The organism is Sedimentibacter saalensis (assembly GCF_007830175.1).
GTDB classification, from domain to species: Bacteria; Bacillota; Clostridia; order Tissierellales; family Sedimentibacteraceae; genus Sedimentibacter; species Sedimentibacter saalensis.
Map to the genome: position 1 here is coordinate 230,687 of NZ_VLKH01000003.1, position 115,343 is coordinate 346,029.

127 protein-coding genes, 1 other RNA gene, 1 pseudogene, 3 riboswitches and 1 other annotated feature (1 of these 133 cut by a window edge) are annotated in these 115,343 nt (G+C 34.6%); of the genes and pseudogenes, 29 read left to right on the plus strand and 100 right to left on the minus strand.

The genetic code is table 11. The features are described from left to right. Positions 1–883 carry the end of an AlwI family type II restriction endonuclease gene (locus LY60_RS06265; RefSeq protein WP_145081509.1) on the plus strand. Its footprint begins 983 nt before the window's first position, so 883 of the gene's 1,866 nt are visible here — the last part of the coding sequence; the start codon falls outside the window, past its left edge; it ends in the stop codon at positions 881–883. A gap of 169 nt (positions 884–1,052) precedes the next feature. Here the strand turns inward: LY60_RS06265 and LY60_RS18105 are convergent, their stop codons facing one another. The 3 genes from LY60_RS18105 to dapA all read right to left on the minus strand — a co-directional run bounded on the left by LY60_RS18105 (position 1,053) and on the right by dapA (position 4,206). Then, the gene (locus LY60_RS18105) at positions 1,053–1,967 is read right to left on the minus strand and encodes a Dam family site-specific DNA-(adenine-N6)-methyltransferase (RefSeq protein WP_212633456.1); all 915 of its coding nucleotides are present in this window, start codon (positions 1,965–1,967) and stop codon (positions 1,053–1,055) included. A 10-nt stretch (positions 1,968–1,977) separates the two neighbouring features. Continuing rightward, positions 1,978–3,207, minus strand: a complete 1,230-nt coding sequence (locus tag LY60_RS18110) for a DNA adenine methylase (protein ID WP_212633457.1) — start codon at positions 3,205–3,207, stop codon at positions 1,978–1,980. A 123-nt stretch (positions 3,208–3,330) separates the two neighbouring features. Continuing rightward, a complete protein-coding gene (dapA, locus tag LY60_RS06275) occupies positions 3,331–4,206 on the minus strand; it encodes a 4-hydroxy-tetrahydrodipicolinate synthase (RefSeq protein WP_145081512.1) in 876 nt (291 codons plus the stop codon). A gap of 76 nt (positions 4,207–4,282) precedes the next feature. On the opposite strand from dapA, the gene LY60_RS06280 reads away from it, so the two are divergent. Next, a complete protein-coding gene (locus LY60_RS06280) occupies positions 4,283–5,329 on the plus strand; it encodes an aspartate kinase (protein WP_145081514.1) in 1,047 nt (348 codons plus the stop codon). A 180-nt stretch (positions 5,330–5,509) separates the two neighbouring features. Here the strand turns inward: LY60_RS06280 and LY60_RS06285 are convergent, their stop codons facing one another. The 4 genes from LY60_RS06285 to LY60_RS18005 form a co-directional block, all read right to left on the minus strand. Beyond that, a complete protein-coding gene (locus tag LY60_RS06285; protein ID WP_145081517.1) occupies positions 5,510–6,088 on the minus strand; it encodes a dipicolinate synthase subunit B in 579 nt (192 codons plus the stop codon). A gap of 2 nt (positions 6,089–6,090) precedes the next feature. Further along, positions 6,091–6,954 carry a dipicolinate synthase subunit DpsA gene (dpsA, locus tag LY60_RS06290; protein ID WP_145081520.1) on the minus strand — a complete coding sequence of 288 codons (864 nt, stop codon included), beginning with the start codon at positions 6,952–6,954 and terminating at the stop codon, positions 6,091–6,093. A gap of 312 nt (positions 6,955–7,266) precedes the next feature. Continuing rightward, a complete protein-coding gene (locus LY60_RS06295; protein WP_170226121.1) occupies positions 7,267–8,130 on the minus strand; it encodes a GNAT family N-acetyltransferase in 864 nt (287 codons plus the stop codon). A 427-nt stretch (positions 8,131–8,557) separates the two neighbouring features. Beyond that, complete coding sequence (locus LY60_RS18005) at positions 8,558–8,728, minus strand: hypothetical protein (RefSeq protein WP_170226122.1); 171 nt, start codon at positions 8,726–8,728, stop codon at positions 8,558–8,560. Positions 8,729–9,302: 574 nt separating this feature from the next. After that, positions 9,303–9,404: riboswitch (purine riboswitch) on the plus strand. Positions 9,405–9,516: 112 nt separating this feature from the next. Between LY60_RS18005 and LY60_RS06300 the strand changes: the two genes are divergently transcribed. Both LY60_RS06300 and LY60_RS06305 read left to right on the plus strand, forming a co-directional pair. After that, the gene (locus LY60_RS06300) at positions 9,517–10,584 is read left to right on the plus strand and encodes an NCS2 family permease (RefSeq protein WP_145081525.1); all 1,068 of its coding nucleotides are present in this window, start codon (positions 9,517–9,519) and stop codon (positions 10,582–10,584) included. Positions 10,585–10,596: 12 nt separating this feature from the next. Continuing rightward, positions 10,597–11,136 carry a phosphoribosyltransferase family protein gene (locus LY60_RS06305; protein WP_145081529.1) on the plus strand — a complete coding sequence of 180 codons (540 nt, stop codon included), beginning with the start codon at positions 10,597–10,599 and terminating at the stop codon, positions 11,134–11,136. A 150-nt stretch (positions 11,137–11,286) separates the two neighbouring features. Here the strand turns inward: LY60_RS06305 and LY60_RS06310 are convergent, their stop codons facing one another. From LY60_RS06310 to LY60_RS06320, 3 genes are read right to left on the minus strand one after another with little or no spacing between them, the layout of a single operon-like run. Continuing rightward, the gene (locus LY60_RS06310) at positions 11,287–12,732 is read right to left on the minus strand and encodes a M20 family peptidase (protein WP_145081532.1); all 1,446 of its coding nucleotides are present in this window, start codon (positions 12,730–12,732) and stop codon (positions 11,287–11,289) included. 30 nt (positions 12,733–12,762) lie between these two features. Then, a complete protein-coding gene (locus LY60_RS06315; protein WP_145081535.1) occupies positions 12,763–14,118 on the minus strand; it encodes a Na+/H+ antiporter NhaC family protein in 1,356 nt (451 codons plus the stop codon). Further along, a complete protein-coding gene (locus LY60_RS06320; protein WP_145081538.1) occupies positions 14,093–14,857 on the minus strand; it encodes a GntR family transcriptional regulator in 765 nt (254 codons plus the stop codon). The genes LY60_RS06315 and LY60_RS06320 overlap by 26 nt, the downstream gene beginning before the upstream one ends. 384 nt (positions 14,858–15,241) lie before the next feature. Between LY60_RS06320 and LY60_RS06325 the strand changes: the two genes are divergently transcribed. Beyond that, positions 15,242–16,648: a PQQ-dependent sugar dehydrogenase gene (locus LY60_RS06325; RefSeq protein ID WP_145081541.1), complete on the plus strand. Its 1,407-nt coding sequence runs from the start codon at positions 15,242–15,244 to the stop codon at positions 16,646–16,648. A 66-nt stretch (positions 16,649–16,714) separates the two neighbouring features. On the opposite strand, the gene LY60_RS06330 is transcribed toward LY60_RS06325, so the two are convergent. Continuing rightward, entirely contained in the window at positions 16,715–17,404 is a 690-nt protein-coding gene (locus LY60_RS06330; RefSeq protein ID WP_145081545.1) for a DUF4304 domain-containing protein, read from the minus strand. Positions 17,405–17,622: 218 nt separating this feature from the next. Here LY60_RS06330 and ygiD point away from each other — a divergent pair, with 218 nt between their 5' ends. Further along, the gene (gene ygiD, locus LY60_RS06335) at positions 17,623–18,390 is read left to right on the plus strand and encodes a 4,5-DOPA-extradiol-dioxygenase (RefSeq protein WP_145081548.1); all 768 of its coding nucleotides are present in this window, start codon (positions 17,623–17,625) and stop codon (positions 18,388–18,390) included. Positions 18,391–18,431: 41 nt separating this feature from the next. Here ygiD and LY60_RS06340 read toward each other — a convergent pair whose 3' ends face one another. The 7 genes from LY60_RS06340 to LY60_RS18010 all read right to left on the minus strand — a co-directional run bounded on the left by LY60_RS06340 (position 18,432) and on the right by LY60_RS18010 (position 22,696). After that, positions 18,432–18,806 carry an MmcQ/YjbR family DNA-binding protein gene (locus LY60_RS06340; RefSeq protein ID WP_145081550.1) on the minus strand — a complete coding sequence of 125 codons (375 nt, stop codon included), beginning with the start codon at positions 18,804–18,806 and terminating at the stop codon, positions 18,432–18,434. Positions 18,807–18,950: 144 nt separating this feature from the next. Continuing rightward, positions 18,951–19,457: a DUF2812 domain-containing protein gene (locus tag LY60_RS06345; protein WP_145081553.1), complete on the minus strand. Its 507-nt coding sequence runs from the start codon at positions 19,455–19,457 to the stop codon at positions 18,951–18,953. Beyond that, entirely contained in the window at positions 19,457–19,774 is a 318-nt protein-coding gene (locus LY60_RS06350; RefSeq protein WP_145081556.1) for a PadR family transcriptional regulator, read from the minus strand. Before LY60_RS06350 ends, LY60_RS06345 begins: the two co-directional genes overlap by 1 nt. Positions 19,775–20,026: 252 nt before the next feature. Further along, positions 20,027–20,446, minus strand: coding sequence for a YolD-like family protein (locus LY60_RS06355; RefSeq protein ID WP_145081559.1), 420 nt, complete (start codon positions 20,444–20,446; stop codon positions 20,027–20,029). Further along, the gene (locus LY60_RS06360; protein WP_145081562.1) at positions 20,443–21,966 is read right to left on the minus strand and encodes a Y-family DNA polymerase; all 1,524 of its coding nucleotides are present in this window, start codon (positions 21,964–21,966) and stop codon (positions 20,443–20,445) included. The genes LY60_RS06355 and LY60_RS06360 overlap by 4 nt, the downstream gene beginning before the upstream one ends. A 58-nt stretch (positions 21,967–22,024) precedes the next feature. Beyond that, complete coding sequence (locus LY60_RS06365; RefSeq protein WP_145081565.1) at positions 22,025–22,486, minus strand: GNAT family N-acetyltransferase; 462 nt, start codon at positions 22,484–22,486, stop codon at positions 22,025–22,027. A 69-nt stretch (positions 22,487–22,555) separates the two neighbouring features. After that, positions 22,556–22,696: a hypothetical protein gene (locus LY60_RS18010; RefSeq protein WP_170226124.1), complete on the minus strand. Its 141-nt coding sequence runs from the start codon at positions 22,694–22,696 to the stop codon at positions 22,556–22,558. 561 nt (positions 22,697–23,257) lie between these two features. Here LY60_RS18010 and LY60_RS06370 point away from each other — a divergent pair. After that, the gene (locus LY60_RS06370; protein WP_145081568.1) at positions 23,258–25,345 is read left to right on the plus strand and encodes an FAD-binding protein; all 2,088 of its coding nucleotides are present in this window, start codon (positions 23,258–23,260) and stop codon (positions 25,343–25,345) included. 171 nt (positions 25,346–25,516) lie between these two features. Then, positions 25,517–26,113: a TetR/AcrR family transcriptional regulator gene (locus LY60_RS06375; protein WP_170226125.1), complete on the plus strand. Its 597-nt coding sequence runs from the start codon at positions 25,517–25,519 to the stop codon at positions 26,111–26,113. Positions 26,114–26,486: 373 nt separating this feature from the next. Here the strand turns inward: LY60_RS06375 and LY60_RS06380 are convergent. The 9 genes and pseudogenes from LY60_RS06380 to gcvT form a co-directional block, all read right to left on the minus strand. Then, positions 26,487–26,633: pseudogene (locus LY60_RS06380) on the minus strand (GMP synthase (glutamine-hydrolyzing)); the annotation flags it as partial. Between the two features lie 169 nt (positions 26,634–26,802). Further along, positions 26,803–28,272, minus strand: coding sequence for an alanine/glycine:cation symporter family protein (locus tag LY60_RS06385; RefSeq protein WP_145081574.1), 1,470 nt, complete (start codon positions 28,270–28,272; stop codon positions 26,803–26,805). Between the two features lie 136 nt (positions 28,273–28,408). Further along, on the minus strand, positions 28,409–29,251 hold the full coding sequence (locus tag LY60_RS06390) for a DNA-binding domain-containing protein (RefSeq protein ID WP_145081577.1): 843 nt from the start codon (positions 29,249–29,251) through the stop codon (positions 28,409–28,411). After that, positions 29,232–30,524, minus strand: a complete 1,293-nt coding sequence (locus tag LY60_RS06395) for an ATP-binding protein (RefSeq protein WP_145081580.1) — start codon at positions 30,522–30,524, stop codon at positions 29,232–29,234. Before LY60_RS06395 ends, LY60_RS06390 begins: the two co-directional genes overlap by 20 nt. A 434-nt stretch (positions 30,525–30,958) precedes the next feature. Continuing rightward, complete coding sequence (guaA, locus tag LY60_RS06400) at positions 30,959–32,491, minus strand: glutamine-hydrolyzing GMP synthase (protein WP_145081583.1); 1,533 nt, start codon at positions 32,489–32,491, stop codon at positions 30,959–30,961. A 459-nt stretch (positions 32,492–32,950) separates the two neighbouring features. Next, positions 32,951–34,408: an aminomethyl-transferring glycine dehydrogenase subunit GcvPB gene (gene gcvPB / locus LY60_RS06405; protein WP_145081586.1), complete on the minus strand. Its 1,458-nt coding sequence runs from the start codon at positions 34,406–34,408 to the stop codon at positions 32,951–32,953. A gap of 1 nt (position 34,409) precedes the next feature. Further along, positions 34,410–35,744 (minus strand): aminomethyl-transferring glycine dehydrogenase subunit GcvPA, encoded by a 1,335-nt coding sequence (gcvPA, locus tag LY60_RS06410; RefSeq protein ID WP_145081589.1) that lies wholly within the window; start codon positions 35,742–35,744, stop codon positions 34,410–34,412. Positions 35,745–35,754: 10 nt separating this feature from the next. Beyond that, the gene (gcvH, locus tag LY60_RS06415) at positions 35,755–36,129 is read right to left on the minus strand and encodes a glycine cleavage system protein GcvH (protein ID WP_145081592.1); all 375 of its coding nucleotides are present in this window, start codon (positions 36,127–36,129) and stop codon (positions 35,755–35,757) included. Between the two features lie 115 nt (positions 36,130–36,244). Continuing rightward, positions 36,245–37,342 (minus strand): glycine cleavage system aminomethyltransferase GcvT, encoded by a 1,098-nt coding sequence (gene gcvT, locus LY60_RS06420; protein WP_145081595.1) that lies wholly within the window; start codon positions 37,340–37,342, stop codon positions 36,245–36,247. 92 nt (positions 37,343–37,434) lie between these two features. Beyond that, positions 37,435–37,531: riboswitch (glycine riboswitch) on the minus strand. A 243-nt stretch (positions 37,532–37,774) separates the two neighbouring features. Here gcvT and LY60_RS06425 point away from each other — a divergent pair. Next, entirely contained in the window at positions 37,775–38,260 is a 486-nt protein-coding gene (locus LY60_RS06425) for a flavodoxin domain-containing protein (RefSeq protein ID WP_145081597.1), read from the plus strand. A 191-nt stretch (positions 38,261–38,451) separates the two neighbouring features. On the opposite strand, the gene LY60_RS06430 is transcribed toward LY60_RS06425, so the two are convergent. The 4 genes from LY60_RS06430 to LY60_RS06445 all read right to left on the minus strand — a co-directional run bounded on the left by LY60_RS06430 (position 38,452) and on the right by LY60_RS06445 (position 41,723). Continuing rightward, positions 38,452–38,886, minus strand: coding sequence for a hypothetical protein (locus LY60_RS06430; RefSeq protein ID WP_145081599.1), 435 nt, complete (start codon positions 38,884–38,886; stop codon positions 38,452–38,454). Positions 38,887–39,007: 121 nt separating this feature from the next. Further along, positions 39,008–39,721 (minus strand): TrmH family RNA methyltransferase, encoded by a 714-nt coding sequence (locus LY60_RS06435; RefSeq protein WP_145081601.1) that lies wholly within the window; start codon positions 39,719–39,721, stop codon positions 39,008–39,010. An 8-nt stretch (positions 39,722–39,729) separates the two neighbouring features. After that, positions 39,730–40,668, minus strand: coding sequence for an AEC family transporter (locus LY60_RS06440; RefSeq protein ID WP_145081604.1), 939 nt, complete (start codon positions 40,666–40,668; stop codon positions 39,730–39,732). Positions 40,669–40,691: 23 nt separating this feature from the next. Then, positions 40,692–41,723 carry a M42 family metallopeptidase gene (locus LY60_RS06445; RefSeq protein ID WP_145081607.1) on the minus strand — a complete coding sequence of 344 codons (1,032 nt, stop codon included), beginning with the start codon at positions 41,721–41,723 and terminating at the stop codon, positions 40,692–40,694. A gap of 137 nt (positions 41,724–41,860) precedes the next feature. Here LY60_RS06445 and LY60_RS06450 point away from each other — a divergent pair, with 137 nt between their 5' ends. Beyond that, positions 41,861–43,840: an alpha/beta hydrolase family protein gene (locus tag LY60_RS06450; protein ID WP_145081609.1), complete on the plus strand. Its 1,980-nt coding sequence runs from the start codon at positions 41,861–41,863 to the stop codon at positions 43,838–43,840. A gap of 100 nt (positions 43,841–43,940) precedes the next feature. On the opposite strand, the gene LY60_RS06455 is transcribed toward LY60_RS06450, so the two are convergent. Together LY60_RS06455 and LY60_RS06460 are read right to left on the minus strand one after the other, a co-directional pair. Next, a complete protein-coding gene (locus tag LY60_RS06455) occupies positions 43,941–44,144 on the minus strand; it encodes a hypothetical protein (RefSeq protein ID WP_019229999.1) in 204 nt (67 codons plus the stop codon). A 64-nt stretch (positions 44,145–44,208) separates the two neighbouring features. Next, the gene (locus LY60_RS06460; RefSeq protein WP_145081611.1) at positions 44,209–44,520 is read right to left on the minus strand and encodes a hypothetical protein; all 312 of its coding nucleotides are present in this window, start codon (positions 44,518–44,520) and stop codon (positions 44,209–44,211) included. A 129-nt stretch (positions 44,521–44,649) separates the two neighbouring features. Between LY60_RS06460 and LY60_RS06465 the strand changes: the two genes are divergently transcribed. Next, positions 44,650–46,014: a GerMN domain-containing protein gene (locus LY60_RS06465; protein ID WP_145081613.1), complete on the plus strand. Its 1,365-nt coding sequence runs from the start codon at positions 44,650–44,652 to the stop codon at positions 46,012–46,014. Between the two features lie 15 nt (positions 46,015–46,029). Then, a complete protein-coding gene (locus tag LY60_RS06470) occupies positions 46,030–46,422 on the plus strand; it encodes a hypothetical protein (RefSeq protein WP_145081616.1) in 393 nt (130 codons plus the stop codon). A 161-nt stretch (positions 46,423–46,583) separates the two neighbouring features. On the opposite strand, the gene LY60_RS06475 is transcribed toward LY60_RS06470, so the two are convergent. The 5 genes from LY60_RS06475 to LY60_RS06495 all read right to left on the minus strand — a co-directional run bounded on the left by LY60_RS06475 (position 46,584) and on the right by LY60_RS06495 (position 52,363). After that, positions 46,584–47,099 (minus strand): ECF transporter S component, encoded by a 516-nt coding sequence (locus LY60_RS06475; RefSeq protein WP_145081620.1) that lies wholly within the window; start codon positions 47,097–47,099, stop codon positions 46,584–46,586. Between the two features lie 120 nt (positions 47,100–47,219). Further along, positions 47,220–47,319, minus strand: an RNA gene (ffs, locus tag LY60_RS18385) — signal recognition particle sRNA small type. 71 nt (positions 47,320–47,390) lie between these two features. Then, positions 47,391–49,217: an ABC transporter ATP-binding protein gene (locus LY60_RS06485; protein ID WP_145081623.1), complete on the minus strand. Its 1,827-nt coding sequence runs from the start codon at positions 49,215–49,217 to the stop codon at positions 47,391–47,393. Between the two features lie 9 nt (positions 49,218–49,226). Beyond that, positions 49,227–51,035 carry an ABC transporter ATP-binding protein gene (locus LY60_RS06490; protein WP_145081625.1) on the minus strand — a complete coding sequence of 603 codons (1,809 nt, stop codon included), beginning with the start codon at positions 51,033–51,035 and terminating at the stop codon, positions 49,227–49,229. Between the two features lie 236 nt (positions 51,036–51,271). Then, on the minus strand, positions 51,272–52,363 hold the full coding sequence (locus LY60_RS06495) for a hypothetical protein (RefSeq protein WP_145081628.1): 1,092 nt from the start codon (positions 52,361–52,363) through the stop codon (positions 51,272–51,274). 502 nt (positions 52,364–52,865) lie between these two features. Between LY60_RS06495 and LY60_RS06500 the strand changes: the two genes are divergently transcribed. Then, positions 52,866–53,432: a hydrolase gene (locus LY60_RS06500; RefSeq protein WP_145081631.1), complete on the plus strand. Its 567-nt coding sequence runs from the start codon at positions 52,866–52,868 to the stop codon at positions 53,430–53,432. A gap of 78 nt (positions 53,433–53,510) precedes the next feature. On the opposite strand, the gene sdaAA is transcribed toward LY60_RS06500, so the two are convergent. The 4 genes from sdaAA to LY60_RS06520 form a co-directional block, all read right to left on the minus strand. Continuing rightward, entirely contained in the window at positions 53,511–54,398 is an 888-nt protein-coding gene (gene sdaAA, locus LY60_RS06505) for an L-serine ammonia-lyase, iron-sulfur-dependent, subunit alpha (protein WP_145081634.1), read from the minus strand. Between the two features lies 1 nt (position 54,399). Continuing rightward, the gene (gene sdaAB / locus LY60_RS06510) at positions 54,400–55,083 is read right to left on the minus strand and encodes an L-serine ammonia-lyase, iron-sulfur-dependent subunit beta (RefSeq protein ID WP_019230009.1); all 684 of its coding nucleotides are present in this window, start codon (positions 55,081–55,083) and stop codon (positions 54,400–54,402) included. A 74-nt stretch (positions 55,084–55,157) separates the two neighbouring features. Next, positions 55,158–56,336, minus strand: coding sequence for a dicarboxylate/amino acid:cation symporter (locus LY60_RS06515; protein ID WP_145081637.1), 1,179 nt, complete (start codon positions 56,334–56,336; stop codon positions 55,158–55,160). A 503-nt stretch (positions 56,337–56,839) separates the two neighbouring features. Beyond that, complete coding sequence (locus LY60_RS06520) at positions 56,840–57,913, minus strand: acyltransferase (RefSeq protein WP_145081640.1); 1,074 nt, start codon at positions 57,911–57,913, stop codon at positions 56,840–56,842. A 253-nt stretch (positions 57,914–58,166) separates the two neighbouring features. On the opposite strand from LY60_RS06520, the gene LY60_RS06525 reads away from it, so the two are divergent. Further along, entirely contained in the window at positions 58,167–58,409 is a 243-nt protein-coding gene (locus LY60_RS06525; protein WP_019230012.1) for a helix-turn-helix domain-containing protein, read from the plus strand. A gap of 37 nt (positions 58,410–58,446) precedes the next feature. Here the strand turns inward: LY60_RS06525 and LY60_RS06530 are convergent, their stop codons facing one another. Then, positions 58,447–58,701, minus strand: coding sequence for a YaaL family protein (locus LY60_RS06530; protein ID WP_019230013.1), 255 nt, complete (start codon positions 58,699–58,701; stop codon positions 58,447–58,449). 75 nt (positions 58,702–58,776) lie between these two features. Beyond that, positions 58,777–59,478 carry an HAD family hydrolase gene (locus LY60_RS06535; RefSeq protein WP_246145386.1) on the minus strand — a complete coding sequence of 234 codons (702 nt, stop codon included), beginning with the start codon at positions 59,476–59,478 and terminating at the stop codon, positions 58,777–58,779. A 154-nt stretch (positions 59,479–59,632) separates the two neighbouring features. Here LY60_RS06535 and LY60_RS06540 point away from each other — a divergent pair, with 154 nt between their 5' ends. Continuing rightward, complete coding sequence (locus LY60_RS06540) at positions 59,633–59,992, plus strand: NifB/NifX family molybdenum-iron cluster-binding protein (RefSeq protein WP_145081642.1); 360 nt, start codon at positions 59,633–59,635, stop codon at positions 59,990–59,992. Between the two features lie 35 nt (positions 59,993–60,027). On the opposite strand, the gene LY60_RS18305 is transcribed toward LY60_RS06540, so the two are convergent. After that, positions 60,028–60,312 carry a sodium ion-translocating decarboxylase subunit beta gene (locus LY60_RS18305; RefSeq protein WP_281291823.1) on the minus strand — a complete coding sequence of 95 codons (285 nt, stop codon included), beginning with the start codon at positions 60,310–60,312 and terminating at the stop codon, positions 60,028–60,030. Positions 60,313–60,527: 215 nt separating this feature from the next. Here LY60_RS18305 and folE point away from each other — a divergent pair, with 215 nt between their 5' ends. The 5 genes from folE to LY60_RS06570 are packed head-to-tail and all read left to right on the plus strand — an operon-like array spanning position 60,528 to position 63,261. Continuing rightward, positions 60,528–61,088, plus strand: coding sequence for a GTP cyclohydrolase I FolE (gene folE / locus LY60_RS06550; protein WP_145081647.1), 561 nt, complete (start codon positions 60,528–60,530; stop codon positions 61,086–61,088). Positions 61,089–61,139: 51 nt separating this feature from the next. Beyond that, the gene (gene folP / locus LY60_RS06555) at positions 61,140–61,955 is read left to right on the plus strand and encodes a dihydropteroate synthase (RefSeq protein ID WP_145082097.1); all 816 of its coding nucleotides are present in this window, start codon (positions 61,140–61,142) and stop codon (positions 61,953–61,955) included. Then, complete coding sequence (folB, locus tag LY60_RS06560; protein ID WP_145081650.1) at positions 61,956–62,318, plus strand: dihydroneopterin aldolase; 363 nt, start codon at positions 61,956–61,958, stop codon at positions 62,316–62,318. Beyond that, the gene (folK, locus tag LY60_RS06565; RefSeq protein ID WP_145081653.1) at positions 62,315–62,788 is read left to right on the plus strand and encodes a 2-amino-4-hydroxy-6-hydroxymethyldihydropteridine diphosphokinase; all 474 of its coding nucleotides are present in this window, start codon (positions 62,315–62,317) and stop codon (positions 62,786–62,788) included. Before folB ends, folK begins: the two co-directional genes overlap by 4 nt. Beyond that, positions 62,785–63,261, plus strand: a complete 477-nt coding sequence (locus LY60_RS06570) for an HD domain-containing protein (RefSeq protein ID WP_145081656.1) — start codon at positions 62,785–62,787, stop codon at positions 63,259–63,261. The genes folK and LY60_RS06570 overlap by 4 nt, the downstream gene beginning before the upstream one ends. A gap of 22 nt (positions 63,262–63,283) precedes the next feature. Here LY60_RS06570 and LY60_RS06575 read toward each other — a convergent pair whose 3' ends face one another. Then, on the minus strand, positions 63,284–64,135 hold the full coding sequence (locus tag LY60_RS06575) for a polysaccharide deacetylase family protein (RefSeq protein ID WP_145081659.1): 852 nt from the start codon (positions 64,133–64,135) through the stop codon (positions 63,284–63,286). A 259-nt stretch (positions 64,136–64,394) separates the two neighbouring features. Beyond that, positions 64,395–64,650, plus strand: a binding site (T-box leader). 90 nt (positions 64,651–64,740) lie between these two features. On the opposite strand from LY60_RS06575, the gene LY60_RS06580 reads away from it, so the two are divergent. Together LY60_RS06580 and LY60_RS06585 are read left to right on the plus strand one after the other, a co-directional pair. Further along, complete coding sequence (locus LY60_RS06580; protein WP_145081663.1) at positions 64,741–65,934, plus strand: hypothetical protein; 1,194 nt, start codon at positions 64,741–64,743, stop codon at positions 65,932–65,934. 93 nt (positions 65,935–66,027) lie between these two features. Further along, positions 66,028–67,095, plus strand: a complete 1,068-nt coding sequence (locus LY60_RS06585; RefSeq protein WP_145081666.1) for an iron-containing alcohol dehydrogenase family protein — start codon at positions 66,028–66,030, stop codon at positions 67,093–67,095. 296 nt (positions 67,096–67,391) lie between these two features. On the opposite strand, the gene LY60_RS06590 is transcribed toward LY60_RS06585, so the two are convergent. The 7 genes from LY60_RS06590 to LY60_RS06620 all read right to left on the minus strand — a co-directional run bounded on the left by LY60_RS06590 (position 67,392) and on the right by LY60_RS06620 (position 72,019). Beyond that, positions 67,392–67,640 carry a CPF_0552 family protein gene (locus LY60_RS06590; protein WP_145081669.1) on the minus strand — a complete coding sequence of 83 codons (249 nt, stop codon included), beginning with the start codon at positions 67,638–67,640 and terminating at the stop codon, positions 67,392–67,394. Positions 67,641–67,718: 78 nt separating this feature from the next. Then, complete coding sequence (locus LY60_RS06595) at positions 67,719–67,961, minus strand: hypothetical protein (protein ID WP_145081672.1); 243 nt, start codon at positions 67,959–67,961, stop codon at positions 67,719–67,721. 26 nt (positions 67,962–67,987) lie between these two features. Beyond that, the gene (locus tag LY60_RS06600; RefSeq protein WP_145081676.1) at positions 67,988–68,665 is read right to left on the minus strand and encodes a hypothetical protein; all 678 of its coding nucleotides are present in this window, start codon (positions 68,663–68,665) and stop codon (positions 67,988–67,990) included. 175 nt (positions 68,666–68,840) lie between these two features. Beyond that, a complete protein-coding gene (locus tag LY60_RS06605; RefSeq protein ID WP_170226126.1) occupies positions 68,841–70,403 on the minus strand; it encodes a DUF5050 domain-containing protein in 1,563 nt (520 codons plus the stop codon). Positions 70,404–70,534: 131 nt separating this feature from the next. Continuing rightward, positions 70,535–71,008 carry a flavodoxin domain-containing protein gene (locus LY60_RS06610; protein ID WP_145081682.1) on the minus strand — a complete coding sequence of 158 codons (474 nt, stop codon included), beginning with the start codon at positions 71,006–71,008 and terminating at the stop codon, positions 70,535–70,537. 11 nt (positions 71,009–71,019) lie between these two features. Next, positions 71,020–71,403 (minus strand): FMN-binding protein, encoded by a 384-nt coding sequence (locus LY60_RS06615; protein WP_145081685.1) that lies wholly within the window; start codon positions 71,401–71,403, stop codon positions 71,020–71,022. Between the two features lie 19 nt (positions 71,404–71,422). Continuing rightward, positions 71,423–72,019 (minus strand): TetR/AcrR family transcriptional regulator, encoded by a 597-nt coding sequence (locus LY60_RS06620; protein WP_145081688.1) that lies wholly within the window; start codon positions 72,017–72,019, stop codon positions 71,423–71,425. Between the two features lie 222 nt (positions 72,020–72,241). Between LY60_RS06620 and nudC the strand changes: the two genes are divergently transcribed. Continuing rightward, positions 72,242–73,084: an NAD(+) diphosphatase gene (nudC, locus tag LY60_RS06625; RefSeq protein WP_145081691.1), complete on the plus strand. Its 843-nt coding sequence runs from the start codon at positions 72,242–72,244 to the stop codon at positions 73,082–73,084. Positions 73,085–73,152: 68 nt separating this feature from the next. On the opposite strand, the gene LY60_RS06630 is transcribed toward nudC, so the two are convergent. Beyond that, entirely contained in the window at positions 73,153–77,643 is a 4,491-nt protein-coding gene (locus LY60_RS06630) for a fibronectin type III domain-containing protein (protein ID WP_145081694.1), read from the minus strand. Between the two features lie 249 nt (positions 77,644–77,892). On the opposite strand from LY60_RS06630, the gene LY60_RS06635 reads away from it, so the two are divergent. Next, positions 77,893–78,345, plus strand: a complete 453-nt coding sequence (locus tag LY60_RS06635; protein WP_019230035.1) for a DUF1064 domain-containing protein — start codon at positions 77,893–77,895, stop codon at positions 78,343–78,345. A 180-nt stretch (positions 78,346–78,525) separates the two neighbouring features. Here the strand turns inward: LY60_RS06635 and LY60_RS06640 are convergent, their stop codons facing one another. The 18 genes from LY60_RS06640 to LY60_RS06725 all read right to left on the minus strand — a co-directional run bounded on the left by LY60_RS06640 (position 78,526) and on the right by LY60_RS06725 (position 94,023). After that, positions 78,526–80,529: a methyl-accepting chemotaxis protein gene (locus tag LY60_RS06640; protein ID WP_145081697.1), complete on the minus strand. Its 2,004-nt coding sequence runs from the start codon at positions 80,527–80,529 to the stop codon at positions 78,526–78,528. A gap of 209 nt (positions 80,530–80,738) precedes the next feature. Further along, positions 80,739–81,509, minus strand: a complete 771-nt coding sequence (locus LY60_RS06645; protein ID WP_145081700.1) for a peroxiredoxin — start codon at positions 81,507–81,509, stop codon at positions 80,739–80,741. Positions 81,510–81,676: 167 nt separating this feature from the next. Further along, positions 81,677–82,033: a NifB/NifX family molybdenum-iron cluster-binding protein gene (locus LY60_RS06650; protein WP_145081703.1), complete on the minus strand. Its 357-nt coding sequence runs from the start codon at positions 82,031–82,033 to the stop codon at positions 81,677–81,679. After that, entirely contained in the window at positions 82,030–82,914 is an 885-nt protein-coding gene (locus LY60_RS06655) for an ATP-binding protein (protein ID WP_145081706.1), read from the minus strand. Before LY60_RS06655 ends, LY60_RS06650 begins: the two co-directional genes overlap by 4 nt. Beyond that, entirely contained in the window at positions 82,892–83,752 is an 861-nt protein-coding gene (locus LY60_RS06660) for a nucleotide-binding protein (protein ID WP_145081709.1), read from the minus strand. Before LY60_RS06660 ends, LY60_RS06655 begins: the two co-directional genes overlap by 23 nt. Before the next feature lie 51 nt (positions 83,753–83,803). Further along, positions 83,804–84,163, minus strand: coding sequence for a NifB/NifX family molybdenum-iron cluster-binding protein (locus LY60_RS06665; protein ID WP_145081712.1), 360 nt, complete (start codon positions 84,161–84,163; stop codon positions 83,804–83,806). Between the two features lie 171 nt (positions 84,164–84,334). Continuing rightward, a complete protein-coding gene (locus LY60_RS06670; protein ID WP_145081715.1) occupies positions 84,335–85,885 on the minus strand; it encodes a glutamate synthase-related protein in 1,551 nt (516 codons plus the stop codon). 205 nt (positions 85,886–86,090) lie between these two features. Continuing rightward, positions 86,091–86,987, minus strand: coding sequence for a DUF3658 domain-containing protein (locus LY60_RS06675; RefSeq protein WP_170226127.1), 897 nt, complete (start codon positions 86,985–86,987; stop codon positions 86,091–86,093). Positions 86,988–87,022: 35 nt separating this feature from the next. Continuing rightward, entirely contained in the window at positions 87,023–87,469 is a 447-nt protein-coding gene (locus LY60_RS06680; protein WP_145081720.1) for a GNAT family N-acetyltransferase, read from the minus strand. 64 nt (positions 87,470–87,533) lie between these two features. Beyond that, entirely contained in the window at positions 87,534–87,770 is a 237-nt protein-coding gene (locus tag LY60_RS06685) for a DUF2164 domain-containing protein (protein ID WP_145081723.1), read from the minus strand. A gap of 27 nt (positions 87,771–87,797) precedes the next feature. Continuing rightward, positions 87,798–88,550, minus strand: a complete 753-nt coding sequence (locus tag LY60_RS06690; protein ID WP_145081726.1) for a nucleoside phosphorylase — start codon at positions 88,548–88,550, stop codon at positions 87,798–87,800. Positions 88,551–88,574: 24 nt separating this feature from the next. Next, complete coding sequence (locus LY60_RS06695; protein WP_145081729.1) at positions 88,575–89,108, minus strand: GNAT family N-acetyltransferase; 534 nt, start codon at positions 89,106–89,108, stop codon at positions 88,575–88,577. A 161-nt stretch (positions 89,109–89,269) separates the two neighbouring features. After that, entirely contained in the window at positions 89,270–89,935 is a 666-nt protein-coding gene (locus LY60_RS06700) for a DUF1905 domain-containing protein (protein ID WP_145081731.1), read from the minus strand. A 35-nt stretch (positions 89,936–89,970) separates the two neighbouring features. Further along, on the minus strand, positions 89,971–90,390 hold the full coding sequence (locus tag LY60_RS06705) for a hypothetical protein (protein WP_145081734.1): 420 nt from the start codon (positions 90,388–90,390) through the stop codon (positions 89,971–89,973). A 39-nt stretch (positions 90,391–90,429) separates the two neighbouring features. Next, complete coding sequence (locus tag LY60_RS06710) at positions 90,430–91,365, minus strand: hypothetical protein (protein ID WP_145081737.1); 936 nt, start codon at positions 91,363–91,365, stop codon at positions 90,430–90,432. A 192-nt stretch (positions 91,366–91,557) separates the two neighbouring features. Next, complete coding sequence (locus LY60_RS06715; protein WP_212633458.1) at positions 91,558–92,424, minus strand: hypothetical protein; 867 nt, start codon at positions 92,422–92,424, stop codon at positions 91,558–91,560. 23 nt (positions 92,425–92,447) lie between these two features. Next, positions 92,448–92,900, minus strand: coding sequence for a hypothetical protein (locus tag LY60_RS06720; RefSeq protein ID WP_145081743.1), 453 nt, complete (start codon positions 92,898–92,900; stop codon positions 92,448–92,450). Between the two features lie 166 nt (positions 92,901–93,066). After that, entirely contained in the window at positions 93,067–94,023 is a 957-nt protein-coding gene (locus LY60_RS06725) for a LysO family transporter (RefSeq protein WP_145081746.1), read from the minus strand. A gap of 265 nt (positions 94,024–94,288) precedes the next feature. Between LY60_RS06725 and LY60_RS06730 the strand changes: the two genes are divergently transcribed. The 5 genes from LY60_RS06730 (at position 94,289) to LY60_RS06750 (ending at position 98,271) form a co-directional block, all read left to right on the plus strand. Then, on the plus strand, positions 94,289–95,230 hold the full coding sequence (locus LY60_RS06730) for a phosphate ABC transporter substrate-binding protein (protein WP_145081749.1): 942 nt from the start codon (positions 94,289–94,291) through the stop codon (positions 95,228–95,230). A gap of 111 nt (positions 95,231–95,341) precedes the next feature. Beyond that, entirely contained in the window at positions 95,342–96,202 is an 861-nt protein-coding gene (gene pstC / locus LY60_RS06735; protein ID WP_145081752.1) for a phosphate ABC transporter permease subunit PstC, read from the plus strand. A 5-nt stretch (positions 96,203–96,207) separates the two neighbouring features. Then, on the plus strand, positions 96,208–97,038 hold the full coding sequence (locus tag LY60_RS06740; RefSeq protein WP_145081755.1) for a PstA family ABC transporter permease: 831 nt from the start codon (positions 96,208–96,210) through the stop codon (positions 97,036–97,038). After that, the gene (locus tag LY60_RS06745) at positions 97,039–97,788 is read left to right on the plus strand and encodes a phosphate ABC transporter ATP-binding protein (protein ID WP_145081757.1); all 750 of its coding nucleotides are present in this window, start codon (positions 97,039–97,041) and stop codon (positions 97,786–97,788) included. It begins immediately after the preceding gene. 12 nt (positions 97,789–97,800) lie between these two features. Continuing rightward, on the plus strand, positions 97,801–98,271 hold the full coding sequence (locus LY60_RS06750; RefSeq protein WP_145081760.1) for an HAD family hydrolase: 471 nt from the start codon (positions 97,801–97,803) through the stop codon (positions 98,269–98,271). A gap of 56 nt (positions 98,272–98,327) precedes the next feature. On the opposite strand, the gene LY60_RS06755 is transcribed toward LY60_RS06750, so the two are convergent. The 28 genes from LY60_RS06755 to LY60_RS06885 all read right to left on the minus strand — a co-directional run bounded on the left by LY60_RS06755 (position 98,328) and on the right by LY60_RS06885 (position 115,196). Further along, a complete protein-coding gene (locus tag LY60_RS06755; RefSeq protein ID WP_145081763.1) occupies positions 98,328–99,035 on the minus strand; it encodes a B3/B4 domain-containing protein in 708 nt (235 codons plus the stop codon). A gap of 59 nt (positions 99,036–99,094) precedes the next feature. Further along, positions 99,095–99,189, minus strand: a riboswitch (guanidine-I (ykkC/yxkD leader). A 93-nt stretch (positions 99,190–99,282) separates the two neighbouring features. Then, entirely contained in the window at positions 99,283–99,423 is a 141-nt protein-coding gene (locus LY60_RS18015) for a hypothetical protein (RefSeq protein WP_170226128.1), read from the minus strand. Between the two features lie 161 nt (positions 99,424–99,584). Continuing rightward, entirely contained in the window at positions 99,585–100,097 is a 513-nt protein-coding gene (locus LY60_RS06760; protein WP_145081766.1) for a hypothetical protein, read from the minus strand. A 209-nt stretch (positions 100,098–100,306) separates the two neighbouring features. Then, the gene (locus LY60_RS06765; protein WP_145081769.1) at positions 100,307–100,819 is read right to left on the minus strand and encodes a GNAT family N-acetyltransferase; all 513 of its coding nucleotides are present in this window, start codon (positions 100,817–100,819) and stop codon (positions 100,307–100,309) included. A gap of 84 nt (positions 100,820–100,903) precedes the next feature. After that, positions 100,904–101,299, minus strand: coding sequence for a hypothetical protein (locus LY60_RS06770; protein WP_145081772.1), 396 nt, complete (start codon positions 101,297–101,299; stop codon positions 100,904–100,906). Positions 101,300–101,334: 35 nt separating this feature from the next. Next, on the minus strand, positions 101,335–101,802 hold the full coding sequence (locus LY60_RS06775; protein ID WP_145081774.1) for a GNAT family N-acetyltransferase: 468 nt from the start codon (positions 101,800–101,802) through the stop codon (positions 101,335–101,337). A gap of 12 nt (positions 101,803–101,814) precedes the next feature. After that, positions 101,815–102,351 (minus strand): cysteine hydrolase family protein, encoded by a 537-nt coding sequence (locus tag LY60_RS06780; RefSeq protein ID WP_145081777.1) that lies wholly within the window; start codon positions 102,349–102,351, stop codon positions 101,815–101,817. An 83-nt stretch (positions 102,352–102,434) separates the two neighbouring features. Continuing rightward, positions 102,435–102,887, minus strand: a complete 453-nt coding sequence (gene def / locus LY60_RS06785; RefSeq protein ID WP_145081780.1) for a peptide deformylase — start codon at positions 102,885–102,887, stop codon at positions 102,435–102,437. A 77-nt stretch (positions 102,888–102,964) separates the two neighbouring features. Then, on the minus strand, positions 102,965–103,573 hold the full coding sequence (locus LY60_RS06790; RefSeq protein ID WP_145081783.1) for a lactate utilization protein: 609 nt from the start codon (positions 103,571–103,573) through the stop codon (positions 102,965–102,967). A 24-nt stretch (positions 103,574–103,597) separates the two neighbouring features. Continuing rightward, the gene (locus LY60_RS06795) at positions 103,598–104,155 is read right to left on the minus strand and encodes a flavodoxin family protein (protein WP_145081786.1); all 558 of its coding nucleotides are present in this window, start codon (positions 104,153–104,155) and stop codon (positions 103,598–103,600) included. Between the two features lie 170 nt (positions 104,156–104,325). Then, positions 104,326–105,375, minus strand: a complete 1,050-nt coding sequence (locus tag LY60_RS06800) for a DMT family transporter (protein WP_145081789.1) — start codon at positions 105,373–105,375, stop codon at positions 104,326–104,328. Positions 105,376–105,650: 275 nt separating this feature from the next. Further along, positions 105,651–106,292: a hypothetical protein gene (locus LY60_RS06805; RefSeq protein WP_145081792.1), complete on the minus strand. Its 642-nt coding sequence runs from the start codon at positions 106,290–106,292 to the stop codon at positions 105,651–105,653. A gap of 98 nt (positions 106,293–106,390) precedes the next feature. Continuing rightward, complete coding sequence (locus LY60_RS06810; RefSeq protein ID WP_145081794.1) at positions 106,391–106,771, minus strand: hypothetical protein; 381 nt, start codon at positions 106,769–106,771, stop codon at positions 106,391–106,393. A gap of 63 nt (positions 106,772–106,834) precedes the next feature. After that, positions 106,835–107,353 (minus strand): methyltransferase family protein, encoded by a 519-nt coding sequence (locus LY60_RS06815; protein WP_145081797.1) that lies wholly within the window; start codon positions 107,351–107,353, stop codon positions 106,835–106,837. A gap of 60 nt (positions 107,354–107,413) precedes the next feature. Then, positions 107,414–107,977, minus strand: coding sequence for a YdcF family protein (locus LY60_RS06820; protein WP_145081800.1), 564 nt, complete (start codon positions 107,975–107,977; stop codon positions 107,414–107,416). A 12-nt stretch (positions 107,978–107,989) separates the two neighbouring features. Further along, positions 107,990–108,553: a GNAT family N-acetyltransferase gene (locus LY60_RS06825; protein WP_145081803.1), complete on the minus strand. Its 564-nt coding sequence runs from the start codon at positions 108,551–108,553 to the stop codon at positions 107,990–107,992. 70 nt (positions 108,554–108,623) lie between these two features. Further along, complete coding sequence (locus LY60_RS06830; protein ID WP_145081806.1) at positions 108,624–109,010, minus strand: VOC family protein; 387 nt, start codon at positions 109,008–109,010, stop codon at positions 108,624–108,626. Between the two features lie 90 nt (positions 109,011–109,100). After that, positions 109,101–109,361, minus strand: coding sequence for a TIGR04076 family protein (locus LY60_RS06835; RefSeq protein WP_145081809.1), 261 nt, complete (start codon positions 109,359–109,361; stop codon positions 109,101–109,103). A gap of 67 nt (positions 109,362–109,428) precedes the next feature. Next, positions 109,429–109,602, minus strand: a complete 174-nt coding sequence (locus LY60_RS06840; protein ID WP_246145387.1) for a hypothetical protein — start codon at positions 109,600–109,602, stop codon at positions 109,429–109,431. Between the two features lie 41 nt (positions 109,603–109,643). Continuing rightward, entirely contained in the window at positions 109,644–110,243 is a 600-nt protein-coding gene (locus LY60_RS06845; RefSeq protein WP_145081815.1) for a hypothetical protein, read from the minus strand. A 265-nt stretch (positions 110,244–110,508) separates the two neighbouring features. Beyond that, positions 110,509–111,186 (minus strand): HD domain-containing protein, encoded by a 678-nt coding sequence (locus tag LY60_RS06850; RefSeq protein ID WP_019230086.1) that lies wholly within the window; start codon positions 111,184–111,186, stop codon positions 110,509–110,511. A 140-nt stretch (positions 111,187–111,326) separates the two neighbouring features. Next, complete coding sequence (locus LY60_RS06855; protein WP_145081818.1) at positions 111,327–111,782, minus strand: hypothetical protein; 456 nt, start codon at positions 111,780–111,782, stop codon at positions 111,327–111,329. A 38-nt stretch (positions 111,783–111,820) separates the two neighbouring features. After that, complete coding sequence (locus LY60_RS06860; RefSeq protein WP_145081821.1) at positions 111,821–112,258, minus strand: hypothetical protein; 438 nt, start codon at positions 112,256–112,258, stop codon at positions 111,821–111,823. 19 nt (positions 112,259–112,277) lie between these two features. Further along, positions 112,278–112,499 (minus strand): hypothetical protein, encoded by a 222-nt coding sequence (locus tag LY60_RS06865; RefSeq protein ID WP_145081823.1) that lies wholly within the window; start codon positions 112,497–112,499, stop codon positions 112,278–112,280. A gap of 126 nt (positions 112,500–112,625) precedes the next feature. Continuing rightward, positions 112,626–113,012, minus strand: a complete 387-nt coding sequence (locus LY60_RS06870) for a cytidine deaminase family protein (RefSeq protein ID WP_145081825.1) — start codon at positions 113,010–113,012, stop codon at positions 112,626–112,628. Between the two features lie 166 nt (positions 113,013–113,178). Further along, positions 113,179–113,760, minus strand: a complete 582-nt coding sequence (locus tag LY60_RS06875) for a YdcF family protein (protein ID WP_145081827.1) — start codon at positions 113,758–113,760, stop codon at positions 113,179–113,181. Positions 113,761–113,810: 50 nt separating this feature from the next. Continuing rightward, the gene (locus tag LY60_RS06880) at positions 113,811–114,353 is read right to left on the minus strand and encodes a GNAT family N-acetyltransferase (RefSeq protein WP_246145388.1); all 543 of its coding nucleotides are present in this window, start codon (positions 114,351–114,353) and stop codon (positions 113,811–113,813) included. 42 nt (positions 114,354–114,395) lie between these two features. Beyond that, a complete protein-coding gene (locus tag LY60_RS06885) occupies positions 114,396–115,196 on the minus strand; it encodes a hypothetical protein (protein ID WP_212633459.1) in 801 nt (266 codons plus the stop codon). Between the last annotated feature and the right edge of the window lie 147 nt (positions 115,197–115,343).

Sequence of the window (115,343 nt, forward strand, 5' to 3'; positions counted from 1 at the left end):
GCCCCAGCTTCCTTGGGAAAATATTGGTGACCTTCAAGCTGCGTTAATTAACCTGCGTGAAGAAGCAACTCATATACAGGCTAAAATAGAGTCTGAATTTCAAGGCCAAAGTCTTCACAGTTTCACATTTGATACTGCCATATCAGGTGACTTGACCATACTTAATAACCACATTAAGGAAACAAGAGAAATCATTAATTTATTAAATGTTGATTATTCTATTTTGCTTGAACGCAGTCTATCAAATATTGATACCTATATTTCTGAAATAAGTAAGTTATCTTCTCGAAGAAGAAGCATTTCTGGACAAGACCCGTTAAACCTTGAATGGAATGTTGCCCAATCCCTAATGGCCTTAGATGATGCCAAAGAGATTATTCCTCACTACAATGTAGGAGATGATAATTTGCCTACATTTACAGCACCAGGCAATACTCCGGATATGGAATGCCACTACATTGATTTTAGCATGATTTGTGAAGTAACATTGCTTAACGGAAGAGACCAGTGGTACAACGAAGGACAACCGGTTATGAGGCACTTAAGGGATTTTGAAAGCAATAATCATAATGAAAATAATTATTGCTTATTTCTAGCACCGTCTCTGCACAGAGATACTGTGAATACATTTTGGTACAGTGTCAAATATGACTATGAGGGTGCTCGTCAAAAGATAATCCCTTTAACATTAGATCAATATACTAAAATACTTTCCATTGTTAAAAACAAATATTTCAAACATAGTATTCGTGTCAATCAACGCACTTTGAAAAGCCTTTTTGATATTGTTTATTCAAAAGTAGATGAACACAACAACTCCGGTGACTGGATTTTAAGTATTGACAACTGCATAGATACCTGGGAGAAAAGCTATCTGATATAAATATAAGATGTTTAAATCTATTGAAAAGATGAGATTCTTCGGCTGCGCCTCAGAATGACAGCATCCAAACAAATAATTTGTCACAAGTATAATAGTTTTCTAGACATTAGAAGTAACAGAAACGGGCTGCTTCAAAAATGAGACAGCCCGTTTCATATAATAAATAATATTAATAATTAGTTATTAAAACTTCAACAGTTTTATTCGAACGATCTTTAATCTGGTAATTTGAATTGTTGTAGCTCATGTCTAAATAATGTATTTTATAATCATTGTTTGTTATCCAGCTTTCAAGTATCGTATTCTTAGTGCCTTTATTTTCAATGACATTAGAGAGAGCAAAATTTATATTATTCCTGTTCAAGCTGTCAAGAAGCTCATATAGTTTGTATTCACAATCCTCAGCCCAACCGCCTTGTTCGTTATATGAAGCATTTGTTATTAAATATGGCGGATCAGCATAAACGAAAGATCCTTTAAAATCATTTGCCGTAAGACATTTAAAATTAACATTAATAAATTCAGAGTCGCTATCTTTTATATTTTTCAAAAATGTGATTAAATTACTCTTAATTTTACTGTTAAAATCTCTCTTCCCCACAGGAATATTAAAGTTTCCTTCTTTGTTAAATCTGATTTGATTATTAAAACCAAAAACAATCAAAGTATAAAGCATAATATTCTTTTTAAACCCATTTTTTTCATGTTTCAATGAATTGTAATCATTTCGCAAATTCAAGAACTTCTCGCGATTGTAATTAGCAAGCCCATCTGGGCTTGTACATCCATAATAATCATATCCAAAAACACTGCTGTCAGAAAGATCATATGTTTTTATGATGTTTTCAATTTCTGACAATATAATATCTATTTCATAAGCTTTAAAGACATTTAATAACTCAATTAATTGAGGATTAAAATCAATAAACTTCTTGTTGTTTGCAACAACATTTATTCCAACATTACATCCACCGGAGAACAAATCAACAAATTGATCAATATCATCAGGAAAAAGCGGAAGTATTTGCTTCAATAATTTATGTTTGCCCCCGGTATAATTAAATGGAGATTTAATATAGTCCATAGTCCTTCCTTTAGTTAACTCTGCAGTAATAAATCAATTCTTTATGATTGTCAATTTTGCTCTTTCCGGTTGTAAAGGCATTAAAGTCTGTTTCATAGACTTTAACCTCACCCTTTTGCTTTAAAATTTCAATAATTTCTTCATTTGAGATTTTTGCATTGGAACGTCCATTTCCTTTTTTAGCCATATTGTTATAAGAAACAAGAATATGTTTTGTTCTTACATTTTCTATCAAATCCCTGAAAGTATCTACAGCTTTTACAGTACAATAATTGCTTTTTATGTGACTTCTTTGTTTTATTTTTTTAGCTTTTCCTTGCAGCTCAGGCTTTTTATTCTCTGCAATATTTTCTAACAAATGATAGGCATCCCCGTACTGTCTGCTGTTATACGGTGTATCAATGTATGTTACATCTGCTTGTACTTCTTTAACAAGCACATTGGCATCACAATTATAAATTTGATTGTTTATATTTGCATCATCGTTAATATTTGGCATTAATAATTCTAATTCTTTTATGTTATCAAGAGTCTCTCTATATGCATCATAATGACCGCATGTGTTTGCTGCTTTGTCTGCTGCATAAAGCAGTGATGTTATGAGTATATTTTTTTCACGGGCATTAATAGAATTCTGTTCATATAACACGTCGATTTCATCTCTGATATAACCAATTTTTCTGGCATTTTGTATTGTAAAATATCTATCTCCAAAATTAACAGACATATAATTATCATCATTGATTATTGCTTCGTTAAGTTGTTTTATAGTATGTATTAATTTTTCAGCATCATAGCTCTCAGAACTGAAAAAAGTATCATATGCAATATAATTTGATTTCAAAATGTCATTTACTATAACTACCTTGTTTTGATTGTTGTAATAGTTTGAAACAACACCTGTGCCGGCAAAGGGCTCGAAAAACGTATTAAAATTCTCAACATTTTCTCTGATAATACTTTCAATGAAATCAATCAATTTTTGTTTGCTCCCCAAGTATCTTCGGTTTGACATTTCTAATAAAGTATCATCATTATGTTTTTGAATGCTTAAATTCTTATTATTCTTTTCACTAAGAAGTTTTCGAAGCTGATCCAGGTCTTCTTGTGTCCAGATTCGCCATCCCCGCCAATCCTTAACAGGTTCATTCAACAATCCTTCATGTATCCAATTATATAATGTCTGCCTGCTAATATCGAATTCCTTCAGTATGTATTTTGTACTAATTTCCTTTAGCATTTGTCCTCCTGCACGCATCTAATGCATCTTGCTAATTTTACTATTTAATAATACCATCATATTCGAATTTCAGCAATACTAATTTAAAGGTCATAGGGGACAGAACCGTCCCCTATGACTTCTTTAAATTTTTCCTAATTCGTTTAAATCTTCTCTTAAAATTTTTAATACATTTTCCCTTGCTTCTGTTAATGGAAGCCTTAATCCTCCAACATTTACTCCCATCAGATTTAAAGCTGCTTTTACTGGTATTGGGTTTGCAATTACAAATAAGTTCTTAAAGATATTTAATAATTTAAGATGCATTTCTTTTGCCTTTTCAGTATCCTTGGATATGAAAGCATCTATCATTTCCTTCATTTCAGGACCTACAACATGAGATGCTACACTGACTATTCCATAGCAGCCTATTGACATTGCAGGAAGCAACATTGAATCGTCTCCTGAATAAACTAGAAAATCCCCAGGGACGCGCTTTATTATTTCGGCAAACTGAATTATGTTTCCGCTTGCCTCTTTTAATGCTTTTATATTATCAATTTGAGCAAGTTTTTCTACTGTTTCCGGCAATATGTTGCACCCGGTTCTTCCGGGCACATTGTACAGCATAATTGGTAAATCAACAGATTCTGCAACTTTCTTAAAATGACAATACAAAGAATCCTGGTCAGGCTTATTGTAATATGGCGTAACTACCAGAAGTCCATCAACCCCCGCCTCTTGTGCTGCCTTTGCATTTTCTATGGTAATTTTTGTATTATTAGTCCCTACCCCTGCAATTACTGGAACATCCACAGAATCCTTTATAATTTTATATAAATTTATTTTTTCATCTTCTGTTAGAGTTGGAGCTTCTCCTGTTGTTCCTGTTACGACTAAAGCAGTACTGCCCTCCTCAACTAATTTAATTGCAAGTGAACTGGCAGCTTCAAAATCAACATTTAACTCTTCATCAAAAGGTGTCACCATAGCCGTTATCAATCTTCCCCATTTAACCATATCATATCCCCTTTCAAAAAAATACTGTAATCCATTTTATGAAATATACAGGTATTTGCTAACAAAAATTAACCTCATGAATAAAATAAAACCATCTGATTACTGCAATATTAGTAAATTTAAAGAGGGAGAGACAATAATGGGCATAGTAATTCAAAAGTTCGGAGGAACTTCTCTTAGAAATTTAAATAATCAAAGTGAGTTTCTTAACCTAGTAAAAAAAGAAAAACAAATTGGCAGCAAGCTTGTTGTAGTTGTGTCCGCAATGGGCAGAGGAGGAGAACCTTACGCTACTGATACTTTAATAAATCAATTAGAAAAAATAAACATCACCATAAATCCAAAGAAGAAAGACTTAATTATGTCAGTTGGAGAAATAATTTCTGCAGCTCTTGTTTCTCATTTGCTAGAAAGTGAAGGTTTACCCTCAGAGGCCTTGACAGGATTTCAAGCAGGAATAATTACAGACGATAACTTTAATTCCAGTAAAATAATTGATATTAACACAGATAAAATCCAAAAATATCTAAATGAAAATAAAATTGTTGTGGTTGCAGGTTTTCAAGGGGCCACAGAGGATTTGGATATAACAACACTTGGCAGAGGTGGCAGTGATACTACAGCTGTTGCTCTGGGCGGATATTTAAAGGCCGAAAGGGTAGATATATTTACAGATGTGCCTGGGGTTGCTGTTACAGATCCAAGATTAGTACCAACTGCCAGATATATTGAGAAAATTTCATATGATGATATGTACAGACTGGCAATTAACGGAGCAACCGTAATTCATCCGAATGCGGTTTTATTGGGAAAGAAGTATAATATACCTATACAAATCCTGTCAACATTTACGGATGATAATGGCACACTGATTTCCAATGATAAAAACAATTTAAAAATAACAGGATTTGGAATAAAAAGACAAGAAAACAATTCAATTATATCATTTATTTTCAATGATGATTATAAAGATGAAATCAAAAAAGAACTGGATAAGTTTTTGACAAATGAAAAAGATAACTTAATTAATACAGAATATTTTAACGATCAGGCTTCAATCGAAGTTAAAAATGAATTGCTTCCTGAGTTTTTACAAAGATTATATTCAAATTTCTTCTATTAAATTAACGGTGCAAATTCTGCACCATCAGACTATTGATAACCCACGACGTTGTCATCCTGAACGATAGTGAAGGATCTCATCTGTTGAAAACATGAGATTCTTACGTCTTACCTCAGAATGACATCGTCCAAATATATTCTTGGTCATAAATGATTGTTCTGCACCGTTTTTTGACTGTTCTTATACTAATATAGGTTGATACCGTTCACCTAGTATTGCTGCTTCTATTGTTTCTTCAATCATATCAAATTTAGCTATGAGGGAATTTGGTTTATTTGCTGCATCATCCTGCCCAAAAGGCACAAAGTATATATTTCTTGTATTTAATAGCAAACCGATATTTTTAGCATTAGCTCCAAGTCCATCATTAGTTGCTATAGCTAAAACTAATGGCCTTTGATTTCTTAAATGAGCTTTGCAGGCCATGGTCACTGACGTATCAGTTATTGCATTTGCAAGTTTTGCTGTTGTATTACCTGTACATGGTGCAACTACAAGAACATCAAGTTTTAATTTCGGTCCTATGGGTTCAGCATCAACTATTGATTTAATTATTTCTTTGCCAGTAATCTCTTTTAATTTATTTTTCCATTCTTGAGCAGTGCCAAATCTTGTATCATAAGCATCTACTGAATGTGATATGATTGGATAAATATCTGCACCTTTACTTGCTAAGTCCTTGATTACTGGGAATACATTACTAAAATTACAGTATGAACCTGTTAATGCAAAACCTATTTTCAATCCTTCTATTGACATATTTATACATCCAACTCCTCTATGATATTATAAATTGTGTCCTTAATAACCATAGCGGCAGTTACTGGTGCTGCCTTTCCCGGAAGACCTAAAGCACTTATAGCTTTTATCTCCATTTCCCTTGCAGCTTCAAAATCAACTCCACCTGGTTTTGATGCTAAATCGATTATTAAACAATTACTGTCAATGCTTTTTAGCAATTCTTTATTAAGTATCATCTGAGGTATAGTATTAAAAACAACGTTCATCTTCGGCAAATATGTCTTTAGGTCTTTTGTGTGTACTGAAATATAACCATAGTTCTTTATCCATGCAAGATCACTATATTTTCTTGCTGATACATGCACGTTTGCTCCAATTCCATATAGCATTTTTGATAAAACCCTTCCAATTCTCCCATAGCCTAGCACTATGACATTTGAATTATGAATTGTAACAGGTGTTTTTTCCATTGCAATTTGAATGGCTCCTTCAGCTGTTGGTATTGCATTTAAAACCTGCATTTCTTCCCTTTTAAAATAATCGGAAGATTTAATATTCTTATTCTTTAGTTTTTTTTCATGCTCAATATTGAATTTTCCACCAATAATCATTTGTTTTTCAGACATGAAGTCCAACACCATATCAATTGAGATTGCTTTATTTGAAAATGGAGCATTTACATTTAAATTGTCTGTAGAAAATGGCAGTGGACCTACAATAACATCAGCATATTCAATCGCTTCATTTAAACTTACTGTTTCGTTATTATACTCCTCCAGCATATCAAACCCATATATGCAAACATCTCTTCCGTCTTTCATTAGTAATTTTCCAAGCTCTAAGCTTCTCTTATCTCCTCCTAATATGGTATATTTAAAACCCATATTACTCCTCCTTATAGAGTTTTTTCAAACTGTTATATCTTATGCTAAATGGGAGTTTTAGTGAGAGTTGAACATAGGGACAGGAATATATTTAATTGCAAAGGTAGGATTAATTCTGATATGAATCATAAGTTATGGATATTTTTTCTATCAATTCCTTGAATGACGGTCAGTAAATACATAAGGGACAATGTATAAACAGATGGTTATGATTACTAACATACAGCAATCATAACCATCTATGAAAATTCAAACTTTCCAAATTAATTTACGCTATCCAGCAAAAGTTCGCAAGACATATAAAACATTTATTTAAATGACACTCTTCCTGTAGTAGTCAAACGATGTTTCAACTTCAAAGCCACATCCCCTATATAATTTAAAAGCATTTTTATTACTGCTGTCTACCTCTATTGTTATATTTTCTATACCTTCTTTTTTTAAATCTTTTAATATCAACATCAGCAGTTCTCTTCCAAAACCTTTTCCTTGAAATTGAGGTGATATACCAAGCCCAAATATTGATGCTTCTTCATTTTCAAAGCTAACAGAACCCATTCCAACAAGTTTTTCATCTACAAGTGCTATGTATTGAACTCTATTATTTGCTTCAAAAGTCCTGTCTATCATGCTTTTTGCATCGTCATATTCATCATTGAATATCTCTTGGCTTAAACTGATAAGTTCTTCTAAATTCTTTTGTTCTGCCCTATATAACTTCACTTGAGATTCATTTAGTATTCTTATATCGTTTGAATAGTCCTTATATCTTAAAAAATATTCTGTAAAAACAATTTCTGCATTTTGCGTTGCTATTGCTTCTTTGCCATCAATTGATTGCGTTTCACATACAAATATTATTTCTGATATGTTATATTTTTTTATCTCGTCTATAGCTTCACCGAGTAAACTCTTGAAATAACCTCTTCGCCTATATTCAGGCAAAGTATAAGCTGATATTTCCGCTTCTTCGCTGGTTGGAATAAACATAGATATAAAGCTTACTAATCTGCTATCCTCATAAAGCAGGAATAGGGTTTTTATTTCAGAATTAAAGTTAATAGATGTATCAAGAAAAATATTTCCATTTAACATATCATGATTTTTACAGATTAACTCAGCCTCTCTTATTTCTTTTATAATCTCTTCACTCAATTCACTTAATTTCTTAATCAACAACATATCCCTCCACTCATATAATTATACATATTTAGCAATACTTCACACCATGATTGTTTAATACACAATACTGGCTCATGAAAATTATCTATTTTTAGAAATAGTTTACCTAAAAAATAAATAACTCCTGCTATCATCTTAATCTTGACCGACATTTAACCGACACCTTGACCGACATTTGAGCGACTTTTGGGTGTAAATTGACAAAATCCTTATGATTCATTGAATGCCTATCACTTTGATTGTATAGCAATTTTTCTCACAAAGCAAGTATTTATAACTTTGTACAAATTAACCGCTAAATACCCCTTAACAAAAAAGAATAGCTTATTTGCTATTCCCATATTATTTGACATTTTTATTACCTATAACTGTTTCAAATAAATACCTATTAATAACTAAAAATTCTTCAACAGTAATTTTTTTATAAATTTAACCCTATTACTTTAAAAACAGAACCTAGTTGAATGATTTCAACATTTCCATCCATTCTAATACTTTTTTGTATGAATACATTCACTCCGTCTATGTTAAACTCATTATAATAATTGTTGTTATCTTCAAAATCTTTTACAAGCTCAATACCTAAGCTCATTGGAGTGTTGCCTCACCCACCAAATGACATTACAGATTTGATGACGTAGGAACTGTTTTGAGCAACTGCAGTGTCATAAGCTTTTTTTTCAATATTAATCAAGATATCACCATCTTTTCATATTATAATTTTAATATCAGTTCATTATTACTATTTTAATGTTACAATTTGCCCTTATGTATACACACCTTCTGAATATTCTTTATTAGTAAAAACTTAATTCTTATAATCTAATCTCATTAAATGTACCGTTTTAAGTATATCTTAAAAAGTAATAATGCAATAGTGTATTTTGCACACTACTAATGCAATATTCATAATTAATCCATTATATTGCCTAATTGTCACGAAGAACCGTCCGGGACCATTGAAAAAGCCTATTTTGTCATCCTGAACGTTAGTGAAGGATCTCATCTTTTGTTGAAAACATGAGATTCTTCGAGCAAGCTCTCAGAATGACAGTGAATAAATGCATAGTTTTTCAGCGACCTTGAACCGTCCCCTATGACTACCCTACGGTTGATATTTACATATTATATATAAAAGCTATTGAAAAATATTATTTAGTCTGTTATATTAATAAAATATGTACTCTCATATATTTTCGAAAATATGGTTCGAAAGTTTCTACGGGATGACCTTAAATTATCCTACTATGAGAAGAATAACAGATAATAGGGTCTTTAAGGCCTTGATTTATTGTGCCTAATCTGGAATTCTCCTCAAAAAGAATTCCAGATTTTTTGTTCTTTTCATTTCATAAATCAGAGTGCAACTAAGGAGGAATTATGGAATTATTAAAGGATTTACTTGCTGCATTAAGTGTTGTTCTTAACGGATTGCCGCAAGGATTATTAGCATTATCTTTTGGTTTTGCATCAGTACCGACAGCTTTTGCTTTTTTGGTTGGTGCTGTTGGCTGCCTGGCTCTTGGAGTTGTGGCACCAATTTCGTTTCAGGCTGAGACTATTACATTGGCTGGAACAATGGGAAATAACATGCGAGAAAGATTGTCCATGATTGTTTTCGGTGCAATCGGCATGACATTTATCGGATTGTTTGGTTTGCTGGAAAAAATTGTTTCATTCATCGGCCCCGCAATTACAAACGGCATGATGGCAGGTGTTGGAATAATGCTTGCAAGAGTTGCGTTAAATATGGCAAAGAAAAATAAAATTGTTGGGTACGCTTCAATTGCAGTCAGTTTTATTGTTTACATGATTACAAAAGATTTGGTTTACACTGTAACAATATCTGTAGTTGGTACAAGCATTTTAGCAGTAATATTAAAACAAAAATCAGATTTGATAATTACTGAAAGAGAAAAAATTTCATTTCAAAAGCCTGTAGTAAACTTAACTGTAATACAAGGGGCTTTAGCAATGATTTGTCTTAATATCGGAGCAAATATTGCTTTTGGAGAAATTACAGGTTCAATTGCAAACACTGCCGTTAATATAGATCATTTATCAATTGTAAGCAGTCTTGCAGACCTTGTATCTGCATCATTTGGAGGAGGCCCTGTTGAATCAATTATTTCTGCTACGGGCGGAGCGCCTGATCCACTGCGATCTTCAGTTATAATGATGGGCATTATGGCAATAATATTGTTCGCGGGACTTCTGCCTAAAATCGGTAAGTATGTGCCAAGCGAATCAATAGCAGGTTTCTTGTTCGTGCTTGGAGCAATAGTTACCGTACCTGTTAATGCATTGGCAGCACTAAGTGTAACTGGTATCCCCGGGGGAGCTATGGTTGGAGGTATCACTATGACTGTGACAGCCATAAGCGATCCATTTTACGGAATGTTGGCAGGTGTTATTTTTAGAACTGTAGCAAGTTTAGTTGGAATGTAACGGAGGTTTATTATGAATACATATAATATTGAAGTAGCAGGAGTTAAAAGAAATCTTCCCATAATTAAAATAAAAGAAGACTTAAGCATTGCCAGCTTTGTAATATTAGGGGATACAGAATTGGTGTGTGCTGCTGCTGAAGAAATTGTAAAAAAACTGCCTGAATTAGATATTTTGGTTACAGCTGAAGCAAAGGGAATTCCTTTAACTTTTGAAATATCAAGATTATTGAAAATGAAAAAATACATAGTAGCCAGAAAAAGTGTCAAACCATACATGGATTCACCTATTATTGATGAGGTTGTATCTATTACAACTCAAAAGAAACAACTTTTAGTTCTGGATGAGCAGGATGCCTTGAGCATTAAAGGTAAAAGAGTTGCTATAATTGATGATGTTATAAGTACAGGGGAATCTATAAAAGCAATTGAAAGACTTGTTGAATCAGCAGGCGGTATCATAGCAGCAAAGGCAGCCATACTTGCAGAAGGTGATGCAGCAAATAGAAATGATATTATTTTCCTGGAAAAGTTACCGTTATTTGAAGATTAGAAATTAGGAACTCCACCATATTATGCAGCAAAAAGACTTGTAGGATGAAAATAAGTAAATAATTTTAAACGCAGCATTCGACAGATTAAAAAGTCGAATGCTGTTTTTTTCGTAAACAATGGAATCATAGAATATCATGGGGACGAGGGGTTATAATTGCTTTATCAATCTGATGTAAAACGCAACAGTTTCCATCAATGCTTTTACAGTGATTCGCTCATCATTGCCATGAATCATGCCTCTCTCTTCAGATGAAAGTGTCATTGCAGAAAATCTTAAGACATTGTCGCTAATTGCACAAAAATGCCTTGAGTCACTTGCAGCTAGCATCAAATAAGGTGACACAATTGTTCCTTGCCATGTTTCTTCTATGGCTCGCTCCACCTTTTTCCAGCCTTCCGATGTGGTATTCGCTATTGGTGAAGCGTTATGTCCCCCTATGCAAGTTACTTGAATTTCGGGATCTGATATTATACTGTTAATACGCGCTAAAGAACTTTCTACAGTGTCGGTAACCATCAAGCGTAAATTCAGTCCTACCTTGGCTTTGGGAGGCATGACATTGAACGCCTGGCTGCCTTCCATAACTGTCGGTGCAAGGGTGGTTCTAATGAGTGCATTCATCTCTCCACCTTGCTTTGTAAAAAGAACTTTTAAAAGCGGTCCAAAACACCACATATTCGCAAATATTAGACGGTACATAAACGTTGAATGTCTTCCCATTTTTTCAAACATCTCCTTAACCGCCGGGGAAATATTTGCTTTAAAAGGATGCTGTTCAAGCTTTACCACAGCTTTAGCCAATCTTCCTACTAATGTATGTGAAGGAGGTGCTGATGAGTGACCACCTTTACCAGACATTTCTAAAACCACATCCATGTATCCTTTTTCACCTACACCGATGAGCGCACTTGGCTTTGTGACTCCTGGAAATACATTTTCAACAATTGCACCGCCTTCATCCAAAACGAGTTTTGGGCGAATGCCACGTGATTTTAACGCTTCGACGATAGTTGGTGCAGAATTACCGCTAATCTCTTCATCTCCTGAAAAAGAAAGATAGATATCTGTTTCAGGCACAAATCCCTCTCCTATAAGCTTTTCTACAGCTTCAACCACACCACAAAGCGTTCCTTTTGTATCAAGTGTCCCACGTCCCCAAATAACGCCGTTTTCCAAAAGGCCTTCAAACGCAGGCTTTGTCCATAGTTCCTCATTCACTGGAACGACGTCATAATGTGACATTAACACCACAGGATCGCCGTCAGTCTTGCCGGGCCATCTATACAGAACACCTGCATCACCATAAAGTTCTCTCGTACAAGCTTCATTAAGTCTAGGATAATTCCTTACAAGCATTTCCTTGAATCGCTCAAACTCCTTAAAATCTATTTTTGAACGGTCATTATACGATATGGTTTTGTGCTGTATCATCTCCTGAAATCTTTGAACGACGCCGTTTTCAACAGCTGAATCTTCTATTCCTGTCAGTGTTTGCTTTATCTCTTTTGATTTTTCGGGTTTAAAAAATGCTGCTCTTAAAAATATACTTGCTGCAAATAAAATTATTAATCCTAATAAAATATAAATTGTCATCCTTATCCTCCTTATTTATAATTAAGCATTTTACAATCCATACCCAATTGTAAAGGCAACAGTAAGCCAAAATATCGATAAAAGCATCAAAATCCCTTGAAGCGGCAATATGAATTTAATCCACTTACCATAGCTTACTTGAACCAGTCCAAGTGAAATCAGCAGCACCGCATTAGTTGGATAAAGTACATTTGAAAATCCGTCTCCAAACTGAAAAGCTAAAATTCCCAGTTGTCTTCCTATTCCCAACAGGTCCATAATTGGCACAAGAATCGGCATTAATATAAATGCCTTAGCACTGCCTGATCCAATAAAAAAGTTCATCATCATAACAATAATAAATACAATAAAAACTGCTATTAACGGAGATGTGTGACTGATATTTTGTGAAATTTGATAGAGAATTGTATCCAAAATATGACCTTCAATCATAACGTGTTTGATTCCTGTAGCCAGTAAAATTAAAATTATGGCTGGTGACATATCCTTTGCACCAATGACAAACTGTTTTGCCACCCATGCGGGTTTTCCATTTGAAATAAGCCCCACACCAATGCCTGCCACAAGAAAAATAACACCGATTAATGGCAATGTGTAATCTCTTAAGGCTTCCACAAAAGGTGTAGCTCCCACAAGCATAAACATGATGAGCATTAGAACTATAAAAAAGCCATATGCTTTTTTTGAAACATCTTGCTTGCTTGTAAGTTCATTTTCCACACAATCTATTCGATGTTTCTTTGTTCTACTGAACAAAAATGCAACTAAAATAGCATAAACAGAGATAAATACCAATAGTCTCAGCAATGCCCCAGAAAAAATAGGAACATCTGCAAGGCCTTGGGCAACACCTATGGTAAATGGATTTGTAACTGCAGCAGCAAAACCAAGTCCGGTTGCCAGTACACTTACGCCCAGCCCTGTCAATTCATCCCACCCCATTCGTCTTGCAAGGATAATAATGAGTGGTACGAGGGGTACTACTTCTTCAAATACCCCGATGAAAGCACCAAGAGCCATAAAAACAAAGACAAGCATACAAAGAAGTACAAGTTCATTGTCTTTAAATTTCTTTACGATGGCTAAAATGATGCCCTCTATCAGTCCCGTTTCTTTAAGAAGATGAATAGAGCCACCAATGATTAACAGAAAAAGAATAATGGCTATCACAAGTGCTCCTGATTCACTGAAGAGCACCAGTATTGGTGCACCTATCCAAGTGAGAATTGGGATTCCCTGTTCTTCTCTTATAGTAAATGTCATCGTTTCAGCATTAAAATCACCATTAGGAATTAAGTAAGTCAGCAAACCCGTTAAAAACAGCATGACGATTAAAACGATTGCCGCGCTCAAAAATGTCTTAACAGCTGGATTTTTTTGTTTCATGATTCTCCCCCTCCAAAAGCCAATTTTTTTCTATAAATGTGAAAAGTACTTGTACCGTCTGAGCAACAACTTCTCTAATTTGTGCAGTGTTTTTATTATCAATATTATTATTTTCAAGCTTGTTTTTCAGAATATCAATTTCATAATCATCTGACAAAAGTGATGTCACAGCCTTGAGTTTTGCTTCAAACAGACTTCGATCTCCGTGAAGCAAGACTGCACTTGCTACATTCAGAATACCACTTTTAAATTCATTGAGCAGCATTGGATAAACAGAATTGCCGCAAAACAAAGCAAAATTTTGAAGCCATATGAAAACATCAAGACTTTCTTCAAATTTAACTTGGTTTTGCTTTTGAATACAATCTCTTCGATTGTCATAAGGTCCATCAATCAAGAGTTCAATCATTGCCTCAAGATTGTTCTTAATAAAATTGAGCATGGACTGATTTAGTGATTTGCTGATGCCTCCATGATAAAGGTCATAAATACTTTCCAAAAGCCCAAGTTTACCTGTTTCTCTGTAATCGTTTACACGAATCCCCTGCCTTGGTATGATGGTTACCAGACCTTTTGATTCTAAACGTATGATTGCCTTATGAATGACCGGTCGGCTATATCCAAATTCACTTGCAAGTTCTCTTTCTGGTTTCAGCATAGAAAACTCTGGATACTTACCGTTTAAAATGCCCGTTATAAGAAGCTCTTCAACGATTGCTTCCGCTGATTTTCCTTTCATTACCCCTCCTGGTTCTCATGTGTAACACTCTTAATAGAATCGTGGTATTACCACAGCTATGATATTTAATTATATGCATATATTTCCAAAATTACAACTTATATTTTAAATATTCTGATATTCTTAGAGTAATTTTCTCCTAATTGTCCTTTAATTAAAGTTCTAATAGTTTATTTCTTAATAAAGAAGATGTTAATATCAATATATACTTGGGTGAAAATTTCAAAAAATATAGAATCAGCATTTGAAGGTAATTTACTTACTCCTCTTGATGTGGAGCGTAGATTTAATGCTTTAATTAAGCATTAATTACGCTTGTTTTTTTATAGTACATCGAATGATTCCAGACATATACTAATAAAAAAGCAAAAAGGAGTGTAATCATTGAAAAAAGTAAATGTTAGACTGCGCCCCATAGTGAATAACATAAACTTGCCAACCGTCATTAAAACAGCCATTCTTCCGGGAGACTCAATGGAAAGTTTGTTTATTGCGACACAGGTGGGTGAAATTTTTTATGTAAGAAATGAAAATATAAGGTTATTTTTAGATATTCGCCAGAGAATAATAGAGCTGGGTGCTAATGGTGGGTATGATGAAAGAGGGCTATTGGGCTTAGCGTTCCATCCTGATTTTTATAACAATGGCCTTTTTTATCTTCATTATACATTAGCCGGAAGCCAAGGCCCTGGAGCTCTACCTGGTTCTTTCCTGCCAAACCCTTGTAATCCTAATACCCTAAACCTAAAATGGAATAACAGAGAAACTAACTACGATCATATTGATACAGTTGAGGAATGGATTTTACTGCCAAACGGTCAAACTCATAGAAGACGTTCGTTGCTTAACTTAAGAAGACCTTTTATGAATCATAATGGTGTCAACAGCTTAAAATTTTCGCCTGAAACCAAAAAACTAATATTGACAACCGGAGATGGAGGTTCAGGTTATGATCCGTTTAATTTAAGTCAGGATATAATGGAAGTTGCAGGCAAAGTAATTGAAATTGATGTAGCTATGAGTACTTTTATGGATATCCCAGAAGTAACGCGATTTGATGAACTTCCTGAATCTATTTATAGAGCTCTTTCTGTAATTGCCAAAGGTGTTAGAAATATTCCCGGCATTTCATTTCAAAGATATTACAATCAATACATCAAATATGTGGGAAATGTTGGTCAGGACTTGGTAGAATCAATTTTTTCATTTGTTTATTATACTCCAATACCGGTCACTGAAATAATTCAAGCTTCATCACAAAATCGTGAGCTTAATCAGGAAGCTCTCATAAATCTGGGATGGAGGGGCTGGGAAGGTGATTTACCTACTCCCGTTATACGAGGTTGTTCATCGAACCCTTCTTTAACTCAGGAAACCATTGCTTATTTAAATGAAGCAATAAGCACTTCAACTGGTCGAATACATCCTCTGACTTGTTATTATCACATAGATTCACGTCCTGAAAAATTCAGCGGTTCAGCACTAACAGGTGTTCAACCATATATGGGAAGTGAAATTCCCGATTTAACGGGATGCGTTATTTTTACTGATTTTGTCTTAAGAGATTCACAACCACCTTCAAGAGGAGTTTTAGCCTACACTAAAATAAGGCCAGATTGCAAAGAAAATGATTACGGTATTATTGAACCGGATTATAATTTTTACAATCAATCATCGTATTATGTCAGCCTGGGGACTAATCTCAATCAATCAAGACTATATTTAGGCGTCTATGGTTCTTCAAATGTAACCGATTATAACAAAGGCACCATTTTTGAAATCGTTGAATAATGCAATAAAATTCTGAGGACAGTCCTCAGAATTTTATTCACAAATTAAAAAGAAGATTCAATAGATTTAATAAGATATTTTATCTTTAATGCACTGGCAATCTCGTAGTAGACTTTCATCTAAATTTTTAAAACATCCAGAATTTCTAGCTTTTTCAAGCAACTGAAAAGCCAGTCCATATTCTTTTAGGAAATAGGCAATATATCCACTTATATAATTTCGAGAAGGAGAGTCTTTTCTTCCAAATCCCCAAGTTCCGTTCACTTCCTCAACATCATTCAATAATGTTTTAAGTACTTCGTCCATATTCGAATATTTTTCAAACCATTTAAATCCATCGGAAATAAGCATTTCCTTAACGTCATTCATGGCTAAATCAATATTATTGCCTGATGAATCTATAAACCATATATCTTGCCTATTAAATTCTCTTTGATTTAAACTTTTATATAAATTTTTTCTAAAATGACATCTATACTCTTCAGGTAATATACATCCATCTTTCTCTTTGATCGGATTATTTGGAATCTCATGTGGAATATCAATAAAATAGATTCCTAAATTTACACCAAAAGAATATGTAGTACAACCTAATGATTCTGCCAAATATGAATTAAACGATTGAAAATTTACTACTTCTACTCTATCTTGGTTGAATCGCCATGCATTTCGTGCAGTAAAATTACTGAAACCTTGTTCTTTTAAAAATGACCAAATAGTTTTTTTAATTGCTTTATTTACAATCTTACTATCCATTCTTCCTCCATTATTAAAATATCAACAATTAATTTTTTAGATATTATATATATTTTTATAATTAAAAGCTTAAACTAACAAAACGTAGTATTTTACAATTACAACCTAATGCCATTATATAGTACTTTTTTAGTTTGGTATATAAATAATATTTGTTTTCAATAGTGTTTTATGGGTATAAGTTAATCAGTAAAATTTGTATTGGAAGGAAATATAGTATGAAAAATATGCCTGTATTATTTATTGGTCATGGTTCTCCCATGAATGCAATTGAAGATAACAAATTTGTTCGTGAATGGCAGTCGCTCACAGAAAGATTACCAAACCCTAAAGCAATATTGTCGGTTTCAGCTCACTGGTATACAAATGGTACTAAAATTATGGATGAGGAACATCCAGAGACAATATACGATATGTATGGTTTTCCGGATGATCTTTATAAAATTATATACGCTGCCAAAGGCTCTCCTGAACTTTCTAGCAACATTATTAAAATATTATCTCGTCCAGTGGAAATAGATAATTCATGGGGCTATGACCACGGAACATGGTCAGTATTACACAGAATATACCCAAAAGCAGATATTCCGTTGATTCAGCTTAGTGTCGACCGTAACGCTTCCATGCAGGAGCATTACAATATTGGTCAACAATTAGCTAAACTCAGACAAGAAGGCGTTCTGATCTTTGGAAGTGGAAATGTTACACATAACCTAAGTAGAATTAACTGGCAAATGGATGGAGGATATGATTGGGCTGAGGAATTTGATAATTATATCATAAAAAGTATTAAAGACAAAAATTATAATAATGTGGTTGATTATAGAAAGATAGGTAAATCTGCAGATTATGCTGTACCTATTTCCGACCATTTTGCTCCGCTTTTGTATGTACTGGGAGCATTAGACGGAAATGAAAAACTAAGCGTCTTTAATGACGAATGTATTATGGGCTCCATGTCCATGACAAGCTATTTATTCGAATAGTTCAAAAATATCCTGCGTGAATAATCGCAGGATATTTTACCCTAATTTACTTTATCACTACAAATTATTTCCATCTGTTTTTTCTTACTAAAACCTAAAAACACTAATTGATAGGATTTATCCAAAAGATCCTTTAGCAAATCATCTGGTACTTCTCCATCTGGCTTAATGGAATTCCAGTGTACTTTATTCATATAATATCCCGGAATTATGTCCTTAAATTGACTTCTTAAAAAGTCTCCTTCTGCTGGTTCCAATTTTAAAGTAATATAATAAGGTTCATTATTTTCGTCCAAACAAACAGCAGCAAACATCTTCCCGCCAATCTGATAACGAATCCAATTCCAATCCTTTTGAAGATCCTTAGTAACACCTTTTTTACTTACTAAAAATTCATCAACCCACGTATATCTCATATATTTTCCTCACTTATACTTTTTTCATTCGAGCCAACAAGGATAGTTCTCACTGTTCGTTGACACTCACCAAAATTCTTTTTTAGCAATTTGCCTTGCTGGATATACACTAAGAACTGTCCTCTATGGCATCCAATGGTTTCATCATTCATAGAGTTGTCTATCTTTTATCATGGCTTCCTTTTTGCCATGAATTCTGCCAAGACCATACATAAGCAATGCTGCACACAATAAATTGATAAAACCTGCATGCGTTGGATTAAATGTATTTACAACCCCAATAACCAGGTTTGCAAACCCAGCTATTTCAATCATTTTCCCAATTCTATCCAGATGGTTAATTCGTGAATCAATGTCTGAAAAAATATCGAACGAACCATCTTCCGCTTTCTTGCAAAAGTAAATCCACTGCACTATGCGGCCAATGTATACAGCACCTGTTTCTTTCATAAAATTAATGTATGCATCATCTACTCCATGCATTTCCAGGCGAATAATGTACTCACCGGGTTCACACTTTTCAAATGTATATCTGCAAAAGCTAACTTCGCAAAGAACCCAACCGTTCATCGCCATTTCGTTAAGCCATTGTTCCTCTTTTTCAAAATCCCATGCCCAAATCCATTTATGGATAGTCTTCTTTTCTTTCATCACTTTTCTCCCCCAACAATTAAATCTCCATTATAAACAAGTTCTCTCAGACGTTCAATCTCACTCTTTAAAATCGACACTCCGCGTCCCGTTATCTTATATTCTTTCTTTCTGCTTCCTTCTTCGACCGGAAGAAGAGTGATCCATCCTTTTTCACACATGGTATTTAGCGCACCATATAATGTTCCTGCGGCCAGTCTGATTCGTCCTTTTGATAATTCCTCTGCCTGCTGCATTATTCCGTAGCCATGTTGAGGTTTATACAGCGATAACAATATATAATAAGTCGTTTCAGTCAACGCTAGATTTTCATTCATGTTCTTATACCTCCTCTCGTCACTCGTTATATCGTCCGTCGTTATATCGTAATTATATTATATCGTCACACGATATATTTGTCAACTCTTAAATATAATTAAAAAAGTGTTCAGATTATTGTTGCAATCCATATTCCCTAGTAAATTTTCCATTAGGAATGCACTTAAAAATAATAAAATAGATGGCTCTGATTACCGAAAAATACAGTAATTATCACCATCTATCCAAAATTCATACTTAACCCGATATCCTCACATTGTTTCAAATATCTCCCCATCAATGCTGGCTATTTCATCAATGGGGACCCTTGTACCATCGATCATAACAACAACCCGTTCATATTCATCTATCTTTTTAACCCTGCCGATAACAGTAACATAGGCGCCGCCACTCTTCTTTTCATCTGGCTGAAAGTAGGTGATTGCTATTTCTGGATGCTCTTTAAGCTGATCTGCTATGATTTGCAGCCTGACGCTCAAAACGTCCTTCATGTATTCATCCAACTCCACTTTCTCCCCAGTCAATCTTGCGGTTTCTGTGATGGCGTCACCATATCCGGTCAGTGCGGCAAAAGGAGAAAACTGAGCTGCCCGGTCAATAGCCGACATATGAGGGCGTGTCGCTGAGACATGGTGCGGAAGATTCATGATGTCGTCATATGATTTTTTCATGCCTTATGACCTCCAATTTGCTCATTTCTCTCCACTGTGGTTGCGCCTTCCTCCAGATTCATACCCTTTAGGATGGCATTTTTCCCATATTTCTTTTTTATTTGTAGTATTGCTTTCTGCATCTTTTTTTCACGAGCAAGCTCGGCTTCTTCATATGCTTTATTCGCCTGTTCAGCCTCATAGTCTGTAAAAAGATCAAGCTGTTCATTGTTATCCGTCTTTTGAACAGCTGCCTCGTCAACAACATGATTTGCAGTAATGTTGACTCTCCTGATTAAAAGGTTTTTATCAACGATGCGCTCAAACAGCTCTGTGACGGCATCCAAAATTAGCTTTGTAGAGGAGGTATGCCTGCCAAGATTTGCCGAACCATGGGCAGATTTCGGAACAACACGTCCGTAGTAGTCAGTGGTAATCGTCCCCTTATATGATTTCTCTTTCACAGGGTTTGATAGATTTTCAATGTCATATCCAACCGTCAAAACAAGTTGATCAGTCACAAGCTTTTTGTCTACCAGGTCAAGGACAAGCAGATCAGTCATTTCTCTCACAATCAGCTTTGCTTTATCAAATGTATAGGCACAGTGCAGCACCTGTCCTGATCCGATACTGTTTGTGCTTGGCTTATACGCCTTAATATGGGCAATGGTGCATGGCTCCCAACCCCATGCATGGTCAATAAGCAGCTCAGCGTTGATGCCAAACAGCTTATACAGTAAATCCTCGTTGTAATAATCGTTTGGCTTCCCAAGAGAACACCTTGCAATATCTCCCATGGTAAAGAGCCCTTGTTCTTCCAACTTCTTAGCATACCCTCTGCCTACGCGCCAAAAATCTGTTAAAGGCTGGTGTGACCACAGCAAGCGCCGATAATTCATTTCGTCAAGTTCAGCGATCTGCACGCCGTTTTGATCCTGTATGGTGTGCTTTGCCTGAATATCCATAGCGACCTTGCAAAGGTACAGGTTTGTGCCAATTCCCGCTGATGCTGTAATACCGGTCGTTTTAAGGACATCAAGAATCATTTTCGTAGCAAGTTCACGAGCTGAAAGATTGTAGGTAATCAGATAATCAGTGGCATCAATGAATACCTCGTCAATGGAATAGACATGGATATCTTCGGAGGCAATGTATTTCAAGTAGATATTGTAAATTTGCGTGCTGTACTCTATATAAAGGGCCATCCTCGGCGTAGCAGCAATGTAGTCCAACGCCATATCAGGTGAGGATTTCAATTCAGCATCGTTGAAGGATGAGCCTGAAAAAGTTCTCCCTGGTGCTTTGCGCAGACGTTCTGCATTAACTTCCTTGACCTTCTGCACCACTTCAAACAGCCTCGCCCTGCCTGGAATGCCGTACGCTTTGAGGGATGGAGAGACAGCAAGGCAGATGGTTTTTTCAGTGCGGCTTGCATCAGCCACAACCAGGTTTGTGGTCAAAGGATTAAGCTCTCGTTCCATACACTCAACCGAAGCATAAAAGGATTTTAAATCGATTGCAATATATGTTCTGTTCTTCATTTTATTCTCTGTCCGCCTCCTTCAAAAATTATCTGCCATCAATTGAATTTCCTATTTACTACCATAATTCTTTCAACATTCTAAATTCCTTGTAGATAGTATCCCCAAATTTATATTCAAACGAATACTTTTTATTAAATCCATATTTTTCATACAGCTTAATAGCTACTTGATTATCTATTTCTACGCTTGTATATAAATTTTCACCTGGAAATTTATTGTTGAAAAAAGTTAAAAACTCTTCTAACGCTTTTGAGCCAAATCCCTTGCCTTGGTGCTTAATATCAATCATAAATCTTGAAAATGACCATCCAGATAGCTCTTCATCATAATCATATAATAAAAACCCAACCATTTCATCACCATCATATATTGCTAATGGATATAATTCATCTTCATAAAAAACTTGTACCAGTGAAAATGCATTACTTGCAACATAGTTAGTTTGATGCTCTCCTACCTTTAAAGACACACAAGTGTTATAATTAAATTTATCTATTTCTCTAAAATTAATATCCATGTAGTACCCCTTCATATTCCTATTTATGCTTTGTCACAAATCATTCGAATATATTTGTTAAATTTATTTCTATATCAGCTCTGGATCATCACCATTTACCATGCCATCAAATATCATAAGTACTTCTTCTGTTTTTGTACTGTAATAATATTCTGTTTCAGGATTGATAAAATTCATTGCTTTGAGTACGTCTTTCAGTTTTACTTTCATATCTGCTAATCCTTTCTTTAGGTTACCATAAAAGTATCGTATATTTATTATTTTACTTTATCCTTTTCTTATTTATTAATAGCAAAAATAGCTTAATATGAAACGGCTATCTGTGATAACCTCTCATAGTGTCTATTTAATTAACATTATAACATGATTGTATAAATATCTCTATATTTTAATGATTTACTTCTGCTATGTTATATGATCCAAATGTCATGAAAAATCATTATTTATAGACGTAGATAACAGGTATTCTGATGCAGCTGTATCTAGCAGAAACTAAAGTATTAAAAGAATTGAAACAAGCAATAAAAAATACATCTTCAAGATTACTAGAAATTTTTCGACGAGCAATAGTAAGTGATGAAGACGTATCATACATTAAGAAATACACAATAGTGTATTTCACCTAACAATATAATAGTACCACAGGAGGTGGCAGATGAGCCTCAACGCTGCGCACCTTATATATGGATTGACAACGAATTATCAAAGTGCTATTATATAATTATCTCAATGACCCACGGTCAGTGAAATTAAAACAGGAGGGATAATAGAATGAAAAAAAAATTAAGTTTGCTGCTTTGTTTAATCATGATAATAATCATGGCAGCAGGATGTACGCAACAGAATGAAATACAGCCACCATCTGCCGTCAACACAGACAGCACCACTAAGGCTATGATGGCACCGGGAACATACACTGCACAGGTATATGGTTTCAGCATGTCCTGGCCCGATATACTCAATGTTACAGTGTCCGAAAATGCAATAGAATCAATCGCATTTGACGAAGAATCCGGAAGCACGGCTTCCATGATTGATGCTGTGGCAGCAAATATGTTTCCACGAATACTCGAAAACCAATCTATCAATGTAGACATGGTAAGCGGCGCAACCTTTACCAGCGCTGCAGCTCGTACGGCAATTGAAGACTGCATCAAGCAGGCAATTGTAGCGGCTGGCAATGAAGAATCCGCCATCAGCGCATTCAAAACGACACAAGAAAAAATTGGCGGAAGCGAGGAACTAGAAACACAGGTGTTAGTAATAGGTATGGGCGGCGGCGGCACATATACTGCCCTTCGTGCGGCAGAAAACGGTGCTGATGTATTAGTTATAGAAAAACAGGGACGTTACGGCGGCACTACTGCCCTCACCTCCGAAATACAATCCATCAATCCTCCGCGTGTACAAGAGAAATACAACAATGGTGAAAATTTTACTGACGCAGAAGCTCTGTATCAAGCATGGACAGAATATACGGAAGGCGATGCCAAGAAAGAAATGCTGGACCTCTACTTTAAAAACTCAGGCCCTGCATTCGACTGGTTGGCTCTTGATCATGGAGCCATGTTCGATTTTGACCCCAAACCCGGTTTTACACCTCAGGACTGGTATAAAGTTAAATTCCAATGGTATCCGAACACGTCTCCTGACCACCCAAATGCACCCACTTACGGTTATAACAAGCGTGAGATTGCTTCATATTTCGACAAGCTTGTCGAAGATTTTACAGCTTTGGGCGGAAAATATATGCTCGAAACAGAAGCCTATGAACTCATAACAGATGAGACCGGCGCAGTTGTGGGTGCTAAGGCGAAAAACCACTTGACTGGCACCGAATACACAATCAAAGCTGACGCAGTTGTTATAGCAACAGGCGGTTTCCTCGGCAATAAAGAAATGACAAACGAATACCTTTCAGATGAATATTATCCGCTCAAGGGTGCCTGGAAAGTTTACGGCTCTTATGGAAATGACGGCAAGATGATACAGTCTGCTATTGATATGGGGGCAGCAACTTATAACATCGGAATGCCTCCGGAGGTACATATGTCCGGCACGCCTATGTTCATACCTCACAGCTACGGCTTTGCCATTAACAGGGTTGAAGGTCAGAAAAGCTTTAACACAGGAAGACAATGCGTTTGGTCTGTTGCTGACCTTCCAATGTTCCTTGGAATTACTCCCAACAGCTTGGCTGTAGGTGTGGATGGAGAACGCTTCACAGCAGAAACTGGTGTAGCCATGCTTGATCCTTGGATTGCCGGTCCTAATTTCTATAGCATCTGGAGCAGTGACCAGATTAACAACGTACGTGACAATGGATTCAAGCATTTCCTTGGTGGTGTGTCATCAGGTTTTCTTGGTTACACAGGGGACATACCCGTAAATACACCTTTACCTGAAGCGTATGATGTATTAGACGCAGGAATTGAGATGGGATTCATTTTCAAGGCTGATACAATTGAGAAGCTGGCTGAAGCCATAGACATAGATTCGTCTGCTCTAAAAAATACGGTTAAAACCTATAACAGTTACTGTGCAAGCGGCAAGGATGAGCAGTTTAACAAGGATGCGAAATATCTCGAAACAATTGGTCAAGGTCCTTACTATGCTATAAAGATGGCAAGCTACTCATACAACACTTGTGCAGGACTGGATGTAAATACCAATTTACAAATACTTAACACCTCTGGTGAACCAATTGAAGGCCTTTTCTGCGTCGGCAGTGACTGCGCAGGTGTTCTTTTCACAGAAAAGAAACCATATGTAACATACGGTGGAGCAAACAACGGTTGGGTTCTCACAAGTGCATACGTTTGTGGTGAATCTGTCGCTGAATATGTAAACAACAAGTAACCTATTCTCATTTTTACACTTGCAACGTATGGGTTTCAACTCATACGTTGCATTTTTGTTAAGAACATTCTTCTATATATTAAACTTCATTTAAAAACTTTTTGACATGCTTGTTGTTTCACAATATGTATGGTAAGATAAATTAAATGAAAAGGCGAAAGGATGTTCAAGATGGAAAAAAAGCCAACCAACCGCGACTTGCAAGCACTTGAAACTGAAAAAAAAGTAACCGACATGGCAATGAGACTGGTGAGAGAGCATGGATATGATCGGGTAACCATTAGTCAGATATGTAAAGCCTGTGGTGTAGCCAAGGGCACATTTTATAGCTATTTTACTTCAAAAAAGGATATTCTTATTAAACTAACTTCACGGTTTAACAAGGAATTGAGTCAGTTGTTTATTTACGACGAAAACCTTGACTCTGTAACACTTTATCAAAATGCGGTTACTTCCTACCTTAACTATGTGAGCAAGGATGGTCATGCATTTACCAAATCCTATGTAAAAGCACTGATTGATGAAGAATTGGCAACAGAAGAAAATATCTCTTTAGAGTTGCAACAAAACTTTATAGATAAAGTTGTCTGCAAAGGATTACGCGATGGTGATTTTCAACTTAACATGAGCTGTGCTGACTTTTTTGCACTTTTCAGAGCAACACTCATAGGGGTTTTAACACAGTGGAGTATGAGTAAAGAAAGCGAAGAATTGATAGTACTGGGACAGCGAGTATTATTTCCCCTCATTAATCTTATGAAAAAGTAATGTCCTTCGTGAGGTGTTCGGTATACTCACACCTTATCCCTTCCAGTAGTTTCTCACTACACTAAATGTTCATTTTTCATTTGCTATATTAAAACAATCAAATATAAAACAATTTATAGCTAAATTAATTTTCAAAATATAATGTTAAGTCACTCAAAAAATATGATATCTTCTTTATATTCAAAAAAATGAATTAAAAGCATGGCAAACAACTTTGGACTTAAGTTTGTAATTGAAGAAGAATGGGAATTTAAAAAGGCACTCAGAAACATAAATCGAAGCTTCAATGGCTCGTCTCTGAAAAAATAATCTTTTCACTACTAAGTTTGGCGAAATTAAAATTGCATCAGCACTTCAAGATTTAGCAACAGACTTAAATTAGAATCATGAGATAAAAACTAGCTGGTGGCTTGCTTGTTACGTCGTAAACTATACGGTTTACATTGTCCACTTCGTTTACTATTCTGTTACTTACTTTTTCTAAAACATCGTATGGAATACTTGCCCAGTTGGAAGTCATTTTTATTTTTATTCTTCAAATACACGTATGAATCCGTTTCCTATTATTTTACGTTTTGTTTCAGGATCAGTAACGCAGGCAAGTTTTCCCAGGAATCTTTCTCCCATATTATATACTTAAAACCAGCACCTCATTAGTTTAATGAGGTGCTGGTTAAATCCTGCCAAATCTATTTTAACATAGTTGTACCAAAAACCCTTTTGTTCAAATGTTTTTTCTTGCTGCTTTTTGCTTCTATATTTTGATATTTATATTCCCAACTAATATTTCCGCTCAACACCTTTGAATCATAATCATCTAATATGGAACGCACATCTTTAGACAGTGCAAATAAAGCTATAATATTTGGTATTGCCATTAGTCCTACAGTCATATCTACTAATTCCCATACAAATGTAGCATCTATCAATGTACCAATTATTAATGAGGCAATTACTATAACCTTGAATGTATTTAAGGTTACAGGCTTTGCATTAAACAAAAACTTTACATTGGATTCTGCAAAGAAATACCAGCCTATTATTGTTGTCAGAGAGAAAAATGATAAACAAACTGATAGGAACATTCCCCCAACACTTCCAAAGTTTAAAGTAAAAGCATTTTGTGTCATGACCGTTGCACTTTCGGCCATTACTGATGCAGGTATTGTTGAATTATATGAACCTGCAGCAGTATTTACCATAACAGTTGATGTACAAATTAAAAATGTTGAAATAAACACTCCAATCATTGCTGAAAAACCCTGTTCTGCTGGATGCTTTACATCTGCAACTGCATGTGAGTGAGGTGTGGAACCAACTCCTGCTTCATTGGAAAACAATCCTCTGGCAAGACCGTATCTTACAGTTTGTTGAACTGTTATACCAAGTACACCTCCGCCAATTGCACCTGGTGTAAATGCTCCAATAAAAATACTTTTAATAGCTGTAATAAACCCGCCTAAATTTAAAGCAATAATTACCAAGCTTCCAAGTATATAAGCACCAGCCATTATTGGAACAACAGTTTCAGCAAAAGAAGCTATTCTTCCCATGCCTCCCATCAATATCAAAGTAACTACTATTGCAAGACCCACTGTAACTGCAATAACCGGAATATTAAACGCTGAACTAACTGAACCGGCAACAGAATTTGATTGAACCATGGTACCGACAATTCCCATAGTTACAACGGCTGTTATGGAGAAAAACACAGCAAGCCATTTTGATTTCAATCCATTTTTAATATAATATGCAGGTCCACCTACCAGTTCTCCGTCTTTATTTTCTCTGTATTTTTGAGCCAGCACTGCTTCGCTGAAAATAGTTGCCATTCCAAAGAATGCAGATACTATCATCCAAAATGCAGCACCAGGACCACCTGCTGCAATAGCTGTTGCAACACCAACTATGTTTCCTGTACCTACCTGTGAAGCTATAGCAGTTGCTAAGGCTTGTACAGGAGTCATTTTACCTTCTTCAGCCTTTTCCTTATTTGCGATGTCGGCAATCATTTTCCTCAAGCCCGGAATTAACCTAGTAAATTGAGGAAACTTAAGCTTAATAGTCATGAAAATACCAATACCCATAAGTGCAAAAATTAGCACATAATCCCAAAGCACTGTATTAATCATTTCAACAAAATTTCTGAAATTTTCCATTATATAAATCCTCCTTAATTATATATACATTAAATCAATCGTGTTTAATGTTTTCATATATTAATCGAGGACCTTCAAAAATCTTCAGTAAGTTTCATGTGATTAAAAAAACGATGTCATTTTTTCGAATTTTTTTTCAAGCTTTTTCTGTTTCACTGTAGTATACAATACCATCAATAAATTTTTTTAAATTAACTTTACCTCTTTTTTTACTTTTTTCTCTAATAAAATCCATTTCTATTTTTATCTGTTCAAAATTGTATAATCCATTAGAATACTCTGTAAATATCTCATTCATATAATCCTCCAGTCCGATGTTAGCAAGATTTTTCATTCCAATAGCTGCAGTCCTTCTGATTCTCTGTTCCATAACTTTAGGGTTATCTGTAAAATGGCTGCACAAATCTGCAATAGTCTCATCAGACGTGTGTTTATTATTATCAATTAAATATTTAGCAATATTAATAATATCCTGACTTCCTGATTCACTTAATATACCCATTCTTTGCATAACCCTTTTAATACCAATAATGCTATCTTTAGTATGCTCTAGAACAGATGCACTTTGTTTATCAGAAAATAAACCTTGTATGGTTTGTAATTTCTTGTTCATTTCGAATTTATATGTAACATTTTTAATTACACTTTGCACTTCTATTGCATCAATAGGCTTTGAAATGAAAAATTCTATTCCATTCTCATATGCTTTTGATATCATTTCCTTGGAGGATACCTGTGATATCATTATATAATGTATTTCTGGATACTTATTTTTAATCTCCTTTAGAATGCTTATGCCATCCTTGACTGGCATGAGCAAATCTAATAAAACTAAATCCGGTCGGATAGCATCAATTTCCTTCAATGCATCAGGTCCATTATAAGATGTGCCTACTACTTCTCCCAATTCCTTATCATATATTATTTTTTCAAGAATTCTAACTACATTTATATTATCATCAACTATGAATATTCTCATTTGATTTTTCCTCCAAAATAATTTTAGGGATATTAATATTAAAAATCGTTCCAATTCCTAATTTAGAATTTACTTTCACTTCACCTTTAAGTTGTTCTTCAACAATATACTGCACTATGCTAAGCCCTAAGCCTCTATTTATTTCTCCTGTTTCATAATTAATTTTAGTAGAAAAGCCCGGTGAAAAAATTTCATTAATATCATTTTCATTAATTCCAGATCCATTATCTGATATCTTAAATATATGATCAATTTCATCAACACTATGAACAACGCTAATTTTTGCATCAAATTGAGATTCACTAATAGCATCCATGCTGTTCATTATTAGATTTCTCAAAACTGACATCAAGTAATAATGCTTTTCTGTATAAAAATTTTCACCCATAATAAATTCGAATTCTATGTGTTTATTGATATTTTTGGATTCTCTAATCATTGTTTCAAGCAAAATATTGTTAATATCTTTGTATTCCATACCATTATCATTCAGCTTATTTTCCGTAATGCTTTTAATTCCTCGAACCACTAATCCATTTTCTTTCTTAATTTCATGAACATCTCTGGCAATATTTAAAGCATTGTTAGCCCAGTTGTCTTTATTTTGATTATTGCTTATTTGCTCAAATAAATTATAAGATTGCGACATAACTTTTTCAATATTATCCATATTTTTTTCAATCCAAAAAATTTCGGTTTTTAGTTGAGAGGTAAGCCATAACAGCTTTTTATATCTATCTTCATGCTCTCTCTTTGTTAACATCAAATCATAATAGTTAAATGCTACTAATATAGCTAATACTAAAGATGATCGAACAATGCTGACAACCAGCAGTGATGGAATAACTTCAATTAAACTTTTATCAGCAAAAATAAAATACCTAAATAAAACTTCAATAGAATTTAATAAAAAATCACATGAAATAAGCGCCAAATAAACAAAACCTATATTGTGCTTTCTACCATTTTTTATTAATAATTTATATAATAATGGATAAAAAATATAAAATAACATTTCCGGCATATAAGCAATGAATACTTCATTGTTATAACCAATGGATACTTGATAAACTGCTAATCTTAACATAAAAACCATGACTGCAGATAACATTCCCATTGATATAGAGCTTATATCTTCATAATAATAAAGAAATGTCACAAATATTATTACACCTGCAGAAACGACAAAATCGCTTTCTGATAATCCTAAATTAATTTGAGATGCTAATGCAACCAATATGGACGCACTTATAATCTTTTTTAAACCTTTCATTAAAACACCACAACTTCCTTTGGTCTATGGAACTGTTTTCACAGTCCCTTCATTTATATATTTTTAACATGTCTCCCTTTTTCCCATACTTAATGAATTATATTATATCATAATATTTATAATCCGACTCTGCTTATTTTGCTACTGTTGAGTATTTCATTTACTCAATATCATTATGTATATAAGCTCTTTAACTTATCAACCAAATTATTAAATTAAATTTCAAATCAGCAGATTTGTTGTCTGAAATTTCTTTGACTGGGTCTACTTTCTATCACCCTGTTCACTTTGATATCTCCTGTCTTCATATCTAACATCTCCTTTTTAGGTCAAAAATAAACAATGACCGTGTTAGATTTTCTAAAATGCTTCGAAAATCTAACAGGTCATTATAAATTCTTAAAACCTTAAATAGTTCAATTTCAATCTTTATCTTATTCCCACTCAATAGTAGCCGGTGGCTTGCTTGTTACGTCGTAAACTATACGGTTTACATTGTCCACTTCGTTTACTATTCTGTTTGATATTTTTTCAAGAACTTCGTATGGAATTCTTGCCCAGTCGGAAGTCATGCCGTCTGTTGATGTTACGGCTCTTAATGCCACTGTATGTGAGTATGTTCTGCCGTCTCCCATTACACCTACGCTTTTGATGTTAGGAAGGCATGCGAAGTACTGCCATATCTTGTTCTGGAGTCCTGCTTTTTTAATTTCATCTCTGAATATGAAATCTGCTTCTCTTACTATTTCCAGTTTATCTTCTGTTATTTCTCCAAGAACTCTTATTGCTAGACCTGGTCCTGGGAATGGCTGTCTTTCAACTATTTCTTCTGGAATTCCAAGTTCTCTTCCCACTTGTCTAACTTCATCCTTGAACAGCTGTCTTAATGGTTCCAACAGTTCAAAGTCAACATCTTCAGGAAGTCCTCCAACGTTGTGGTGGCTCTTTATAACCTGAGCTGTGGCAGTTCCGCTTTCAACAACGTCAGGATAAATTGTTCCCTGTACAAGATAATCTATATGTCCAAACTCTTCTTTTAACTTTTGTTTTTCTTCTTCAAATACGCGGATGAATTCATTGCCGATTATTTTACGTTTTGTTTCAGGGTCAGTAACGCCGGCAAGTTTTCCAAGGAATCTTTCACCTGCATTAACTCTTATTAAATTCATGTTGAACTTTTCTTTGAATACCTGTTCAACCTGGTCGCCTTCATCTTTTCTCAAGAGGCCGTGGTCAACAAACACACAGATCAAATTTGATCCTATTGCCTTGTGAACCATAACTGCTGCTACAGAGGAGTCAACTCCACCTGACATTGCACACAGTGCTTTTTTGTCTCCAACCATTTCTTTTATTTTAGCAATTGATTCTTCGCAGAAATTTCCCATAGTCCAGTCTTTTGTCATGTTGCATACATTGAACAGGAAGTTGTTGATTACTTCTCTTCCCTTTTCAGTGTGTTCAACTTCAGGATGGAACTGAACAGCATAGATGTTCTTTTCTGTGTTTCTCATGGCGCATACAGGGCATGTGTCTGTTTTTGCAGTTATTTCAAACCCTTCTGGAGATTTTTCAATATAATCAGTATGGCTCATCCATGCCAGAGAGTTTTGCTCAATGTTACCGAAAAGCTTGTCTTCTGAGTTTACTTCTAATTTAACTCGGCCATATTCTCTTGAGTCGGCTCTTTTTACCTTGCCGCCGAATTTTTGTGCTATAAGCTGTCCGCCATAGCAAATTCCAAGCACCGGAACTCCAAGTTCAAATATTTCCTTGTCAACTGTAGGAGCCATGTCTTCATAAACACTTGCAGGTCCGCCGGACAATATGATTCCCTGCGGATTTTTTTCTTTTATTTTATCGATTGTATATGTGTATGGCACTATTTCGCAATACACATTGGCTTCTCTAACCCTTCTGGCTATAAGCTGACTGTACTGTGCACCAAAATCAACTATTAATATCATTTTTTACTCCTCTTAATTTGTTTTTTGAAGCGACCTTTATATTTTTCATATAGATTATCAAAAAAAATTGACTGTGTCAATTAATAATTGTAACTATTAGTGTAATCAAACTAAAAACACTTATGATTTCGTTTGCATACTTTTATTTTAGTCATCAATTAAAAACAGGCTTAAGACCTGTTCAGGTTAATGACAAAGAAACTTTCGACGTTGTCATTCTGAGAGCTTGCTCGAAGAATCTCATGTTTTCAAAAGATGAGATCCCGCAGTTTCGAACACAAATTTATTTATTCGCTAACGCTCACATAAATTTGGTTCTCATTGCGAATGACCTACCGCTATTTTTCAGAAAAACACCTGAAAAATAGGGTTAGGGCAACTTTCACTATCGTTCAGGATGACAGCGTCGGAGTTCGTCAATAGTCTGAACAGACTGCTTTGAGCCTGTTTTTGAGTGGTTTATTTTGTGTAACGAAGTATTGGTTTTCTGGCTGCTGTTGCTTCATCAAGTCTTGATATGATTGTTGTGTGAGGAGCTGTTTTTACCAGTTCCGGGTCATTTTCTGCCTCATCAGCAATCTGTCTCATAACAGCAATGAATTCATCCAGCGTTTCCCTTGATTCGCTTTCTGTCGGCTCAATCATCATGGCTTCAGAAACTATGAGAGGGAAATAAATTGTCGGTGGATGGAATCCAAAATCCAAAAGTCTCTTGGCAATATCAAGAGTTGATACTCCGTTTTTCTTTTTCTGCCAGTCTCCTGAAAGCACGCACTCATGCATGCATTCCCTGTCAACAGGAAGAAAATATTTGTCTTTCAGTTTGTTAGCAATGTAGTTTGCATTTAAAACTGCATTTTCTGAAATTGATTTGAGCCCGTCAGGACCCATGCTCATGATGTATGTGTAGGCTCTAACCAGAATACCAAAGTTTCCGTACAACGATTTTACTTTTCCAATGGAAAGTGGTCTGTCATAATCAAAGAAGTATTCATTTTCTTTTTTTTCAACAACAGGAACTGGCAAAAATGGAACAAGGTCCTTTTTAACTCCAACCGGTCCTGCACCCGGTCCTCCTCCTCCGTGAGGAGTGCTGAATGTTTTGTGAAGGTTTAAATGCACCACGTCAAATCCCATGTCTCCGGGTCTTGAAATCCCGAGAATTGCATTGGCATTTGCTCCGTCGTAGTACATGAGCCCGCCTGCTTCATGGACTATTTTTGTTATTTCAAGGATATTTGAGTCAAACAACCCAAGCGTGTTTGGATTAGTGAGCATAAAGCCTGCTATTTCATCGCTCATGACACTTTTTAACGATCCTATATCAACAAGTCCATTTTCACCGGATTTAACCTCAACCACATCAAATCCTGCAACTGCTGCTGATGCGGGGTTTGTTCCGTGTGCTGAGTCAGGAACAACTATTTTTGTCCTCTTCATGTCATTTCTGTTGTTGTGGTATGATTTTATAATCATTAACCCAGCAAGTTCTCCATGGGCTCCAGCTGTTGGCTGAAGGGTGAATCCATCCATACCTGTTATTTCAGAAAGCATGTTTCCAAGGTCATACATTAGATGAAGCGCTCCCTGCACTGTTTTTTCAGGCTGATATGGGTGAATTTTTGCAAATCCGTCAAACCTTGCAGTTTTTTCATTGAGCTTAGGATTGTACTTCATGGTACAGCTTCCAAGAGGATAAAATCCTGAATCCACCCCGTGGTTTCTCTGTGAAAGCTGAGTGAAATGTCTCACTGCATCAAGCTCAGTCACTTCAGGCAAATCAGGAGATTCCGCCCTTAAATATTTTCTGTCGATTACATCATTTAACTTAAGTTCAGGCACGTCGCAGTCAGGAAGTGAATATGACTTTCTGCCGCTTTTGCTCATTTCAAATATTAAAGCTTTATGTTTTTGCATATTATTCCCCTGCCTTTCGTGCAAAATTGTCTATTTCCTGTTTAGTTCTTTTTTCAGTAACAGCAACAAGCCAAACATTTTTATGATCAGGATATTTTTTACCCAGGTCATATCCGCCTATAAAACCATTTTCAAGAAGTCTGTCGTTCAAATTTGATATTCCTTCCGAGCTTTGTACTGCAAATTCCTTGAAGAAAGGCGCAGTGAACACAGGGGTGAATTTTCCTGTGGCAATCAACTGGTCATAAGCGTAGTGTGATTTGCTGAAGCACAGTTCTGCAACTTTTTTAAGGCCTTCATTGCCCATGAGAGTCAGGTAAATTGTAGCCTGCAATGCGTTGAGAGCCTGGTTTGAGCAGATGTTTGAAGTTGCCTTTTCTCTTCTTATGTGTTGTTCTCTTGTTTGAAGAGTCAATACAAATCCTCTGTTTCCTTGTTCATCGGTAGTCTGGCCAACTATTCTACCGGGCATCTTGCGCATCAATTTTTCTGTAACGGCCATGAATCCAAGGTAAGGTCCTCCAAAGCTGAGAGGATTTCCAAGGGGCTGACCGTCTCCAACTGCAATATCAGCTCCTAATTCTCCCGGGCTTTTCAAGACAGCCAGAGATATGGGGTCTGCACTTACAACAAGAAGGCTTTTGTTTTCGTGAGCAATTGCTGCTACAGTCTCAACATCTTCGATTATTCCGAAAAAGTTAGGGCTTTGAACAATTACTGCTGCAGTATTTTTGTTTATTTTTGACTTTAAATCCTCCAGATCAACCTGGCCGTTATTGTATGCTGTTTCAACAACAGTCATGTCTCTGAACTTTGCGTAAGTGTCAAGTACCTGGCGGCTTTCAGGATGCACTGAGGATGCTATTAATATTTCATTTCTTTTTGTTGCATCGCATGCCATTATGGCAGCTTCCGTCAATGCTGTGGCTCCGTCGTACATGGACGCATTAGCTACAGGAAGACCGGTAAGTTCGCATATCATTGTCTGGTACTCAAATATTGCCTGCAGTGTTCCCTGGCTTATTTCAGGCTGGTATGGAGTGTATGCTGTATAAAATTCCTGCCTTGAAATAAGCTGGTCGATAGCTGCTGGAATAAAGTGATCATAAGCTCCTGCACCTAAAAAACATGCATAGTCATCAGTGTTTAAATTTTCCTTTGACAATGACTTCATATTATTTACAAGCTCCATTTCAGACTGAGCTTGAGGAATGTTTAATTTAGTTTTTAAATGAACTGAATCGGGAACAGCTTTGAAAAGAGATTCTATGTCTGGATAACCAATTTCTTTCAGCATCTGTTCTCTGTCTTCATCAGTATTTCCAATATATCTCATAAACCCCTCCTTAATCGCATATTTTTTCGTAATCTTCCGCACTCATGAGGCCTGATAATTCTGATGGATCAGACATTTCAACAGCAATAAGCCATGCTTCATATGGTGATTCATTGATGAAACTTGGATTGTCGGAAAGACTTTCGTTTATTTCAACAACCATTCCTGAAAGAGGTGAAAAAACTTCTGAAGCTGCCTTAACTGATTCAAGAACTATGCATTGTCCGCCGGCTTCAATTTCCGTGTCAACTTCCGGCAAATCAACATAAACAACATCTCCCAGATGATCCTGCGCATAGTCTGTGATTCCTATATAAGCCTTATTTCCTTCTACTTTTACCCATTCGTGTGATTCTGAATACTTTAATTCGCTTAATACTTTCATGATATCCTCCATATAATTGATTTTAATGATGAACAAATTCATCAAGTAATAACTTTGTTAACTTAATTCTACCAAATATTGTTACTTTTAAACATTTCTCTTCATTTATATATCTTTAGCTTTTCTTGTATTTTTTAGTGTAAAAAGGTTTCTTGATAACTTTTGCCTTAAGGTTTTTGTTACGTACTGATATTTCTATTTCAGTGCCTTCCTTTGCATATTCAGCTTCAATTAATGCCAGCCCGATATTCTTCTTAAGGGTTGGTGAAAAGCTTCCTGTTGTAACATAGCCGATTTTTCTTCCCTCAGCAAAAACTTCATAGTGACTTCTAGGAATTCCTCTGTCAACCATTTCAAATCCGATTACTTTTCTTTTCAGGCCGTCAGCTTTTTGCTTTGCAAGAGCTTCTTTTCCAATGAAATCATCCTTGTTAAGTTTCACAAAAAATCCAAGTCCTGCCTCTAGTGGAGTAATGTCTTTGTCTATTTCCTGCCCGTAAAGAGGAAGTGCTGCTTCAAACCTGAGAGTGTCCCTTGCCCCCAGACCTGCAGGCACAAGTCCGTATTCTTTTCCTGTTTCCAGAATTAAGTCCCACATTTGTGGCCCGTGTTCAGCTTTAAAATATAGTTCAAATCCATCCTCACCTGTATATCCGGTCCTTGACACTATAGTCTTAAATTCACCCACATTAACATCACCTAAAAAGTGATAAAATTCAATTAAATTTAAATCAACTTCAGAAAGCTTCTGCAAAATACTTTGAGCTTCTGGGCCTTGCAAAGCAAGCTGAGCATATTCATCAGAAACATTTTTTATTTCCACATTTCCAAAAGACTGTGACAAAAGCCATTCAAAATCCTTTTGTGTATTAGAAGCATTCACAACCAGAAGATAATCCGTGCTGCTGTACTTGTATACCAAGAGATCATCAACCACTCCGCCATCGGTATAGCACATTGGAGTATATGCAATTTGATTGTCATTAAGCACAGAAATATCATTTGTAACAATCATCTGCAGGTATTTCTCGGCATCCTCGCCCTTAACAGTGATTTCTCCCATATGAGAAACATCAAACAGACCAGCCTTATTCCTCACAGCCTCATGTTCAGGAATAATTCCCGAATACTCCACAGGAAGCGCCCATCCCCCAAAGTCAATTACCTTTCCTTTAAGTTCAACATGCTTTTCGTATAATGGTGTTTTCTTCACTCTATCACTCCTTAATATTTTTTAATTTATAAAAAAAGACAGGGGTAACAACGATGTCATTACCTCTGTCTTAGCTGTACTATTCAGAGTTTTGTCCAAGCGCAGCCCTTTTGCCTGAAAGTTTCGTAACACTCGACCAGTGTTATTTGCTTCTTCGGCGCCCCTTGGGGACTCTCCTGTGCTTTTCACTCAAAATTATATTTATAAATATTAATGTTCAAATTTCAATTGTGAAAAAATGTTATTTTATATTACAGCATCATTATAATACCCTATTTCAAACGTGTCAATAGTTTTGTAATCGTGAAAAAATCTACTTTTCAGAATATGTAAAACTGCATTTTTATTAATGTTAGTTTTATCACAATGCACAAGCTTGACATTTGGCAAATAAAATATTATCATTAATTATCTTATAAATTGGAGCAGGCCATGAAAATACTGATAGCGTATGCAAGCAACAACAATACAACTCAGATGTGCGCAAAATTACTGGGTGAAAAGCTTCCCGGTGCTGATATTGTAAACTTAAAACGAACAACCCCCGTAATAAACGATTATGATACAGTAATAATTGGAAGTTGTATTAGATTTAACGATGTTCATAAAACAGTTAAAAACTTCGTAGCGGACAACCTGGATAAGCTCATGAAAGTAAATACCGCTATTTTTTTATGCTGCGGGTTTCCAGAAAAAATCAATCAATACCTTCTTCATAACATTCCTAAAAAGCTGTTGAACAAGTCAGTATCTATTCAATGTTTCGGAGGCAGACTAAAGGTCAAGCCATACAAATTAGTGGACCAGCTCATAATTAAGACCGTGAGGAAAAACTTCAAAGTTGACAAAAGAGAGTTAACTTCAATTGACAATGAAAGCATCAGCAAGATGGCTGAGGATATATTAAAATTGAAATAAAAAAACGGTCTGAACCGTTCAGACTATTGACAAACCCTGACGTTGTCATCCTGAACGATAGTGAAGGATCTCATCTTTGTTGAAAACATGAGATTCTTCGGCTACGCCTCAGAATGACAGCGTCCAAAAATATACTTTGTCGTCAAACTGAACAGTCTATGACCGTTTTTTGTTTGTTCAATTAATTATTATTATCTGAAGTTATTGTCGTTGTTGTCTCTTTTTATTTTTTTGTTGTCTTTGTCTTCAAAATTGTTATCATTTCTGTTGTCTAAACGATTGTTATCGTTCCTGTTGTCTGAACGGTTGTTGTCGTTTCTGTTGTCAAAACGGTTGTTGTCGTTTCTGTTGTCAAAGCGGTTGTTGTCATTTCTGTTGTCAAAACGGTTGTTGTCATTTCTGTTGTCAAAACGGTTGTTATCGTTTCTGTTGTCAAGACGGTTGTTGTCATTTCTGTTGTCAAGACGGTTGTTATTGTTTTCGTTTCTCAAATCATCAATCATATGCTTTTGCTGTTCCCTAAAGCTCTGCTGACTGTCTAACTTGGCTTGTTCTTCCCAGTTAAACAATTTTTCATTGTTATTGTTGTTTTTATTTTTGTTTTCATTAAAGCTAAAATTTTTCATAATTTCATCCTTTCGAAATGATATTGGGCTTTTTAAACCTCTATATATTATTTACAAAAGGGTTTTAAATATTTAACCTGTAAATGTTATACTCTTATTTCATTTCCATAAATTGATTTATTTAACTTAAAAAATGATACATTGCAATGCCTGCTGCAATGGTAAGGTTCAATGAATCAATCCTGTCTGTGTGTTTGATAAATACGCTTGTTCCTGCCTTGGAAAAACTTGAGTCCAATCCCGTTGCTTCATTGCCGAACACCAATGAAAAACATCTGTCTTCATCATGTTTTATTTCTTTCAGGGACACAGCTCCATCCAGCATGAATGTGTAGACTTTATGATCATTGAAAGACTTCTGGTAATCACTGAAATTGTCGTAATACTTAAAATTAAGCTTGAACAGAGCACCCATTGACGCCCTGATTACTTTAGGATCGAATATGTCAACTCCCGGGCTTATTATTGCAAGATTGCTAAGGCCAAATCCAACCAGAGTCCTGATAATTGTTCCCATGTTTCCCATGTTGCTTGGGTTTACCAGCACGATGTGTGATTGATTCTTTTCGAGGCTGCATTCATATTTATTGAATACTCCCACAACAAAACAGTTTTCCTTGTCGCTTATTTTGTTGATTGCCTTGTCGTTAATTTCCGTCTTAATATTGTATTTTTTGCACAGTTCAAATATGTCCAAGGAATTATCCGACCTGTAGCCTGAGCTTACAAGCACTTTTACCACATCATTTGGTCTTGATGTAATCAGCTCCACAGTAGGAAACATTCCAAATGTGTATGAATGTTCAAAATTTTTCTTATATGATTTTATTTCCATAAGCCCTCCTAAAATACGCCCACTGTTTTTAACACAAATATAAATATGAAAATTGTGAATGGACTGAACATTGTGGATACAAATACGAGCTGTCCTGCAAGCTCGTAGTTGCAGTCATACTGCTGAGCCATAGTGTAGCTTGAAACAGCCACAGATGGTGCTACCATGCTGAACAAAGCTCCAAGTTCTGGTCCTCTGAATCCAAACGCATATGCCATGACTATAACAACTGCTGGAATTACCAGAAGCTTTCCTATGGTCACAACCGTTATGTAATTGAGATTTTTCCTGATGTTATTTATTTCAATGTCACCACCAAGAGCCATAAGTGCAAGAGGTGTTGCCATATCTGCCATGTCGCCTATTGTATTTTCAATGAAGACAGGGAGCTTTATTCCAAGAGCTGAAACAATTATTCCAAGAACAGAACCTATTATCAGAGGGTTTTTAACAATACTGATTATATTTTTTTTGATGTCACTCTTATCATTTGAAAACATGTCTAATATTATTACTGCCATAAAATTGTAAATTGGTATTATTATGGCAACAAGTGTTGTTACGGCAGCAAGTCCCGCATCACCGAAAATGTTCTGGCTCAATGACACTCCAAACAACACAAAATTGCTTCTGTACAGACCCTGAATTATAATTCCTCTGTTTTTGTTGTCCTTTTCAAACTTTGGCACTGCAAACAATGATATTCCTATAATAGCAAACACTACTGCAATGGCAAAAATAATCAGCTTTATGTTCACGTCGCCCGAAACCTTGCTTTTGTAAATGTTGTTAAAAAGAAGAACAGGAAACAATACCTGAAATGCAAAGGTGTTTGCTTTTACCAGAAATTCACTGTCAAATATTTTTACCCTTTTTAAGAACGCCCCGACGCACATGAGCAAAAATATAGGCGCCACCACGTTCAATGAGAATATCAAATTTTCCAATTAAGATCATCCTTTAATGTATTTTATTCTGTCAGATATGCAAAAATAAGTTTTATTGTATTTTCAATTCCATCAATGTGTGTTCTTTCCATGCCGTGGGAAGCATGAACTCCCGGACCGATGAGTCCACCTCTTATGTCATTGCCGCCCTTCATTGAAGCAGAAACATCGGAGCCGTACATTGGATATATGTCCACAGCATGTCCAATGTTATGTTTCCTGGCAAGTTCCATGAGACGTCCTGTGATTTCATAGTCATAGGGCCCGGAGCTGTCCTTTGGGCATATGGAAACTTCCTGTTCCGTGCATGACAGGTCAAGTCCCACGCATCCCATGTCTATTCCAATCATTTCATCTATATCATCAGGAATATTAGAACATCCATGTCCTACTTCCTCATATGTGGAAATGATTATTTTCACTTTATTCTTAGGTTTTGTGCCTAATCTTTTAAAAAGCTCCATGAGACTTAAAGCACAAGCTGTTCCTGCCTTGTCGTCCATATACCTTGATTTTATGAATCCGGATTCAGTCACAACAAACTTTGGTTCAACAGAAATGAAATCACCTGTTGAAATATTTAGAGCATTTACGTCTCCCTTTGTTTTCACAACCTCGTCAAGCCTTACACACATGTTGTTTTCATTTCTTTCCTTTGTTCTTGAATCTTCATAGACATGCACTGAAGGAGATGTTGAAAGAATTGTGCCCGTGTAAATTTTGCCTGATCTTGTATGTATTTTGCAGTATTCACCGTCTAGGGTAGGAAATATGTTTCCGCCGATTGAGGTGAACCTGATTGTTCCGTCTGAGTTAACAGACCTTACCATTGCCCCTAACGTATCCACATGTACAGGAATTCCAATGCAATAGCTATTGTCTATTCCTTCTATTTCAATTATTCCGTTTCCCTTTTTATTTTTTTCAAATTTGTATCCGTATTCCTGAGCTAAATTTTCTATATGCTCTATTACTTTTTTGCAGTATCCCGTAGGACTTGGTATATTGATTATTTGTTCCAGTAAATTAAGTGTAAAACTTCTGTTTAGTTCCATATCCGTCAACGCCCTCCCTTATTATATCCAGTTGATTATACTACCAAAGCGGAGCATTATTCAATAATTAAATTGCATAACTCCAAAATAGAATATATAATATTATTATACACGAAAATTAGCAAAGGGGGCATATTATGGAAAACTTAAAACTGAAAGATTTTTTAGATTATAAGTTTTTGTCCGGACTTGAGCTTTCTCCAAACAAAAACTATGGTGCTTTTATAGTAAATTCTGCAGATTACGACGAAAACAAATATTTGTCCAACATCTGGATTTACAACTGCATAACAAGAGAATACAAGAAGCTTACAACCATGAACAAGGAAAACAACTTAATCTGGCTTGACAATGAAGTGATTCTTTTTTCATCATTAAGAGATGAAAAATTGAAGAAAAAAATTGAAGATGGTGAGCACTGGACTGTTTTTTATGCCATCAACATTCATGGAGGCGAAGCATATGAATATATGCGCATTCCTATGAATGTGAACCAGATAAAGAAAATCGCCGATGAAAAATTTCTCATTGCAGCAACATATGATCACTATGGCATCAATCTTCATTCCCACAAGGGAGACGAAAAGTCAAAGGCAATTGACCTCATAAAGGAAAACAAGGACTACGAAGTGTTAGACGAAATACCGTTCTGGTCCAACGGCGAAGGTTTTACAAACAAAAAAAGAAACAGACTTTATTTGTTTGACAGAGGAACAAAGGACATTGTACCAATTTCTAATCAGTTTGAAAATGTAGATCTATGCTCTGTGAAGGACGGCAAGGGTCTTTATGTATCTCAAAACTACACAAACAAAATGGAGCTTACAAACGAACTTTACATATATGACCTTTATTCAAGCCAGGCAAAATGTCTTGTGGAAGAAGATGAATATTCCATAGACTATGCTGAATTTGTTGGGGATGAAATTATTTTTGCGGCATCTCCTATGGACAAATACGGCCTCAACCAGAACTACAACTTTTATAAAATAACCGGCCACGATGTTCAACTCTTAAGCTGCCACGATTTCGGAATGCACAATTCAGTGGGCTCTGACTGCCGTTTCGGCGGAGGTACAGATCACAGGGTATTTGACAACTGCCTGTACTTTGTTGCAACTGAAAACAAAAGCTCATTCATTAAAAAATTGAGTCTTGACGGAACAATTGAAAAATTAACATCAGACAACGGTTCTGTAGACTGCTTTGACGTGTGCAACGATGGAATTATATTCATAGGATTAAGAGGAACAAAGCTTCAGGAAATTTACATAACTGAAGATGGGGTTGAAACTCAGATAACAAAATTCAATGAAAAAATAGTTGAAACAAAAAATATAATTGTTCCTGAACCTCTGGAATTTGAAAACGACGGAGTAAAAATCGAAGGATTTGTGTTAAAGCCTGTAAACTACGACGAAAGCAAATGCTACCCTGGTATACTTGACATTCATGGAGGTCCAAAGACTGTTTACGGAGAAATATTCTACCACGAAATGCAGGTATGGGCCAATGAAGGATACTTTGTATTTTTCTGCAATCCAAGAGGAAGTGATGGCAGAGGAGATGAATTTGCAGATATAAGAGGAAAATACGGCACAATTGATTATGATGATTTAATGAAATTTACAGATGAGGTTCTAAAAAAATATCCTCAGATAGATTCAACACGCATAGGAGTTACAGGCGGTTCATATGGCGGATTTATGACAAACTGGATAATCGGACACACAGACCGTTTCAAATGCGCAGCATCTCAAAGAAGCATATCCAACTGGATCTCCAAGTTCGGTACAACGGATATAGGCTATTATTTCAATGCTGACCAAATATCATCAACCCCTTGGGACAACATGGAAAAAATGTGGTTTCATTCACCCCTTAAATATGCAAACCAGGCAGTAACACCTACATTGTTCATCCATTCGGAAGAGGACTACCGCTGCTGGCTGGCAGAAGGACTTCAGATGTTCACTGCACTTAAATACCACGGCGTGGATGCAAGGCTATGCATGTTCAGAGGAGAAAACCACGAACTCTCAAGAAGCGGAAAGCCGAAGCACAGGGTCAGAAGACTGGAAGAAATGACAAACTGGTTTGAAAAATATTTGAAGTAAAATTAAAAATGACAAGAACCATTATTAAAAATATTATTAATACAATAAAACCTTCCAGTAGCGCTGGAAGGTTTTATTCAATGTACTATGCCAGATACTATTAGCAGTGTCCGCCTTCTAATTTGTCGCAGCTGCAGAACAAAACAACTAAAAGCAGGAAGAAGAATAACAAGCTGTCATTATCTCCAAATCCGCCTACTCCGCCAAGTAATCCGTCATCACCTGAGAAACAAGCAAGAACTACTAAAAGCAGGAAGAAGAATAGTAAGCTGTCTCCATTATCTCCGAATATATTGTTAAACATATAGTACCTCCTAAAATTGATTTTGATATATATTATTCATAAGGGTGTTTATTTGTTACTTCATTTACTCATTTAATGATTGTAAAAAATTTATTATTTTATCAACAAAATTTCCCTTATTATCACAATTTAAGCTGTCACATCGCCTTGAACCATGAGCAAAACTTCTTCTTTCAATTCTTCTGTCCTCATCCCTGAACTTGTATTTGTCGTAATTGTATTTCAAATTATCCACGTCCTCCAGCATGCTGATAAGATATTCTCTTGAATAATCATCGCAATAGGAACCATTGGTCATCCTGTTTAAAATATATATCAATTCAATGGCATCATACATTTTATTGATCATTTCCTGGTCTGGACCTCTTCTGTCCATATTACCACCTCGACATATTTATTTGTATTATATGAAAGATGGCACCCAGAAGGTAACAATTAAAATATATTTATTTTTATTAAGATTTGTTATATAATAAAGCTATATAATTTGAACTGAGGTATTGATATGAAAATATTCAGCAATATTTTAATAATAGCACTGATTGGACTTTTTTCGTCCACATACTTGTTTAACCTTTCACCCATAGACTACAGAGGAACCATTGAAATTGAAACACCGGTGGAAGAAAGTGCCTTAAGGCTCACAACAGAAAAACAGGAGCTTTTGAATCCTGAATCAATAACAATAAAACATGAGTCAGAAAATGAAGAAGTACTTAAAAGTGTAGCAGACAGCATCTTTACTGTAAGCGTGTACAAGGGCAATGTGCCGGTTAAGGAAAATATTAAAAATCTGGAACTTGTATCTCCTTCATCTAATATGACCATTTCAATTGATTCTGCCAATCCAATGGTTACAACCCTTGACATCAGTCAGAAAAAACTTGGTCTTGAAGATGGAACATACAATTTTGTTTTCAGTTCAAACTTAATAGCTAGTAAGGAAAATGAATCCGTATCTGTTAATGTTACATACGACACAGCCGGAACATACTTCCCTGCTTCAAAAGCTGCACAGTCCGGTAAAAAAGGTCTTACACTTTATTTTGCAACGCCAAATGCAGACACATTAATTCCTGTCACAAGATTTGTTGTTGAGGATAAATCATTGACAAGAATGGCAATAGAACAGCTTCAAAACGGACCTGAATCAGGAAGCCTCAGGACTGTCATAGGAGATGTTACAAACACCACATACAACAACGGAAATGTTGTAATAGACATTCCAAGTTCCTATGAAAGCTACAACAACGGAAGCACCGGTGGTCTGTTATCTTATGAAGCATTTAAAAAGACTATTTTCAGTGTTAAAAGATACTGGCCTATTTACAGCCTTTCATTTACAGTTGACCGCAAAAGTGTTGATTCATATTTTCACGGTATTGACAATGTTACTTCATTGCCTTATGCAAAAAATAACTATGTACTTTACATGTCATACAAGGTTGACGGAAGATACTACTTGTTTGATTACAAGATAGATACACAACAGGCAGGAATAAGCGAAACAGATGCACCAGAGCTCAAAGCTCAGAAAATGTTCGATGCATACAAGGATACAGATATCCCTTACGGAATTAATCCAATACCTGAAAGTGTAATTCTAAAAAGTGCAGCCATGCAGGGAACAACTCTTGTATTGGATTTTACTGACAGCCTCATGAATGCTTACAACGGCAAAAATGACTTAAGGCAGATGATGATTGATTCCTTCTCATACACATTTACAACAATACCGGGAATCAGCAGCATAAGAATTACTGTGGAAGGCGAAGCATTGAAAAATTATGTGGAAGGAATAGATTTGACAGGAATATTATATGCACCTGAGTTTATAAACCCTGAAAATACAACTCAGACAAACAACTAGAAAGAAGGAAATCATATGAATGGTTTTAGAAATTTTATGGTCGGAAGGTACGGAACAGATCAGTTTACACTTTTCCTGCTGATAACAGGAATGGTGCTGACATTTATAGGCGATGCCCTTAATCTTGAATTTTTGACAATATTAACCTATGCCATATTCATAGGCTGCGTTTACAGAACCTTGTCAAGAAACATCCTAGCAAGGCAGAAGGAAAATTTCATGTTTCTTAAATACTGGAATCCAGTGAAGACATGGTCAAAATCAAAATATAACATTGTTAAAGACAGCAAAGACTACAAATACTTCAAATGTCCAAACTGCAAGCAAATTATGCGCGCTCCCAGAGGCAGAGGTAAAATATCAGTAACGTGCAGAAAATGCGGCACTAAGTTCATACAAAAATCATAAAAAAGAAGACTTTTGCATTAAGTATGTTCATGTCATCCTGAGCGATAGCGAAGGATCTCATCTTTTGAAATTCTGAGATTCTTCAGGCTAAAGACTCAGGATGACACGATTATAAACACTTATGCAACAGTCTATTTTTATTTTACTTATTACAATTTAATTTATGATTCAAGCATTTCTCTTCCGATTGGAGTGTTTTTAAACACCGCCAGAAACATTACAGCTACAATTATTCCTGCAGCTGACTGAATGACATTGCCTGGTATTTCGCTTATTGTTGTAATGAAGTTGCCAACCATGACAGAGCCAACCATGTAGTATCCGAAAATCTGCCATACACTGCCCATTGCTGCACCCATCACCCATTTGTTTTTAGTTTCAGGTAGTCTTTCTATAACTGTTCCCATTATAAGTCCCATGATACCCTTGATTATGAATGTTGGAAGTGCATAGTATGCATAGCCTCCAATAATATCTGCAAGAGACGCACCGATTGCTCCTGCCCAGGATCCGTTTCTTTTTCCAAGGAGAATAACAGCTATAAAAATAAAACCGTCTCCAAGATGTGTGTATCCGTTTGTTACAACTGACGGAACCTTGATTATGAACGTAGCAACGCAGATAAGTGCTGCAAACAATGATGTGTAAACCAAATCCTTTATATTTTTATCTTTCATATAATTCTCCTGTAATTTACTTTAATTAAATTATATAGAAAACTGTACCCTTTAAAAGATACAGTTTAATATTTTTGATAGATTACAGATTAAATTTTAAATTAAAGCACCCTGCCGAGATTCAACCAGGCTTCCTCACGTCACACAAAACGGTCTACTTATTGCTGCTTCCTTCCGGACCTGACAAGATTCATAGGGTTCTGTTGCGCGAGACCAAGTTTTCACTCGGACAGAGTGCATTAAGATAATAACACAAATAGCATTTCAAGTCAATATTAATCTGGATAAATTCTATTTTAAAACTTCGAGAGTTTTTTCCTCTTCAAACTGTTTTGTGTAAAGTTTGTAATAATATCCTTTTTCGGCAATGAGACTTTTGTGGGTTCCTTGTTCCACAATTTTTCCGTTTTTAACAACAAGAATGATGTCGGCTTTTTTTATTGTTGAAAGCCTGTGGGCAATTATGAATGAAGTTCTTCCCTTTAGGAGATAATTTATTCCATCTTGGATGAATTTTTCTGTCTGTGTGTCAATTGAAGAAGTTGCTTCATCAAGCACAAATATTCTTGGGTTTGCAAGAATTGCCCTTGCAATGGAAATAAGCTGCTTCTCACCTGTAGAAAGTTTATCTCCTCCTTCTCCCACTTCACTCAAATATCCATTTTCAAGCTTGTCGGCAACTGTATTTACAGACACTATTTCAGCGGCCTTTATTACTTCTTCATCTGTTGCCTCCAGATTTCCGTACCATATGTTGTCCTTGATGGTGCCTGAAAACAAGTGAGGATTTTGCAGCACATAGCCTATATTTGAATGAAGCCACAGCTGGGACCTATCCCTGTAATCCTTGCCGTCGATTAGAATTTCTCCTTCAGTAGGCTCAAAAAACCTGCATGCAAGGTTTACAAGAGTGCTTTTGCCTGCTCCTGTCTCTCCTACTATAGCTACATTTGTTCCTGCCGGTATGTGGAGGTTGAAGTTTTTTAGAACTTCTTCATCTCCGTCAGGGTATTTAAAAGTAACATTGCGAAATTCTATGTCACCATTTATTTCTTCCCAGTTTTGTTTTTTCGGATTAATGTTGTCCCCATATATTTCAACAACGTCAGTCCTGTCCTTTATTAAGGGTTCCTTCTCTAAGAGGTCCGTCACTCTTTCCACATTGGCCTGGAGTGCAATAACATCTGTATATGTCTTGGCTAATTGTTGTACAGGTTCAAAAATGTTGATTGCATAGGATATGAATGCCGACAGTGTTCCAATCTGTATTACATCACCCATAGCCAGATATCCGCCTCTTGCCAATACAATGGCAGTTGAAACCGAGCCAAAGAAAACTATTATAGGAATGTACAAACCATTAAGATTTGCCATTCTGAGAGATGCTTTTTCCATATCAAGACTCACGCCTTTAAATTCATCAAGGTTTTTGTTTTCAATAACAAGCGTCTTTGTAGTTCTGGCCCCGGTTATCCCTTCATTGAACTGACCTGTAAGCTTCGAGTTTACTTTTCTTAACTTTCTGCTTGTTGAAAGCATTTTTTTCTGAAAGTATAATGTAATTATTGCCATCAAAGGAACAACAACCATAACAATCAGGGCCAGTCTTACATTTAAAAGCATCATTGCAGCAAATGCTCCTATTACATATGTACATGACCAGAAAACATCAACGAGACCCCAGGCAATCATGGAGCCGATCTTGTTTGTATCGCTTAAAGTTCTTGCCAGTATGTAACCTACAGGAGTTGTGTTGTAATATGACAGGGACAGATTTTGGAGGTGAGTGAATATTTCCTTCCTCAGGTCCTTGCCTATGTGCATTTCCACAACTATTGCATATCTGGCGAATATATTGACCGAAGATGCCATAACAATGAGTGCTACGCAGTAAGCAATTATAAACATGTCCAGCCTATCAGTGGTACCCCTGACTATGAAATTGTCCACGGCATATTTTTGAAACAATGGAATGGAAAGATCCATCAGTGCTGTAATAAGCATGAACACAACAATTCCCAATATCTTTTTTTTGTATGGCAAAAAGAACCTGCCAAGCTTAAACCACGTCTTTATATTTAACGATTTATATCCTGTATCTTCTTCGTAATATTCCATAAACTCCCCCTAATCAACATCAGATAAGTTCATCTGCACATTGAATACTTCCTTGTATATGCCGTCCCTTTCAATAAGCTCATCATGAGTTCCCATATCAGCAACCCTGCCCTTGTCAAGCACCAGAATGATGTCTGCCTGCATGAGAGTTGTTATACGGTGAGAAATCAATATTATGGTAGAATCTTTTTTGTCTTTTTTTAGTGCCTCGCGAATTTTTGCATCAGTTTCTGCATCAACAGCCGAAAGAGAATCATCAAAGACCATAATGGGAGTTTTCTGAAGAAGCATCCTGGCAATAGAAACCCTCTGCTTTTGTCCTCCGGACAGCGTAACTCCTCTTTCTCCTACAATTGTATCATAACCCTTTGAAAATTCCTCTATAGCTTCATCAACGTGAGCAATTGATGTAGCTTCCTTAACATCATCAATTGTTGCATTTTCATTTACAATGGTTATGTTATCTTTTATGGAACGTGAGAACAAAAATGGCTCTTGCAGCACCATGCCTATATTTTTTCTCAAATATTCTCTTTTTATTTTGCGTATGTCAACTCCGCCTATTGTTATGCTTCCGCTATCCTCCGGAAGGTCATACAGACGGTTTAAAAGGTGCATAAGAGTTGTTTTTCCTGAACCTGTACCTCCAAGCACTGCAAATGTTGTTCCTGCCTTTATTTTAAAACTGACGTCATCCAGGACAGGAACACTTCCGTCATATTTAAACGTTACATTTTTATATTCAATGTCCTTGTTCATGTCAGGCTCAACTGCCTCAGGAGTTTCAGACTCTTCAGGCTCGCTTAATATTTCGCATATCCTTTGTGCTGAAACCTTGGTCTTGCTCAGTTCTCCAAGAATACGTCCAAAACTTCTAAGAGGCCATGCAATCATTGAAGTATATGACACAAAAACAAGAAATTCTCCAAGGGTGATTACATTATTAACAGCCTGATAAGTTCCGGCAACAACAATTGTCATAACCATGAGTCCCGTTACAAGATCTCCTATTCCCCAATAGTACCCCAGCTGGTATCCAAGCTTCACCCACAAGTCAGAAAATTTGAGATTTCTTTCTGAAAACTTTTCTATTTCATACTTTTCCCTGCCAAAAGCCCTTACAACCCTAACACCTGTTAAATTTTCCTGAGTTGCAGTAAAAAGTGCTCCTTCAGCTTCATCAGCCACAAGAAATTTTTTTGATAATATTCCGTAAAATATTGATGAATACAAAATGACCACAGGAACAAAGACAAGGACCATCAAAGTTAATTTCAGGTTCATAGGAAACATCAGTGCCAGGGATATTGCAACAAGCATTATTGTCCTGAACATTTCTGATAGCTGTGTGCTTATGAAATTACGAAGAACCTCCACATCAGATGTTGAACGTTGTATGATGTCTCCTGTCTGGTTTTTGATGTGCCAGCTGTAAGGCAATTTTTGTATGTGTTCAAACAATTTGTTTCTTATGGTCTTAACAGTTCCTTCTGTTGCCTTTGCAATTGAAATTCTGCCAACGAAGTCGCTAAGAGAAGCAATGATGGCTATAGCAATTACAAATGCTGCACAGAGCCACAAATTCTGCCTAAGCCCCTCTCTTCCTCCAGCCATACTTATTAATTTCATCAAAGGTGAAATAAGTTTGTACGGAACATCGTCTATAATAGAATCCACCGTGAAACTTATGACTTGAGGCGTAGTAAAGCCTGCCAGAACGCGGACAACGGTTGCAGCAGCTGAAAGGGCTATGAATTTTCTGTAGCCCCTGGTATATGAATAAATAGTTTTTAAATTTAACTTATTCTTGGCATCCATAATAACCTCTGTCAAAAAATCCCAAAGCAAAATACCTTGGGCTTATTAAATGTATATGTAATCTTATCTGTACTGTTTATTCATTTTATAATAATTTAACACTTATGTCAAATTTATATTAACGACATTATATGTGGAGAATTTATAAACAAAGTTCAAATTCCTTAAAAAAGTAAAAAAAGAGCATTTCTTCAGTATCAACCTGAAGAAAATGCTCCTAAATTACTTGCTAGTTATTATTTTGCTGAAGCAGCAGCCTTAGCAACTATGTTCTGGAATGCGTCTATTCCTATAGTTACTGATGATACCAAGTCTGCATCAGTTGTTGTTCCTTCTGCGTCAACTGCAATTGCTTTTACTTCTTCTGCAGTCTTTCCAACTACGAAATCAGCAAATGCTTTTGCCTGCTCATACCATTCTTTGCCAATCTTAGAAGCTTTTTTCATGCCATAGTTGTCGCCTAATTCATTTTTAGTCAATACATCAGCAGTTAAATCAGTAGTGATTTTTCCTGTTGCATCAAATTTAACATTTGACTGAGATGCATCTATTATGCTTGAAGTGATTTTTCCGTCAGCATCGAATGTTGTTACAGTAAATGTTGAATATGCCTGTGCAACACCTTCTGCATCGGCAGCTGCATCTTTAGATTTAGAAATTGTTGTTACTACTCCAAGTCCTAATTCATCATTTTTAGTTGCTCCTAAAAATTCAGCATTTTCAACTGCTTTTTCAACTGCAGCAACATATCCGTTTATTTTAATAGTTACAGAAGAAGTTAAGTCTGCTTCTGTTGGTACTCCTGTGTCAGTTACAGGTATTGCTTTTATTTCTTCAACTGTTTTTCCAACCATGTAATCAGCTAAAGCATTAGCTTGTTCAAACCATTCTTTGCCTATTGAAGAAGCTTTAACCATTCCGTAATCTGCTCCAAGTTCTTGTTTAGACTTGTATTCAGCTTCTTTGTCAGAAGCAATTTTTCCTTCTTTTGTGAAGTTGATTTTAGTTTGTGCAGTGTCAATAGCTGCTTTAACTATTTTGCCGTCCTGGTCAACTGTTACTGCCATTACAACAGAATCAGTCTGAGCTAAACCGTCTTTTTCGCCTGCATCAGCTGATTTTTCAACTGAAGAAATAACTGCCAGTCCAGTTTTTACAGAATCTTCAGTTACTTCAACTTCTCCTGCTGGTTCTTCAGTCTTTGGCTCTTCTGCTGCTGGTTGTTCAACAACAGGATCATTTGAAACCGGTGCTTCTTCTTTTGCACATCCTGCAAAAGCAAATAAAGACATCGTTAAAATTAATGATAATAATATTGATTTTTTCATTGTCACCCTCCAAAGTTACAATAATTTTATATATATAACGGCTTTTGCCGATTATACCGTATTTCTGTTATCGATACAATATTAACAAATTGTTCTTAATGAGTCAACGTTTTTTCATTGCTAATATTATCTTGTTATGCATTATTTTGCATCTTTGTTTTTCTTATCACAAAGACTTTTGCATTTTAACATGAAGGACCATAAAAATCAACCTTAAAAGCCGAATTTGACAAAATGTTAAAATTTCAAGCTCCAGTTTCCCACATATGACACTTATATGAAAAAGAAATAGAATTTTTTTTGCTTTTTTTATAATTGTTAAAAAAATAAAACATTTGTTTCACTTTTCTTCATAATATCTACATATTTATTTTTTATCAATTTATGTATTATTTATAATTTTATATATATTTCAAAAAATATATATTATAAATTATATGGACATGATTAAGCAAATAAGTTAAAATAAATTTATATTTTAAAAAAGGAAAGAAGGGATACTGTGAACACAATTACAAAAGAAGAAGCTTGGGCTTTATTAAAGGAATATAACAAGGATGAATTTCATTTGAAGCATGCAGAAACAGTGAGTTTTGTAATGGAATACTTTGCCAAAAAATTAGGTTTTGAGAATGAAACAGAATTTTGGGGCATCGTTGGATTATTGCACGATCTTGACTTTGAAATGTATCCTGAAGAGCATTGCATGAAGGTTCAGGAAATATTGAATGAAAAGGGAATAGACCCTAAAATTACCCGTGCCATTGCAAGCCACGGTTACGGATTGACTCCGGCAGATATAAAACCTGAGCACACAATGGAAAAAGTGTTGTTTGCAACTGACGAACTTACAGGTTTAATTGGAGCCGCAGCACTTATGAGACCTTCTAAAAGCACATTGGATATGGAATTAAAATCCTTGAAGAAAAAATATAAAACTCCAAGTTTTGCTGCAGGCTGTTCAAGAGATGCAATTCAAGACGGAGCAAACATGCTTGGTTGGGAACTCGATAAGCTTCTGGAAGAAACTCTGCAGGCTATGAGAGCATACGAAACTTCTCTACAATAATTTAAGAAAATATAAGAAACAACTCAGCATCCATGCCAGAATGCTGAGTTGTTTTTATTTTTGGGGGGATTTTATTTATTAATCCATTTTGTTCATTTTTTCAATTTGTTCTTTTAGCTTTAAAGCTGTTGGAGTCACTGCAATTCCGCCAAGTGATGTTTCTCTTAGTTCCGCAGGCAGCTGCTTTCCAACTTTGTACATAGCAACAATCATTTCATCCAGCGGAATTTTGCTTGTTATTCCACTCATTACCATGTCAGCTGTTGCTATAGCGCTTACTGTTCCGGCTACGTTACGCTTTGCACATGGAACTTCAACAATTCCTGCAACAGAGTCACATACAAGACCAAGAATGTTTTTTATTACTATAGCTGCAGCATCCATTTCCTGCTCAGCTGTTCCACCAAGCATATGAACAGCAGCTGCAGACGCCATTGCAGAGCCCGCTCCGCATTCTGCCTGACATCCGCCCTCTGCTCCTGCCAGTGTAGCATTTTTAGCTATTAGAATTCCTATTCCGCCGGCAACAAACAATGCCTGAATCATTTCATCTTCTGTTTTATTAAGTTTTTCTCCGACAGACAACACCACTGCCGGCAATATTCCGCAAGAACCGGCTGTAGGGCAAGCTACAATTCTTCCCATAGCTGAATTTGTTTCAGAACATGACATAGCTCTTGACATTGCATCAACCATAAACTCACCAGTCAGTGCTTTTCCGCTTCTTGAGTATTCCTTCAATCTTTTTGCATCACCTTTAATAAGGTTTCCTGCTGTTTCTATTTCTTTTTCCTGAGAATTTGTAGAATATTTTCGCATAACATTGAGGTTTGCTCTCATTTTATCAATTGCTTTTTCACGAGTAAACCCGCTTCTGTTCATTTCTTCTCTTATTGCATATTCTGCAAGAGTAATATTCTCATTTTTTAAAATGTCAAGTATTTCTTTTCCTGTTGAAACAAACATGTTATATCGCTCCTTCTATAATTGGGTTAACTACATTTACGCAATGTATTTCTTTGATGTCTCTTACTTTTTCCAATAGTTTTTCGGGAATGATGCTGTCTGTTTCAATAGCCATAGTAGCTTCTTTACCTTTTTCGTTTCTGTATACTCTCATGTTGGCAATATTTATATTTTCATCATACAAAATATTTGCTATCTGAGAAAGAACACCTGGTATATCCTTATGCTTTGTAAGAAGAGTAGGGCGCTCGCCTGTAAACTCAACTTCCTGTCCATCTATGTCGAAAACAATTATATTGCCTCCGCCTATAGAAGATCCCATTACTACTGCTAAATTGCCATCTGCTTTTGTCATGACAAATCTTACAGTGTTAGGATGAACATCTCCTAAATCTGCTGCAATAAAATTGTATTCAATGCCTTCCTTAGCTGCCAGTTCAAATGAATTTCTCAGGTCTTCATCCCATGGATCCATACCTAAAATTCCTGCAACCAAAGCCTTGTCAGTACCGTGCCCTTTATATGTTTCTGCAAACGAACCGTGAAGAATAAAATCAACTTTTATAATTTTACCGCCTGCTACTGTTCTTGCTATCTTAGCTAATCTAGCCGCACCCGCAGTGTGTGAACTAGATGGTCCAATCATAATCGGCCCAATTATATCAAAAACACTATAATCTCTCATTATTATCTCCTTAAATCATACCGTATCTGTCATTTGTTTTGTATGACTACCAATACAGATTGCCTTAATCTATACTATTTATCTGATTGTTTGCCTTGAATTGTATCAACTAACATAGCTATCGCCTGGTCTCCTGATACGTTGCATGCTGTTCCAAAGCTATCCTGAGCAATGTACAATGCTATCATCAATGCAAGCATTGGTTCTGTAAATCCTAAAACTGTTTCCAATACTCCAAGAGCTGCCATTACAGCGCCTCCAGGAACTCCAGGTGCAGCAACCATCGTTATACCAAGCATTGCTATAAATCCTGCAAATGCAGTCAATGTTACCGGAACTCCATTGAGCATCATTACAGCCAATGCACATGTAGTCAGTGTTATCGTGCTTCCTGATAAGTGAACTGTTGCGCACAATGGTACAACGAATTCTCTGATACCTTTGGAAATACCCATTTTTTCTGAGCAATTTACATTAACAGGAATAGTTGCAGCTGAAGACTGTGTTCCAAGTGCAGTAACATAAGCTGTTATCTGAATCTTCAGGCATTTGAATATATTTTTCTTACTGATTGTGCAACCGATTACAAACTGGATAACAATCATTGCTAAATGCATTGCTATTACAACTAAGAATACTTTCCAGAATACAGAGAACACTGTTGTAACTTGTCCAGTATAAGTCATGTTTACGAAAACACCTACTATATATAACGGAAGCAATGGAATTATAATGCTTTCAATTACTTTAGATATAATTTTCTGAAAGTCTTCTGCTGCTTTTCTAAGAGGTTCACTTTTTGTCACGGAAATTCCTAAACCTAAAATGAAAGATAAAATCAGTGCTGTCATAACTCCCATTACAGCTGGCATCTCAACTTTGAAGAATGGTTCTAAGTCAGCTGCTGCTTCAGCTATGCTGCTTGCAGATTCTGGAGTAATAAAAGAAGGTAAAAAGCTTGTTCCTACAAAATATGCTGTAAACCCTGAGAACAATGTAAAGCAATATGCAAGTCCAACTGTTATTCCCAAAAGTTTGCCGGCGCCTGTGCCTAGTTCAGCAATACCGGCTGTTACAAATCCTAAAATTATTAACGGGATTATAAAACCTAAAAAGTTTCCGAAAATTGAAGTAAAAGTTACAAATACTCTGTCAAGCCAAACTGGTGCAAAACTTCCTAGAACAAGACCAACTATGATACCAATGATGATTCTGGGTATAAGACCTAATTTGAATTTTTTTTCTTCTGCCATTTGATTAATCTCCTCATTTTTATTTGCATACGTATGTCAGATACTCCGGATGTATCTATTTCGCAGACGTTGCGTGAATTTTGTGTATTCATCAAGTGCATATGCGAATGTTATCATTAATTGACAAATATGTCAATAGAAATTTGTTATTTTTTTGCTAAAATTCTACAATATTTTTATTAAGTTTTGGTAATTATTTTAGCTTCAAGCTTTCAATAACGATACTTTTTTTAGAATTTTATAACATAAAGTTACTCGAAACGGCTTAATATCATTGAAAAGCATACGTTTCGCCTATGTTCGTTTTATATGCAACTAAACGTTATTTTGTGCTAGTTTTGAATACACTTTAAATTTAATCATCAAAAACGCATTTTCTTTTTTGTACACATTTCTGCTACATATTTTCAACATAATGATTTTTGCTCATAAAAATAAAAACCCACAAGTTTCCTTACTAAACTTGTGGGTTTAAATGTTAAATAAATTTCAATATTTTTCTTTTAGCTAGCTGCTTCAGCAATCTTTGCTCTTTTTTTCTTCTTAATATTGTTCTTTGCTGCTGTAAACAAAAGACAAGATATTATAGTCACAGGCATTACAGTTGCTGAATAAAGTATAAGTCTCTTTGTAACAGACAAAATACCATTGTTTTCAGCATACAAAATCATTACTGTAAGAACTAGAGGATGCATCAGGTAAATGTAGTACGAACTTTGTCCGAACAGCTTTATGAAGCTGTAGTATTTGCTGAAAACTTCCTTCATTACCAGTCCCACATAATAAACGAAGAACACAGATGATGCTGAGAAAAAAAACCAGACATATGTTGTTATACTCATATCATAATAAGATACGACTGTGTATGCAAGGCCTGTTATTAAATATGCTGCTGTCACATGTATCTTGTGTCTTTTAACAAAGGACAGAAATAGCTCTCTCTCCAGAGTGACATAAATACCAAGCATATAAAAAACAACATACTTTAAAAAAAGCCTGTCTGACAGTTCATATCTTATAAACTCAGCGCTCAGCAATGTAATAACTGCTGCAACTATCAATACAGTAACTTTTTTGTCTGTATTTCGAAGGATATAATAAAGTAACGGTCCCACAACATACATTTGAACAATTATTATTACGAAATACAAATGATATGACATTGTCCCCTGGAAAACCCTCGTAATAAAAAAATTAATGTCCCATGTGTAATATCCAATCTTAATATATGCCCTATAATATATGACACACCATAAAAGATACGCTACAAGCACTTTGGCCAATCTTTTTTTAAGGAAAGAAAAGTACTTGAATTCCTTTTGTCTGTAGCTGTAAAAACTTGTAACGCCGCTTAAAAAAATAAAGATTGGAGTGGTAAACTTCAAACTTCTGTTGATTAACAGCATTACTAAATGTGGAAAGCTTCCATGAATATAACCGGTAATACCTGTTGCTGTAATATGTACAATCATTACGGCCAGACAAGCTATAAACCTTATGTAATCCAGTTCATAGAGCTTGTCTTTACTTTTCTTCCCAAATTCTATAGATTCAGACATTTCTGCTGATAAATTCATTAAATCACATCACTTTCTAAAATATATTTTTAAGTTTACCACTTATATAAGATAAAATCAATCAGATTTATATTGGTAAATATGTATTCGCATTTTAAATATTTATGCAAACAAAGACGATTTTCGCCCATTTATATAAAATTTTATAATATTTTGTGGTATTTTATGTATTTTATACGTTTTGGCGTATACGTCATGACGAAGTTGTGTTACAATACTTTTAAAGGTCGTTTATTGTAATGGGAGGTATATTATGTGTGTAAAAGAGGCAGTAATAAATAGAATTAATGATATTTGTTCCGACAGGGGGCTTGCTGTAAACAAGCTTGCAAACTTATCCGGAATTACGCCTTCAACAGTCTATAGCGTTTTTGACTCGGACAGAAAAGACATCGGCATTGTATTGATAAAAAAAATATGTGACGGTTTAGAAATATCCCTGGAGGATTTTTTCTCGGCTGAAATATTTGAATCTCTTGATCAGGAACTTATATAATGAACTTTAAAAGGGTGTAACGTACAGTTTTCACCCTTTAATTTGTATTACCATTTTTAATTTGTCTGAGCAGATAAATATACTTTTTTTCTGCTGCTTCTACTTTATAAATTGCATAGTCAACCAGATCAGGCTGTGACACATTTTCAAATATGTTTTTAGCGTCTTCCCACTCTCGTTTTGCATTTTCAATATTTATGTATATATCTTTTTTTTCTTCTGATTTTTGCGGATGTTTGAAAATTTCTAATATATTTTTAATTCTCAATTCTTTGTTTGAAATCATGCTCATGGAAAAAACCTCCTATATATATTATTATAGACAGGAGATTCCTTTTTATTCACGATATACCAAAATATATGGATACTATTTTATTATTTCTTTGACCATTGCAGGAATTTGAGAAACACTGTTCACATAAGGAACAACGTCTTTTATTTTACCAAAGCCATATCTTGCATGGATAAAAGGAATTCCGGCAAATCTTGCAGAGCTTAAATCGCCTTCTGTATCGCCTATATACACAGCTCTGTCAAGATTATTTCTTTCCGTAACTAATTTTATATTTTCACCCTTTGTCTTTCCCGTGCGGCCGGGATTTTCAAAATCATCAAAATACTTATTCAGATTGTAGTATTTAAGAAAAGCCTCAATATATCCTTCCTGACAGTTGCTTACAATGGAAAGACTGTACTGTGAAGACAGTAATTCAAGCGTTTCTTCAACCTCGGGAAACAAAATGCCCCCGTTTTTTTCAATGTAGTCTTGTTCATACATGAGGCATCTGTCAACTATTTGTTTCCTTTCATCTAAAGAAAAATCAGCAAAAAACAACGCTGCTATTTCATCTATGGTCTTTCCCATGAATCCTTTCATTGCTTGTACAGTCATTTTATAATTTATATTGCCATATGTTGCAATGGCCTCATTCCATGAATTGGTTACACTTTCTGAAGAATCCCAAAGAGTTCCGTCCAGATCAAATATAATTCCTTCTTTTGTCATGTTTCCTCCGAATTTTTTGTATGTATTTCTCTTGTAATTTTCAAATATAACAAATTTTAACATTTGCATAATTATTATACAGCAGTAAAGCAATTAATGCCATTATTAAGTAAAAGTAATTTTTATTATTGACATATGACATTTATAGGAGTATTATCTAGTAAAGGATTTATCTATTCCTGAGAACATTTTTAATAATATTTAGGAGGATTAATATATGAAAATAGCATTGCCATCAAGACAAAATCTCATTGATGACCACTTTGGACATTGTGAATATTTCACAGTCTATACTGTTAACGAAAACAAAGAAATTACAAATGGAGAAACTATTGCTTCACCAGTGGGCTGCGGCTGCAAATCCAACATAGCGCAAACACTGGCAGAAATGGGCGTCAAAGTAATGCTTGCAGGCAACATGGGAGATGGAGCTGTCAGAGTCTTGGGTAATTCAGGCATAGAAGTTATACGCGGTTGTTCAGGTGATGTCCAGACAGTTGCAAATAATTATCTTGCAGGTTCAGTTACTGACTCAGGAGATTCATGCCACGCTCATGAACATGAATGCCAACATTAAATACTTACAGCAGCTTCCCATGGAAGCTGCTTTTTTTAGCTATGTTTTCTTTTTGTAATTAAAAGGTATGCAATTCCTATTGCCGCAAATACGGCAAATACTGCTGTTAGTCCGGGAGACACGGAACCTGACAGATAAATTGTTGTAGGTCCATCAGCTCCTCCTATAATACCTATAGCACTTGCATCGCTTAAATCTTTGTTTAACTTGTATGACAGGTAAAGAGGAAGCAAGTACTGGTATGAAATACCCAATGCAGCTGCAGCTGTGCAAAAAACAGTAAAAATCATCACCAATTTTTTAATCATTTTATTGTTCATTTGTACTCCTTTAAAATCTCTTATAAGCTTATTACTATCATTATATAACCCACAAGAACTATTTTCCATAAATATTATGAACATGTCAATTTTTTTACCACAAACATAAACATTGAACATGATTAATTTTATGATATAATTATACAATACAATCAATTCGGCATACTAAATCAAGCATTATATAGAAAACAAAATTACATAAAAGGAGAAATATCATGGATAAGGAAAGAATCGAAAAAGCTGTCAGGGAAATTCTTTTTGCAGTTGGCGAAGATCCTGACAGAGAAGGTCTTAAAGATACACCTAGAAGAATGGCAAAAATGTATGAAGAAATATTCGCAGGTCTTCATGAGAACCCTGCAAAGCACCTGGAGATTTATTTTCAGGAAGAAAAGTATGAGGAGCTTGTGCTGGTAAAGGACATACCATTTTATTCCGTTTGCGAACATCACCTTGTTCCGTTCTTTGGAAAAGCTCATGTTGCTTATCTGCCTAAAAACGGCAGGCTTACAGGATTAAGCAAACTTGCAAGGGTTGTGGAAACTGTGGCTAAAAGACCTCAGCTTCAAGAAAGAATCACTTCAACAGTTGCGGATACAATCATGGAAAAACTTGATCCTTATGGAGTCATAGTAGTAATAGAAGCTGAGCACATGTGTATGACAATGAGAGGCGTTAAAAAACCCGGTTCTAAAACAATGACATCAGCAGTAAGAGGTATGTTCAGAACGGATCCAAAATCAAGAGCTGAAGTTATGTCAATGATAAACAAATAAGAGGTAGAGATGGATAAAAAGGATATAAAAATTGTTCCACAAAAAAGGACTATGAAATTTTCAGGCCGTGAACTAGAGTTTGGGGAAAGAACATTGATAATGGGAATACTGAATGTAACACCCGACTCATTTTCAGACGGAGGCGATTATTCATCTGTTGACAGAGCAGTTGAACATGCCAAGGAAATGTTAAGAGACGGCGCAGACATAATTGACATTGGAGGAGAGTCCTCAAGGCCCGGCCACACAAGAATCAGCACCGAAGAAGAATTGAGAAGAGTAATTCCTGTAATCAAAAGGCTGAGAGAAGAAACTAATGCCATAATGTCATTAGACACCATCAGAGCAGAGGTTGCCGAGGAAGCAATTAAAAACGGTATTCACATAATCAATGACATATGGGGTTTTCAGGAGGACAAAAAACTTGCAGATGTTGCTGCTAAGTACCAGACTCCGGTAATTTTAATGCACAACCATGTTGGAAATGAATATGATTGTGACGTTGTGGAAGCAATAAAAAAATTTCTCATGGAATCCGTAAAAATTGCTAAATCAGCCGGTGTAAAGGATGATATGATAATTCTTGACCCGGGACTGGGCGGATTCGGCAAGACAGTTGAGCACAACTTTGAAATCATGTGCCGTCTTGGTGAAATAAAAGACCTTGGATACCCTGTTCTCATAGGCACATCAAGAAAAAGCATCATTGCCAAAGTGCTTGATGTTCCTCCAAAGGACAGAGATATTGGAACCGCTGCAACAACTGCATTAGGAATAGTCCAGGGTATGGACATTGTGAGAGTGCACAACGTACTGGCCAATGTTCATGCTGCTAAAGTAACTGATGCAATAATCAGGAGAAATTAAATGGATAAAATAATTATGGAAAATATGGGTTTCTATGGCTATCACGGCGTATTGGAACAGGAGAAAACCATAGGACAGAAGTTTTTTGTGGACGCATACCTATACTTGCCCCTAAAAAAAGCAGGTGAAACAGATGATTTGAATTTTTCCGTAAGCTATGCAGATGTTTACTTAGCCATAAAAAAGATAGTTACAGAAGAAAAGTTCAATCTGCTTGAAGCACTGGCAGAAAAAATATGCAGCGAAGTTTTAAGCTCATTTCAGGATGTTCAAAAAATAACTGTAAGGATTAAAAAGCCTGAAGCGCCTGTTGCCGGAATTTTCGATTACTTTGGAGTTGAAATGGAAAGGGAACGATCATGAGCAAAATATATTTAAGCCTTGGAACAAACCTTGGAAATAAAAAAGAAAACCTTACATATGCAGTACAGCTGCTTTCAGAAAAAATAGACATCTTAAAAACTTCTTCATTTTATGAGACAGAACCTGTGGGATACAAGGATCAGCCTTGGTTTATGAACATTGTTGTGGAAGGAACAACTCACTTGTCTCCGGAAGACCTGCTTGTTTTCACCCAAAGCATCGAACAAGCGATGAAAAGAGTAAAGACAATTGTAAACGGTCCAAGGATAATAGATGTAGACATACTCTTGTATGAAAGTGTAAAAATAAATACAGAAACTCTTATTATTCCACACCCGAGGATGACTGAAAGGGCTTTTGTTATGTATCCTCTTTTTGAAATATCACCGGACTTGATCATTGACGGCAAAAGCCTTAAAAATATGATGGAAAGTTTTAAAGGTGAAGAAATTAAAAGGCTTGATGTATGAAAAGGATAAATCAAATACTTGCAAATGAAGATTATATAAAATATCTGAGTAAAAACAAAGAAGCAGAAGGTGACAGAATTTACTGCCATCACGACATAGCTCATTTTCTTGATGTCTCAAGAATTGCATACATAATCTCGCTGGAAGAAAAATTAAATGTCAACAAGGAAATTTTGTATGCCATGGGCCTTCTGCACGATATCGGAAGATGGATGGAATACGAAAGCGGCATAGACCATGCGCTGGCAAGCAAAAATCTTGCAGAAGGGATACTACTGGACTGCGATTTCAGCGAAACAGAAATTCAAGAGATTTTAACAGCAATAGAATCTCACCGAAACATTAAAAGCACATCTGTACTTGGGGATTTGCTTTACCGTGCCGATAAACTATCAAGAAACTGCCTTCATTGCAGCGCTATAGGTACCTGCAAGAAGTTTCAAAACAAAGAAGTGCCCGTCATTCTATATTGATAGAACAACGGGCATTTCCGTTTTATTTTACTTCTTCAAGCATTTTGAAAAATTCATCGTGGTTTATTCCAGAAGGTCGATTAATTCTTTTAAGCTCATACAAATCATCCTCGTCGCCTGTTAGGATATTCACCCCGGATGTGCTTGACAGCGAAGCCAAAAATCCCATTTCCCTGAGTATTTTCTTGCACTCCTTACACATGGCTCCAAATGGATACGTGAATGCACTTGGAGTATAACCTGTCTTGCCGCTGATTAGAAGCTGCAGGTACCCAACATCATTTACAATCACCTTCTTATACTCATCATAGGATTCTCCGTCCAATATGGTACATCCCACACGATTATTCAATTTATGCATTGCATATGAATGATTTTGAATTTCCACATATGGAGAAGCTTGAAGTTCTTCAACCTGAGACCAGTTCAAATAAGGATTAAGATTTTTATCTTCAGAACTTTTGTCAACATATTCTCCAATTATGGACATGACTGCCTTGCTTTCATATTTTTCTAAAAGTGGCAGCACATAAGTGTAGTAGCTTCTAAAACCATCATCAAATGTAAGCATTATTGGTTTTTCCGGAAGACTTACATCATTGTACACATAGGCAACCAAATCTTCCACTGTAACTGTTGTGTATCCATGTTCCTTCATGTAAATGAGGTCAGCCTCCAGCTCACTTGGCAAAACAGTGTACTTTCCCAGACTGTTCCTGTTTTTTAGAACCTTGTGATACATTAAAACAGGCAATCTTACTGACGGTCTTGCTGCTGCAGGAACAGCATCACCTATATCTTCAACGTTGAAGCTCATAATAACAACAAGCAGCATTGTCAACAATGCAGCTACAATTCTTTTTATATTTTTCATAACCACCTCTGCAATAATTATTTATAATACATTTTATGTACAAACTCTGTTTATAATTACTGCTGAAAAAATTGTTCTTATCAAAAGATATTATGACGAAAAACCATAACACATAACAAATCTTTAGGCGCATAGACGAATTATAATTACAACCAATGTATGATTATTTTAAATTAATTTGAAAAATTTTCAAAAAAGTGATTGACAAATAAAAACGCTGGTGATATACTCACGGACAATACACAATTTAATGAGCAACATAAACGCAGTGATAAGGAGTATTAAGCATCATCAGTGATTTCAGAGAGTTGTTGGTTGGTGAAAAACAACATCAGACGATATGCCGAACTAGCCTTGGAGCGGATTTGCCGAAAATAAATATACAAGTAGGCATGTACGGGCAGCCAGTCGTTAAAATGGCAGGATATCGATTAGAAATAATCCGTATCTAGAGGGCATTTCGTATGAAATGAATAAGAGTGGTACCGCGAAAGATTATATCTTCCGTCTCTTAGGGATAATTCCCTGAGAGAGGAAGATTTTTTTATACCTTTTTCAGGCGTATCCGCCTTGTGTATAAAAAATAAATCTGGAGAGGTATAAAAATGGAAAAACAATCATCAGCAAAAAACATGAAATTTACAGGAGCCTTTGCAGTCGCATGCGTGTTGTTCGGCTCTCATGCAGGCGGTGGCTTCGCAACAGGCAATCAAGCAACTCAGTACTATGTTCAGTATGGATGGGCAGCACCTTTTATGGCAGTATTGGCCATGGCATTATTAACATTGACTATCAGGGAATGTATGATTATGTACAATTCCAGAGGTTTAGGAAGTTACAAGGAGCTTTTCCAAACTCTTTATCATCCTTTTGACAAGATGTCTGTATTATTTGATATTTATTTTTATATCATGGTTTTATGTGCTGTAGGAGCAGTAGTTGCAGGAGCTGCTTCACTGATTAACAAAACATACAGCATTCCCTACGCTTATGCAGTACTTTCAATCGGAGCAATACTGCTGACGCTCACCATTTTTGGAGCCGCTATGGTTTCCAAAGCATCAACAGTTATGTCAATTGGAATATTGACGTCATGTGCTGTAATATTCATTATGGGAATCAATGCTAAAATGCCTGAGATAGGTACAATTTTTGCAGCCCGCGAAAGCACCAGCAGCATATTCAAGGGGATTTTAAAAGCATTTACTTATGCAGGTTTTCAATCTGTAGTCATTCCGACCATGATATCATGCGGCAAGTCATTGAAGAGCAAGGAGGAAGTATCCCGCTCAATGATGATTGCTTTCATAATAAACTCAATTGCACTTGTTTTGTCTGTCATCATGCTGTTAGGATGGTATGCGGAATTTAAAGCAGCAAGCGAATCAACACTGCCTTCATTGTATATAACAAAACAATTGGGAAAACCATATGTTTACTGGGCATACAACATCTCATTGTTCCTGTGCTTTATTTCCACAGGAGTAACAACAATTTATGGTTTTGTTGAAAAATTTGAAAAAGCTAAGGCATTGTCTGGAATAAAAAAGGTCATAGCGAGAAGAGTCATTGTATCAGCATTTATAATGTCTTTATCAATGGGAATTTCTATGGTTGGTCTGGATAAAATCATAAAATACGGCTATGGATACATGGGATACCTTGGAATTGCAATTATAATAGTACCATTCCTTACAGTGGGGGCATATAAAAACCGCAAATACCTGAGAGAAAACAACAAATCAAGAGAAAAAAACTCTGACATAAACATTACATTTACTGAAAAAACAGAATTTTAACAGCCTGGCAAATATTCATTTGACAGAAAACTAACTAAATTTGGTAGCCGCAGCCAGGAAGCGGCAACTGCAACATGCAGTAACGGAGAAATCATGAAAACACAATTATTTCCAAGCTACACCATAGGACCTGATGCGTACAACGAAATAGCAGAGATTTGTATGCCATTTGGAAAAAAGATTGCTGTAATAGGAGGCGAGCGCGCCATTAATGCAGCTAAAAATAAAATAAAAAATGCTGTTGCTGATAGTCAGTTAATCATCACAGGATTTTTCCCTTACGGAGGCGAGGCATCAGTAGAAAATATTGAAAGGCTAAAGTCAATTCCCGAAATTGAAGAATCAGACATGATTTTTGCAGTTGGCGGAGGGAAGGCCATTGACACTGCAAAGGTTCTTGCTCAAAGAACAAACAAGACGTTTTTCGCTTTCCCTACAATTGCCTCTACATGTGCAGCCTGCACCAGCCTTGGTATATTGTACCATCCTGATGGTTCGTTGAGAGAATATTCATTTTCTTCAATACCTTCAAAGCACATATTTATAGACAGCGAAATCATTGCAAATGCACCTGATAAGTATCTTTGGGCAGGAATCGGAGATTCTATGGCAAAATATTTTGAAAGTTCAGTATCAAGCAGAGGAGATGAGCTTACTCATTCTCAGGAAATGGGTGTTACTATTGCTTCAATGTGCAACGGTCCGTTCCTTAAATATGGAGTCAAAGCTCTTGAAGACTGCAAGAAAAATATAGTATCAAGCGAACTTGAAGAAATACTTTTGGGTGTCATTGTATCAACCGGATTTGCATCGAATCTGTTGAACATTGACTTGACAACAGGGCTTGCACATGCTATTTATAACGGATTTACCGTAATACCGCAAATTGAAGAGCATCACCACCTTCACGGAGAAATTGTATCATATGGAATTCTTGTACTGCTTGCTGTAGACAAACAAGAAAATGAACTGAGACGCATTCATAAATTCAACAGCGCCTTAGGACTTCCAACTAAGCTGTCTCACCTGCACTGCTCTATGAATGATGTGGATAAAGTAATTGAAAAGGCGCTCAAGGGAATAGATGTAAAACATTATCCATATGTTGTCACACCTGATATGATAAAAAGCGCAATAGAATATTTGGAATCTTACAACTAAAAGACAAAAAATAAGATGTATCATATGATACATCTACTATTGACAAACATATTTTTCATAATTGTATGGGCGGACCTCGTGTCCGCCCGTTGTTATTGATTCAATAATTATATGCGGGAGAATACAAGATTTTCCCCTACAAAATGGAATCCAGATTCACAGACAAATGTCAATATTCCAATGCGTAGGGGCGGACCTCGTGTCCGCCCGCAGTATTATATAATTTTGATATCTTAGGGAGTACAGTAGTCATCCTTCACTACAAGCAATCTGAGCGTATCTTTTAAGCTACCAACTTAAAACTCAATAAACCTAGATGATATACCTTCTAACTTTTCAACATCATTGCTCAAGTGATTAATTTCATCTTCTTCTCCTGTAAGCTGAAGTATGATGATACCCTGAGTACTGCAATTGTCATTTTCTCCGGTTTCATGGAACCCAACCCTGGTTGTAATGATACAGCCGTATTTAGTAAGTATCTCCTGAAGGTGCGGAGCCTTTGAATTTCTTCCGTCCACCTTTATTGCCATCAATTTGTTCATATGATTCCTCCAACTGTTTTAATTATATAATTATTTGCTGATTTTTCTTATTTATTCAAACAGTTGCTTCTCAAAATCCTATAAATTTATATCTGATATTTTTACACCGTCAATTTCAATTACCTGCAACGAGTCCGAGTTTAACCACAAAATGTTTCCGCTGTTGTCACAAACTGCTGCCATGGGAAGTGTTCCTTCCTCTTCATTTGGGAACAGATTTCCTCCCAAAAAACTCGGTGTTATGGCCTTGTATGCTCCATATCCTGTTCCCAGTAAAATATAATTTTTTTCTGTGTTTTTAACTCTCACTATTACCGACATTTCTCCCTCCAAAATCTTTTTGTAATTTAAATTGTCCATTGATTGTGAATAATACCTGTCAGTCTCCAAGTGCCTTCATATTCTTCAAACACCAGGCGAAGGCTTTTCCAGTCTGCTCCTCCAAAATCAGGATTAAAACCAGGAAAGTAATATTCAACTATTATGGCATTTTGGTACACTTCAAATTGGTTTTCAGCCATGTTACCGCTGCTTAAAACTTCATTGTATCCAATAGCCTCTGCATTTATAAAATCTTCTGAATAAATAAACTCATCATAATACTCGCCGGGAGTAAGAGAAATATCATCACCCCTGCCGTCATAATGTCCCCAAATATATGTTGTTTTGTCATTGAAAAAATTCTTCACTTCTTCCTGGCTTAAAACAACATCATTATCAACGGAAACATTTGTGTATGGAGTAAATCTCACTCCCTTTTCCGGATGGACATATTCGGAAACTTTTTCAAAATCCTTATCGCTTATTGCATTTATCAATTCAGCTGAAGTTTCTTCAATTATCTCCTTAGCATATTCCGTTTTTATTATGCCTTCTTCATTTAGCTCATACTTTACTTCATTATTTTCAGGTTTTTTTTCATCTTCTTTAATTTCTTTTTCCTGATCATTAATTTTTACGTAAATGCATCCTGAGCTTCCTGCAGCAAGCAATACAGCCATAAATATAATTATAATTTTCTTCATGTCATCACCTCATCAACGTATTGTATTTTAACAATATGTTATTTCCATTCCTTATATTATACATTCGTATATTTGACGATTTGAAAACAAAATATGTTCCATTGCTAAAACAAGCAAATTCAAATAAAACAAAATCTTTATTCAGCTTCAACTGAATAAAGATTTTATATATGCATTACTCACAGTCATAAAATACTTGATTATCGTTTATGATAACTTTTTTTACAGCAATTGATGATTTGAAAACTTCTTTTCCTTCACTGTTTAATATCATTACTTTAAATTTAGAATTGCTGCTTTTTTCAAATGAACTTGCAACATACCCATCCTGTATGTTCAGTGATTTTACAATTCCTCCCGGATTCAATGAACTTGACTGCCCAAGTTTAAAAAGTTCATGACCCTTATTATCTGCAGAAACATAGTACACAACATGATTCAAAACAGTAAAGTCACTAACAGTAAAGTCTGTCAGCTTTTCAGCCATATTGCCGTCTAATGGCAACTTATACAAGTATCCTTCAATATCCATAAAATAAATGGTATCATCACATATTATAAACTTTACAGCAGACTCCTCGCATAATCTTGTAGTTTCACCGGTATTAATATTTACCTTGTGAATTCCTGTGGTTCCATTTTCAGAACGGGGCTTGTAGTATGCAAGTACGTATATATCATCACCTATCAGATAAAGGTCTTTGCTTGGACCTCCTCCCTCGCTGTTTTCTGTCCTGCTCCAGGTCCAGCCATAAATATAATTATTATCACCGATTGGTTTATATTCAGCTTCACCAACCTTCTTTATTGAAAGGTTGTTTTGTGACGGAGGCACGAATTGACACACATTTATTATATAATTGCCAAAGTCCCTTCTATTAGAATAGCCCTCAGAAAATGTTTCATTTGTACCGTCTTCATTGAGAATAATCTTATAGTCAGTGCCCATGGAGGCGCCTCCCTGATGGTATGACAAAATTGCTTTGTCATCAACAGTTTCCAATGATGCATAAACATAACTGTTACCATATGTCCACAGCGGAAGTTCATAAACATTTTTTCTTATAGAAGGATTATCGATTGGAGACTGATAAATAATTCCCTTTTCTCCTTCGTAATAATAATACTTGCCTGCAACAATAAAATCCCCTATAAAGCTTCCGCCATCCCTTACTGCCAAAGGAAGTTCAACCTCTGTTGCCTTAAGACCGCTATACTTCGGATTTGTAATTATGAGTCCATCTTTATTGGAGAAAGAATATTTCCACCCAAATTCATCAACTGCAAATTTCCATGTCATAGGAAAATATGTAACATCTCTGAACTTAAGAAGAGGATATTCTTCATTTGAATTTTTAATTGCATTTCCGTTAACTTTTATACTAAAAGCAGGAATTGAAGCAGCATATTTGTTGAGGTTTTTCCTGGCAATGGTATATGGTTCGTAAGTGACTGAAGTTTCTGAAGACTTAGTTACTTCAAGACCTGTTACATCATTCCACTTTGTTTCAATTCCTAAAAACCAGCTGTCAAAGTATGTCATAGGAAAGTATGTAATATCCTTATAAACTATTAAAGGATACTGCCTGTATTCATTTTTAATCTTAATACCGTTCAAAACCACATCAAAAGCGGGCAATGTAACAGGCACTTCTGCTGCATAGACACTTGGCTTATTTAATACGGTAAACAAAATCATAAAACACAACAAAAATATTATCTTAGATTTTTTCTTCATTTTTCCCTCCACCTTATGATAATAATATATTAGACGATTTGAAATTGCAATAGGTTCCATTTGTACAGTGGTATTCAGAAAAATGCTACGTCTGTCAAGCATGAAAACATCCAACTGTCTATAAGTAATATTTAATTTAAATCCATTGCCAGTTTCTTAATATTGTCATGATGTATGTCTGATCTGTCTGATGAAATTTTAGAAACTTTTTTGACTATTGCTTTTTCCATGAAGTTCATCTTTTTGAAAATAAATTCTCCTCCAAAATTTTTTACTGATTTTGCTTTGCTTATAAGCTCAGCCGGAAAATTATCAGCTATTTCTTTTTCCATCATATCGCCTTCCTGCATGCCGCAAATAAACAGTCCAACTTCCTTTTTCAACAATACATTCAGGTTAGCAGAAATGAACTCTGAAACTTCTTTTTGTATTCTTCCAATATAGACAGAACCGCCGATTATTACTCTGTCATAGCCGGAAAGATTCACAGTTCCTTTTTCTTTTAAATTAACAAGTTCTACATTACCGTCTAATTCCTTGGCCAATTCCATTGCACATTTTTGTGCACATCCATACTTTGTTCCATAAGCTATTAATGTATTCATATTCCCTCCAATTAATTATTCAACGCATTTTCAATAGATTTAAGATATGCTTTGCTTGTAACCGTCCCACCTGATACAACATCAACGTCGATGTTTTGTTCTTCAATGACATTCTGAAATAGCTTTGTGCTTAATTCAGGACTTGCAATCTTTACGTCTTTTACAATTTCTATGTTCGTAATTTTATTGTTTGCAACAGTTACATTCAGTTCATTTGTCCACCTTCCAAAATCATTCCTTCCGTTATATACTCCATCCTTGATTTCTGATAAATTTACTGGATTAATGACTACATTTACTCCTTCTTCAAGACCACGGCTCAGATAAAACACGCCTGAAGCAGAAACTATCACTAACAAAAGTAATATCAGTCCTATAATTTTTAATACTTTCATTTCTTTCTCCCTTTAATTTTTATATTTTGCACACAACTTCTTCTATAAATGTTTCAATTAATCTTTGTCTTTGTTCTTCGTCCAGGTCTTTTTCAATTACTAATTTTACAATCAACCCAAATGTTGAAACTACAATCATTTGTGATTTCAATTCAATCTGTTCATCATCCAGATTTGTGTAAATTTCTTTTAAACATTTGCAAAGTGCTGTTAATGCAGGCTTTTCTTTAGATGCTCCCCTATAAAGAGATGACGTGTGTTTGAGTGCATAAGGAGATTGATTTAACTGTGCTGCAAGAAATTCATCAGGCATGCTCAGCGCCTCTTCTATGTAATCCCTAGTTATTCTTTTCAACTTGTCTGATGGTTTTAAATCTTCATCAGCGGATTTAGTAATTGCACTGATAATTCTCATGTAGCCGTTTCTCATGACCTGATTCATTATTTCATCTTTGTCTTTAAAGTAATGGTATATGATTGCAGGTGAATATTCAATTTTATTGGCTATCTTTCGAATTGAAAGATTGTCAAATCCTTCCTTTGCAATAATTTCCTTGGCAGCAGAGATTATAAGTTCTCTCATTGCTTCAATTTCTCTTTCTCTTCTCTTATACATTTTAACCTCTGTTGAACGTCGTTTATATTTTGAACACTGTTTAATATTAAAATATCACTTTGTCATTTAATTGTCAATATTTAAATTTACTTTTTTAAATTTAATTACCATGCAATTAACGCTGGACTTTATTTACTTATAGAGTATTTCATCAAATTCATTTTCAAGCATTTTATGTTGTGATATAATAAAAATTAATTAAACTAGTTGGGAGAGATAAAGATGATCCAAGACATAGAGCCTAGAATATTCAATAATAAATTTAATAATAAAAAAGCAAAACCGCAGGATTTGTTTCTTTCATATGAAGGAGATACAGTCCTGGTCAGAGAAGACAAGGACAAACTATGGTATCCTTCATTTTCTGATTTTGAAAAAGATTATCCTCATTTAATAGATGATGCTCAATTTCTTTTCACCATTGATGAAATCAATTACTATCTTGTGGATGAAAAGAGCCTTGATTCTGCAGAAGGATGGACATACGCAACCACAAACAGGTTCAGAACTGAGCTGAAATATTGGAGATCTTTTGCAGGTGCAGTTGGTTGGCAGTTAAACCGCTGGTATTCTAGTCACAGATTTTGCAGCAAGTGCGGAAAAACAATGAAACGTTCTGAAAAAGAAAGGATGCTGTACTGTGAATCCTGTGGTTTCCAGACATACCCTACTATATCTCCATGCGTTATAGTTGCAGTACATGACGGCAACAGATTGCTTCTTACAAAGTATGCTGGACGAGCATACACCAGATACGCTCTTGTGGCAGGATTTGCAGAGATAGGAGAAAGTCTGGAGCAGACTGTACACAGGGAAGTGAAGGAAGAAGTGGGCCTTAAGGTAAAAAACCTTAAATTTTATAAGAGCCAGCCATGGCCATTTACAGACACTCTCCTTGCAGGTTTTTATGCTGAGCTTGACGGCGATGATACCATAACTCTTGAAGAAGACGAACTTTCCCTTGGAGTATGGGTTAACAAAGTGGATATCCCACCTGCAGAACTGAACATAAGTCTCACAAGTGAAATGATGGAGGCATTCAGAACCGGAGCTGTTGAATTATAGCCATATATGAAAAGATTAGCCGAAACATTTTTCGGCTAATCTTTGATTTTTATATTCAATACATTAAGCTATATCAAATTAGATGCTTTCAGCAGTCTTTGTATAATAACAGCTACTTCTGCTCTTGTTATTTGATCTTTTGGTGCTATTGTGTTGGCACCCTTTCCTGTCACAATTCCTGTCTTAACACACTTAACCATGCTTTCAACTGCCCATTCAGAAAATTCTGCAGAATCTTCAAATTCTGAAAAAGTTAATTCTGTATCATAAGAATTTAATTCATATTCAAGTCCTGTTATTTTCATTGCTCTGGCAATCATGGTCATTGCCTGTTCACGTGTTATCTTATCATTAGGACCGAAGTTTCCATTCCCAAATCCCGATATAATGCCATATTCAGAAGCTGTTTCTATATACGGACAGTACCAGTCCGTAGATTTTATGTCATCAAATTTGTTTTCTCCCGTTCCAGGCTTAAGTCCAAGGCTTTTTACTGCAATAGCCGCAAATTCTGCGCGTGTTATGTAACGGTCGGGTTCATACATTTTGTCTCCTACACCATTTATTATCATTCTCGAGCCCATGTCATTTACTGCTTCTTTCGACCAATGATTACTTACATCAGTAAATTCTATGGGATTCCAGATAACAGAATAAAGACTATTTGTTAGACTGTTTATTTTTGCATAGTACCTGCCATCAATAACAACAATCTTTGTAGGAACATGTCTGAACGTTCCGTCATTGTTAATAATTATTCCTGTAGTTATTTTTGAAGGGTTAACTCCTTCAGGTATAGCAATTGTTCTCTCAACAAAACTACTAAATTTATCTAATTTTATTGTTTTATCACCATGTGTGCACGTTATGTTAAATTCAACAGCTGGGGTAACTATGGTAAAACCACCTCTTACTGATGAGTTTTCTACTAGTTTTGCCTCTTCATTAGTAGGTTTGGAAATTTCTATGCGTACTAAAATGTCTTTAAGTTCTACATTTTTGTTAATTTGTTTTGAAATACTTTCTATATTTATTTGCATAGCTGGAAGCACGTATGAAGCCACATCAGTCTTTACTTCAATAGTTGCTTTTTTATTTTCCATGTTCCTAATCATTCTGCCGTTTAGTTCAGCTATTATAACATCTGCCTCTGTACTTACAGGTATAGTAATAACAGGATTAATCTTTTCTTCCGCAAGTATTTGTTCAAGTCTTTGTTCATCAATAGATATAGTTGATATTTTCTTTCCGTCTACTTTTGTATTTGCAATTGTTCCTGCACTTACAACTTTACCATTGACAATAACCGAAGAATTGGTGCTGTTAGCTGCGCTTCCACCACCTGTGTAGTTATCATTTTTATATGTTTCAGCTATTATTGTCATTGTTTTTATATTTGAAACTTGCAGAGTTCCTCTGCCCTTTGATATTTTTACAGTAAATGTGCAGTAACCATCTGTTCCATCCTTATCGACAGAAGTTCCTGCTATTGCTGCATTGTATGTTTCGGCCTCAACAATCGCTGTACATCCTCTCAAATTCAGCATATTAACCAGCGATTGTGCTTTAGAAAGTGCCATTTCGGATGATCCTGCTGCTGCCTGAGTTGCAGAAAAAGTTGTTCCTTCTATTGCAGCCTTGACTTCAGCAATATCCAAATTATCCTGAGTAGCATCATATAAAGTAGTGAAACTTATTACTCCTCCGTAGGCTGTTCCTACTGAATTAATAGTATATGCCTGAGCATAATATGTAGTATCTTCAGTAAGTAAACTCAATGAAACATTAAACTCACCTGTTCCTGTGCCATTAGAAATTTGAGACACTCCAGCTTCTCCAATGATTGGAGTGCTGTCTACAGAAGAATATACAATACCCCTGTCTATAATTGTATCTCCTCCATCAGAAGTAACATTACCCCCTAATTCTGCAGATGTTGTTAACACCGAATATGGATTATAAGTAGTTACACTTGGAATGCTCATTGGCGTCCACTGTGCATAAAGAATGATATCAGAACTGGGAACATAGCTGGTTCCTGCATCTCCAACCTTACTCCCTCCGATTGGGGAAGTATACCATCCATTAAAATTGTTTTGATAATATGTGGGTGTCGGTAGTATGATGCTGTTTCCGTTAGTGACTGTTAATGACGTCGTACTTACTACCCCCCCATTGGCATTAAAACTAATATTATAACTTGACAGTGCAGGTGTCACAGCAGCACTGAATAATGACGGTAAACCAGTTCCAACAGTGTTAGTTGCAGTAACAGTAAATGTATATGCAGTTCCGTTTGTCAGTCCTGTTACAGTTATTGGGCTTCCGGAACCTGTTGCGGTAAATCCTCCAGGACTTGATGTAACTGTATAACCTGTTATGCTTGCTCCTCCGTTTGAAGTAGGTGGAATAAAGCTTACTGTTGCAAGTTTGTCTCCTGCTGCTACAGTTCCAATTGTCGGAGCTCCAGGTAAGACTGCACTTACAGTAAAACTTCGAGTAACAGTCGGAGCCGGCATATAGATTCCGTCTCCTGCCTGGTCAGCATGGATTGTTGCTGTTCCGGATTTTAAAAATGTTAGAACTCCTCCGCTTGTAACAGTGCATACATCTGGAGTAGAAGAAGTGTAAGTCACTGGCAATCCTGATGAAGCTGTTGCTGTCAGAGTTGGTGACGTTCCAAAATTCTGTGTTCCAGGGTTACTAAAGGTTATTGTCTGTGAACTTAATGGAGTTACGCTGTTTGAAGCAGCTGATGGTAAACCAGTTCCAACAGAGTTTGTTGCAGTAACTGTAAATGTATATGTAGTTCCGTTTGTAAGTCCTGTTACTGTTATCGGACTTGCGGCACCTATTCCAATTAATCCTTCTGGATTTGACATAACCATATAACTTGTTATGCTTGCTCCTCCGTCTGATGTCGGAGGACTAAAGCTTACTGTTGCCTGTGTATCTCCTGCTGCTGCTGTTACAGTTGTCGGAGCTCCAGGCCAAACTGCATTTACTGTAAAGCTTTGAGTAACAGTTGGAGCCGGCATATAGCTTCCGTCTCCTGCCTGGTCAGCATTGATTGTTGCTGTCCCGGATTTTAAAAAAGTAAGAACCCCTCCGCTTGTAACTGTGCATACTCCTGGAGTAGAAGATGTGAAAGTCACTGGCAATCCTGATGAAGCTGTTGCTGTCAGAGTTGGTGACGTTCCAAAACTCTGTGCTCCAGGATTAGCAAAGCTTATGGTCTGTGAATATTTTGGAGTTACGCTGTTTGAAGCAGCTGATGGTAAACCAGTTCCAACAGAGTTTGTTGCAGTAACTGTAAATGTATATGTAGTTCCGTTTGTAAGTCCTGTTACTGTTATTGGACTTGCGGCACCTGTTCCGGTAAATCCTCCAGGACTGGATGTAACTGTATAACCTGTTATACTTGTTCCTCCGTCTGATGCAGGTGGAGTAAAGCTGACTGTTGCTATTGTGTCTCCTGCTGCTACAGTTTCAATTGTCGGAGCTCCAGGTAAGACTGCATTTACAGTAAAGGTTTGAGTGACAGTCGGAGCCGCCATATAGCTTCCGTCTCCTGCCTGGTCGGCATTGATTGTTGCTGTCCCGGATTTTAAAAATGTAAGAACCCCTCCGCTTGTAACAGTGCATACACTTGGAGTAGAAGAAGTGAAAGTCACTGGCAATCCTGATGAAGCTGTTGCTGTCAGAGTTGGTGACGTTCCAAAATCTTGCACTCCCGGATTAGTAAAGCTTATAGTCTGTGAATATTTTGGAGTTACGATGTTTGAGGCAGCTGATGGTGAACCTGTTCCTTCGCTGTTTGTTGCAGTAACTGTAAATGTATACGCAGTTCCGTTTGTCAGCCCCGTTACAGTTATTGGACTTGTAGCACCTGTTCCGGTAAATCCTCCAGGACTTGACGTAACTGTATAACCTGTTATACTTGTTCCTCCATCTGATGTGGGGGGAGTAAAGCTTACTGATGCCTGTGCATCTCCTGCTGTTGCTGTACCAATGATTGGAGCACCAGGCTTTTCAACAATACCGGTAACATCCAGGTCATCTATGAATACATAATAATTATCAGATGATATTGTAAGTCTGTTGATAGGCACTGATGAATTAAATGTGATTTTAACATAAGTACCAGCCGATGGAATATTAATATCATTTGTCCACAATACTGCTTCATTATTATAACCTGTAAAAGTTACATTTCCTACATCTCCTGATAAAAAACCAGCATACAAGGAATTTAAAACAAAGAACTCTCCTGATTCACCTTCTATTGTTCCAAGTAATGAATCTCCTTCGTCATCACAGACTAAGACAGAATTTCCTACCCCATCCTTCAGAAGTGATGTGTCATAAGAAAAATCATTTTCAGAAAATTTTAAACCGTTAATATTGCTAATCATACCCGAGCCAGAATTAAAATTAATCAATCCTGTTGTAACAGCAGCATCAACGTCTGCAATGTTAAAGCTCAATGACATGGCTGTAATCAGCAGAAATCCTATTACTTTAAAAACCCGTTTAAAAATTAAATTTCTTTTTATCATATTTCCCCCTCCGATTGTTAAAAATTATATAAAATGAGCCATAGCTTTAGTTTTTATTTAGCTCAACAATAGCAACATTATTTTACTATTTATTACCATTTTAGTCAATCGTTTGCATTATTTTTACTTTAATAGTGAGTTAATCAAATTATTATCAACAAGATTAAATAAATTCCTAAATCTTGCCAAACATTTGTTTCGATGTTATAATATATACGTTAGACATCAGAAGGAGAAGTTGTTAGCCATATGGGATGGAATGAAAAAGAATTTTACGATTTAATGCAGAGCAGAAACACCAAGTGCTCAAAACAGGAAAACTGGGACAAGGATAAATACAATGAGTATGCAATGAAATCGAAAAAAACAACCCATTCAAAATACAGAAACAACAAGGTTGTAATCGATGACATAACATTTGACAGCATGAAGGAAGCTAACTTTTATCTTGAATTAAAAATGAGAGTAAAAGCAAAAGACATCAAGGGTTTTGAACTCCAACCCAAGTTTCTTCTTCAGGACTCTTTTATCAAAAATGGAGAAAAAATCAGAAAAATTACATACATAGCAGATTTTTTGATATACCATATGAACGGCGAAAAAACAGTTGTTGACGTAAAAGGATATGAGACACAGGCTTTCAAGCTTAAGAAAAAATTGTTTGAAGCCAAGTATTCAGATATGAAACTTATAATCATCTAAATAAAGTTCATATACGTAAACCAAGGGGCTGTTGTATTAGTTATTATTAACGTGTCATTCTGAGGGCTTTAGCCCGAAGAATCTCAGAATTTCAAAAGATGAGATCCTTCGCTATCGCTCAGGATGACAAAAATATACTTAAAGCAACAGCCCCTTTAGTTTATTTGCTTTATTTAGTCATCATATTTTAAACTTAGTAATAATATCCTGCAAATTCTGTGCTATGAATGATAATCCTTCACTTGAACCTGCAATTTCTGAAGCTGAAGCTGCCTGTTCTTCTATAGATGCAGTTGCTTCCTGAGTGGCTGCAGAATTCTCCTCAGCAATTGCTGAAAGATTTTCCATTGTAATCAATATTTGATTTTTCATACCTTCCATTTCTGCTCCGGCATCATTAAGCTGCTTTACAGTATAAACAGTTTCCTTCATTGACTCAGAAATAACCTGGTATTTATCTCTGCTGTCAATTACGCTGTTTGTCTGTTCTGCTGAAATTGCAGTTACTTTTTCCATTGTTCTTACAGCATTTTCAGTGTTTGACTGCAATTCATATACAATTTCATCAATTTCCTTTGTGGATGAAGCTGATTGCTGCGCAAGATTTTTTATTTCTTCAGCAACAACAGCAAATCCTCTGCCTGCGTTGCCTGCTCTTGCTGCTTCTATTGCAGCATTCAATGCCAACAGGTTCGTTTGCTGTGCAATTGTGGCAATAACACTGCTTGCTTGTCCTATTTTTACAGAACTGTCATTTGTCTTCATTATTACTTCCTTGATATCATTTGTTGCCACATTACTTTCCTCTGTAATCTTATATAAGTTGTCGATAACCTTAAGCCCATCCTCAACAACTTCTGCCACCTTATTTGACCCGGCATTCATATTCTTCATATGAAGTTGATTGTTTTCAATTATTTCACCTAGTGCAAAAGCCTTTGATGAACCTTGTTCTGTGCTCTGTGCCTGGTCAGCAGCACCCTTTGCTATTTCCTCAACAGTTTGTGATATTTGTTCAGCAGCAGTTGCAGACTGCTGTGAAGCAGCAGTTAATTCTTCTGATGAAGCAAGCAATTGTTCCGAAGTGTTGGCAACTTCCTTAATGATACTTCTTAGATTATCAATTATACTTTGCATTGCTCCAGCAAGATCACCTATTTCATCTTTTTTCTTTAAATATCTTTTAGATACATCTTCTGTAATATCCAAATCCGCTATTCTTTTCGAATATCCGATAACCTTTACTATTGGATTTGCAATGGTACTACCAATAATAACAGCAAAAAAAATACTTGCTGCTAAAGTAATTATTAATATTCTTACAATGGAGTTAACCAATTCCGGAATCGCTGAAAGCACTTCCCCTTTGTCTGCAGTTATAACAAATATCCAGTTTGTTCCCTGTATAGGAGAATAAGCACCATATAAGTTCTTATCATTAAAGACATAACTGCTTACTCCTGTTCTTTCTTTAATGGCTTTTACAAACATTTCTGACAATGACTTTAAGCTTTCATCACTTTTTGCTTCTTCAATAGGATTAAACTGATTCATTACCTTGTCTCTGTCAGGATGTGCAACTACGGTTCCAATGTCATTTATTATGTATCCATAGCCACTTTCTCCAAACCCCACATTATCAGTAATTTCGCTGAGTGCATTTCCATCTCTTCTTCCAATCAATGCTCCAACAATTTTTCCATCTCTCGTAATGGGTACAGCATACATCAATACCGCACTATTAGTAACACGGCTTATTATTACATCTGATACATTCTTTTCACCGTTTAATGCCTTTACTACATATTCCCTGTCGCCTAACTGGCTGATTGTTCCATCTGAATAATATGCATTTCCATCAGGCTTAACAACAGCAATGTCCATGAAACTTGTATTCTTCAACTGTTCTATCAATATAGACTGTTGTTTGTTCCAATCCATTGAATTTATGCCCTGCATAAATGAAATCATTTCTAATGAGCGCATCTGCAGCTCTATTCTGCTTTGTGTAAATTTTGTTGCTTCTGAAGTTAATGAAGTCAGTGACTTCTCGGCTTCACTTGTAACAACATCACTTGATTTTTGCACTGATGTATAACCCAAGACAATGGATGATACTAAAATTAAAGTTGAGAAGCATAAAACAAGTGTGCTTTTGATACCCCTTAATTTGATTTTTTTCAATTTAACTATTCCTCCGCTTATTAATGCTAGTATTTGATAATTGATGCTAGATGTTCAATTATTTCTGCCATTACTATATCGACAACAAGATAATTTAATTTAGTTATATTTATAATTTTATATTTATAGTAATATTTATTATATAATGTTGTCTCACAAGAAAGTAAAATGTATCAGTATTTAAATAAGCCAATAACCTTATAAGAAAGTTATTGGCTTAAAAACTTATTTTTCTTTAATTTTTGAACTGAACTAAAATCAGAATTCGTGTTATTGTTTTGAGTTGTATTATTAATTGTGTTGTAGTCCTTATAACACAAGTACCAGCTATTGCAATTAGCTGAAATTTCAGATTCTCCTTTTGTTCTTTGCATAGCCTCTTCCAATGTGTGAGGCGGTGGGACTATGACGGGATCTCCCGGCATCCAGTTTGCAGGAGTATATAAGTTATAACCATCTGTCAATTGGAGTGAATCTATCACACGCAATATCTCATATGTATTTCTTCCACAGGAAACAGGATATGTTATTATTGCACGTATTCTTCCTTCAGGGTTTATTATAAAAGCATCTCTCACACTTTCTTCAAATACTCTGTCGGGGTTTACCATGTTATAAAGATTTGATATTTCTGCATTACGATCGGACAACAGGGGGAACGGAATTGTCATGCCTGTTCTTACAGATATGTCCAATAGCCATTCAATGTCAGCCAAAGTACTGTCTATTGTTATTCCCAACAGTTGAACATTTCTTTTTACAAACTCCTGGTAGAGCTGTGTAAAAGAAATTAATTCAGTTTCAGATACAGGAGTAAAATCTCCTGGCTGGCTGAAAAACAACACCCACTTTCCTCTGAACTGTGACATGGTAACAACTCCATGAGTAGAAGATGCAGCAAAATCCGGAGCCAGTCTGCCTATTGTAATACATCCTTGGTTAATGTCAGAATCATTATCTGTAACTCTATCAGCAATCATAAGTACTCCTACAAATATGTTTTATTATATTTATATGATTACATGCAATTGTTATGAATCATAAGCACTTCTTAAACTTAATTTAATTTTACATATCAGTAACAGAGCAGGTATAGAAATCTATAACCTGCTCTGTACTATCATATTTGGTTAGGAAAGTTATTTATCTAATTGCCACATTCATCATGATGCTGATGCTCGTGACAAACAGATCCTGTAGATTTAAGTTTACCATATATATACTGTTCTGCAGCTACTTTTGCATTTCCTTTTGCGCCTATAACCACTTCTATTCCATTTTCATCAAATATTTCTATAGCCCCGCTTCCCATTCCTCCGGCTATTATAACGTTAACTCCCCTATCGTTTAAAAAATTAGGTAAGAAATTGGGTTTGTGCCCTGGATTTGCTATTGTTTCACTTTTTACTATTTTATTGTTTTCTGCTTCAAAAATGCTGAAGATTTCACAATGTCCAAAGTGTTCTGTAACCATTTCGCCATCACTTGCTACTGCTATTTTCATATTGCTTCCTCCATAAAGTTTAAAATTTTTATAGTTTCGTTGTATACTTTTTTTGTGGCATTGCCTGCAGCACAATCAATGTCAACAATACTCTGTCCGTTATTTATTGCTTTAACAGCATTGGAGTCAAATGGTATTTCACCTGCAAATGGTATGTTGCAACTTCTGCAAAACAATTCTATTTTTGCTGTATTTTCAATGTTAGTATCATATTTATTAATACATACAGCGACTTTAGTTTGAAATTTTGAAGCAGTCTTTATAATTCTCTCCATATCACTTATACCAGATATTGATGGTTCTGCTACTATCAAAACCATATCGACACCGCTGATTGAAGCAATTACCGGGCATCCGATCCCAGGAGAACCATCGATAATAGCCAGTTCAGAATATGGAGAAGCTGCCTTCACCTGTTTTTTAACTTCTGTCACAAGCATTCCCGAAGTACCGTTGCCTATTTTTAATTGTGCAGTTGAAAATACAGCATTATTTTTATAAAGCATCAATTCTCCGGCAATATCAGGAACAAGGAATATAGCATTTGTCTTGCATACAGTCTGGCATACACCGCATCCTTCACACGCAAATTTATCAACTTTATATTCATTAGATACGCTGTCTATCTTTATTGCATCAAATCTGCAATTATCTCTGCACATGTCGCACTGCAAACATAAGTCCGTATTGATTTCAGCTTTGGGCAATCCATAATAATCTGTTTTTTTTGGTTCTGAGGACTGCTGCATAATGAGATGTAAATTAGGTGCATCTACATCACAATCTGCATAGTCTTTGGCATTTGCCAGTTTTATAAAGGCACTGGCAACTGTTGTTTTGCCTGTACCACCCTTGCCGCTAAGAATTAATAGCTGTTTCATATTCTGCCTCCTTAGCAACAATTTTAAGAAGCGAAGAAAACATTTCTCTGTATTTTTCATTTTCTCTTACGGATATGAGCGCATTTGAATTTATTTTTCCAAGTTCGTTGTCAAAAGGTATTTTACCTAATACTTTTATATTATTATCTGTGCAGAATTTTTCAGAAGGGTTTTCGCCATCCAGGCATTTGTTCAACACTGCACCGAAAGGCTTATTAAACAGTCTTACCAGTTCATAAACCATACTTAAATTATGAACTCCGAATAAAGTAGGTTCAGCTACCAAAATGCAATAATCTGCCTCCTTAATGCTTTCCATAACTACACAAGCACTTCCCGGAGGACAATCAATAAGCGTGTATACCTTTTTCCCTGCTTCTTCATTATCCAACAAACTTTTTATAATTGGGACTCCTGATGCTTCGCCGGTATTTAATATTCCTGTTATAACAGTGACACCATCTGAAACGCCTATCTGTACTTCTCCGATTATTTTTTCTCTTTCAGTTATAGCTTTTTCAGGACAAAGCAATGAGCATCCTCCGCAAGAATGACAAACCTCATCAAAAACAATTAATTTTTTGTTAATGTATGCCAAAGCATTGAACTTGCAAAACTCAACACATTTGCGACACCCAATGCATAAATTTTCATCAGCAACGGGAATTTTAACAGAAATATTTTTTTTGCTCACATTATAAGGCTTGAAAAACAAGTGTCCATTTGGTTCTTCAACATCACAATCTATGTACACTGATTCATTTGTTGCAGCAGCCAAGTTAACTGATACAAGTGTTTTTCCTGTGCCTCCCTTGCCGCTTAGCACAGCTATCTTCATATATTTTCTCCCTTGTAATTAAATTCTTTTACTCAATCACTCAGATTATTTCTAATGTCCATGAAATCCTTCATGAAACTCATCTAGAAGATATAGTTCTTCTGCGATAAACTTTTCAATATTTCGTTTTACAGTTTCGTTAATCCCTTTGTAGATCAGCACTTCTGCACTGTTCAATGCTTTTTCAGCATTTTCACCGCAACGAAGTGTAATAAGAGCCTTTATTCCATTATCCGCAACTACCTGTGCCACCCTTACTCCCGCTCCTCCTTGTGCTACAACGGCGCTGTTATCCAAAAATTCGCTTTCTTTTGTAATTGTATTGTACAGAAGTATATATGGTGTACGGCCAAAGGACTCATTTATGTTGGAGTCCATAGATTTTTCTTCTGCTGGAATTGCTATTTTCATAATTACACTCCTTTTAAATTTATTTTAATTGCTCGCTCAACTATTAACGTTATAGTTTATGACATATGTTATTTATATTTTTATTATAACTTATTTGCGGCATATGTCAATAATTAAATTAAAAAAAGGTTCAAGAATTTCTTGAACCCACCTAATTATATATTTATTTCACTACAACTTCTCCAACTCTCTTATCAATATGTCATCATAAGTATCCAGACATGTTACTTGTGCTGCAAGTTCTGTCATTGGAATTATATCACTTCTGTCTATGTAGCTTAATTTGAACTTTCGGTTTAAGGCCATGAGCTGTTTCATTCCTGCAGACAATCTGTTTATATAAGAATAAACACCAATTGCACCAGCTGAAATGTCTTCAGCATTTTCATAATACAACTTCAGTTCTCTTATATCTGCAAATATTTCTTCCTTTGTACTGCCAAAACGCTGTATCTCTTTTGGTACTGTACCTGAATTAATCAATTCTTCTACTTTTTTACCGGACATTGCAGCTGCCATTGCTGCTCTTCCTACAGCAACAAAGTTTATGTATGGAGCCCCAAGAGCCAATCCTTTATAAATTTGATCTTCTGAAGCAAATCCTCCTGCTATGGCAATTTGAGGGAGATTATAATTTCTAAACTTAAATTTTTTTAATATATCATAGAGCATGCTTTCCAGATAAACTGTTGGTATACCCCATTCATTCATCATCTTCACAGGACTGTTTCCGGTTCCTCCGCCTGCTCCGTCAAATGTTATTAAATCAACTCCTGCCGCTGAAGCAATTTTGATAATTCTCACCAAATCCTTTGGATCAAAAGGACCAGTTTTAAAGCATATATGTTCTGCTCCTAAGCTCCTTAATTCAGCAACACGTTTAATAAGTATTTCTTCATTCCACATAGGAAGCTTGCCTATTCTTTCAAAAACCTGGCCTTTTCCATTTTTATAATTTTCGGCAATTTCAGGGTCTGAAGGATCAGGATAGACCAAATATCCCATCTTTTGAAATTTAATTGCTTCGTCTATGCTTTTTACCCTTCCCATGCCTTGAATACCTTTAGCTGCCTGGCCGAACTTCAGCTCCACAGATTTCACTCCAAGTTCTGTTATGGCATAATCCAATACTCCCAAGTTCTCATCGTCATAATTTGCCTGCAGAATTATATCACCATAACCTCTATAATACTGCCTGAAGGAATTAACCATTTCATTAATTAGCGGTGAAGAAACAACTTTTCCCTTATCTATGAGGAGGTTTTTATCTTTTGCAACTACATCTTCTCCTATAACCACTAGGACACCGGCCATGGCTGCACCTGCATAATAATCCTTCCAATTCAACTTTGCCATGGCTGGCAAAATTATTGGAGCCTTCATTTTTATTTTGTTTTCTATGCCAAAATCTATATTGATACTAGCTTTTGGATATGTAGCAGCATAGGCGTCTTCTTCGCATCCAACTGTACCAAAAACTCTTCCATTAATATTAAAATGAGAAAAATCCAATGGATATTCTTTTTCAGAAGCAAATTGGTTTACATCAGTTTCATATGGATAAATTGCTTCAGAACCTCTAAGTGCAGATAACCCTATTTCACATGTACCGGTACAACTTGATGTGCAAACTGAACACATACCCGAAAATTTAGAAACGTTTTCCGGAGTCCTAACTTTTGTATGAGTTGTGGAACTTCCTAATAAAGGACTGTAAGACATAATTACCTCCATTAAAATAGACTTGCGTCGTCAAATTTTCACTATATTTAGTTATAGTCAACTTTTATGACATATGTTGTTTAATAAAATTATATCTCTTTTCATGTCATATGTCAATAATTGAACGTATCAAATCCTCTTAATTAATTCATCATGGTACTTTTTTCTCTATTTTTTGCACATTAAGTATCTTACATATAATAACCTACATCTTTTTTAGTGTTTGGCTGTAAATTTCTTTATTTTTTTTCACTACAGCCAGTTTCCCTTGTTCTATCATCATATTGATTCTTTTGGCATACCACCAGTCACCGACTCCAAGAGGATATTTTCCTAGTATTTTTCCTATTAATCGAGCCATGATAAATTCACCGTCCGGGATTTCCTTTTGAATGATGTGGTCATAAAAATTTTCCGGCACACCTATGACCTTTCCGTTAACAACAGCGCGCAAAGTACTTTTTTCCTCCTTTAATTCAGTCCAATTTGATGCATAGGAACGTATTTCACAAGCAGACAATTCTTTTGCCAAAGGAAGAAATTCATAGAACTTTCCAGCTGCCACTTCACCCCATGTGGTGTAAAATTGTATTTCATTGTCTGAAATCTGCACATGGTGGGGGAGCTTCACAGCAAAAACACTGCAGTCATATTCTTTTAATAAATTGCACACAAAATAAAACCCACACAAAGAATATGGGGCATCGCTGTACCATAAGCGGATGCCTTCTCCAAGAGCTGCATATCTCTTAAGTTTCTCTATTTCACTAATGTATTTTCCCCACGCCTCTTCTAAGCTTTTCATAACATCTCTGTCATTAAATCCATTTATGGTATACATATCAATTATTAGATTCTTTCTGTACTCGCTGTCAACCGGAACATCTATATGTCCCATATCCAGTAAGAACGGAATGCAAACCACTTGTGACGAATTACCACCGACTGCTTGACCTTCAAACATCTTCTCAAGTTCTTCTCTATCAGGCTTCTTCCCATTACCTATATATGAAATCGCCATATTATCAATGTCAGGCTTATGGTAATTCTTTGCTGCCTTCATACCCCCGCCTTCACTTTCTCCAAACATTACCTCTATCACAACGTTCCTCCCTACCATTACCTTGTAGCCATTCACTACATCAATCTCATTTCAATTGTGTTTTCTTTAAACCCCAGTCTTTTATAAAACTCAATGGTATTTAAATTTTCCACAGCCACTGTTATGGAAATGTCTTTACATCCATTTTCATTCAGCCAGTCTATATGGCTGTTCATCAATTTTTTTCCTATTCCTGAGCCACGGTAATTTTCAGCAACATGAAGGGAATGAATGCACCCTTCGTTTTCTTCAAATGTAGAAATGGCATATCCCAGTATGTTATTCTCAGATTCTTGTGCTGCTGTAATCTTTAAATGTTCATTATCAAAAGAACTGAAATGATTCATACGTTCTTCGAAAACTAAATCCGCATAAAGGTTTCCAAAATTCTCTGAAATGTTTTCATGGTATTCCCTGTTTTTTTCCCATAATTCTTTAATTATTGAAATCTCATTAAATGGTATGTCTCTGCAGCAAATCATGATTCCTCCATAGATTTTAAATATTAATCAATTACCTACTTCCGTTATAGCACTAATGAATTTATTAATATTTCTGAATGGACAGTAAATCTTCACATCTGTCATTCATATATTTATAGGAATCATAGACTCCCTGGTTATAAAACTCTGCTGCCAACTCTTCTGTTATGAATTCAAAAATCATAATTGAAGCCAAATCGCCTAGTTCTTCATCTCTTTCATTTAAAAAGTAATTCTTTATTTTTAAAATCATCTCTTCTCTTTTTTCTTTAGGTAATTCAATTTTATTTTTTTTGTTCATAAGATCTCCTGATAATTTTTCTATATATTATACTCTGGATGCTACCTGCAGCGCTATCTGCAGGTATTTCTCAAATGTGCTTCTACTGATTTTCCCCATAGTCCGTGAGTCCCATTCAATTCCGTCCAATGTGTCTTCAGCATACAAGAATTGATACAGCTCAACATTTCTAAATTGACTCACTGCCATAATCGATGCACATTCCATATCAACTGCCAGGCATCCTTCCAATTTTCTATTCATCATATTTTTTCTTGTTTCCCTGTACAAGGCATCTGTTGTCCAAGTCTTCGTCTTTATGTAAGGAATATCCAACTGCTGAAAAATACCGGCAAGTTTATCTGCTGTACGTACTTCTATATAATCAGCCGGCGGCGCATAATGGTAGCTGGTGCCCTCATCTCTGTATGCAGCAACCGGTACTATAAAATGACCTGCAGCAATGCCCTGGTCTAATGTTCCGCATGAACCGAAGAACACAAACTTCTTGCCTCCCTTGGCTATTACCTCTTCCATGAGGCCTGCGGAACCTGCACCTCCAAGTATTGTTTGATATACAGCAACATCATTGCCATCATAATTTATTTTGTAAATTGGAATAGTATATCCTGCCGACATATCACTTATCTGTACTGCACTACTCATATTTTTAACCAGGTTGATTATCTTGTCACTGAACGTAGCAACAACAACTTCAGGAAAATTGTCTATTTTTCCTGTAACATGACTTGGCTTCAAAATTTCTTCCGTTTCATTGTCAAATGAATTCAATATACTCATAATATCCCCCTTTAATCAACAATATCAATCAATCATCATACCCATGCATAGAGTATCATAAAATGTTCCATTTATTAATATGTCCCTTTTCAACATACCTTCTTCTTCAAAACCAAGCTTTTTATATAATTTTATTGCCTTAAAATTATCGGTCCTGGTTTTCAAATTTATTTTTCTGATAATACATGAACTCTTGCTCCAGTCTATTAGGTACTTAATAAGTTCTTCCCCTATTCCGTATCCCCAATATTCCTTCAGAACACTTATGCCAAATTCTCCAACATGAGCAAGTCGTTTCCTCGATCCACCTGAAAAGTTTAAGTTTGCAACAATTTTGCCGCCTAATTCTGCCACCACTGATATGGCATTATCTTTTTTTAATATGTTTTCTATAAATACTTCTTCCTGCTGAGCGTTCATGTCAAATTCTCCGATTCCAAATGACAAAAAGTCAGATTCTCCTGCTACGGTATTGATATAATTGATTAATGCTTCAGCATCAGATGGCTTAGACCTCCTGATTATTAACTTCTCACCGTTTATTATTATTTCCTTCATTTAATTCCCCTCCTGGTAGTCCACTGATTTTTTAAAATATCACTTTTTTAATTGACACAGCTTTTTCTAATAGATTGATAAAAGTATCAATAAATTTAGTCCATCTAATACAACATCTTTTGCTTATTTAATACAACCTGTCCGAATATTTTACTGTCAACTCATACGCATATTTCTATATAGCTAATTAAATTTTCATATGGATACACCGGTAATATCCCCTGTGTAGGATCGTAATATATACCATCATAATATATTGAAAGATGACTTTTGTTTTCTCCTCTGACATTTATAATACAACATTTTGGCAATTGAACATTTCTACCCTTAGTATAAGCCGGTTTCTTATGAGAAAATCCAAAGTAGTCCAATGTTTCAATCACCTTGCTAATGCTGGCTTGATGTTTTGAACTCTTCATAATTTTTATAACTTCTTCAACAGAAATACCTGCAAGCATGGCAAGGCACGTTTGACCGCAGCATCCATTATGCGGTTGTTTTATGTAGGTTATGCCATCAATTTTTCTTATAGAATGTTCTTGGCTATATGGGCTATTTGAGTTTATTCGACTAAGTCCATCAATGATTTTAAAATGTACATCAAGTTCATTATCAAAATCAATTTTTTTGCAAACTTCCTTTATCACTGGTATATAATAAATACCGTTGCCTTTTGGAACAAGTTTACACTCAAAAGAAATGTCAGATATTTCAACTTTAACAGGTATAAGTCCTTTTTGACCGCACTTCTCCCAGACATTAAATGGAATCTTAATAAATGCTCTATTGCCTTCTTTGTGAACAATCGACTTAAAATTGTATATCATCTGTTAACCGTCCTTTTGCATTGAATTTTCTCTACTTACTCAATATTTTTTGTTAACTCTTTATATCTTTTTTCATTTATATTCCATCTCAGTGGCTGGCCTATTGTGCTTCCGATTAAATAACCATAAAATATAGGCAAAGTACTTTTAAGTTTACTGAAATCTCCATCTGTCGCTGCTATGACCACAATGGCAGTACCCCATATGGTTATGCTTATAAGGACATCCATGTACAAAACAAACTTTATTTTACCCTTACGTCTTTCCTTTTCCCAGTACTTGACGTATTGTTCATCATCCATATAAAATAACTTTGATAATTTACTTGGTTTTATTTTATTTGACTTAACAAGATATCGAAATAAATAACTCATTATGATAATTGCAATAATAAACACAATTATTGTTTTTAGTACTGAAGCTCTGCTAAAACCTAAACCTGCCCATCTGCCCATCTAACATCCCCCATTTCATTAACATAACTATTCAAATTATCAATCAGCAGTCCAAATATTATCAAAATATAAGTACTTCTTGTCTTTACTTAATTCTGTTTTTAATTTATAAATTTCTTCAACATCTTCATATACTAATTTTACGTGATCTACTTCTCCGCCATTTATGGCAAAAATATACATATCAACTTGCTTTCCTTCACTATATCCACTGGATTTAGTAACAAGCATTTCGAGTGTTTCATCGACATTATTATCAACCTTAACCATATTCTTGTTAATAAAATGCGCCGAAGCCCTTAATCTAACTGCATTATCCCATAACTCCGTCAATCTTTGTTCCATATATGACTTATCAATTTCCGATAACATATAATTTGAGCAAGTAGCCATAGTGGAATTAACCATTACACTTAGTGCATTATTTTTTATATGATTCACTTCTTCTGCAATTGGCATTAATGATTGAGCTGCACATAACAAAATAGGAGAACGGTAATATGAATCCTTATATTTTATAGTTCCATCGTCAAAAATTAATATTTCGTTGATAGTATCCATGAAATGATATCGTAAAATATAATGAAGACGGTAATCATTATGCAATTGAACACTAATATAATCATCAGGCGTAATAACATCTTCACCAAGATATAACCCTTGAAGTATAATTTTGTTTATTGATGTGTCTTCTTTTATATCTAAAATATTGCCATCATAGTTTTCTAATGTTATCTTATCAGTTTTTTCAACATCCTTCATCCATTTAAAATTATCTTCAATTACTGATAGTTTCAGAATTTTTGCTTCCATATAATTATCATGTGACTTTTGAACTCTAAGTTCCTGGTACTTTTTTTCCGTTTCATCAACTAGTTTTATTAAATTTCTATTTGTTAAATACAATTTAAATAAGGCAGAAATACCTATAACAATAAATAAAATACTAATAGCCATTATATATTTATTTTTCATCACATTATTCCCCAGCACCAGCTACTATTTTTTTCATTACTCTTCTACTTACTCCTAAAAATTAATGCTCATTATAAAATTAGACGAGAAAAACAAAGATTTGTTACACAATTTTCCATATAATTTTCAATATTTTATAAATGCCGAATGTTTCTCAATTCTATGCAAATAATGATAAACCACAAATTTTAGTCACTGCATTGAGCTTATTTTTCCTTCAACAAATACTTTCCAGCCCTCTTTAAACTCACTTTCCGTAATACCTAGAACTTCTTCTATATCTCCGTAATCCAACAACAAATCGACTAATTTTTCTCTGCCATATGTTTCAACAATAAATTCAACCATGCTGTACCCGTAATTATATCTGTATTTTACATTTCTTTTCAATAAATACCTATCCGGAATTCCTTTTTCAATCAATTCCTTGTAATAAACCTTACTATAATCCGTATCCTCTGTCAGGTACCTTGCTGTTCCTTCCCACAACCAATCAATTTGCATTTTTCCATTTGTTAAGGCCATTGCAACAGTGTGAACAAATTCATGAACAAGAACTGTTTCTAAATCTACTGATTTACCTGATTTATGTTTCAGAGTATAGTAAAATGTGTCTTTGCTCAACATTACACCTGCGAAATTTATGTCCATGTCATCAGGGTCAAAAAACGCCTCCGATATAATGGATTGTCTTAAACATTCATATTCATCATACATATTAATTTTAACAATAGGCATATTTGTGCTATCTACACTTAAAAATTCTAAAATTCTATTATATTCTTCTTCCAATATCTTAATAGAATTAGTAGCATAGAATTTGTTCAGCTCATTTTTCGAATTGTAATATAATTCAAAATGATCACTCACAATATACTTATCAAACTTATATCCCGCACTGTCTTCAAAAAAACTTTCTTTGTCTATTGCTTCTTTCCTGTTAATTTCATCGTTGGCGATGTTTTCATTTGTAGTCTCTTTATAAGTAGTGCCTTTGTTTTCACAGCCTGAAACACATACGCATACGCACAAAATAAACAATAACATCCACTTTCTCATTATCCCATCCCCCATTTATTCCTTTAATAATGATTAAATGTTCCAACCATTTCGTGTTCTATAATTTTTTCTCCCTTAACTCTTGCATTTATTCCCACGCTTGTCAGTATTAATTTAGCATCCTTGACTGTCAGCCCTTGTTTGTCTACAATTATGCTCCAATTAACCTCCAACACTTCTTCAGGCACTATTTCTTTATTGAGCATGATAACATTGTCATATTCTATACTATTTAATACTTCAGTTTTATAATTTGGTTTAAGTATTCTTATGAATATATTGCCTAAACTTTTATTGGTGAAAAATACGCCGTAAGAGATTATAGTTTTATTTGGCTCGATTTCTTCCAATGCATAATCCCACCTGGTAATTGCTAATTCTTCATAACCTCCCAACCTGTACGGTTTTGAAAAGTAAAAAATTATAACCAAAGTCAAATACACAATAATAACACGCCAAGCAATTTCTTTTAACATTTTTCCCTCCATTATTTTATAACTTCATATGTCACATCAGCATCTGTAAAGTGAGAAGTGATTAATCTAAGATCATCAGTCTTGACAATCACTTCAGAACTTATATGTTCCACTTTTTCAGGTTCAAGATGATATCAAATCTCCTGATTGAGTATTTCATACAACCTTAAAATATTTCGCACAAAATCGGAAGCATAAACGGTACTGTAAAAGTTAATATAACACCTGTAATCAATGTTACCAATCCGATTTCAACTCCCACAAATTTAGTCACCGGAACAAGCATAGTATCCATATTTCCCGCAGCTCCTCCGGCAATAGGACTTCCTGTACTTATTTTTATAAGAAAAGGCAATAGCAACACTGTAAAGAACTCTCTCATGACATTTACTATAAAACCATATGTGCCAGTTTCAATTCCATATACCTGTGTCATATATGCTCCGGTTAGACTGTAGTAACTCATTCCGCTCGCTGAAATTATTGATATGTGTGGAGGCAGTTTAAGAACAATCCCTGAAATTGCTCCGCCTGTAATACTGCCTATAAGAATAGCTATAGAAATATAAACAACTCTGAACCCAAGTATTTTAATATATCTGAATACATTAATATTACAGCCAAGGCTTAAGCCTACACTCATATATAAAATTATCAGTGAACCAGTGAGCAAATAGTCAAGAACATATATTAAATTATTATCCGGAAACAGAAAATAACCGATAATTACTCCTGAAACAATACTTGCAGGCATGATCCATACAAGCATAGAACCACCCTTACCTTCTTCATCAGAAATATTAATTTCATCACTGATGCTGACATTTTCTGCACAAATCCTATTCTTTAACTTTTCCAAAGGCAGTAAAGTTTTTTCTACTATTACAGTAAATAAAACGCTGAAAAAAATAGCACATAGGGAAATAATCAGACAGTTAAAGCCTATTGAATCCAAATTCAGCATAACTGAGTCATTTATACCTATATTTAATCCAATGGTCAGCATTAACAACACCAAAGCAACGTTAATAACTTTGTCTGTTATGTTCAATATTTTTTGTGGCAGATGGCGCAATCCCAGCAACAATCCAATGCCTAGGCATATAAATGGCATAAATATCATAAAATCCCCCCGTTAAATTATCTGCAAATTGCAATCGTTTACCAATATTATAACACAACTATATCACATATTATACAAAATTTGTATAATTGACTAAAAAATGCATTAACATATTTTGTCTGTTTATAAAAAACAACTTAATTCTTGTGATTTTATTATTACTTTTTTTAATAACTGACTTGGAATAATGAAATTGTTTCATTATATTAAATTGCCAATATATGTTATATTATTAATTATCGACAAAATATAAATGAGGTGCAAAATGAAAAAATTTAATGTTTTAGGTATTTTTTTAATACTTTTAATGGTACTTGCAGGCTGCAGCACTGAAAAACCTGCTGCTGCTGAACCAAACGCAGCTCCTGCAGAAACACCGGTGGTTGAAGAACCAAAGGAAGATGAATTTAATCCTCAAATTTTATTTAACGGATCATCTACTCTTGCTCCTGTAATGGCTTCTATTTCTACAAATTTTATTGAAGGTAATGTTACATGGGACAAAGTTGATGCTTCATTCCCTGAAAAAAACATAGCAATATATGTTTCAGCCGGCGGTTCCGGACAAGGTGTTAAATCAGTTATCGACCAGACAAGTGACTTTGGAATGGTGGCAAGAACAGTAAAGGATACTGAAAAGGAACAGCTTCCTGAATTAAAGGAATTTAAAGTTGGTATAGATGCTTTAACATTGGGTGTAAATCCTAACAATCCTGTTCTAACAGTTAAAAACAACTTAACAAAGGATGAAATAATAAAAATATTTTCAGGTGAGTTCAAAACTTGGAAAGATTTAGATGCTTCACTTCCTGATAAAGAAATAATAGTAGTTACAAGAGATATAGGCGGCGGTGCTCATGAAGTATTTCAATCTAAAGTAATGGGTGATGTACAGGTTAAAGCAGATGCAATTCAAGCTCCTTCAATGGGAGCATTGGTTACAAAAATAATCGAAAACGAATATGCAATCGGATATGCTTCATTTGGAGTTGTTAACCAAAATATAGGCAAGGTTGCAACATTAAGTGTTGATGGTGTTGAAGCCTCTGAAGAAAATATTATTAATGGCTCCTACATAATTCAAAGACCTTTAATAGCAATATTTAACGGTGAACTTACTGCTCCCCAGCAAGCATTTATGGATTATGTAATGAGTGAAGAAGGATTAGCAGTTGTAGAATCTATGGGTTTTGTACCTGTAAAATAGTTGTATCTTTCTAAACGAAGTGAAGGATCCCATATTTTTAATGAGATTCTTCACCTTCTTTTGGAATGATAATGAAATGTAAATAGTAATGACCTACAGTTAGGAGTCATCATGAAAGAGTATAAAGAAAAAATCTTTAAAAGTTTAATTACCATTGGAGCTATATTGTCAAGTATTTTAGTTCTGTTGGTATTTTTTTATATATTAAAAGAAAGCATACCTTTTTTTAGAGAAGTTCAAATAAAAGAATATTTATTTGGAGACACCTGGAGTCCATTAGGTACCGAAAAATACTCATTTCTTCCTATGATACTTGCAACTCTATATGTTTCATTTTTAGCTATTTTCATAGCAACACCGCTGGGAGTAGGTTGTGCACTGTTTTTAAGCTTTCATGTCAATAAAAAGTATACTAAAATATTATTATCCTTTATTGATATGATAGCCGGTATTCCTTCTGTAATTTTTGGTTTTGTGGGCTTGATTATTCTGGTTAAGTTTTTAGAAAATAATTTAAACATGGGTACTGGTGAAAGTGTCTTGGCAGGCGGAATGCTTCTAGCAGTAATGCTTTTTCCGTATATAGTTACAGGCTGTACTGAAACCTTTGAAAAAGGCAAGATGAAATATTATACTGCTTCTTTGTCCTTAGGAGTATCTAAATGGTATACAATGAGAAAAGTAATGCTTCCCTTTGCAGCAAATAGTATTTTCGTCAACATGCTGTTAGCATTTAGCAGGGCTATGGGTGAAACAATGGCTGTTATGATGGTAACCGGAAATTCACCTATATTCCCGCGACTGTTAGGAAGGGCTGAAACAATTCCTTCTTTAATTGCGCTTGAAATGGGAACTTCAACCTACAAAAGCATTCATTATTCATCATTGTATGCCGCAGGACTCATATTAATAATTATTATTTTAATCATTCAATTTATTGCTCACAAGATAAACAAAATAGGATCGAGGTGATTCTAGTGGAAAATAAAATTAAGGACTTTTTATTTAAGCTTTGGGTTATTTTATCAGGATTAACAATTATATCTGTAACAATTGGGGTATTCTCTTACCTGTTGTACAAAGGCTTTAATGTTATTTCAACTGAATTTATTTTTGGTTCACCAAAAGGAATCCCTTTAGGAACAGAAGGAGGAATATTTCCTGCAATTGCAGGTTCTCTTTTATCGGGGCTGTTGTCCGGTCTGTTTGGGGGAATATTAGGTTTATGTACTGCAATTTACTTAGTATTTTATTGTGAAAATAAAAAAGTAAAACATTACATTTTACAAGCACTGCAATGCCTGGCAGGAATTCCGTCTGTTGTAATAGGGTTGTTTGGATATTCATTGTTGATAGTAGGCTTAGGAATGCATAAAAGTCTGATGAGTGCATCAATCACCTTAACAATTATGATTATACCGTTTATTTCTATAAGAATTAAAAAGGCGTTGGAAGAAACGTCAAATGAGCAGTTTATTTGCTCCTTGAGCCTTGGTATACCAAAGAGTTATACAATTGTAAAGCTTGTTATTCCAAATGCATTTAAATATATAATGACTTCACTGGGATTAGGTATAGTGTTTGCCATGGGAGCCACAGCACCTATAATGTTCACAGGGGCTGTTATAATTTCAGGAATTCCTTCTAAATTAACAGATCCATTCATGGCGTTGCCATACCATTTATATATTTTGGTTAATGAAGGATTGTCTGTTGATATGGCATACGGTACTGCCTTTGTTTTAATTGTTATTGTACTTTCTATTAATTTAATCTGCCACTTTGTCGGCAATATTGAGGATATATAAATGAGTGAAATTATTTTAAATACTGAGGGCTTATGTGTTAACTATGGTAAAAACAATATATTAAAAAACATTGATGCTTCGTTTGAAAAAAATAAGATTACTGCCATAATCGGACCATCGGGCTGTGGTAAATCTACATTTTTAAAATCATTAAATAAAACAGTTGAGGAATATGGAGGACAAATATCAGGCAGTATTATATTAGATAATAAGAATATTAATGATATGCCTCTTGAAAGGCTTAGGAACTCCATAGGGATGGTCTTTCAATCTCCTGTTGTGTTTCCTTTTTCAATTTATAAAAACATGACTTACGCTCCTATTTATTATGGAGAAAAAAACAAAGATAGATTAAATAATATTGTTGTTGATAATTTAAAGAAAGCAAATCTATATGAAGAGGTCAAAGATGATTTGAACATGCCGGCTTCCAGATTATCAGGAGGGCAGCAGCAGCGTCTGGTTATAGCAAGATGTTTGACGGTAAATCCTGAAATAATTTTGCTGGATGAACCTTGTTCTGCATTGGATATTAAAAATACCTCTTACATTGAAAAAATGCTCCTAGAACTAAAAAATGAATACTCCATAATAATTGTCACTCATAACCTGGCTCAAGCTAAAAGAATTGCTGATTGTGTGATGTATATGGAAGAAGGCACTCTGGTTGAAACGGGAAGTCCTGATGAAATATTTAATAATCCTGTTGATGCAAGGACTAAAGAATATATAATGTATATGAATAATTAATGAGGTGATTGAGTGATAAATATTAATATACCCGGCAGAAGTCCCTACAATATAGCGAACATAGTATTTGATTATAACGGTACTATTGCTGTAAATGGAATAATCTCCAAATCAACTAGAGAAAAATTATCAATTCTGTGCAACATGGCTGATGTATATGTGCTTACTGCAGATACATATGGCTCTGCAGCAAAGGAATGTGAAGGGCTTAATTTAACATTAAAAACTTTTCCAAAAGACAATGCTGCTGATTATAAATTAAAAATCGTAAATGAGCTTGGCAAAGACAAAACAATATGCTTTGGAAACGGATATAATGATATAAAAATGTTTGAAGCTGCCTCTCTTTCTGTAGCAGTACTGGAAAAGGAAGGCTTGTGCGTCGCACTCTTAAAAGAAGCAACTATATTGGTTAAATCCATTGAAGATGGAATAAATTTGTTATTAAATACAAATGCATTGATAGCAACTCTTAGGGGATAATGGCCGTTTCATCATCGATGCTCAAATCATGATAAAACAGCCTTTTCTCATGTAAATTACTCTATTACAAGTTCCTTGTTATTAATGTCCAGCACCGAAATTTTACATGTTCCGCCTAAGTTATCACGTACATTTGCAGCAAGCTCATTTAATGCGTTCTCAAATTCCGCAGCTCTAGTTTCATCAACTGATTCAATACACATGAAAGCATTTTTTGTATTCTCAGTAAGCATTGTTCTTACTGCTTCACGCCAGTTCCAACATCTACATATTGCGCCCATATCATCTTTATAGACTATTTCACCTTCGTATGGAGGTGAATTTTCATCTGTTCCCAGAGGAATAAATTCTTCATTTCCAACAGCCGCAGTCAGTCTAATATTACCTGCAAATTTGTCAATATCCTCACCGCCGCAAGGCAATGCATACTTTAATGAAATAGAATTATAAATATCAACTAATGGGTTTATGGTTCCAATGTGATTTCCATTATGTATTCGCTTTAACAACGCTTCTATGGAAGCCCTTACACCTTTCTTTGTTTTAAATTTCTGGAATGCTTCTCTCCATACTTTTATTACACGGTTATTGCTGAATTCTGGATCCTGCAAATATTTCAATGCTTCTGTTTCTCCCGCTGAAATCATTTCAGCAAATTGTTCTTTATCTTTTATAGAATTATCTATACCATTACAAATAACAATTCCTATTTTTGCATCAGGAAATAAACTCCAAAAAGAATCTTCAATAATAAACTTTTTCATAATAAATACCTCCAAATTAATTTAATAAAATAAAAAAGCCCATAGAAATATTATTCAATATCTCCCAGGCTTTTATCCTTCCGTGTACACAGTCAACTGTGCGTTTTCTCTCGGACCTGCCAATATAAATTGCGGAACCCTAGAAAACAAAAAATATATTTGTATTATGTAAATTACATATGAATTTTAGCATAATGGAATATTTATGTCAACAAAATATTATATATGCGCAAAACCTCATAGTTAATCATTCTATTTTATTTTTTTCTTTTTTATCTAAATACTCATCAAATTCTTTAAGTGCGTCAAATGTACCCTGATGCACCGCACCTTTTATAATTAAGAATAAAACAAGTATAGTTACAAGCAGCAACATAATAACTTCCATATTATTTTCCCCTGGTCTTTTATAGTTCGTATTATTAATTTATCAAATGATATTATCCTTATTATTCATTTCTATTATATAACATAATTGAATATTTTCCCTTAAATTAGTTGGTTAATTTACCTTATATTAAAAACTCAATGAGTGCTTAATTAATTATCTTATCTTGTCATTTGATTTTTAATACTTGAAAATGTCCAAATACTTGAGGTTGAAGGAATACCCTCTATGATATCCCTTGGGTGAGGTGGAAAATCAAGCCTTTCCTCAATAAGTGGCTGAACATCAAGATCTGTTACAGTTTGCATTCCAATCTCATAGTTTGTTGTGATATTAGGAAACAAACGTATATTATATATATTCCTTGCAATGTAGCCAAAGGCATCTACTCTTAAATTGTATGTTGAAAAGTTATATTCAGGTCCTGTTATTTTAGTGCCTAATTCATTAGCCATGGGTAATTCAATTCTAATCGGGTTAATTGTTGTTATTAAATGCATAACAGGAATATCTCTTTGCATGCCATCAGTAACATAGATTGTTATAGTAGCATTAGTTACAGGTGTTTTATCACTTTGCTTAACAATATTAAGTCTCATAAATCCAGTATTATTCATAATTGCATTTTCTAACATATTTAAATTATTGGGATATAAGTTTCCATCTTTTTTCATATGTATGTTATTTAATTGTTGTTGATATCTATTATTCAATATACTACACGCCTTTCTTAGCATTTTATAAAATAACTATTTAAATTATTATATGCAGACTACATATGTTTGTTAAGATTGGTGTTATCCAACTATAACATTACTAATTTTTCGGTGCAATATATTGAAATAGAATTCATATCAAAATTATAAAAAAGCATCGATGCTAATTAACTGCGTTTAATGGAAAAAACCAAATGCGGCATATCAACACCATAATAATGTTTAATAAATCTGTCTGTTATTGTCATGCCATTTCGCTTTGCAACATTTTGTGATGCAATGTTGGTGTCACGAATAATTGAAAACACCTCATCAGCATGAAGGACTTCAAAAGCATATTTTTTACAAGCTATTGCAGCCTCACTGGCATAGCCCTTATGCCAAAATGCTTTTTGAAAAAGATACCCAACTTCAAGCACTTGCTTATTGTTGCAATCCTGCATGGTAAGCCCACATTGTCCAATCATTTCACCGGTTTCTTTCAATATTACTGCCCACAGACCAAAACCATATTGTCTATATCTCATAAATTGTTTGTCAAGCCACCCCTGTGCTTCAGCATCATCAAAGGCATGTTCGTAAGCATACATTACATCCTTATCCTGCAATATCTTACACAATGATGGAAAGTCTTCCTGGTTCATCTCACGCAAATATAATCTTTCTGTTTCTAATATCATGGATATTTCTCCTTGTTTGAATTATATTATACTTCTTATGTACGATAAATTCGCCATAACCTCATAGACTGTCTGAAGTAAAGATTAGTTCTTAATAATCAAATATCTTATAGAAAAATAATAAGCAGCCACAGTAAAAACAGGTATTACGGCAACATAAGAGACTATGTTAAATAATGTAAAATTCATTGTGTTTGATACTTCACCATATTCTAAAATATATCGGCATATCATTCCTAAAACAGTTAAAAACAAACTTGCTGCATATACAAATTTCTCTTTATGTGTACCATATATTCCTGCGAATCCTAATCCTATTATTCCATAAGAAGCAATAACTAAATATGCCTTTGTGAAATCAAACGGGAAATGCTCATTTCCAAAAGGAAATACAAAACATCCTGCAAATATGATATATCCTAAAATAAATCTTTTAAGTACCTTAGGATGATTTTGTAAATATAATTGAAATTTGTTCATATTGCCCTCCATATAAATTCCCAATTTAAATACCTTTATGAATCTGGTAATTTCAAATCCTTCTCAAACTCAGTAATATACATTCCTTTACAAATTTCAATGTCATTTTTTCTTTTATATCCATTCCTTAAATATAAATTAACAGCTGGTAAATTTTCTTTTCCAGTAGATACCGCTACCTTATTTGTGTTGTTTTCAAGTTTTTCTATAAAATTAATCAGATTATTTGCAATGCCCATCCTAAAAAATAATGGGTGTATTGCAACCCTGTGTATATCAATAACCTTTTCTATAATCTTGTAGGAAATTATCCCTGCTAAAACATCATTAATATAATAACCATAAAAAATTTCATCACATTTATTTATACTCTCAACGGTATCCTTTAAAGGCGGTATATCATTAAACCTTATAATATCAGCTTCTATGCTATATGAAGCTATTTGTAATTCCAATATACATTTTGCTGTTTCTGGATTTTTCAAATCAAGTTTTCTAATCATATAATCCTCTTGTTATTTGCACATTAGAACTTTTATTGTTTCATCTAACGATAGAACTTTTGCAAATCTATTATTCCAAATTTTATAGTTATAGAAATTATAAAGTTTTTGACCGTCTAGGTACTCATTATCAAAAGTTGTATTGGTTTCTTCAGGAATAATTAGTTTATATCCATGTTCAAAAGCAGCTTTACAAGTGGTATCAATACAATATTCTGTTTGAAGTCCCGTCAATATAATAGTATCTATTTTCTTACTGTCTAAGTATTCCTTTAAACCAGTTTTAAGAAATGCACTGTTATATTGTTTTTCAAAAACCTTTTCGTTATTATTAGGTTTTATTTCATAATAAATCTGCCATCCGTCAGTTCCATATTCTAACTCTTCGCCCTTTCCATCATCATGGCGCACATAGATAACTTCTTTTTCATTGTATCTTGCAACAGTTATAAGCCTTTTGATATTATCAATTACATTCTGTTCATTATAAGGATGTTCTTCAATCAATGCTGTTTGAACATCAACAACCAGTAAAATAGTATTATTCATAGTTTTGTCCTTTCATATTTTTATTGTCTGTAAAAAAAATGTAGACATATTGTTAATAATCCTAATAATTACTAACTCACAATTTATTTTACATATTCAGTAACAAAATCAGTAAAAAGAATGCCTTCTAAATGGTCTATTTCATGGCAGAAGCATTTTGCCAGTTCTCCTGTACCTGTCAATAATACCTCATCTCCATTTTCGTTTAATGCTTGTACTGTTACTTTTTCAGGTCTTGTTAATTTACCCCACTTATTTGGAATACTTAAACATCCTTCTATTACTTCCTGCGTTCCTTCCTGGTAAATTATCTTTGGATTTACCAGCTTTATGAGTCCCTGTCCCATATCTAATACAACTAATCGTTTTAATATACCTACTTGTGGGGCGGCCAATCCACCACCAGTTTCAGTATTATACATTGTATCAGCCATATCATTTAATATTTGTCTTATTTTATCATCTACAACATCAACTATCTTGCTTTTTTTCCTCAATATTTCATCATCAAACAATCTTATTTCTCTTAATGCCATTTAAGCAACACATCCTATCCTGTTATTTTTATTATACATCACAAAATCATTATGAATTTTATGGAATAGTTAAAATATTAGAATCCACATTCTTCATTAACTATGAACAATTTAATTCTATTACTGTCTGTCTGACCTTCGATTATTGAAAGTATATTACATACCCCTACACAACCTACGCACCTGTTCAATGCTACGCATGGAGGATTATATCCTGCACGCTTTGCATTTGTGGGACATGCTACATTTTTAACTCTTTTTATAGCATCATCTACTGTGTCTGCAATTTTATTTTTACCAACTACAATTATTACTTTATCTGGTCCATAGATGATTGAAGCTACTCTATTACCACTATGGTCCACATTAACAATTCTCCCATCGACCGATATGGCATTTGAACCAGTTATATACCAATCTGTAGTAAGAGCCTTTCTTTTTAATTCTTTGCTTTCTTCTCGATTTTTTGCAAGCTCTTTATCATATACTATATTTCCTCTTTCTAATAATAAGTTTGTAATATCCATCTTTTGGAGTGTTGCCGAATGACCGATTCCTATTGTCGATTCTATTGGTACCATATCCAGTATGAGTGACTTAACATCTTCTAAGCTTTCAAAATACTCGACTTCTATATTTCTCTGTTTAAAGTTTTTCATTAACTTTTTTAACTTATCTTCATTCATCCCCAACACCCCACTATTTTTGTATTATAATAATTGTCCTATTTTATATGCTTCTTTCATTAATTTAATATTATTTGAAGCAACTTCCTGTGTAAATGATCTTATTGCCACTATTCTTTTGATTTCCTTGAATCCAATTCCTCTTAAACTTTTAGATACATACCTGAAATATTTACTAAACATAAACTTAAACGGTGCTGCTTGTGAATAAACCATTATTAATTGCTTTTCACCAAATCTTGGTATATGCTTTCCCATATCTATTTCAGTTAAAGGGTAAAGTCTGTCCAATAATATCTTAGTCTGAGCAGAGACCTGGCACATATATACCGGAGACCCTATTATTATGGTATCTGCTGACTTTATATCTTCATAAACAGTCTTCATATCATCTTTAATACAACAAGTATCATTTTTTCTGCAGTATAGACATCCTTGACAGCATTTTATATTCATATCATTTAGATAATATATTTTTGTTTCAGACCCATTTTCTTTTGCACCTTCTAATACTTTATTAACGATGCTATCAATATTACCATTATGTTTTGCACTTCCAACAAAAGCTACTATACTTTTCATGATTAACTCTCCATTATGCTTAATAATTCCATTATATTACTATATAAGTTTAGTATGCAATACAAAAATGACGATATGTACAATGACTCTGACGAATAAATTTAAATTCAACAAATCCCTAAGAGATTCTAGTGAATCCTTTAGGGATTTGTGTAATATAAAATTTCATCTTAGTGAGCATGGTTGTGATGTATATCCAGACTGTACTTATGTGAATGGGTATATTCTTCATGAGTATGAATGTGCGTATGATTCCCCTTAACAGTTTTATCATGAATGTGATTATGCTGCCCGTCATCATGGCTATGGAAATGGTCATGAGTTATTGCAATATGATGATGTCTATGTCTATGCCCTTCTGTCGAAGCAAAATACATTCCTATAATCATTATTGATAATGCAATGATAAATGAGGTTGTTGGTATTTCATTAAAAATTGTCAATGAAATTCCTACTCCGATAAATGGCGATATAGCATAATATGCACTTGTCTTTGCAGCCCCTAAGTCTCTTTGTGCATATATGTAAAAGAATATGCTTAAGCCATAAGCAAAAAATCCTAATATTAAGGCTGCAATTGTATAATAAATGTTACTTACCTTTTCTCCCAGTGCCAATGCAATTATCAAAGAACCAATACCAGAACCAAATCCCTTAATAATGACAACCTGCAATGGATCTTTTACAGATAACTTGCTTGTGCAGTTGTTTTCCATTCCCCAACAAACAGATGCTAATAATACAAAAATTGAACCAAATGAAAATGAAAAGCTGCTCAGATCTTCCACAGAAAGAATAATGCTTGAAATGGTAATAAGAAAAATAGCACCCCATAACCTTTTCCCTATAGGTTCTTTGAATATCAACAATGCGATTATTGATGTAGCAACAATTTCAAAGTTATTAAGCAATGAAACATTAGCAGCAGATGTCATTGTGAGTCCAAGCATCAAAAATATAGGTGCTGCAATATCTAATGCAACCATCCAAATAGTGTAAGGAAGTTCCTGTTTTGTAAGCCTTGCCTCAGTTTTTTCTGCAAATTTCCTTTGTTTAATCATATCTACAAAAGACATGCCTAGTCCTGCACCAAGATAAAGAAAAGATGCCATCATTGTAGGTGGAACTTCCTTTAATAGAAGTTTAGATATTGGTGCACTAATAGCATATAATGCTGCTGCCAGTATGGCATAAAATATTGCTTTATAGTGTTTTACCATAATGCATCTCCATATTCCTGAAACTATTTCATTTTTATTACTATTATAATAGTAATATTGACTAAAAGCAAATTTTAGAAAAAAATCAAATCAAGATCTCAAGCGGTCCATGTAATATTATGTTAAAAAAACACAAAAGGCCTTTCGGCCTTTCTTGTTATGCATTAAATGCATAAAAGGGGTATTGGGAATATATTTTGGTTATCGGGGGATAACCTTAAACATTATATCAATTTAGGCGATATTTTACAAGGTGTGTATAATTATTTTCTACTTTAATATTTTACAATAGACAACTTATGAATTAAATTGCCTTCTAGAACATCAATATTTACTCTAAGCTTCCGTTTATAAGGTAATGGGAAATTTAATGGTCCGCCAAATGTATTTGGTTCAAAGTATTTTGCTTTTACGCACCATTCATAAGAATATTTAATATCATTTTCACTAAACCCCTCCAGTTTAATAATTGGTTCTCCAAGAATTTCAATTACTTCATCAATAGTCTTACACTCAAAAATTGAATCAAATTCATCATCATTAAGTTCAATAGTGTATGGAGTTTCGAAACTAATTAATTTCAACCTTACTTTAGGTTCAGTGTATTCATTGTAACCTACCAATATTCTGCCATACACAAAGTCCCAGACTGCAAAGGGTCCTAAATAGTCATTTTTCTTTTTTAAGAAATTGTTTATTTCAATTAAATTAGAATTGGGATTTATTTGCTCATATGCTTTATATAAATTAGAGTTTATCATTTCATCTAAAGTAAGTTCTTGTCTGAATACTGATTTTATCGCTAATTTAAAATCATTATTATCATAATTAACTTGCTTAAAAACATAAAACATAATTGATAATATCGTTACTACTAATATTGATATTAAAATTATTACTGTTTTTTTCTTTTTCATAAATTCCCCCATATATAAATTCAACCTTATAATTACAACTAACCCCTAATAGTCATATTCTGTAGTTGGTACATAATATTTGGGTGTCACATTAATCGCTACTTTTTCAATTGCCATTCTTGTGTTTCATCATTCTTTTCCAGCACCAAATCATATCCAGCTTCTCCTCTATAAAAATATATTCCTTTACATGATGGATTCAACTCAATTTGAAATTCATTTTCAGCACCAAGACTACTATTTATTCCATATGTTTCATAAAAGGTAATATACTTTTTGTCTCCATCTTCTTTTACCTTAAGCGTTCTTACATAACCCATGCTGCTTGCTACACCAACATTAATTGTCATGATACTTCCATCCTCGGATACAGTATAATCATTTAATATAATATCAGCTCTTTTTCCACCGGTGAGGAAAAATAAAGTACCCATCACTGCTAATAGCAATATAATTATAAATGCCATTTTCTTTTTCATAGATATTCCCTCCTATGCTTCTGATTTATGCAATTTTTATTAATTCTATAATACATATCATACTTAAATATATCGCCTTACATTAGTCATATAATTTATGTACTCTTTACCAAACTCCTTTACGCACCATCTTTCTTCAGATAGTATAATCCAATGTGCTGATATTTGAAAAACTATTACTATTGAAAATAATATCAATGACTTCGTAAGCAGCACACAACCTAGAAAATAAATGAAATATGCCACATACATAGGATTTCGGGAAAAGCGGTAAAGTCCTTTCAGATTGATACCATTTTCTGAAGGATTTGCAAAGTTTAATATGGATATAAGACACAATAAAACTCCTAATCCATATATCACCAGTCCTAAATTAAACCAGTATGGATCAGTCGTAATCTTGAGAAAACACAGATATACAAAAATCATAATGTTTGTAATTTGATAAAACAAGTATGCCACCTTTTCTTTTCCAACCAAGGGAGCGAAGAAAGCTGCACGTTTTAAAGCTTCCTTATCCAGTATGCTTAAAAGTCCAAACCTTATAACTATAAGTGGTATTAATGTTATAAATGAATTCATTTTACCTCTCTTTCTTCTACTGCCAACTATCACTACATCACGGGCGTATTTTCCTTTATTTTAATAGTAAAGGAGATATTTATAATATGCAAAAAATTCTCTGAAGAGAGAGTAAATGTCTCTTAGTTCATAATGTGTTGAATGGGCTGAATATATCTGTTCAAAACCGATGTTTTGAAATATTAATTTTGTTCTTGTAATGTGATAAAATTGAGAAATTATCGTTACGGATTTCAAACCCATATTGTCCATTATTTCTTTTGTATTTTTTGCAGTCATATATGTATTGTATCCTTCAGGATCTAATAGTATATTATCACTTTGAATTCCCTTTTTAATTAAGTATTCTTTCATAACAGCCGCTTCATCAAATCCTTCCTTACCTGTTCCGCCGCTTACTATTATATAATCAAAATAATTTTTATCATAAAGTTCTGCAGCCTTATCTAATCTGCCCTGTAATCTCTTAGATGGATTTCCATCCAATTCTACTTTACTTCCTAAAACAACAGCTGCATCTGAAACTCCAATACTATCGTTAAATCCATCAAAAGTAATTATCAAAGTATGTACTACGAACCAGACAAAAAATATTAAAAATACGTAAATTATTATCTTTTTCAAGTATCTACCATCCTACATCTTTATAAAATAATATGATGAGTATTCCGTCCCATCATGACCAATCAACTTGTTTTCAGCAGGTGAAAAGCCTAATTCCTTTAGAGCCATTATTCTTTCTTTTGCAATAGGGAGTGCCTTTGTTGCTATCATACTACATTCAAACATTTGATAAGTTTTATCAATAATTATTTTTAAAATATCTATTATATTGTCCTTTGTTTCATAATCACTTCTCAAATCTAAACGTAGAAGCCCACAATTATTAAAATAATCTTTTGATTCTCTATTAAATAATTCTATTGTTCCAATTGCAGAATTATCTTTTTTATCTATAATTGACCATCTTACAAAACCTTTTCGGTCATATTCGAATTTCCAATAATCAAGAGCTTCCTTCATTCTTTCATGTGTCTTATAGTAAAAATTATCTCCGCCACAATTATCGCTATTAAATAAAGGAACTGCTTTATTATCAGAATATACTTTTAACAAATCATCACAATCATCTATGGAAATAAATCTTAATAAAAATCGTTTATTTTCGAATTCAGGGCAACTTACATATACACTATCCACATTTATTCTCCTCTACAAAAATACTATTTAACAGTAAGAATAATACTTGTTATTATAATTTTTTACTGTACTAAATAATCTCTGCAAAAATTTCATGTATATTGCCATCCGGGTCTGCAAACAATGCAGTTCTTTGGTTCCAAGGCATGTCCTGTGGTTCATGAACAGGAGTTGCCCCCATCTCAATTAACTTATTAAATGATTTATCAACATCATTTGGATTTTTGCATGGAAATGCCAGTTCAAAAGACTGACCAGCTGCTTTTTTATTATATTCATTGCTATATCCATACATAACATTTCTCAAACAGATGGCAAATCTTACTCCATTATTTTTAAATTCAACATAATTGCCAAGATCATTTTCAACTTCAAATCCAAGAACTTGATTATAAAAACTTTTCATCTGTTCTATTTTATCTGTCCAAATTGTGATAAGGCTAATTTCTGGTTTCATTATTGTTCTCCTTCTTAATTTCAATTTTTCTTATATAATTTTATGTGTCTTATATATTTTTCTTGTTTTTTATATAACATTCAAATTATATTAATGCGTTAAATTTTCAATGCGTTCACCATGAACCAAAACCCTTCCGCCATCCGGGCATTTTACATCAAACTGCGGAGAACGCATTTCTCCGTAATCTAAATCTGCTCCATTTTGCAATGCATATATTAATGGATACATACAATTCCACAACTCATGGCAAATTGGTGGACATAAATCATCAACAATATAGTTATCACCCTTTTTACAATATCCGTTTCTGCACTTGCTTTCTACCACTGTTAACTTAACATTAGCCATGGTCTTTCCTCCATAAACTTACTATTCGTAAAATTAATAATTTAGGCAAACTATCCATAATTACGTATCATTCCATTGTTTTATCTAATTTTTCCAAAATTCCTTTTAATACATTATATATATTTGTTAATATTATTATTATAAAACATAACATCACAAATGTTACTATCTCTTTGGTAAAGAAAGATACTATTCCTAGAAAAGCAAGAAATAAAGTATATCCAATTGTATTAAAATCCATAATAATCATTCACTCCTTTTTATACTAAACAAGTAATACGTTTATTTTTTAAAATATTGGTATGAGAGAATACATATGGGAGTAAAATAAACGCACCATATTTCTAAAACTAACACACCAATAATGTTACCATCTTTCATATTAGAGCTAAAAACTCCCATTATTGGCATAGCAATACAAGATACTGCAAAAATTCCATGAGCTAACAAAAGTAATTTTAACCACTTATCTTTTTTGTTATTGACTTCTATTGTTAATGCAATAAAAAATGTAGCAATTGCCATGAAAGCATAACCAAATAAATCATAGTTAAAAAACAAACTTCCTAGGTTTTTATAATCTAATATGGCAAGGACCTGTTCATTCAATTCTGATAATCGTATAGTTGTTAATTGTGCAAAATAAACTAATCCAACAACTACTGCATACATAGCAGAAAATGCTATTGCTGCATAACCAGCAGAATTGTTTTCTTTACAAGCAACTGCGGAAAAAGAGCAAATCATTGGAACAAACCCCCATGAAATAAAAAGGCTAAAGAGATAACTTCCATCATCACTCCCTATAAACATAGAAAGTGCAAACCCAACAACACCAATTAATGTAACAATAGATGAATACATTCCTATTCGTTTATTCATAATACACTCCTCAATTCAAAAATCATTGTATAGTTCAGATGTATACCCTGGTCGTGCTGTTTCATAATCTTGTATTATATCTTTAAAAACATCTTTATTTTCCAATATGTTTCTCTCCTATTTTTATTGCTGCCTCTTTTTTTTACTAAGACCAATGGCTACTGTAATACAAATAATTATTGTTATAACTTGCCATGATGACCATCCTCCGAAATCCACAATGTCCTCCTATAATTTTCTTTCTAGTTATAAATTTTAGTTGAACTTAGTCCACATTGCATTGTAATTCTAATTTTAATCTATTGAAATATTGCTCCATAAATTCAATCCTGTCTTCACCTATTTCTTTTGCTTTTTTTGTATATAATTTATCTGGAATTTTTTTCAATTTGACTTCATATTCAATGATTGGGTTATGCTTTGACATATCCTTTATCCTTCCATTTTCCGTCGTGTTATAACTTAAGTAATCGCTGATTGAATTATTTAATTCCAGTCTTTGTCCACATTGTCCTGACAACATAAAAGTTCGAGCAATACCGACTGCACCTATTGCATCTAGCTTATCGGAATCAAAAAGTATTTTTGCTTCTATTGTTCTTGGTTCATTTCCGGTTCTGAATCTATGTGTAATAATACAATGTTTGATTTTTTCTATCTTTTCCTCTTCATATTCTAAATCTTTCAATATATTTTCTGCAATTTCACTTCCCAATACAGCATGATCATTTTTTCCTGTCTTATCTTCACTCTCTTCAACTCTGGCAATATCATGCAGCAATGCTGCAGGAATCAATATCTCTAAATCAACATTTTCTTCGTATTTTGAAATCATTAAGCAAAGATTGTAGACTCTCATTACATGATCCAGATTATGTGCAGAACAAGTCAATTTATTTTGAACTATTTCTAAAATTCTCTTATGTTTTATTTCACTATTCACTGCTTCCTCCATTTATAAACCCATATGACTTCTTTGTGTTTTTATTTTCAATATTTAAAAATTACTAATAGCATAATAAGAATACGAATTATTTAGTTACTATGCTAACTGTATTGATCACATCACATCTAGAAAAATTCTTAATTAACTTTTGAGTATAGGCATTCACCCATACCAAAAATATAGTTTAATAACCTTGTGTCATATAATGAATAATACTTGCTACTATATTCATCAGTAACATATATTTCTCCATCCCAAAATGCCATAAAGTATATTGCCGTACCATTATTCATCTGTAAAGTTATATCGGATGAATCCGATATTGAAGTATGTTTTCCCGATATCTTCCTGCATTCTCGTTCAGTAATATTGCAACTGTTAAAAAAGTTAATAAATCCATTAAGTTCAGTAGATGATAATTCGTGACTTAATTTTCCCCCTATACGTGAATCTGAAACTTCCCCTGAGGTAATTTTATCGGTAGGCAATGTAATCTGTTTGTTGTATAAGTTATGTAGCTGCGTTCTATCGACAGTTATAAATATTAAAAAAAAAATTATAATGGCTCCAAAAATAAATAGTTTTTTCTTCATATACTAACCCCTTAAATACATCTAATAATATTTGAATATTATTTACTGACAATTACTGCATCGAAATGTGTTTCTTGTTCATTACTGAAAACCTTTATGGTATCAATATTTTCAGGCTTGTTAATTTTATATAATTGTCTGTTCTCGACTTCCTTATTTTCATAGTTATCTGCATATTTTTTACTGAAATTAATAAACAATGTTTTATCTTTAACTTCCATACTTATATCGTCATAGTAAGATGATTTTTCTCCTTGTTCTACATTGTAACCATTCAAAAATAAATACACCTCATCCGCACCATTTTCATAAAGATAAATACCATTCTCACTGTAATAATTACTCAAGGATGATTTAATCTCCTCGTTTACATTATTTAGGTCTACTTTTGTAAATAATAAATCATTTTTATTACAACTTATCATCACTGATAAGATAATGAATATGATTAACATGGAAGACAACTTTTTGCTCAACTATATCCCCTCCTTATTATCATTCATGCTTACTATCAAATTTTAACTTAACCCATTCAATTAATAAAAAAACTAAGAATGATACAATATAACCTGCAATAAAGTACAACCCTGCATGTACTATTATTGGTGGATAAGTTGCGTTATATAGGTTCGAAAAAATAATTCTTGGAATAATTATACCACCTATTGTTACACCTATGCTCGGACCTATTGCAAATTTTAACGCTCTCTTTAACATTTTTATCTCCTCGAGAATTTTTCTTTATATAATTAAGCCACCTATTAATAAGTTCTTTAGACTCACATACAGCTCAATTTCTCAACTATACAAATCAGAATTTGTCAGTTTAATCCATGTTCTTTATCAGTATGGATACTCAGGCATTAGTTCGCTTAAACTCATTGATTTTCCATCATTGTTGAGCAGGATTTCTATATTCCTTGCGCTTTCTCCTAACTGCATCATAAATTCTCGACACGCCCCGCATGGTGCCATTACTGTACCATCTTTATAAACAGCAACTACTTTTTCTATATCATTTTCTCCATTTGCAAGCATTGTTGACATTGCGTTTCTTTCTGCACACATTCCCAAGGAACTGCTCGTGTCTATGCATATACCTGTATAAATGTTTCCTCTTTTTGTTAATACTGCGGCCGCAACACTTCCTACGTACATCTGTTTTGATATTTCGTGAGGGTTAATTACTGCCATTGCCAAATCATAAAGTTTCTGCCATTCTGTATTCATGTCATTGTACTCCTTCAATTTATTAATATTTTTATACTGAAAATTTAAATTTATCGTATTAATATTGTTGTTTTGTATTACTGTTTCATACATTTTAATATTCTAAAGTAACAATATATTCAGGATAATCAGGTATTTTTTTAACCTATCCAGCACATTAGAGTGTTTAAAATAACCTGTATATCTGGTATCCTATATAGAAAAAAACCTCCCGTGATAAAAAAATAATTTTATTTTTAGTTGTTTTATACATTGTCGTTGGGGTGGGCGAGGTATAAGCAGTAAGATCATAATCCTTGCACATTAACATTGCTCTTTTCATATGAAGAGGATCACTTACCAATAAAACGGACGATATATTATTTTCCTTGACAATTTTAGAGGCATACAATATATTTTCCTGAGTTATAGTAGATTTTTCTTCAATTAGAATATCATTTTCAGGAACTGAATGTTCTATAGCGTAATATTTTGCAGCAGCAGATTCTGAAATAGACGTATTTTCACCTTTCCCCCCGGTAAAAATTAATTTGTCAACATATCCATTCATGTATAGCCAAATTCCATGATTTATTCTTTCTTCAAACACAGGAGATGGTTCTTCTCCCCATACTGCTGCTCCTAATACTAAGGCTGCATCTGCTTTCCTTAAATCATTTATATTACTGTATGAATATATACTGACAGAAACATATAATATGTAAATCACCATGAAAATTAATAGAATATAAAATTTTTTATACTTCATCATTTATCTCCTAACCATTTGAAAAAGATTTTTACATAACTTTAGTAAGGTTATATTAGTAATCTATATTCCAATTGGCAGTCATATGGCTCTTCATCAACTAATTTTTTATTATACTCTAAAGCTTCTACACAGCCCAATGCTTTATAAAAAGCTTGTGATTCCTCAGATGAGTGTGCTGATATATACAGCTTTTTAGCACCCATCTCTTTTGCTTTTGTACTAGCAAGAGAAAACAATTTTTTACCTATTCCCATTCCACGACATTCATAAGATGTATGAATGCTTGAAAGTTGAATGTATTCCTTTTGTGAACCCCAAAGTTGGCTTTCAATGGATGCAAATCCAACAAGCACATTATCACTAAAAGCTCCAAATACTGTACCACCTGTTTTTACAGTGTTTTGAAGACATTCAATCAAAACTTTATATTCATCTGAACTCCATTGCTCTGTAAAAGCAATGTCTTTTAATATCCATTCACCATTTTCCTTGCGCCAACACTTTTTTACATTTTGGTATCGATTAAAGTTTGCAAATAATGATTCGCTTATTTCAGATTTCTTTAATTCTCTATAGCTAATTGATTTCAACAAAGACCTCCGACTAATTAAATAATTTTGTGGACACATACCTTAATACTTGTAATTTGGCACATTCAAAACCTTCCCGTTTCTAGTTATTTCAACAATACTACCATTTGCCCATTCCGGACTATTATAAACAGGTTCACCGTTTTTATCTACTTCATTACGTAAAACTACATATTTATAATTAATACCATATTTATCTTGTATATTTGCATAGACTGTTAATACTTCATTAGCGCTTAACATCACTTCATCAATAGTACCTGTAGTTATAAAGTTAGTTGCATAGCTTTCATTACTAAATTCTGATATATCAACCTCATCTTCTCTTAATGTGCTTCCATTTACATCATATACAATACTAATTTTTTCAGGCATAGTGTCATTTGTATTAGTGATTCTAAGATCAATGTTGCCCTTGTATATAAGTTTACCATTACTATATTGTGTACTTCCGTTATAATATCCTTCTAATTGCAACAGAAACTTATTATATAAATCATAATATTCATCAATACTTTCTGTTTTTTGAATTCCATTCTGACTTATAACTACTTTTGGTTGAAATGTATCAAAAATATCTATATCAACAGTTGCTTCAAAAGATGTTCCCTTTTTATTCAATATGAAGCTTTCATCATTTAATTGGATATTTACTGTAAGTCCTTCTGAGTATTCTTTAGGCACAACAGTAAACTTAACTGGTACTGTTAAATTATCCTTATCCAGACTATCTCCGAATTCTATTTCATAACTATCAAGTAAACTACCCTGTTTATCAAGAATAGAATTAATATTAGAATAAATATTTGAAATTTCGTTATTATTTCTATTAATTCCAGACACAATTTGCTGGTAATAATTGTCCATTGTATTTTTAAGATTATTTATTCGCATTAAGCAAATTATATTTATTATTAGTAAAGCTATTATTATATAATTTGAAAACTTTTTCATTTTTTTCTGACCCTTTCATTATTTTGAGAATTTGTT

What these genes read in the sequence shown, in the direction of transcription:
- def (WP_145081780.1), bottom strand. Translation starts at nt 102,887, where the DNA reads ATGGCATTAAGAGAAATAAGATTGTTTGATGATGAAATATTGAGGAAA.
- LY60_RS06685 (WP_145081723.1), bottom strand. Translation starts at nt 87,770, where the DNA reads ATGAACAAAAAAAATAAAATTGAATTACCTAAAGAAAAAAGAGAAGAG.
- LY60_RS06350 (WP_145081556.1), bottom strand. Translation starts at nt 19,774, where the DNA reads ATGAATGAAAATCTAGCGTTGACTGAAACGACTTATTATATATTGTTA.
- LY60_RS06865 (WP_145081823.1), bottom strand. Translation starts at nt 112,499, where the DNA reads ATGTTAAAGAGAGCGTTAAAATTTGCAATAGGTCCGAGCATAGGTGTA.
- LY60_RS06455 (WP_019229999.1), bottom strand. Translation starts at nt 44,144, where the DNA reads ATGTTTAACAATATATTCGGAGATAATGGAGACAGCTTACTATTCTTC.
- dpsA (WP_145081520.1), bottom strand. Translation starts at nt 6,954, where the DNA reads ATGGGTTTTAAATATACCATATTAGGAGGAGATAAGAGAAGCTTAGAG.
- LY60_RS06840 (WP_246145387.1), bottom strand. Translation starts at nt 109,602, where the DNA reads ATGGATTTTAATACAATTGGATATACTTTATTTCTTGCTTTTCTAGGA.
- LY60_RS06575 (WP_145081659.1), bottom strand. Translation starts at nt 64,135, where the DNA reads ATGAAAAATATAAAAAGAATTGTAGCTGCATTGTTGACAATGCTGCTT.
- LY60_RS06280 (WP_145081514.1), top strand. Translation starts at nt 4,283, where the DNA reads ATGAATAAAATAAAACCATCTGATTACTGCAATATTAGTAAATTTAAA.
- LY60_RS06845 (WP_145081815.1), bottom strand. Translation starts at nt 110,243, where the DNA reads ATGAATAAACGAATAGGAATGTATTCATCTATTGTTACATTAATTGGT.
- LY60_RS06320 (WP_145081538.1), bottom strand. Translation starts at nt 14,857, where the DNA reads ATGAAAGGAAAATCAGCGGAAGCAATCGTTGAAGAGCTTCTTATAACG.
- guaA (WP_145081583.1), bottom strand. Translation starts at nt 32,491, where the DNA reads ATGATATTAATAGTTGATTTTGGTGCACAGTACAGTCAGCTTATAGCC.
- LY60_RS06790 (WP_145081783.1), bottom strand. Translation starts at nt 103,573, where the DNA reads ATGAATGAAGATAAGTTAAAAAAGTTAATGAAAAACTTTAAACAGAGA.
- LY60_RS06535 (WP_246145386.1), bottom strand. Translation starts at nt 59,478, where the DNA reads ATGTTAAAATTTGTTATATTTGAAAATTACAAGAGAAATACATACAAA.
- LY60_RS06715 (WP_212633458.1), bottom strand. Translation starts at nt 92,424, where the DNA reads ATGAGAAAGTGGATGTTATTGTTTATTTTGTGCGTATGCGTATGTGTT.
- LY60_RS06835 (WP_145081809.1), bottom strand. Translation starts at nt 109,361, where the DNA reads ATGGCTAATGTTAAGTTAACAGTGGTAGAAAGCAAGTGCAGAAACGGA.
- folP (WP_145082097.1), top strand. Translation starts at nt 61,140, where the DNA reads ATGAAATTTTCAGGCCGTGAACTAGAGTTTGGGGAAAGAACATTGATA.
- pstC (WP_145081752.1), top strand. Translation starts at nt 95,342, where the DNA reads ATGAAAGAGTATAAAGAAAAAATCTTTAAAAGTTTAATTACCATTGGA.
- LY60_RS06310 (WP_145081532.1), bottom strand. Translation starts at nt 12,732, where the DNA reads ATGACAATTTATATTTTATTAGGATTAATAATTTTATTTGCAGCAAGT.
- sdaAB (WP_019230009.1), bottom strand. Translation starts at nt 55,083, where the DNA reads ATGAGAGATTATAGTGTTTTTGATATAATTGGGCCGATTATGATTGGA.
- LY60_RS06430 (WP_145081599.1), bottom strand. Translation starts at nt 38,886, where the DNA reads ATGAAAAATTTTAGCTTTAATGAAAACAAAAATAAAAACAACAATAAC.
- LY60_RS06670 (WP_145081715.1), bottom strand. Translation starts at nt 85,885, where the DNA reads ATGTCTTACAGTCCTTTATTAGGAAGTTCCACAACTCATACAAAAGTT.
- LY60_RS06580 (WP_145081663.1), top strand. Translation starts at nt 64,741, where the DNA reads ATGGAAAAACAATCATCAGCAAAAAACATGAAATTTACAGGAGCCTTT.
- LY60_RS18010 (WP_170226124.1), bottom strand. Translation starts at nt 22,696, where the DNA reads ATGAAAGTAAAACTGAAAGACGTACTCAAAGCAATGAATTTTATCAAT.
- LY60_RS06515 (WP_145081637.1), bottom strand. Translation starts at nt 56,336, where the DNA reads ATGGCAGAAGAAAAAAAATTCAAATTAGGTCTTATACCCAGAATCATC.
- LY60_RS06745 (WP_145081757.1), top strand. Translation starts at nt 97,039, where the DNA reads ATGAGTGAAATTATTTTAAATACTGAGGGCTTATGTGTTAACTATGGT.
- LY60_RS06705 (WP_145081734.1), bottom strand. Translation starts at nt 90,390, where the DNA reads ATGGGCAGATGGGCAGGTTTAGGTTTTAGCAGAGCTTCAGTACTAAAA.
- LY60_RS06460 (WP_145081611.1), bottom strand. Translation starts at nt 44,520, where the DNA reads ATGGACAGAAGAGGTCCAGACCAGGAAATGATCAATAAAATGTATGAT.
- LY60_RS06360 (WP_145081562.1), bottom strand. Translation starts at nt 21,966, where the DNA reads ATGAAGAACAGAACATATATTGCAATCGATTTAAAATCCTTTTATGCT.
- LY60_RS06375 (WP_170226125.1), top strand. Translation starts at nt 25,517, where the DNA reads ATGGAAAAAAAGCCAACCAACCGCGACTTGCAAGCACTTGAAACTGAA.
- LY60_RS18305 (WP_281291823.1), bottom strand. Translation starts at nt 60,312, where the DNA reads ATGAACAATAAAATGATTAAAAAATTGGTGATGATTTTTACTGTTTTT.
- LY60_RS06490 (WP_145081625.1), bottom strand. Translation starts at nt 51,035, where the DNA reads ATGGATGCCAAGAATAAGTTAAATTTAAAAACTATTTATTCATATACC.
- LY60_RS06525 (WP_019230012.1), top strand. Translation starts at nt 58,167, where the DNA reads ATGTGTGTAAAAGAGGCAGTAATAAATAGAATTAATGATATTTGTTCC.
- LY60_RS06645 (WP_145081700.1), bottom strand. Translation starts at nt 81,509, where the DNA reads ATGATTGCTGATAGAGTTACAGATAATGATTCTGACATTAACCAAGGA.
- LY60_RS06870 (WP_145081825.1), bottom strand. Translation starts at nt 113,012, where the DNA reads ATGAATACAGAATGGCAGAAACTTTATGATTTGGCAATGGCAGTAATT.
- LY60_RS06755 (WP_145081763.1), bottom strand. Translation starts at nt 99,035, where the DNA reads ATGAAAAAGTTTATTATTGAAGATTCTTTTTGGAGTTTATTTCCTGAT.
- folB (WP_145081650.1), top strand. Translation starts at nt 61,956, where the DNA reads ATGGATAAAATAATTATGGAAAATATGGGTTTCTATGGCTATCACGGC.
- LY60_RS06590 (WP_145081669.1), bottom strand. Translation starts at nt 67,640, where the DNA reads ATGAACAAATTGATGGCAATAAAGGTGGACGGAAGAAATTCAAAGGCT.
- LY60_RS06435 (WP_145081601.1), bottom strand. Translation starts at nt 39,721, where the DNA reads ATGGAAATAAAATCATATAAGAAAAATTTTGAACATTCATACACATTT.
- LY60_RS06355 (WP_145081559.1), bottom strand. Translation starts at nt 20,446, where the DNA reads ATGAAAAAATCATATGACGACATCATGAATCTTCCGCACCATGTCTCA.
- LY60_RS06665 (WP_145081712.1), bottom strand. Translation starts at nt 84,163, where the DNA reads ATGAAAATAGCAATTCCAGCAGAAGAAAAATCTATGGACTCCAACATA.
- LY60_RS06530 (WP_019230013.1), bottom strand. Translation starts at nt 58,701, where the DNA reads ATGAGCATGATTTCAAACAAAGAATTGAGAATTAAAAATATATTAGAA.
- LY60_RS06810 (WP_145081794.1), bottom strand. Translation starts at nt 106,771, where the DNA reads ATGAAAAAGAAAATGGCATTTATAATTATATTGCTATTAGCAGTGATG.
- LY60_RS06475 (WP_145081620.1), bottom strand. Translation starts at nt 47,099, where the DNA reads ATGAAAGATAAAAATATAAAGGATTTGGTTTACACATCATTGTTTGCA.
- LY60_RS06855 (WP_145081818.1), bottom strand. Translation starts at nt 111,782, where the DNA reads ATGAAGAAAAAACTATTTATTTTTGGAGCCATTATAATTTTTTTTTTA.
- LY60_RS06660 (WP_145081709.1), bottom strand. Translation starts at nt 83,752, where the DNA reads ATGAAGATAGCTGTGCTAAGCGGCAAGGGAGGCACAGGAAAAACACTT.
- LY60_RS06765 (WP_145081769.1), bottom strand. Translation starts at nt 100,819, where the DNA reads ATGATATTAGAAACAGAAAGATTATATTTGCGTGAGATGAACCAGGAA.
- LY60_RS06700 (WP_145081731.1), bottom strand. Translation starts at nt 89,935, where the DNA reads ATGATATACAATTTTAAGTCGATTGTTCACAAAGAAGGCAATAGAGCA.
- LY60_RS06805 (WP_145081792.1), bottom strand. Translation starts at nt 106,292, where the DNA reads ATGAAAAAGAAAAAAACAGTAATAATTTTAATATCAATATTAGTAGTA.
- LY60_RS06485 (WP_145081623.1), bottom strand. Translation starts at nt 49,217, where the DNA reads ATGGAATATTACGAAGAAGATACAGGATATAAATCGTTAAATATAAAG.
- LY60_RS06690 (WP_145081726.1), bottom strand. Translation starts at nt 88,550, where the DNA reads ATGAGTATATTGAATTCATTTGACAATGAAACGGAAGAAATTTTGAAG.
- LY60_RS06340 (WP_145081550.1), bottom strand. Translation starts at nt 18,806, where the DNA reads ATGAGATATACGTGGGTTGATGAATTTTTAGTAAGTAAAAAAGGTGTT.
- LY60_RS06780 (WP_145081777.1), bottom strand. Translation starts at nt 102,351, where the DNA reads ATGAATAATACTATTTTACTGGTTGTTGATGTTCAAACAGCATTGATT.
- LY60_RS06710 (WP_145081737.1), bottom strand. Translation starts at nt 91,365, where the DNA reads ATGAAAAATAAATATATAATGGCTATTAGTATTTTATTTATTGTTATA.
- LY60_RS18005 (WP_170226122.1), bottom strand. Translation starts at nt 8,728, where the DNA reads ATGAGCTTAGGTATTGAGCTTGTAAAAGATTTTGAAGATAACAACAAT.
- LY60_RS06720 (WP_145081743.1), bottom strand. Translation starts at nt 92,900, where the DNA reads ATGTTAAAAGAAATTGCTTGGCGTGTTATTATTGTGTATTTGACTTTG.
- LY60_RS06815 (WP_145081797.1), bottom strand. Translation starts at nt 107,353, where the DNA reads ATGAATTCATTTATAACATTAATACCACTTATAGTTATAAGGTTTGGA.
- LY60_RS18105 (WP_212633456.1), bottom strand. Translation starts at nt 1,967, where the DNA reads ATGGACTATATTAAATCTCCATTTAATTATACCGGGGGCAAACATAAA.
- gcvPA (WP_145081589.1), bottom strand. Translation starts at nt 35,744, where the DNA reads ATGAGATATATTGGAAATACTGATGAAGACAGAGAACAGATGCTGAAA.
- LY60_RS06615 (WP_145081685.1), bottom strand. Translation starts at nt 71,403, where the DNA reads ATGAAAGTATTAAAAATTATAGGACTGATATTACTTTTGTTAGTGATA.
- LY60_RS06680 (WP_145081720.1), bottom strand. Translation starts at nt 87,469, where the DNA reads ATGATTTGCTGCAGAGACATACCATTTAATGAGATTTCAATAATTAAA.
- LY60_RS06470 (WP_145081616.1), top strand. Translation starts at nt 46,030, where the DNA reads ATGAATGGTTTTAGAAATTTTATGGTCGGAAGGTACGGAACAGATCAG.
- ygiD (WP_145081548.1), top strand. Translation starts at nt 17,623, where the DNA reads ATGAAAAATATGCCTGTATTATTTATTGGTCATGGTTCTCCCATGAAT.
- dapA (WP_145081512.1), bottom strand. Translation starts at nt 4,206, where the DNA reads ATGGTTAAATGGGGAAGATTGATAACGGCTATGGTGACACCTTTTGAT.
- LY60_RS06875 (WP_145081827.1), bottom strand. Translation starts at nt 113,760, where the DNA reads ATGAAGTATAAAAAATTTTATATTCTATTAATTTTCATGGTGATTTAC.
- LY60_RS06800 (WP_145081789.1), bottom strand. Translation starts at nt 105,375, where the DNA reads ATGGTAAAACACTATAAAGCAATATTTTATGCCATACTGGCAGCAGCA.
- LY60_RS06300 (WP_145081525.1), top strand. Translation starts at nt 9,517, where the DNA reads ATGGAATTATTAAAGGATTTACTTGCTGCATTAAGTGTTGTTCTTAAC.
- LY60_RS06365 (WP_145081565.1), bottom strand. Translation starts at nt 22,486, where the DNA reads ATGGATATTAATTTTAGAGAAATAGATAAATTTAATTATAACACTTGT.
- LY60_RS06345 (WP_145081553.1), bottom strand. Translation starts at nt 19,457, where the DNA reads ATGAAAGAAAAGAAGACTATCCATAAATGGATTTGGGCATGGGATTTT.
- LY60_RS06620 (WP_145081688.1), bottom strand. Translation starts at nt 72,019, where the DNA reads ATGTATAAGAGAAGAGAAAGAGAAATTGAAGCAATGAGAGAACTTATA.
- gcvPB (WP_145081586.1), bottom strand. Translation starts at nt 34,408, where the DNA reads ATGCAAAAACATAAAGCTTTAATATTTGAAATGAGCAAAAGCGGCAGA.
- gcvH (WP_145081592.1), bottom strand. Translation starts at nt 36,129, where the DNA reads ATGAAAGTATTAAGCGAATTAAAGTATTCAGAATCACACGAATGGGTA.
- LY60_RS06610 (WP_145081682.1), bottom strand. Translation starts at nt 71,008, where the DNA reads ATGAATACATTAATAGCTTATGGAACAAAGTATGGATGTGCACAAAAA.
- LY60_RS06370 (WP_145081568.1), top strand. Translation starts at nt 23,258, where the DNA reads ATGAAAAAAAAATTAAGTTTGCTGCTTTGTTTAATCATGATAATAATC.
- LY60_RS06650 (WP_145081703.1), bottom strand. Translation starts at nt 82,033, where the DNA reads ATGAAAATAGCAGTAGCAAGTGATGGCGAAATGGTTACAGAACACTTT.
- LY60_RS06725 (WP_145081746.1), bottom strand. Translation starts at nt 94,023, where the DNA reads ATGATATTTATGCCATTTATATGCCTAGGCATTGGATTGTTGCTGGGA.
- LY60_RS06600 (WP_145081676.1), bottom strand. Translation starts at nt 68,665, where the DNA reads ATGAAGAAAATTATAATTATATTTATGGCTGTATTGCTTGCTGCAGGA.
- LY60_RS06775 (WP_145081774.1), bottom strand. Translation starts at nt 101,802, where the DNA reads ATGATTAGAAAACTTGATTTGAAAAATCCAGAAACAGCAAAATGTATA.
- LY60_RS06770 (WP_145081772.1), bottom strand. Translation starts at nt 101,299, where the DNA reads ATGAACAAATTTCAATTATATTTACAAAATCATCCTAAGGTACTTAAA.
- LY60_RS18110 (WP_212633457.1), bottom strand. Translation starts at nt 3,207, where the DNA reads ATGCTAAAGGAAATTAGTACAAAATACATACTGAAGGAATTCGATATT.
- LY60_RS06495 (WP_145081628.1), bottom strand. Translation starts at nt 52,363, where the DNA reads ATGAAAAAATCAATATTATTATCATTAATTTTAACGATGTCTTTATTT.
- LY60_RS06315 (WP_145081535.1), bottom strand. Translation starts at nt 14,118, where the DNA reads ATGAAACAAAAAAATCCAGCTGTTAAGACATTTTTGAGCGCGGCAATC.
- LY60_RS06520 (WP_145081640.1), bottom strand. Translation starts at nt 57,913, where the DNA reads ATGAATTTATCAGCAGAAATGTCTGAATCTATAGAATTTGGGAAGAAA.
- LY60_RS06390 (WP_145081577.1), bottom strand. Translation starts at nt 29,251, where the DNA reads ATGAGAATATTCATAGTTGATGATAATATAAATGTAGTTAGAATTCTT.
- LY60_RS06465 (WP_145081613.1), top strand. Translation starts at nt 44,650, where the DNA reads ATGAAAATATTCAGCAATATTTTAATAATAGCACTGATTGGACTTTTT.
- LY60_RS06540 (WP_145081642.1), top strand. Translation starts at nt 59,633, where the DNA reads ATGAAAATAGCATTGCCATCAAGACAAAATCTCATTGATGACCACTTT.
- LY60_RS06795 (WP_145081786.1), bottom strand. Translation starts at nt 104,155, where the DNA reads ATGAAAAGTATAGTAGCTTTTGTTGGAAGTGCAAAACATAATGGTAAT.
- folK (WP_145081653.1), top strand. Translation starts at nt 62,315, where the DNA reads ATGAGCAAAATATATTTAAGCCTTGGAACAAACCTTGGAAATAAAAAA.
- LY60_RS06730 (WP_145081749.1), top strand. Translation starts at nt 94,289, where the DNA reads ATGAAAAAATTTAATGTTTTAGGTATTTTTTTAATACTTTTAATGGTA.
- LY60_RS06695 (WP_145081729.1), bottom strand. Translation starts at nt 89,108, where the DNA reads ATGAAGGAAATAATAATAAACGGTGAGAAGTTAATAATCAGGAGGTCT.
- LY60_RS06655 (WP_145081706.1), bottom strand. Translation starts at nt 82,914, where the DNA reads ATGAAACAGCTATTAATTCTTAGCGGCAAGGGTGGTACAGGCAAAACA.
- LY60_RS06635 (WP_019230035.1), top strand. Translation starts at nt 77,893, where the DNA reads ATGGGATGGAATGAAAAAGAATTTTACGATTTAATGCAGAGCAGAAAC.
- LY60_RS06285 (WP_145081517.1), bottom strand. Translation starts at nt 6,088, where the DNA reads ATGTCAATAGAAGGATTGAAAATAGGTTTTGCATTAACAGGTTCATAC.
- LY60_RS06445 (WP_145081607.1), bottom strand. Translation starts at nt 41,723, where the DNA reads ATGGAACTAAACAGAAGTTTTACACTTAATTTACTGGAACAAATAATC.
- LY60_RS06630 (WP_145081694.1), bottom strand. Translation starts at nt 77,643, where the DNA reads ATGATAAAAAGAAATTTAATTTTTAAACGGGTTTTTAAAGTAATAGGA.
- LY60_RS06830 (WP_145081806.1), bottom strand. Translation starts at nt 109,010, where the DNA reads ATGAAACCAGAAATTAGCCTTATCACAATTTGGACAGATAAAATAGAA.
- LY60_RS06595 (WP_145081672.1), bottom strand. Translation starts at nt 67,961, where the DNA reads ATGTCGGTAATAGTGAGAGTTAAAAACACAGAAAAAAATTATATTTTA.
- LY60_RS06570 (WP_145081656.1), top strand. Translation starts at nt 62,785, where the DNA reads ATGAAAAGGATAAATCAAATACTTGCAAATGAAGATTATATAAAATAT.
- LY60_RS18015 (WP_170226128.1), bottom strand. Translation starts at nt 99,423, where the DNA reads ATGGAAGTTATTATGTTGCTGCTTGTAACTATACTTGTTTTATTCTTA.
- sdaAA (WP_145081634.1), bottom strand. Translation starts at nt 54,398, where the DNA reads ATGTTTGTTTCAACAGGAAAAGAAATACTTGACATTTTAAAAAATGAG.
- LY60_RS06585 (WP_145081666.1), top strand. Translation starts at nt 66,028, where the DNA reads ATGAAAACACAATTATTTCCAAGCTACACCATAGGACCTGATGCGTAC.
- nudC (WP_145081691.1), top strand. Translation starts at nt 72,242, where the DNA reads ATGATCCAAGACATAGAGCCTAGAATATTCAATAATAAATTTAATAAT.
- LY60_RS06425 (WP_145081597.1), top strand. Translation starts at nt 37,775, where the DNA reads ATGAAAATACTGATAGCGTATGCAAGCAACAACAATACAACTCAGATG.
- LY60_RS06605 (WP_170226126.1), bottom strand. Translation starts at nt 70,403, where the DNA reads ATGAAGAAAAAATCTAAGATAATATTTTTGTTGTGTTTTATGATTTTG.
- LY60_RS06305 (WP_145081529.1), top strand. Translation starts at nt 10,597, where the DNA reads ATGAATACATATAATATTGAAGTAGCAGGAGTTAAAAGAAATCTTCCC.
- LY60_RS06330 (WP_145081545.1), bottom strand. Translation starts at nt 17,404, where the DNA reads ATGGATAGTAAGATTGTAAATAAAGCAATTAAAAAAACTATTTGGTCA.
- folE (WP_145081647.1), top strand. Translation starts at nt 60,528, where the DNA reads ATGGATAAGGAAAGAATCGAAAAAGCTGTCAGGGAAATTCTTTTTGCA.
- LY60_RS06760 (WP_145081766.1), bottom strand. Translation starts at nt 100,097, where the DNA reads ATGAAAAAAGATGGAAACTTATATCCCAATAATTTAAATATGTTAGAA.
- LY60_RS06450 (WP_145081609.1), top strand. Translation starts at nt 41,861, where the DNA reads ATGGAAAACTTAAAACTGAAAGATTTTTTAGATTATAAGTTTTTGTCC.
- LY60_RS06395 (WP_145081580.1), bottom strand. Translation starts at nt 30,524, where the DNA reads ATGAAAGGTTTAAAAAAGATTATAAGTGCGTCCATATTGGTTGCATTA.
- LY60_RS06385 (WP_145081574.1), bottom strand. Translation starts at nt 28,272, where the DNA reads ATGGAAAATTTCAGAAATTTTGTTGAAATGATTAATACAGTGCTTTGG.